At 69.4% G+C, this 113,760-nt stretch carries 100 protein-coding genes, 1 tRNA gene and 6 pseudogenes (1 of these 107 only partly in view); 67 read left to right on the top strand and 40 right to left on the bottom strand.

Translation table 11 applies throughout. The features are described from left to right. Positions 1-193, top strand: partial view of a Clp protease N-terminal domain-containing protein gene (locus AB0M62_RS21980; protein ID WP_366075959.1) — the 3' portion only. Its footprint begins 362 nt before the window's first position; the window shows 193 of its 555 coding nt (coding positions 363-555); its start codon lies off the left edge, out of view; the stop codon is at positions 191-193. 329 nt (positions 194-522) lie between these two features. Here AB0M62_RS21980 and AB0M62_RS21975 read toward each other — a convergent pair whose 3' ends face one another. Both AB0M62_RS21975 and AB0M62_RS21970 read right to left on the bottom strand, forming a co-directional pair. Beyond that, the gene (locus tag AB0M62_RS21975) at positions 523-1,434 is read right to left on the bottom strand and encodes a helix-turn-helix transcriptional regulator (RefSeq protein ID WP_366075958.1); all 912 of its coding nucleotides are present in this window, start codon (positions 1,432-1,434) and stop codon (positions 523-525) included. Between the two features lies 1 nt (position 1,435). Next, positions 1,436-2,293: a DUF4097 family beta strand repeat-containing protein gene (locus AB0M62_RS21970; protein WP_366075957.1), complete on the bottom strand. Its 858-nt coding sequence runs from the start codon at positions 2,291-2,293 to the stop codon at positions 1,436-1,438. Between the two features lie 110 nt (positions 2,294-2,403). On the opposite strand from AB0M62_RS21970, the gene AB0M62_RS21965 reads away from it, so the two are divergent. Then, a complete protein-coding gene (locus tag AB0M62_RS21965; protein WP_366075956.1) occupies positions 2,404-3,225 on the top strand; it encodes a hypothetical protein in 822 nt (273 codons plus the stop codon). 61 nt (positions 3,226-3,286) lie between these two features. On the opposite strand, the gene AB0M62_RS21960 is transcribed toward AB0M62_RS21965, so the two are convergent. From AB0M62_RS21960 to AB0M62_RS21935, 6 genes are all read right to left on the bottom strand, one after another. Continuing rightward, positions 3,287-3,469, bottom strand: a complete 183-nt coding sequence (locus AB0M62_RS21960) for a DUF6104 family protein (RefSeq protein WP_005312030.1) — start codon at positions 3,467-3,469, stop codon at positions 3,287-3,289. Between the two features lie 120 nt (positions 3,470-3,589). Further along, on the bottom strand, positions 3,590-7,492 hold the full coding sequence (locus AB0M62_RS21955) for a multifunctional oxoglutarate decarboxylase/oxoglutarate dehydrogenase thiamine pyrophosphate-binding subunit/dihydrolipoyllysine-residue succinyltransferase subunit (RefSeq protein WP_366075955.1): 3,903 nt from the start codon (positions 7,490-7,492) through the stop codon (positions 3,590-3,592). A 269-nt stretch (positions 7,493-7,761) separates the two neighbouring features. Beyond that, a complete protein-coding gene (locus AB0M62_RS21950; RefSeq protein WP_366075954.1) occupies positions 7,762-8,826 on the bottom strand; it encodes an ATP-binding protein in 1,065 nt (354 codons plus the stop codon). Then, complete coding sequence (locus AB0M62_RS21945; RefSeq protein ID WP_366075953.1) at positions 8,823-9,560, bottom strand: response regulator transcription factor; 738 nt, start codon at positions 9,558-9,560, stop codon at positions 8,823-8,825. The genes AB0M62_RS21950 and AB0M62_RS21945 overlap by 4 nt, the downstream gene beginning before the upstream one ends. 75 nt (positions 9,561-9,635) lie before the next feature. Further along, complete coding sequence (locus AB0M62_RS21940; RefSeq protein ID WP_366075952.1) at positions 9,636-10,379, bottom strand: spermidine synthase; 744 nt, start codon at positions 10,377-10,379, stop codon at positions 9,636-9,638. Between the two features lie 139 nt (positions 10,380-10,518). Further along, a complete protein-coding gene (locus tag AB0M62_RS21935; protein ID WP_366075951.1) occupies positions 10,519-11,031 on the bottom strand; it encodes a hypothetical protein in 513 nt (170 codons plus the stop codon). 306 nt (positions 11,032-11,337) lie between these two features. On the opposite strand from AB0M62_RS21935, the gene lon reads away from it, so the two are divergent. Next, positions 11,338-13,734, top strand: a complete 2,397-nt coding sequence (gene lon / locus AB0M62_RS21930) for an endopeptidase La (RefSeq protein WP_366075950.1) — start codon at positions 11,338-11,340, stop codon at positions 13,732-13,734. Between the two features lie 187 nt (positions 13,735-13,921). Here the strand turns inward: lon and AB0M62_RS21925 are convergent, their stop codons facing one another. Continuing rightward, positions 13,922-14,767 carry a lysozyme gene (locus tag AB0M62_RS21925; RefSeq protein ID WP_366075949.1) on the bottom strand — a complete coding sequence of 282 codons (846 nt, stop codon included), beginning with the start codon at positions 14,765-14,767 and terminating at the stop codon, positions 13,922-13,924. Between the two features lie 315 nt (positions 14,768-15,082). Between AB0M62_RS21925 and AB0M62_RS21920 the strand changes: the two genes are divergently transcribed. Continuing rightward, positions 15,083-15,526, top strand: coding sequence for a MarR family transcriptional regulator (locus tag AB0M62_RS21920; protein WP_366075948.1), 444 nt, complete (start codon positions 15,083-15,085; stop codon positions 15,524-15,526). Positions 15,527-15,602: 76 nt separating this feature from the next. On the opposite strand, the gene AB0M62_RS21915 is transcribed toward AB0M62_RS21920, so the two are convergent. Continuing rightward, positions 15,603-16,385 carry a hypothetical protein gene (locus AB0M62_RS21915; RefSeq protein ID WP_366075947.1) on the bottom strand — a complete coding sequence of 261 codons (783 nt, stop codon included), beginning with the start codon at positions 16,383-16,385 and terminating at the stop codon, positions 15,603-15,605. Between the two features lie 427 nt (positions 16,386-16,812). Between AB0M62_RS21915 and AB0M62_RS21910 the strand changes: the two genes are divergently transcribed. From AB0M62_RS21910 to AB0M62_RS21890, 5 genes are all read left to right on the top strand, one after another. Continuing rightward, positions 16,813-19,575 (top strand): nitrate- and nitrite sensing domain-containing protein, encoded by a 2,763-nt coding sequence (locus AB0M62_RS21910; protein WP_366075946.1) that lies wholly within the window; start codon positions 16,813-16,815, stop codon positions 19,573-19,575. Next, positions 19,572-20,045 carry a roadblock/LC7 domain-containing protein gene (locus AB0M62_RS21905; RefSeq protein WP_366075945.1) on the top strand — a complete coding sequence of 158 codons (474 nt, stop codon included), beginning with the start codon at positions 19,572-19,574 and terminating at the stop codon, positions 20,043-20,045. Before AB0M62_RS21910 ends, AB0M62_RS21905 begins: the two co-directional genes overlap by 4 nt. Next, entirely contained in the window at positions 20,042-20,455 is a 414-nt protein-coding gene (locus tag AB0M62_RS21900) for a DUF742 domain-containing protein (protein WP_366075944.1), read from the top strand. Before AB0M62_RS21905 ends, AB0M62_RS21900 begins: the two co-directional genes overlap by 4 nt. Continuing rightward, positions 20,436-21,131 carry an ATP/GTP-binding protein gene (locus AB0M62_RS21895; RefSeq protein ID WP_366075943.1) on the top strand — a complete coding sequence of 232 codons (696 nt, stop codon included), beginning with the start codon at positions 20,436-20,438 and terminating at the stop codon, positions 21,129-21,131. Before AB0M62_RS21900 ends, AB0M62_RS21895 begins: the two co-directional genes overlap by 20 nt. A 95-nt stretch (positions 21,132-21,226) precedes the next feature. After that, positions 21,227-22,474: a styrene monooxygenase/indole monooxygenase family protein gene (locus AB0M62_RS21890; RefSeq protein WP_366075942.1), complete on the top strand. Its 1,248-nt coding sequence runs from the start codon at positions 21,227-21,229 to the stop codon at positions 22,472-22,474. Here AB0M62_RS21890 and AB0M62_RS21885 read toward each other — a convergent pair. The 4 genes from AB0M62_RS21885 to AB0M62_RS21870 all read right to left on the bottom strand — a co-directional run bounded on the left by AB0M62_RS21885 (position 22,435) and on the right by AB0M62_RS21870 (position 25,915). Continuing rightward, a complete protein-coding gene (locus tag AB0M62_RS21885) occupies positions 22,435-23,616 on the bottom strand; it encodes an NlpC/P60 family protein (RefSeq protein ID WP_366075941.1) in 1,182 nt (393 codons plus the stop codon). The two genes, AB0M62_RS21890 and AB0M62_RS21885, sit on opposite strands and share 40 nt — an antisense overlap. Positions 23,617-23,790: 174 nt before the next feature. Then, positions 23,791-24,105: a hypothetical protein gene (locus tag AB0M62_RS21880; RefSeq protein ID WP_366075940.1), complete on the bottom strand. Its 315-nt coding sequence runs from the start codon at positions 24,103-24,105 to the stop codon at positions 23,791-23,793. A 10-nt stretch (positions 24,106-24,115) separates the two neighbouring features. Next, a complete protein-coding gene (locus AB0M62_RS21875) occupies positions 24,116-24,847 on the bottom strand; it encodes a helix-turn-helix domain-containing protein (protein WP_366075939.1) in 732 nt (243 codons plus the stop codon). A gap of 138 nt (positions 24,848-24,985) precedes the next feature. Next, positions 24,986-25,915 carry a diiron oxygenase gene (locus tag AB0M62_RS21870; RefSeq protein ID WP_366075938.1) on the bottom strand — a complete coding sequence of 310 codons (930 nt, stop codon included), beginning with the start codon at positions 25,913-25,915 and terminating at the stop codon, positions 24,986-24,988. A gap of 216 nt (positions 25,916-26,131) precedes the next feature. Between AB0M62_RS21870 and AB0M62_RS21865 the strand changes: the two genes are divergently transcribed. After that, positions 26,132-27,235 (top strand): ferritin-like domain-containing protein, encoded by a 1,104-nt coding sequence (locus AB0M62_RS21865; RefSeq protein WP_366075937.1) that lies wholly within the window; start codon positions 26,132-26,134, stop codon positions 27,233-27,235. 117 nt (positions 27,236-27,352) lie between these two features. Here the strand turns inward: AB0M62_RS21865 and AB0M62_RS21860 are convergent, their stop codons facing one another. The 3 genes from AB0M62_RS21860 to AB0M62_RS21850 all read right to left on the bottom strand — a co-directional run bounded on the left by AB0M62_RS21860 (position 27,353) and on the right by AB0M62_RS21850 (position 30,606). Beyond that, positions 27,353-28,822 carry a penicillin-binding transpeptidase domain-containing protein gene (locus AB0M62_RS21860; RefSeq protein WP_366075936.1) on the bottom strand — a complete coding sequence of 490 codons (1,470 nt, stop codon included), beginning with the start codon at positions 28,820-28,822 and terminating at the stop codon, positions 27,353-27,355. Next, on the bottom strand, positions 28,819-30,198 hold the full coding sequence (locus tag AB0M62_RS21855) for an FtsW/RodA/SpoVE family cell cycle protein (RefSeq protein ID WP_366075935.1): 1,380 nt from the start codon (positions 30,196-30,198) through the stop codon (positions 28,819-28,821). Before AB0M62_RS21855 ends, AB0M62_RS21860 begins: the two co-directional genes overlap by 4 nt. Before the next feature lie 99 nt (positions 30,199-30,297). Continuing rightward, complete coding sequence (locus AB0M62_RS21850; protein WP_366075972.1) at positions 30,298-30,606, bottom strand: zinc-ribbon domain-containing protein; 309 nt, start codon at positions 30,604-30,606, stop codon at positions 30,298-30,300. Positions 30,607-30,745: 139 nt separating this feature from the next. On the opposite strand from AB0M62_RS21850, the gene AB0M62_RS21845 reads away from it, so the two are divergent. Beyond that, entirely contained in the window at positions 30,746-31,549 is an 804-nt protein-coding gene (locus AB0M62_RS21845; RefSeq protein ID WP_366075934.1) for a nuclease-related domain-containing protein, read from the top strand. Between the two features lie 136 nt (positions 31,550-31,685). On the opposite strand, the gene AB0M62_RS21840 is transcribed toward AB0M62_RS21845, so the two are convergent. Together AB0M62_RS21840 and ligD are read right to left on the bottom strand one after the other, a co-directional pair. Further along, entirely contained in the window at positions 31,686-32,585 is a 900-nt protein-coding gene (locus AB0M62_RS21840) for an ATP-dependent DNA ligase (protein WP_366075933.1), read from the bottom strand. Continuing rightward, complete coding sequence (ligD, locus tag AB0M62_RS21835; RefSeq protein ID WP_366075932.1) at positions 32,582-33,466, bottom strand: non-homologous end-joining DNA ligase; 885 nt, start codon at positions 33,464-33,466, stop codon at positions 32,582-32,584. The genes AB0M62_RS21840 and ligD overlap by 4 nt, the downstream gene beginning before the upstream one ends. A 60-nt stretch (positions 33,467-33,526) precedes the next feature. Here ligD and AB0M62_RS21830 point away from each other — a divergent pair, with 60 nt between their 5' ends. Continuing rightward, positions 33,527-34,588, top strand: a complete 1,062-nt coding sequence (locus tag AB0M62_RS21830; RefSeq protein ID WP_366075931.1) for a Ku protein — start codon at positions 33,527-33,529, stop codon at positions 34,586-34,588. A gap of 74 nt (positions 34,589-34,662) precedes the next feature. Here the strand turns inward: AB0M62_RS21830 and AB0M62_RS21825 are convergent, their stop codons facing one another. Further along, positions 34,663-36,219, bottom strand: coding sequence for a M28 family metallopeptidase (locus AB0M62_RS21825; protein ID WP_366075930.1), 1,557 nt, complete (start codon positions 36,217-36,219; stop codon positions 34,663-34,665). 591 nt (positions 36,220-36,810) lie between these two features. Here AB0M62_RS21825 and AB0M62_RS21820 point away from each other — a divergent pair. The 10 genes and pseudogenes from AB0M62_RS21820 (at position 36,811) to AB0M62_RS21775 (ending at position 46,422) form a co-directional block, all read left to right on the top strand. Continuing rightward, on the top strand, positions 36,811-38,319 hold the full coding sequence (locus AB0M62_RS21820) for a glutamate synthase subunit beta (RefSeq protein ID WP_366075929.1): 1,509 nt from the start codon (positions 36,811-36,813) through the stop codon (positions 38,317-38,319). Between the two features lie 351 nt (positions 38,320-38,670). Then, positions 38,671-38,967 (top strand): GYD domain-containing protein, encoded by a 297-nt coding sequence (locus AB0M62_RS21815; RefSeq protein WP_366075928.1) that lies wholly within the window; start codon positions 38,671-38,673, stop codon positions 38,965-38,967. Between the two features lie 653 nt (positions 38,968-39,620). Continuing rightward, positions 39,621-40,016: a WXG100 family type VII secretion target gene (locus AB0M62_RS21810; RefSeq protein WP_366075927.1), complete on the top strand. Its 396-nt coding sequence runs from the start codon at positions 39,621-39,623 to the stop codon at positions 40,014-40,016. A gap of 21 nt (positions 40,017-40,037) precedes the next feature. Beyond that, complete coding sequence (locus AB0M62_RS21805; RefSeq protein WP_366075925.1) at positions 40,038-40,343, top strand: WXG100 family type VII secretion target; 306 nt, start codon at positions 40,038-40,040, stop codon at positions 40,341-40,343. Next, the gene (locus tag AB0M62_RS21800; RefSeq protein WP_366075924.1) at positions 40,343-42,139 is read left to right on the top strand and encodes an RNase A-like domain-containing protein; all 1,797 of its coding nucleotides are present in this window, start codon (positions 40,343-40,345) and stop codon (positions 42,137-42,139) included. Before AB0M62_RS21805 ends, AB0M62_RS21800 begins: the two co-directional genes overlap by 1 nt. A gap of 8 nt (positions 42,140-42,147) precedes the next feature. Next, positions 42,148-42,720, top strand: coding sequence for a hypothetical protein (locus AB0M62_RS21795; protein WP_366075923.1), 573 nt, complete (start codon positions 42,148-42,150; stop codon positions 42,718-42,720). Positions 42,721-42,740: 20 nt separating this feature from the next. Beyond that, positions 42,741-43,040, top strand: a complete 300-nt coding sequence (locus AB0M62_RS21790; RefSeq protein WP_366075922.1) for an RNase A-like domain-containing protein — start codon at positions 42,741-42,743, stop codon at positions 43,038-43,040. Positions 43,041-43,052: 12 nt separating this feature from the next. Further along, positions 43,053-43,718: a contact-dependent growth inhibition system immunity protein gene (locus AB0M62_RS21785; RefSeq protein ID WP_366075921.1), complete on the top strand. Its 666-nt coding sequence runs from the start codon at positions 43,053-43,055 to the stop codon at positions 43,716-43,718. 35 nt (positions 43,719-43,753) lie between these two features. Further along, positions 43,754-43,912 (top strand): annotated as a pseudogene (locus tag AB0M62_RS21780) (site-specific integrase); the annotation flags it as partial. A 425-nt stretch (positions 43,913-44,337) separates the two neighbouring features. Then, a complete protein-coding gene (locus AB0M62_RS21775) occupies positions 44,338-46,422 on the top strand; it encodes a serine/threonine-protein kinase (RefSeq protein ID WP_366075920.1) in 2,085 nt (694 codons plus the stop codon). 3,281 nt (positions 46,423-49,703) lie between these two features. Here the strand turns inward: AB0M62_RS21775 and AB0M62_RS21770 are convergent. Next, complete coding sequence (locus tag AB0M62_RS21770) at positions 49,704-50,189, bottom strand: lactococcin 972 family bacteriocin (RefSeq protein ID WP_366075919.1); 486 nt, start codon at positions 50,187-50,189, stop codon at positions 49,704-49,706. Between the two features lie 324 nt (positions 50,190-50,513). Here AB0M62_RS21770 and AB0M62_RS21765 point away from each other — a divergent pair. Further along, positions 50,514-50,667, top strand: a pseudogene (locus AB0M62_RS21765) (IS5/IS1182 family transposase); the annotation flags it as partial. Positions 50,668-50,842: 175 nt separating this feature from the next. Continuing rightward, a pseudogene (locus tag AB0M62_RS21760) lies at positions 50,843-51,067 on the top strand (restriction endonuclease); the annotation flags it as partial. A 164-nt stretch (positions 51,068-51,231) separates the two neighbouring features. Here the strand turns inward: AB0M62_RS21760 and AB0M62_RS21755 are convergent. Beyond that, positions 51,232-51,303 (bottom strand) — tRNA-Arg (locus tag AB0M62_RS21755). A gap of 168 nt (positions 51,304-51,471) precedes the next feature. Between AB0M62_RS21755 and AB0M62_RS21750 the strand changes: the two genes are divergently transcribed. The 26 genes from AB0M62_RS21750 to AB0M62_RS21625 all read left to right on the top strand — a co-directional run bounded on the left by AB0M62_RS21750 (position 51,472) and on the right by AB0M62_RS21625 (position 79,398). Further along, on the top strand, positions 51,472-51,966 hold the full coding sequence (locus tag AB0M62_RS21750; RefSeq protein WP_366075918.1) for a response regulator: 495 nt from the start codon (positions 51,472-51,474) through the stop codon (positions 51,964-51,966). 70 nt (positions 51,967-52,036) lie between these two features. Next, positions 52,037-53,113 (top strand): ArgS-related anticodon-binding protein NrtL, encoded by a 1,077-nt coding sequence (gene nrtL, locus AB0M62_RS21745; protein ID WP_366075917.1) that lies wholly within the window; start codon positions 52,037-52,039, stop codon positions 53,111-53,113. Positions 53,114-53,129: 16 nt separating this feature from the next. After that, positions 53,130-54,521: a diaminopimelate decarboxylase gene (gene lysA, locus AB0M62_RS21740; RefSeq protein ID WP_366075915.1), complete on the top strand. Its 1,392-nt coding sequence runs from the start codon at positions 53,130-53,132 to the stop codon at positions 54,519-54,521. Between the two features lie 123 nt (positions 54,522-54,644). After that, positions 54,645-55,934 (top strand): homoserine dehydrogenase, encoded by a 1,290-nt coding sequence (locus tag AB0M62_RS21735; protein WP_366075971.1) that lies wholly within the window; start codon positions 54,645-54,647, stop codon positions 55,932-55,934. A gap of 6 nt (positions 55,935-55,940) precedes the next feature. Next, the gene (gene thrC / locus AB0M62_RS21730; protein WP_366075913.1) at positions 55,941-57,032 is read left to right on the top strand and encodes a threonine synthase; all 1,092 of its coding nucleotides are present in this window, start codon (positions 55,941-55,943) and stop codon (positions 57,030-57,032) included. A gap of 244 nt (positions 57,033-57,276) precedes the next feature. Then, positions 57,277-58,194 (top strand): homoserine kinase, encoded by a 918-nt coding sequence (thrB, locus tag AB0M62_RS21725; protein ID WP_366075912.1) that lies wholly within the window; start codon positions 57,277-57,279, stop codon positions 58,192-58,194. Positions 58,195-58,585: 391 nt separating this feature from the next. Beyond that, on the top strand, positions 58,586-60,709 hold the full coding sequence (rho, locus tag AB0M62_RS21720; protein WP_366075911.1) for a transcription termination factor Rho: 2,124 nt from the start codon (positions 58,586-58,588) through the stop codon (positions 60,707-60,709). Between the two features lie 280 nt (positions 60,710-60,989). After that, positions 60,990-62,711, top strand: a complete 1,722-nt coding sequence (locus AB0M62_RS21715; protein ID WP_366075910.1) for a trypsin-like serine protease — start codon at positions 60,990-60,992, stop codon at positions 62,709-62,711. 252 nt (positions 62,712-62,963) lie between these two features. After that, entirely contained in the window at positions 62,964-64,070 is a 1,107-nt protein-coding gene (locus AB0M62_RS21710) for an LCP family protein (RefSeq protein WP_366075909.1), read from the top strand. Positions 64,071-64,272: 202 nt separating this feature from the next. Then, positions 64,273-64,497 (top strand): 50S ribosomal protein L31, encoded by a 225-nt coding sequence (rpmE, locus tag AB0M62_RS21705; RefSeq protein ID WP_366075908.1) that lies wholly within the window; start codon positions 64,273-64,275, stop codon positions 64,495-64,497. A gap of 132 nt (positions 64,498-64,629) precedes the next feature. After that, entirely contained in the window at positions 64,630-65,709 is a 1,080-nt protein-coding gene (gene prfA, locus AB0M62_RS21700) for a peptide chain release factor 1 (protein WP_366075907.1), read from the top strand. A gap of 76 nt (positions 65,710-65,785) precedes the next feature. Beyond that, positions 65,786-66,631, top strand: a complete 846-nt coding sequence (prmC, locus tag AB0M62_RS21695; protein WP_366075906.1) for a peptide chain release factor N(5)-glutamine methyltransferase — start codon at positions 65,786-65,788, stop codon at positions 66,629-66,631. Between the two features lie 44 nt (positions 66,632-66,675). After that, positions 66,676-67,323 (top strand): L-threonylcarbamoyladenylate synthase, encoded by a 648-nt coding sequence (locus AB0M62_RS21690; RefSeq protein ID WP_366075905.1) that lies wholly within the window; start codon positions 66,676-66,678, stop codon positions 67,321-67,323. After that, complete coding sequence (locus AB0M62_RS21685; protein WP_366075904.1) at positions 67,320-67,979, top strand: protein-tyrosine-phosphatase; 660 nt, start codon at positions 67,320-67,322, stop codon at positions 67,977-67,979. The genes AB0M62_RS21690 and AB0M62_RS21685 overlap by 4 nt, the downstream gene beginning before the upstream one ends. Before the next feature lie 84 nt (positions 67,980-68,063). Then, on the top strand, positions 68,064-69,314 hold the full coding sequence (gene glyA / locus AB0M62_RS21680; protein ID WP_366075903.1) for a serine hydroxymethyltransferase: 1,251 nt from the start codon (positions 68,064-68,066) through the stop codon (positions 69,312-69,314). A gap of 93 nt (positions 69,315-69,407) precedes the next feature. Next, positions 69,408-70,775 (top strand): MraY family glycosyltransferase, encoded by a 1,368-nt coding sequence (locus tag AB0M62_RS21675; RefSeq protein WP_366075970.1) that lies wholly within the window; start codon positions 69,408-69,410, stop codon positions 70,773-70,775. Between the two features lie 261 nt (positions 70,776-71,036). Continuing rightward, positions 71,037-71,474 carry a hypothetical protein gene (locus AB0M62_RS21670; protein ID WP_366075902.1) on the top strand — a complete coding sequence of 146 codons (438 nt, stop codon included), beginning with the start codon at positions 71,037-71,039 and terminating at the stop codon, positions 71,472-71,474. 225 nt (positions 71,475-71,699) lie between these two features. Then, positions 71,700-72,515, top strand: coding sequence for a F0F1 ATP synthase subunit A (gene atpB, locus AB0M62_RS21665; protein ID WP_366075901.1), 816 nt, complete (start codon positions 71,700-71,702; stop codon positions 72,513-72,515). Positions 72,516-72,589: 74 nt separating this feature from the next. Then, on the top strand, positions 72,590-72,820 hold the full coding sequence (gene atpE, locus AB0M62_RS21660; RefSeq protein WP_030768902.1) for an ATP synthase F0 subunit C: 231 nt from the start codon (positions 72,590-72,592) through the stop codon (positions 72,818-72,820). Positions 72,821-72,861: 41 nt separating this feature from the next. Continuing rightward, positions 72,862-73,407: a F0F1 ATP synthase subunit B gene (locus tag AB0M62_RS21655; protein WP_366075900.1), complete on the top strand. Its 546-nt coding sequence runs from the start codon at positions 72,862-72,864 to the stop codon at positions 73,405-73,407. After that, a complete protein-coding gene (locus AB0M62_RS21650) occupies positions 73,404-74,219 on the top strand; it encodes a F0F1 ATP synthase subunit delta (RefSeq protein ID WP_366075899.1) in 816 nt (271 codons plus the stop codon). Before AB0M62_RS21655 ends, AB0M62_RS21650 begins: the two co-directional genes overlap by 4 nt. 130 nt (positions 74,220-74,349) lie before the next feature. Next, a complete protein-coding gene (gene atpA, locus AB0M62_RS21645) occupies positions 74,350-75,945 on the top strand; it encodes a F0F1 ATP synthase subunit alpha (protein WP_366075898.1) in 1,596 nt (531 codons plus the stop codon). A gap of 20 nt (positions 75,946-75,965) precedes the next feature. Beyond that, a complete protein-coding gene (locus AB0M62_RS21640) occupies positions 75,966-76,883 on the top strand; it encodes a F0F1 ATP synthase subunit gamma (protein WP_366075897.1) in 918 nt (305 codons plus the stop codon). Continuing rightward, complete coding sequence (gene atpD / locus AB0M62_RS21635; protein ID WP_366075896.1) at positions 76,883-78,325, top strand: F0F1 ATP synthase subunit beta; 1,443 nt, start codon at positions 76,883-76,885, stop codon at positions 78,323-78,325. Before AB0M62_RS21640 ends, atpD begins: the two co-directional genes overlap by 1 nt. Before the next feature lie 121 nt (positions 78,326-78,446). After that, complete coding sequence (locus tag AB0M62_RS21630) at positions 78,447-78,821, top strand: F0F1 ATP synthase subunit epsilon (protein ID WP_366075895.1); 375 nt, start codon at positions 78,447-78,449, stop codon at positions 78,819-78,821. A 130-nt stretch (positions 78,822-78,951) separates the two neighbouring features. Continuing rightward, on the top strand, positions 78,952-79,398 hold the full coding sequence (locus tag AB0M62_RS21625; RefSeq protein WP_366075894.1) for a DUF2550 domain-containing protein: 447 nt from the start codon (positions 78,952-78,954) through the stop codon (positions 79,396-79,398). A 92-nt stretch (positions 79,399-79,490) separates the two neighbouring features. Here AB0M62_RS21625 and AB0M62_RS21620 read toward each other — a convergent pair whose 3' ends face one another. From AB0M62_RS21620 to AB0M62_RS21610, 3 genes and pseudogenes are all read right to left on the bottom strand, one after another. Beyond that, the gene (locus AB0M62_RS21620) at positions 79,491-81,335 is read right to left on the bottom strand and encodes a glycoside hydrolase family 18 chitinase (RefSeq protein ID WP_366075893.1); all 1,845 of its coding nucleotides are present in this window, start codon (positions 81,333-81,335) and stop codon (positions 79,491-79,493) included. A 177-nt stretch (positions 81,336-81,512) separates the two neighbouring features. Next, entirely contained in the window at positions 81,513-82,163 is a 651-nt protein-coding gene (locus AB0M62_RS21615; RefSeq protein WP_366075892.1) for a response regulator transcription factor, read from the bottom strand. Further along, a pseudogene (locus AB0M62_RS21610) lies at positions 82,160-82,306 on the bottom strand (two-component sensor histidine kinase); the annotation flags it as partial. The pseudogene AB0M62_RS21610 and the gene AB0M62_RS21615, both read right to left, overlap by 4 nt. Between AB0M62_RS21610 and AB0M62_RS21605 the strand changes: the two are divergent. Then, positions 82,284-82,844: a hypothetical protein gene (locus AB0M62_RS21605; protein ID WP_366075891.1), complete on the top strand. Its 561-nt coding sequence runs from the start codon at positions 82,284-82,286 to the stop codon at positions 82,842-82,844. The pseudogene AB0M62_RS21610 and the gene AB0M62_RS21605 sit on opposite strands and share 23 nt — an antisense overlap. Before the next feature lie 214 nt (positions 82,845-83,058). On the opposite strand, the gene AB0M62_RS21600 is transcribed toward AB0M62_RS21605, so the two are convergent. Beyond that, the gene (locus tag AB0M62_RS21600; RefSeq protein WP_366075890.1) at positions 83,059-83,631 is read right to left on the bottom strand and encodes a cob(I)yrinic acid a,c-diamide adenosyltransferase; all 573 of its coding nucleotides are present in this window, start codon (positions 83,629-83,631) and stop codon (positions 83,059-83,061) included. A gap of 202 nt (positions 83,632-83,833) precedes the next feature. Between AB0M62_RS21600 and AB0M62_RS21595 the strand changes: the two genes are divergently transcribed. The 3 genes from AB0M62_RS21595 (at position 83,834) to AB0M62_RS21585 (ending at position 88,052) form a co-directional block, all read left to right on the top strand. Next, a complete protein-coding gene (locus AB0M62_RS21595) occupies positions 83,834-84,682 on the top strand; it encodes a 3-hydroxyacyl-CoA dehydrogenase family protein (RefSeq protein ID WP_366075889.1) in 849 nt (282 codons plus the stop codon). 163 nt (positions 84,683-84,845) lie between these two features. Beyond that, positions 84,846-85,169: an STAS domain-containing protein gene (locus tag AB0M62_RS21590; RefSeq protein ID WP_366075888.1), complete on the top strand. Its 324-nt coding sequence runs from the start codon at positions 84,846-84,848 to the stop codon at positions 85,167-85,169. A 288-nt stretch (positions 85,170-85,457) separates the two neighbouring features. Beyond that, positions 85,458-88,052 (top strand): ATP-binding protein, encoded by a 2,595-nt coding sequence (locus AB0M62_RS21585; RefSeq protein WP_366075887.1) that lies wholly within the window; start codon positions 85,458-85,460, stop codon positions 88,050-88,052. Positions 88,053-88,080: 28 nt separating this feature from the next. On the opposite strand, the gene nucS is transcribed toward AB0M62_RS21585, so the two are convergent. Then, the gene (gene nucS, locus AB0M62_RS21580; RefSeq protein ID WP_366075886.1) at positions 88,081-88,752 is read right to left on the bottom strand and encodes an endonuclease NucS; all 672 of its coding nucleotides are present in this window, start codon (positions 88,750-88,752) and stop codon (positions 88,081-88,083) included. A gap of 210 nt (positions 88,753-88,962) precedes the next feature. Here nucS and AB0M62_RS21575 point away from each other — a divergent pair, with 210 nt between their 5' ends. Further along, positions 88,963-89,355, top strand: coding sequence for an SCO5389 family protein (locus AB0M62_RS21575; RefSeq protein WP_366075885.1), 393 nt, complete (start codon positions 88,963-88,965; stop codon positions 89,353-89,355). Positions 89,356-89,465: 110 nt separating this feature from the next. Here the strand turns inward: AB0M62_RS21575 and AB0M62_RS21570 are convergent, their stop codons facing one another. Next, complete coding sequence (locus AB0M62_RS21570; protein ID WP_366075884.1) at positions 89,466-90,500, bottom strand: LLM class flavin-dependent oxidoreductase; 1,035 nt, start codon at positions 90,498-90,500, stop codon at positions 89,466-89,468. Between the two features lie 212 nt (positions 90,501-90,712). Between AB0M62_RS21570 and AB0M62_RS21565 the strand changes: the two genes are divergently transcribed. Next, positions 90,713-91,048, top strand: coding sequence for an ATP/GTP-binding protein (locus tag AB0M62_RS21565; RefSeq protein ID WP_366075883.1), 336 nt, complete (start codon positions 90,713-90,715; stop codon positions 91,046-91,048). Positions 91,049-91,102: 54 nt separating this feature from the next. Here AB0M62_RS21565 and AB0M62_RS21560 read toward each other — a convergent pair whose 3' ends face one another. The 7 genes from AB0M62_RS21560 to mce form a co-directional block, all read right to left on the bottom strand. Then, positions 91,103-91,936 (bottom strand): ABC transporter permease, encoded by an 834-nt coding sequence (locus AB0M62_RS21560; protein WP_366075882.1) that lies wholly within the window; start codon positions 91,934-91,936, stop codon positions 91,103-91,105. After that, the gene (locus AB0M62_RS21555; protein WP_366075881.1) at positions 91,933-93,072 is read right to left on the bottom strand and encodes an ABC transporter ATP-binding protein; all 1,140 of its coding nucleotides are present in this window, start codon (positions 93,070-93,072) and stop codon (positions 91,933-91,935) included. The genes AB0M62_RS21560 and AB0M62_RS21555 overlap by 4 nt, the downstream gene beginning before the upstream one ends. A 102-nt stretch (positions 93,073-93,174) precedes the next feature. After that, entirely contained in the window at positions 93,175-93,954 is a 780-nt protein-coding gene (locus AB0M62_RS21550) for an ABC transporter permease (RefSeq protein WP_366075880.1), read from the bottom strand. A 4-nt stretch (positions 93,955-93,958) separates the two neighbouring features. Then, positions 93,959-94,945, bottom strand: a complete 987-nt coding sequence (locus AB0M62_RS21545; protein WP_366075878.1) for an ATP-binding cassette domain-containing protein — start codon at positions 94,943-94,945, stop codon at positions 93,959-93,961. Positions 94,946-95,021: 76 nt separating this feature from the next. After that, positions 95,022-95,960 carry a cellulose-binding protein gene (locus tag AB0M62_RS21540; RefSeq protein ID WP_366075877.1) on the bottom strand — a complete coding sequence of 313 codons (939 nt, stop codon included), beginning with the start codon at positions 95,958-95,960 and terminating at the stop codon, positions 95,022-95,024. A gap of 183 nt (positions 95,961-96,143) precedes the next feature. Beyond that, complete coding sequence (gene scy, locus AB0M62_RS21535) at positions 96,144-100,109, bottom strand: polarized growth protein Scy (RefSeq protein WP_366075876.1); 3,966 nt, start codon at positions 100,107-100,109, stop codon at positions 96,144-96,146. A 184-nt stretch (positions 100,110-100,293) separates the two neighbouring features. After that, complete coding sequence (gene mce / locus AB0M62_RS21530; protein ID WP_366075875.1) at positions 100,294-100,722, bottom strand: methylmalonyl-CoA epimerase; 429 nt, start codon at positions 100,720-100,722, stop codon at positions 100,294-100,296. A 148-nt stretch (positions 100,723-100,870) separates the two neighbouring features. On the opposite strand from mce, the gene AB0M62_RS21525 reads away from it, so the two are divergent. Both AB0M62_RS21525 and meaB read left to right on the top strand, forming a co-directional pair. Continuing rightward, a complete protein-coding gene (locus AB0M62_RS21525) occupies positions 100,871-102,067 on the top strand; it encodes an acetyl-CoA C-acetyltransferase (RefSeq protein WP_366075874.1) in 1,197 nt (398 codons plus the stop codon). A gap of 59 nt (positions 102,068-102,126) precedes the next feature. Continuing rightward, positions 102,127-103,086, top strand: a complete 960-nt coding sequence (gene meaB / locus AB0M62_RS21520) for a methylmalonyl Co-A mutase-associated GTPase MeaB (protein WP_366075873.1) — start codon at positions 102,127-102,129, stop codon at positions 103,084-103,086. Positions 103,087-103,360: 274 nt separating this feature from the next. Here meaB and AB0M62_RS21515 read toward each other — a convergent pair whose 3' ends face one another. From AB0M62_RS21515 to AB0M62_RS21500, 4 genes are all read right to left on the bottom strand, one after another. Then, the gene (locus AB0M62_RS21515) at positions 103,361-103,837 is read right to left on the bottom strand and encodes a MarR family transcriptional regulator (RefSeq protein WP_366075872.1); all 477 of its coding nucleotides are present in this window, start codon (positions 103,835-103,837) and stop codon (positions 103,361-103,363) included. A 116-nt stretch (positions 103,838-103,953) separates the two neighbouring features. Further along, positions 103,954-104,727 carry an AIM24 family protein gene (locus AB0M62_RS21510; protein WP_366075871.1) on the bottom strand — a complete coding sequence of 258 codons (774 nt, stop codon included), beginning with the start codon at positions 104,725-104,727 and terminating at the stop codon, positions 103,954-103,956. After that, a complete protein-coding gene (locus AB0M62_RS21505) occupies positions 104,724-105,374 on the bottom strand; it encodes an AIM24 family protein (protein ID WP_366075870.1) in 651 nt (216 codons plus the stop codon). The genes AB0M62_RS21510 and AB0M62_RS21505 overlap by 4 nt, the downstream gene beginning before the upstream one ends. Further along, a complete protein-coding gene (locus tag AB0M62_RS21500; RefSeq protein WP_366075868.1) occupies positions 105,374-106,012 on the bottom strand; it encodes an AIM24 family protein in 639 nt (212 codons plus the stop codon). Before AB0M62_RS21500 ends, AB0M62_RS21505 begins: the two co-directional genes overlap by 1 nt. Before the next feature lie 176 nt (positions 106,013-106,188). Between AB0M62_RS21500 and AB0M62_RS21495 the strand changes: the two genes are divergently transcribed. From AB0M62_RS21495 to AB0M62_RS21465, 7 genes and pseudogenes are all read left to right on the top strand, one after another. Further along, positions 106,189-106,539 (top strand): DUF3817 domain-containing protein, encoded by a 351-nt coding sequence (locus AB0M62_RS21495; RefSeq protein WP_366075866.1) that lies wholly within the window; start codon positions 106,189-106,191, stop codon positions 106,537-106,539. A gap of 172 nt (positions 106,540-106,711) precedes the next feature. Beyond that, a pseudogene (locus tag AB0M62_RS21490) lies at positions 106,712-107,012 on the top strand (hypothetical protein); the annotation flags it as partial. Further along, on the top strand, positions 107,011-107,484 hold the full coding sequence (locus AB0M62_RS21485; RefSeq protein WP_366075865.1) for a TetR family transcriptional regulator: 474 nt from the start codon (positions 107,011-107,013) through the stop codon (positions 107,482-107,484). The pseudogene AB0M62_RS21490 and the gene AB0M62_RS21485, both read left to right, overlap by 2 nt. Next, positions 107,436-107,743, top strand: a pseudogene (locus AB0M62_RS21480) (hypothetical protein); the annotation flags it as partial. The gene AB0M62_RS21485 and the pseudogene AB0M62_RS21480, both read left to right, overlap by 49 nt. Positions 107,744-107,753: 10 nt before the next feature. After that, a complete protein-coding gene (locus AB0M62_RS21475; RefSeq protein WP_366075864.1) occupies positions 107,754-108,263 on the top strand; it encodes a MarR family transcriptional regulator in 510 nt (169 codons plus the stop codon). Between the two features lie 65 nt (positions 108,264-108,328). Next, positions 108,329-108,661, top strand: coding sequence for a DUF3817 domain-containing protein (locus AB0M62_RS21470; protein ID WP_366075863.1), 333 nt, complete (start codon positions 108,329-108,331; stop codon positions 108,659-108,661). Positions 108,662-108,735: 74 nt separating this feature from the next. After that, positions 108,736-110,436, top strand: coding sequence for a methylmalonyl-CoA mutase family protein (locus AB0M62_RS21465; RefSeq protein WP_366075862.1), 1,701 nt, complete (start codon positions 108,736-108,738; stop codon positions 110,434-110,436). Between the two features lie 45 nt (positions 110,437-110,481). Here the strand turns inward: AB0M62_RS21465 and AB0M62_RS21460 are convergent, their stop codons facing one another. Further along, complete coding sequence (locus tag AB0M62_RS21460; protein ID WP_366075860.1) at positions 110,482-111,111, bottom strand: TetR/AcrR family transcriptional regulator; 630 nt, start codon at positions 111,109-111,111, stop codon at positions 110,482-110,484. A 293-nt stretch (positions 111,112-111,404) separates the two neighbouring features. On the opposite strand from AB0M62_RS21460, the gene AB0M62_RS21455 reads away from it, so the two are divergent. Both AB0M62_RS21455 and AB0M62_RS21450 read left to right on the top strand, forming a co-directional pair. Continuing rightward, positions 111,405-112,376, top strand: a complete 972-nt coding sequence (locus AB0M62_RS21455) for a tetratricopeptide repeat protein (protein ID WP_366075859.1) — start codon at positions 111,405-111,407, stop codon at positions 112,374-112,376. Between the two features lie 626 nt (positions 112,377-113,002). Continuing rightward, positions 113,003-113,638, top strand: coding sequence for a DUF6230 family protein (locus AB0M62_RS21450; RefSeq protein WP_366075858.1), 636 nt, complete (start codon positions 113,003-113,005; stop codon positions 113,636-113,638). Positions 113,639-113,760 lie beyond the last annotated feature (122 nt).

The raw sequence follows: 113,760 nt of genomic DNA, 5'->3' as shown, positions 1-113,760 counted from the left end.
CACCCCGGCGGCGAAGAGCGTCCTGGAGAAGTCGCTGCGGATCGCTGTCGGCCGCGGGGACCGGTACATCGGTGACGAGCACATTCTGCTGGCGCTGACAGTTCTGCCGGGGGTGGTCGCGGAGGTACTGGCGGAGCACGGGGCGAGCCACGCGGCGGTGGAACGGGCGCTGTCCGCCTCGGCGGCGCCGTAGGAAGGTACCCGCCTCCGGCGGACCTCCCCGGCAGTGCGGTTCGCCTCCGGTGGGGCGAGCCGACGGGGCGGCGGAGGTGCTGGTTCGCCTCCGGTGGGCCGAGGTGCGGGTCGGTTGCGGGTGGGCCGGGCGCCGGGGCCTCCGGGGGCGCCGTTCGGGACTGCGTGATTCACGGGCGCGTTCCGCCGGGCCGCCCTGGGCAGCCCGGGCCCTGAGCCACACATCACGCTCTTACGCCCCGTACATCACCCCCTCCGACGCCGGCACCCGCGCCGATTCCGCCGCCCCGGGCCCTCTCCGTGCCCGGCGACGCTGCGAGGGAGCCGGCGTCAATCCTGGGTGCGGAGTACCGCGCCGATGTGGGCTGCCGCCGAGGACAAGTGGCGGCGCGCCTCCCGCAGTTGCGCCTCCGTCACGCCATGGTCCCGCGCCGAGTCGCGGATGTCGTCGCGGAACCGGTCCAGCAGCCGGTCCAGGTCACGTTCCGGGTTGCCCGAGGAGTCCTCATGCGCCCACTCCGGCTCGGGCTCCGGGCGCTCAACGGTCACGTCCGGCTCGGCGGCCGCCCGCCCCATACGGCCGAACTCCTTCGTGATGTCGGCCAGACTCTCCCGTACACCCGTGGGCCAGTCGCCCCGGGCGAAGTGGTCCTGCACCCGCTTCGCGATGCGCTGCATCTCCTGACGGGCCCTCTCCTGGGACTCCTTGGCCTGGCGCCGCGCCTGCTGCGCGTCCTCGCGGGCCCTGCGGCTCTCGTCCTTCGCCCGGCGGGCCTGCTCCTTCCACTCCTGCTTGGTGCGGCGCAGCTCCTCCTTCGCCGCCTCCCAGTCGCCCCCCGTGGGAGCGGACCCGTTGCGCGTCTCGGACGCGGCTGCCCGCATCTCGCGGCGCAGGTCGCCCGCCGCGCCGCTGACGTCGGCACGGATCTCGGCCGCCAGTTCGGAGACCGACTCGCGGATCTCCACTTCCAGGTCGGCCAGTTCGCCGCTCCGGCCCGCCAGTTCCTCGCGGCCGGCGTCGGTGATCGAGTACACCTTCCGGCCGCCCTCGGTGGTGTGGGTGACGAGGCCTTCGGCCTCCAGCTTGGCGAGGCGCGGGTAGACGGTGCCGGCGGACGGCGCGTACAGGCCCTGGAAGCGCTCCTCCAGCAGGCGGATCACTTCGTAGCCGTGGCGCGGTGCCTCGTCGAGCAGCCTCAGCAGGTAGAGGCGGAGGCGGCCGTGAGCGAAGACGGGGGGCATTTCAGAGCACCTTCCTTTCGGCCGGCGGGGTCTCGAGGTCTTCGTCGGCAGGCGGGCGGCGAAGCAGTGCGATGGAACCCGTGACCGTGGAGGCCTTGAGTTTGCCATTGCCCGCCCCCAGCGTGCCGGTGATCTTCTTGGCACCCCACTGGCCGCTGACCCGGAGGTCGTCGAAGGCGTTGGACACCTGGCCGCTCGCCGTGTTCGCCTCTACCTCGGCGTCCGCCGGGTGCGGCAGCCGGATGGCCACCTCGCCGGAGACGGAGTTGAGGCTGATGTCGGTGGGGCCGCCGGCCGGGTCGACGTCGACGACCATGTCGCCGCTCACCGAGTCCGCCCGTACGGACGAACCGGACCCGTCGATGACGGTCAGGTCGCCCGAGACCGAGTTGAAGCGCAGGTCTCCGGTGACGGACTGGGCCTCCAGGTTGCCGGAGACGGTGTCGGCACGGACCGGACCGGAGACTCGGACCAGAGTGGTGTCGCCGGTGACGCCGCGTACGTCCGTACGGCCCTGGATGCCCGAGACGACCGCCCCGGCGCCGACCACGCCGACCTCGACCCGGGTGCCGGTGGGGACGGCGAGGGAGACCACCGCGCTGCGCTGCCAGCCCTTGCGGTCGAGCCACTTGAGGAAGCCCTTCCAGGGCAGGTCCTCGTAGGCGACCGTCAGCGTGCCGCCGTGCTGGGTCACGGTCAGCGGCGGCCCGTCGAGTTCGGACACCTCCAGCCGGGCGGAACCTTCCTCGGTTCCGACGACGTTGACGGTTCCGTTGACGATGCGCACGTTGAGCGCCGTCACCGGGTCGTCGAAAGTGAGTTTCTTCGGCTCGGCGACCGCCCACGTCGACTCGGGCATGGTGCTGACCTCCCTCGGTCGGGGTGACGCAACATATCGCGTCTCTGGTGGACACGATATATCGCGGATGGGGGAAGTCAAGTGTGTCCGATTTGCCTTAGCGTGAGGGCATGCCGAACGCCACCACCGCAGGTGCCCTGCTGCTTTGCCGCGCGGAACCGGGACAGGTACGCCCTCCGGCCCATCTGCTGCGCGAGCGGCTGCTCCTCGCTCCGGCCGGCGAGGAGTGGAGCGTCCTGGTCCCGGAGGGAAAGCCCTGGCTGGGCGGGGGAGAACCGGTCGACGCCGTCCTGTCGGGCTGGGCCGCGGCGCTGGCTGTGGGTGCCACCTGGCCGGTCCTCGCGCTCTGGTGGGACGACACCGGCAGCGGCTTCACCCTGGCATCCGGGTTCCGCCGCACGGTCGGCTACGTCTGGCTCGCGGACGGCACCCCGGTGGGGGAGGACGAGGCGATGCGGACATTCGCGGCCCGCCTGGGGCTGGACCCCGTACTGGACATGGAGTCCCTGGCGGCGCTCACACGCCCCGACCCCGAGGCGGACGCCCGCGCCCGGCTGCTCGGATTGATCGCGGTGCTCGCGCGGGCAGGGCTGGACCTGCCGCCGGGACTCACTCCGGGCAAACCGGCGGACCGGCTGCGGGAGACGGCACGGGACGCGCCCGGCGCGGAGCCGGTGGAATGGAGCGGCTGGCGTGACGTGGTGCGGGCGGAGCTCGACGCTGTGGAGGGCGGCCCGATCGATCCTTGGGTCCGCGGCCGCAAGGCCCGGCTGCTCGGCGCGGCCCAGCTCGCGGCGGGCGTCCCGCTGACGGTGTGGGCCGTATGGCGCCGCAGTGGCGGATGGGCGTGCGCGGGGCTGGTACTCGTGACGCACGGGGCGCTCAGCCTGGCGTACGAGCGGCTTCGGGGCCGTGACCAGGGCGCGGCTTAGAAGTCCCGCCCGGCCTGCGACATCCGGCACGCACGCCGCCGCACGTCCCGGCCGCGGCGCGTCACTCCTCGTCGTCCTCGTCGTCGAGCCGCGCCAGCCACGTCGCCAGCCGCTCGACCGGGACCTCGAAGTCCGGGTTGAGGTCGACGAAAGTCCGCAGCTGTTCGGCGAGCCACTCGAACGTGACCTCCTCCTCGCCGCGCCGCTTCTCCAGCTCCTCGATGCCGCGATCGGTGAAGTACAAGGCTCACTCCGTGCAGGATGTCGGGACGTTCCCCGCCAGGATAAGCCGTGCGTACGCCGGAAGGCCCGGCCCCCGATGTTGCTGGGCCGGGCCTTCCGTACGTACTGCCGCTGCCGCGGGTCAGGCCTCGAAGACCTCGTTGACCAGCTGCTGCTGCTCCGCCTGGTGACGCTTGGCCGAGCCGACCGCCGGCGACGAGCCGTGCGGCCGCGAGATGCGGCGCAGGCGCTCGCCGTGCGGGATGTCGGCGCCGACCGCCAGGTCCAGGTGGTCGATCAGGTTGAGCGCGATGAACGGCCACGCACCCTGGTTCGCCGGCTCCTCCTGGGCCCAGAGGTACTTCTCGGCGTTCGGGTACTTGGCGATCTCGGCCTGGAGCTCGGCACCCGGCAGCGGGTACAGGCGCTCGAGGCGGATGATCGCGGTGTCCTTGACCCCGCGCTTCTGCCGCTCGGCGTCCAGGTCGTAGTAGACCTTGCCGGCGCAGAAGACCACCTTGCGGACGGCGGCCGGGTCGACCGAATCGTCGCCGATCACCGGGCGGAAGCCGCCGGTGGTGAACTCCTCCACCTTCGACGCCGCGGCCTTCAGACGCAGCATCGACTTCGGGGTGAAGACGATCAGCGGCTTGTGGTGCGGGTTGTGGACCTGCCAGCGCAGCAGGTGGAAGTAGTTCGACGGCAGGGTCGGCATTGCGACCGTCATGTTGTCCTGGGCGCACATCTGGAGGAAGCGCTCCGGACGGGCGGACGAGTGGTCCGGGCCCTGGCCCTCGTAGCCGTGCGGCAGGAGCAGTGTGACGCCGGAGGTCTGACCCCACTTCTGCTCGGCCGAGGAGATGAACTCGTCCACGACGGTCTGCGCGCCGTTCACGAAGTCACCGAACTGCGCCTCCCACATGACCAGCGTCTCGGGCCGGGCGAGGGAGTAGCCGTACTCGAAGCCCATCGCCGCGTACTCGCTCAGCAGCGAGTCGTACACGTTGAAGCGGGCCTGGTCCTCGGAGAGGTAGAGCAGCGGCGTGTAGTCCTCGCCGGTCTCCTGGTCGACCAGCACGGCATGGCGCTGGCCGAACGTACCGCGGCGGGTGTCCTGGCCGGACAGCCGGACCGGGGTGCCCTCCATCAGCAGCGAGCCGATGGCGAGGGTCTCGCCCGTGCCCCAGTCGATCGTGCCGTCCTCGACCGAGGCCGCGCGGCGCTGCATCTGCGGCATCAGACGCGGGTGCACCTTGATGTGGTCGGGGATGTTGACCTGGGACTCGGCGATCCGCTTGACGACCTCCTGGGAGATCGCCGTGGTCACGGCCACCGGGAACTCGGGCCGCGCCTCCGGGACATGGGTGGTCGCGGGGTGCGAGGTGGCCTCGCGGACCTCCGCGAACACCTTCTCCAGCTGCCCCTGGAAGTCCTGCAGCGCCTGCTCGGCCTCTTCCAGCGTGATGTCGCCACGACCGATGAGCGACTCGGTGTAGAGCTTGCGCACCGAGCGCTTCTTGTCGATCAGGTTGTACATCTGCGGGTTGGTGAACTGCGGGTTGTCGCCCTCGTTGTGACCGCGCCGGCGGTAGCAGATGAGGTCGATCACGACGTCCTTGTTGAACGTCTGGCGGAACTCGAAGGCGAGCCGCGCGACGCGGACCACGGCCTCCGGGTCGTCGCCGTTGACGTGGATGATCGGCGCCTCGATCATGCGGGCCACGTCGGTCGCGTACATCGAGGAACGCGAGGACTCCGGCGCGGCGGTGAAGCCGACCTGGTTGTTGATGACGATGTGCACCGTGCCGCCGGTGCGGTAGCCCCGCAGCTGCGACATGTTGAGCGTCTCGGCCACGACTCCCTGGCCGGCGAAGGCCGCGTCACCGTGCAGCGCGACGGGCAGGACCGTGAAGTCCGTACCGCCCTTGTTGATGATGTCCTGCTTGGCGCGGGCGACACCCTCCAGGACCGGGTCGACCGCCTCCAGGTGGGAGGGGTTGGCGACGAGCGAGACCTTGATCTGCTCGCCGTCCAGGCCGGTGAAGGTGCCCTCGGCGCCAAGGTGGTACTTGACGTCGCCGGAGCCGTGCATCGACTTCGGGTCGAGGTTGCCCTCGAACTCCCGGAAGATCTGCGCGTACGACTTGCCGACGATGTTCGCCAGGACGTTCAGGCGGCCGCGGTGGGCCATGCCGATGACGACCTCGTCGAGGCGGGCCTCGGCGGCCGAGTCGATGACGGCGTCGAGCAGCGGGATGACGGACTCGCCGCCCTCCAGCGAGAAGCGCTTCTGGCCGACGTACTTCGTCTGCAGGAACGTCTCGAAGGCCTCGGCGGCGTTCAGCCGGCGCAGGATCCGCAGCTGCTCCTCGCGCTCCGGCTTGGCGTGCGGGCGCTCGACGCGGTCCTGCAGCCACTTGCGCTGCTTCGGGTCCTGGATGTGCATGAACTCGATGCCGGTGGTGCGGCAGTACGAGTCGCGCAGCACGCCCAGGATGTCGCGCAGCTTCATCAGCTGCTTGCCGGCGAAGCCGCCGACCGCGAACTCGCGCTCCAGGTCCCACAGGGTGAGGCCATGCTCGATGAGGTCGAGGTCGGGGTGCTTGCGCTGCTTGTACTCGAGCGGGTCGGTGTCGGCCATGACGTGGCCGCGGACCCGGTACGAGTGGATCAGCTCGAAGACGCGCGAGGCCTTGGCGACGTCGTCGTCGTGCGAGACGTCGATGTCGCGGAGCCAGCGGACCGGCTCGTACGGGATGCGCAGCGACTCGAAGATCTCGTCGAAGAAGCCGTTCTCGCCCAGCAGCAGCTGGTTCACGACGCGCAGGAACTCGCCGGAGGCGGCGCCCTGGATGACCCGGTGGTCGTACGTCGAGGTCAGCGTCATGACCTTGGAAATGCCCAGCTTGTTCAGCGTGTCCTGGGAGGTGCCCTGGAACTCCGCCGGGTAGTCCATCGCGCCGACGCCCATGATGAGGCCCTGTCCGGGCATCAGGCGGGGCACGGAGTGGACGGTGCCGATGCCGCCCGGGTTGGTGAGCGACGCGGTGACTCCGGTGAAGTCGTCCATCGTCAGCTTGTTCGCGCGGGCGCGGCGGACGATGTCCTCGTACGCCTGCCAGAACTCGAAGAAGTTGAGCGTCTCGGCCTTCTTGATCGCCGCGACGACCAGCTGACGGTCGCCGTTGGGCTTCACCAGGTCGATGGCGAGGCCGAGGTTGATGTGCGGCGGCTTGACCAGGGTCGGCTTGCCGTCCTTCTCCGCGTAGGAGTAGTTCATCGACGGCATGGCCTTGAGGGCCTGCACCATCGCGAAGCCGATGAGGTGGGTGAAGGAGACCTTCCCGCCCCGGGCCCGCTTGAGGTGGTTGTTGATGACGATGCGGTTGTCGAAGAGCAGCTTCACCGGGACAGCGCGCACCGACGTGGCGGTCGGCAGCTCCAGCGAGGCGTTCATGTTCTTCGCCACGGCCGCGGACGGGCCGCGCAGCGGCACGTACTCCGGCCCCTCGGGGGCCTCCTTGGCCGGCTCCGCCTTGGCCTTCGCGCCGGCCGGCTGTGCGGCGGCCGGAACGGGCTTCGAGGCCGGAGCGGCCTTGGCCGGGACCGGGGTCTGAGCGGCGGGCGCGGCGGCGACTGGGGGCGCGGCGGCAGCCGCTCCAGTGGAGCCGGTGCTTGCACCGGGGGGCGTCGCCGGAGGAGTTGCCTGGGCCGGGGTCTGAGCCGGGGCCGGGGTCTGAACCGGAACCGCAGTCCCGGCCGCAGAAGCCTCCGCCGGGGCGGCCTCGGGCGCCGCGGGGGACGCAGCCCCCGCGACTGCGGCCTCGTCCGTGGGCTTTGCCGCGGCCGGAGCGCCGGCCGCGCCCGGCTTGTAGTCGGCGAAAAAGTCCCACCAGGCCCGGTCGACCGAATTCGGGTCCTGGAGGTACTGCTGGTAGATCTCGTCGACGAGCCACTCATTGGGACCGAACGCGGCAGCAGGGTTCTTCCCCTGCCCGTCTTGGTCGGTCGAGATGCTCGAGTTACTGGGGGACTGTGGCGACACGGCGGTAACCGCCCTCTTCCGCTTCACAAGGTGATGGACAGCGGGAATTAAGGCTACGCCTCCATGGCCGGGAGATGCAGGCCGGGCGGGCGTTCCGTCGTGCAAGTCACACCAAAGCCCGGGTTTCACCGCTGAAATTGGCGGGAAACAAGCGGGGTTCCGGTGCTGAGCGGGTACGCGCCACCGTGGCTGCGGCCTGGAGGGCCGCACCCCTGACTGATCTCCGCCGGGTATCGCGGAGAACATGCGCTTCCTGTTCGAACCCTACGTCAACGCTGTGACGGGACGCTTCCCGGAAGAGTGACCTGAATCCGGCACCCGCGGGACGATTCGGCCACTCCTATGCGCCCGCCGTGCAGATCGACCGCCCACCGGGCGATCGCCAGCCCCAGTCCCGTACCGCCGTCGCCACCGGACGCACTGCCGCGGTTGAAGCGCTCGAAGACCCGGTGCCACTCCGACTCCGGAATGCCGGGGCCCTCGTCCAGCACCTCCAGATCCAGGCTCTCCGGGTGGGCGCCGCGCCGGGCGCGGACGGTGACCCTGCCGTGCGGCGGGCTGTGCTTGACCGCGTTGTCGATCAAATTGGCGACCACCTGGTGCAGCCGCTCCACGTCGGCGTGGGCGGTCAGCTCGGGCGGCGACACGTCCAGGTGCAGATGGACGTCCTTGCGCGTGTGGGTGCCGGAGCCGGAGGTGAGACCCCGCTGGGCGGCCACCAGGTTGGCTTCCTTCAGGACGCCCGACAGGTACGGCCACACCTCGAAGCGCCGTGCCTTCAGCGGTACGACCCCGTTGTCGAGCCGGGACAGATCGAGCAGCGTCTCCACCAGCCGGCCGAGGCGCTCGGTCTGCTTGAGCGCGGTCCGCATGGTCTCCGGATCGGCGGCCGAGACGCCGTCCACGACGTTCTCCAGTACGGCCCGCAGCCCCGCGATGGGCGTGCGGAGCTCGTGCGAGACGTTGGCGACCAGCTCCTTGCGGTGCCGGTCCACCGCCTCCAGGTCGTCCGCCATGCGGTTGATCGTGTCGGCCAGGTCGCCCAGCTCGTCACGCCGGCCGGCGCCGCGCACCCGCCGCGTGTAGTCGCCGTGGGATATCGCCCGCGCCACGGTCGTCATCTCGTCCAGCGGGGCCGTCAGGCTGTGCGCCACGAACTGAGTGATCAGCATCGAGGCGATCACTGAGAAGACCGTGATGAAGCGCAGCTCGGTCTCGGTGCGCAGGGCCACCAGCAGCAGGCCCGTCGTGATGAAGACCGAGACGACGACGAGCGTGCCCAGCTTGGTCTTGATCGAGAAGGGGCGCAGCCCCGGTCCGGGCGGGCGGCTCATGTCGCCGGCGTCTCCAAGGCGTATCCGACTCCGTGGACGGTACGGATCCGCTCCGCGCCGATCTTGCGCCGCAGGGCCTTGATGTGGCTGTCGACCGTCCTCGTCCCCGAGGCGTCCGCCCAGTCCCAGACCTCGGCCAGCAGCTGCTCCCGCGAAAGAACCGCGCGAGGCGTGTTAGCGAGGCAGACCAGCAGGTCGAACTCGGTGGGCGTCAGGTGCACGTCCTCGGTACGGACCCGGACCCGCCGCTGGGCGTGGTCGATCTCCAGCTCGCCCAGGCGCAGGATGCCGCTGCGCGGCGTGTGCGCGGCCTGCGTCGCGCGCTCCACGCGCCGCAGCAGGACGTGCACCCGGGCCGCGAGCTCACGCATCGAGAACGGCTTGGTCATGTAGTCGTCCGCGCCGACCCCGAGCCCGACCAGCATGTCGGTCTCGTCGTCACGCGCCGTGAGCATCAGTACCGGAACCGGTCGCTGCGCCTGGACACGGCGACAGACCTCGAGGCCGTCGAACCCCGGCAGCATGATGTCCAGTACGAGGAGGTCCGGCTGCCAGGCCTCCGCCGTCTCCACGGCGGCAGGGCCGTCGGTGGCCGTCTGTACCTGGAACCCCTCGGCGCGCAGTCGCGCGGCGATGGCATCGACGATTGTCGGGTCGTCCTCGACGACAAGCACCCGGCGCTGGGCGCCGGGGGTGGCGGGTACGCCGTTGTGCGTGGTGTGTGTCTGATCCATCGCCCCGCCCCTGGGAGTGCGCTTCCAAAGATCCGCGTACAGGGGAGCAGCGTAAAGGCAGTCGGACGCTCCCGGCTACGCAGGGCGATGTGCGAGGTGGATGACGTCGGGGACGCCTCGGGCAACCTGGACCTCTTTGGTTCGTACCCCGCTGAATCCGGCATTCCGCAATGACTCTTCGAAACTGCCGGACGGCTGGGCGGACCAGATGGCGAGGACGCCGCCGGGGCTCAACCGCGCCTGGCAGGCCGCGAGTCCGGCCGGTGAGTAGAGGCCGCCGTTGTCCTCGGTGACCGTCCAGTCCGGGCCGTTGTCGATGTCGAGGCAGAGGGCGTCATATGTCTCTGAAGTGGTACGAACGTACCCCACAAGATCCGTGTGCAGAATCACGGTACGAGCATCGCGCAGCGCCTCGCGGGAGATGGCGCCGAGCGGTCCCTCGCGGTGCCAGTCGATGATCGCCTGCTCGCGCTCGACGACCGCGATCCGGCCCCATCCGGGGTTGGACGCGGCGCGGGCGAGCGAAAAGCCGACCCCGAGACCACCGATGAGCACGCAAGGGCCTCCCGGCCGGTCCGGCGCCTCCCGGTCCGGCGCGGCTCGGTCCGGCTCCTCACGGTTCAGCGCCTGGAACGCGGCGTCCACCAGCAGCCGTTCCGAGCGGCCGTCTGAAGTGTCCATCAGGAAGCACCCGTTGGCGATGATCTCGTACCGCCCGCCGCGTTGGCGCAGGACGACCTCGCCGTACGGTCCGTCACGCCGGTCGAGGGTGACCGGCGCCTGCGCGTCGGTATCGGCGACGGCTTGGGGCGAGAGCACGGCGGTTCCTCCAGCTGACGGTTCGGCCTGCGGCGTGCGCACATCCTCGCAAAAGCGGCCCGGCGAAGCCACGCGGAAACGACACCGCGTCAGGCACGGCCAACCTCCGCGGACCTACCCGGCAACTGGGGGACCGCGGCTAAGGCAGCGGCACCGCGGCCAGGACTTTGCGCAGGGCCGGTGGGGGTGCGGGGTCGCTCGTCACGACTTCGTGGCCCTGGTACCGGATGGCGTAGATGAAGGCGTCGGGCACCGGCTGCCCCATCGAGACGCGGGGCAGGTGCGGGAAGTCTGCTTCCTTCAGCGCCGTACGCAGTGCGGTGAGTTCGGCCGGCGTGAGCCGGCCCGGTGCGCCCGTCTTGCCCGCCGTCAGTGTCGTGTACGTACCGTCGCCGTTCACCAGCACGCTGTCGTGCCGTCCGGCGATGCCGCCGGTCACGGTGACGGTGACCAGGCGTTCGTCCAGGGTGGTCGGGGCCGGTGCCGGGGTGGGGGTGCCGGTGGCCGCTGTCGGCCCCGGCCCCGGCGCCGGGGCCGAAGCCGCCGGCCGGTCCGACGTGTCCGAGGGCGTCCCGCCCCCGCCCGTGGTGCAGCCCGTCAGCAGCAGGGCCGCCGCGGCCAGTAGCCCGATCGTCCACCTGGTCGGTCTCATGAACCCCACCTGTCGTCCGTACCTGACCAGCACGTGCGCGTCGAGCATGCCTGATCGCGCCTGCTCGGGGGAGACGGCGGGCGCTGTCCATTCCGATCCGACTCTTCATCGGGCGGGGCGCGGATCCGCCACCACGCCACGCCGACCGGTGCAAGGTCCTGGGCAACCTCGCCTTGACCTGTGCAAGGTCCACCGCTACTGCCGGCGCGGCGAATGATCGCTCACAGCGAACGCCGCCGGGGGAACATCTCGCCATGGCCAAGCATTGAGTGCGTACAGCTCAACTTCACTGCCGAAGGGAAGATCATGGCTTCGACGTCCGCATCACTCACCCTCCCTGTGCTGCCCCTTGACGACGAGGTCGTGCTGCCCGGCATGGTGGTGCCCCTGGACCTCTCGGACAACGATGTACGGGCCGCGGTCGAGGCCGCGCACGCCGCGGCCCCCGAGGGCGGCAAACCGAAGGTGCTGCTGGTGCCGCGCGTCGACGGGACGTACGCCGCGACCGGCGTGCTCGGCACCGTCGAGCAGGTCGGACGGCTGTCCGACGGCGACCCCGGTGCCCTTATCCGCGGCCGCAGCCGCGTGAAGGTCGGGGCCGGGACGACCGGTCCCGGTGCGGCCCTGTGGATCGAGGGCACCCCGGTGGACGAGACCGTCCCCGATCCACTGCCCGGTTCGGTCACCGAGCTCGTCAAGGAGTACAAGGCTCTCGCCACCAGCTGGCTCAAGAAGCGTGGTGCGTGGCAGGTCGTGGACCGCGTCCAGCAGATCGACGGAGTCTCGGCCCTGGCCGACAACTCCGGCTACTCGCCCTTCCTGACGCTGGAGCAGAAGGTCGAACTGCTGGAGACCGCCGACCCGGTGTCCCGGCTCAGGCTCGCGGTCAAGTGGCTCAGCGAGCACCTCGCCGAGCAGGATGTCGTGGAGTCCATCGCCAAGGACGTGCAGGACGGCGTGGACAAGCAGCAGCGCGAGTTCCTGCTGCGCCGGCAGCTGGAGGCCGTTCGCAAGGAACTCGCCGAGCTGAACGGCGACACGGAGGGCGAGAGCGACGACTACCGGGCCCGTGTCGAGGCCGCCGACCTGCCCGAGAAGGTGCGTGAGGCCGCGCTCAAGGAAGTCGAGAAGCTGGAGCGGTCCAGCGACCAGAGCCCGGAAGGCAGCTGGATCCGGACCTGGCTCGACACCGTCCTCGAGCTCCCGTGGAAGGAGCGGACGGAGGACGAGTACGACATTCAGGGTGCCAAGGGCATCCTGGACGCGGAGCACGCGGGCCTGCAGGACGTCAAGGAGCGGATCACCGAGTACCTGGCGGTGCGCAAGCGGCGCGCCGACCGTGGGCTGGGTGTCGTCGGCGGACGGCGCGGCGGCGCGGTGCTGGCACTCGTCGGCCCGCCCGGCGTCGGCAAGACGTCGCTCGGCGAGTCGGTGGCGCATGCGATGGGGCGCAAGTTCGTCCGCGTGGCGCTCGGCGGAGTCCGCGACGAGGCGGAGATCCGCGGCCACCGGCGTACGTACGTCGGTGCCCTGCCCGGTCGTATCGTCCGGGCCGTCAAGGAGGCCGGTTCGATGAACCCGGTCGTCCTCCTGGACGAGATCGACAAGGTCGGCTCGGACTTCCGGGGAGACCCCGCGGCGGCGCTGCTCGAGGTCCTCGACCCGGCGCAGAACCACACCTTCCGGGACCACTACCTGGAGGTCGAGCTCGACCTGAGCGATGTCGTCTTCCTGGCCACGGCGAACGTCCTGGAGGCCATTCCGGAGGCGCTGCTCGACCGGATGGAACTGGTGCGGCTGGACGGCTACACGGAGGACGAGAAGGTCGTCATCGCCCGCGACCACCTGCTGCCGAGGCAGCTGGAGCGCGCGGGTCTGGAGCCGGGCGAGGTCGTGCTGGAGGACTCCGCCCTGCGCAAGCTGGCCGGTGAGTACACCCGCGAGGCGGGTGTACGGAACCTGGAGCGCGCCGTTGCCCGCCTGCTGCGGAAGGTGGCGGCCCAGCACGAACTGGGTGAGCAGGAGCTGCCGTTCACGATCGGCGCGGAGCAGCTGCGCAAGCTGATCGGCCGGCCGCACCATGTGCCGGAGTCGGCGCAGGACCCGGCCGAGCGCCGCACGGCGGTGCCCGGGGTGGCCACCGGCCTCGCTGTCACGGGCGCGGGCGGGGACGTCCTCTTCGTCGAGGCGTCGCTGGCGGACCCGGAGACAGGCGCCGCCGGTCTGACCCTGACCGGTCAGCTCGGTGACGTGATGAAGGAGTCGGCACAGATCGCGCTCTCGTTCCTGCGCTCGCACGGCGCGGAGCTGGAGCTGCCGGTGGCCGACCTCAAGGACCGGGGTGTGCACATCCACTTCCCGGCGGGCGCGGTCCCGAAGGACGGGCCCAGCGCGGGAATCACGATGACGACGGCTCTGGCCTCGCTGCTCTCCGGCCGTCAGGTGCGTACGGATGTGGCGATGACCGGTGAGGTGTCGCTGACCGGCCGTGTCCTGCCGATCGGTGGCCTCAAGCAGAAGCTGCTGGCCGCCCACCGGGCGGGCATCACGACGGTCGTGATCCCCAAGCGGAACGAGCCGGACCTGGACGACGTGCCGGCCGAGATCCTGGAAGGGCTGGAGGTCCACCCGGTGACGGATGTCCTCCAGGTCCTGGACATCGCGCTGTCCCCGTCGGCGGTGGAGGTCCCGGCGGCAGCGTGAGTGGAGCTGCGGGGCGGGGCGTTGTTCGGGTGGCCCCCGGGTTCCCCTCCGGACGGCTTCCGGGCACCTTCGGGTGACCTCGGGAGCCTTCCGGGTCGGGGAACCCGGGGCCTTCCGGGTCCCGGTGCCTACCGGGGAGATGGGTTGGGCGCATATGCCGGTCGGCGGCTCCGGCCGCCGACCGACCTCATCCGTTGGCCAGAGCCACCACTCGGTCCAAGGCGCCGTTGAACTTGTTGTGGTCCCCCACGATCGGGCCCGTCGAGGTGTACTGCCACATCGTCTGGTAGCCCCAGCCTGCCGGGAGTTCGCCAGGGGTCGTGTTGTACCGCGCGATCCACAGCGGGCTGCTCGCGCCGAAGCCGCTGTAGTTGCCGGTGCAGTCCTTCCACCAGCTCGTCGCCGTGTAGATCACCGCATCGCGACCGGTACGAGCCCTGTACGTGGTGAGGAAGTCACGGATCCACGCCACCATCGCGCTCTGCGTCTTGCCGTAGCACTGGGCTCCGTACGGGTTCCACTCGATGTCGAGCACGCCCGGCAGCGTCTTGCCGTCGCGGGACCAGCCGCCCCCATGGTCCACGAAGTAGTGGGCCTGATTGGCGCCGCTGGAGTCGTTGGGGGTGGCGAAGTGATAGGCGCCGCGGATCATTCCGACGTTGTACGAGCCGTTGTACTGCTGTCCGAAGTACGGGTTGGTGTAGTAGTTGCCCTCGCTGGCCTTGACATAGGCCCACTTCACGCCGCTGGTCCACAGCGACGCCCAATTGACGTTGCCCTGGTGGCTGCTGACGTCCACGCCCTCCGTCTGCGCGGCGCGCGAATCGCGGGGGATACCGCCCTGGCCGTCGTGAGCGACGACGCCCTGGCCCATACGGGCGCTGCCGCGCTCGGGCCGGTCGGCGGCGTCCGACGCGGCGGGCGCGATGAACAGGAGAGCCGGCGCAGCGAAGAGGAGCGCGAAAGCGGTGAGGAGGCTCCCAGCAGTACTGACGGGAGAGGTACGGGACGTTCCGGATCTGTGCACGGGCATTGCGTGCCTCCGAAGGCCTCGGTGGGGGAGGGTGTCTGCCGTCCTGCCGGACTGGTCTCCTGCCGGCGCGACACCCGGTCGAAAAGCCGCTGGCGTGGGCATGTCACTCAGAAAGCTACGCACGTAGACCGGGACGGCGGAAGGGAGTGCAAGGGGTGCCGTTGGTCCACGCCTGTGGAGTTCCGCCCCAGCTGGGGCGACGTCCGTGGCTGAAACAAACTTCCAGCGGTGGGCGGCGCGGCGCCACGCTGCCCCACCTCGCCCACGCCTGCGAAATACTGAGCCGTCGGGCAGGCAGAGGGAATGGGAGCGGCCGTGCAAGAGACCGGAGACCAGGAGTTCCTCGCGCTGGAGCGGGAGCTGTCTGTCTTCCTCCGGCGCGCCCGTGCCTCCTCGGGTGAGATGGCCCGGGAAGTCCATCCCGAGCTGGAGCCCGCCGCGTACGGGCTGCTGGTCCGCCTGGAGGAGACCGGACGGCAGCGGGCCACCGAGCTCGCTGCCTACTTCGGGGTCGGCAAGGCGACCATGAGCAGGCAGCTGCGGGCGCTGGAGGATCTCGGCCTGGTGGCACGCGAGCCCGACCCCGCCGACGGCCGGGCCTTTCTCGTCCGGCTGACCGAGGAGGGGCGTGCGCGCTTCCTGCGGGTACGGGACGCGCGGCGCAGCCGGTACATGCGCAAGCTGGCCGGCTGGGACCGTGGCGAGGTGGCCGAACTGGCCCGGCTGCTGAACCAGCTCAACAAGCGCGCCGAAGCGTGACCGTGCCGAGCGGGAGCAGCCGGCGCCGGACCACAGACCGCAGAACGCCGGTCTGCCGTACAGCTCTGTCGCCGTACTACAGCTCCACGTAGACCGCCGACGCGTCGTCGTGCAGCTTCCAGCGCCCGAACGTCTTCAGCTCCGCGTCCGCCTCCTCCAGCGCCCGCACCCGGCCGATCAGCCCCGACGGGCCCTCCTTGCGCAGTACGGCCAGGCAGTCCGCCCAGTCGCCCTCCCCGAAGACGTCCGTCCAGCAGCTCGCCCCGTCGGTCAGGGCCGCCACCGTACGTACCTCCGCGCGCGGCGACGTGCCCGTCACCGCGCGCTCCGCCACGGCGGGATCGGCGGCCGCCGTGAAGAAGCCGCCCTCGGCGTTGCGCAGGGCGTCGATCGCGGCCGTCGAACGGCGCGTCTCCCGCGGAACGCGGCTCAGCCGGTCGTCCACGATCGGCGTCACCCGGCCGTCCGGCGCCTCCAGCAGCAGAACCGAGTCGCAGAGGACGAGATGCTCGACCTGCTCGGCGCCCCAACGCGCCATGACGGCTGTTGCCTGAGGCGTACGCGCGTGAGAAAGGTCACAGGTGTCGCGGTGTGCGTCGGCGGTGCGCCTGATTGCTTCCGCGAGGATCTTCCGCAGGGTCATATCCCGCCGCGAACCGGACAGTTCGACCAGCGTGTGGCCGAGCCGCGCGGTGAACCAGGGCACGTCGTGCACACAGCCGGCGTCGTCCTGTGGAGGCGTGACACCGTCCAGTGCTACCAGCACTCCGCCCCGGCCCCAGGCTGTTGGGGCTGCTGAGACCCAGTCCTCATTGGGACGGGCGGGGTCGCCGGGGGCCGAGGCGGGTTCGATGCGCATACGTCAAGTCTGCACGAGCTCTTCACGGCCAAGGTCAATTGGCTCATACCAGCAGGTCAGGCCTTTATTCGGACGGAATGGCCGACTCCGCGAAGCTGTGGGCGCGCATCCTGCCAAAGGCCGCCGAGAAGTTTCAACCGGCGTGCAGAACCGGCCCCTCCACGCGACGGGGGGCGAGTTGTTTGGCAACTCCTGAGTGATGTTCACTCGTTCGGGTGGCCAGGCGGGCGATGCTCGCCCCCCTCCGAAACACACTGGAATGGTCGGAAGCCGTACCGAGGATGTACGAGGGGTGGGGGCGCTTACTTGTTGACCGGCCGTCACCTCGGCCTTACGAGTAGACGAGTCAAGATTGCGAGCACCGGTGCAGAACAAGCGGTCTCGGGGTAACGGCCAGGGCACGACGGGAACCGATCGCACCGTACGCGTGCGCAGCCGGCTGATCCTCGCCGTCGCCGCCGTCGGCATCACCGTCCTCGCGGCAGGCGGCCCCTCCATCGTCACTGCCTCCGCAGAACTCAACGAGTCCCAGCGGCTGGTCACGCTCGCCCAGCTGAGCCGCCAGACCGTCACCCTCGCGCACTCTCTCGCCGACGAGCGGGACGAGGTCGCCGTCTTCATCGCCGCCGGCCGGGGCGGGACCGCTCAGGCCGACGCCGAGGAAGGTGGCGAGGCCGGGGAGGACGGAGAATCCGCGGAAGGTCAACAGGGCGGGGAAGGGGCGGAGTCCGACGGCAAGCAGCCCAAGGTCTCCGAGGAGCGCACGGCCCGCGTGGACCGCCAGATCGCCGAGATCACCCCGGAGGCACCCGCGGATCTCCGCCGCGACCTGGAGCGGATAGCCACCGTGCGCGCGGCGGCCCTCACCGGCAAGGGCTCGGCGTTCGACGCACACCAGGCGTACTCCGAGGTGATCGGCAAACTGCTCGGCCTGGCCGGACAGCTGGCCGAGCAGACACCACCGCGCGCCACCGGCGCTCTCGGCGCCACCCGCGCGCTGGTTCCCCTCGGCCAGGCCGTCGAGCAGGCCTCCGCCTCCCGGGGGCTGGCCCTCGGCGCGCTGGCCGTTCCACCCGCCCAGGACCCGGAACCGCAGTACAACCCCGTCACCGGGCGCTGGGAGACCGCCGAGAAGTCCTCCGCCGCAGACCGCGACGGGGACGCACTCAGCGCCGCAGCCCAGCAGTCACGCGTACGCGAGCAGGCTGCCCTCGCGGACTTCCGGCGGACCGCACGCCCCGACGCGCGTGACTCGCTGGCCTCGACCGTCACCGGGCCCGAGGTCAAGACCGCCGAGGGATATCTCGAGCGCCTCACCGACCAGCCGACCCTGTCCAAGAGCGAGCGCAAACTCGACCGCGAGCGCGTGGACTCCGCGCTCTCCGCCCGTGTCGACCGGATGCGCAGCGTCGAGTCGTCCCTCGCTTCCGACCGGGCCGACGCCCTCGCGCAGCTGCGCGACGACGATGTCACCGCCCTGGAAGTACGCATCGCGTTCCTCGGCGTGTGCCTGCTGATCGCCCTGGGTGTGAGCATGGCCGTCGCTCGTACGCTGACCCGCCCGCTGGCCGTGCTGCGTATCGGCGCGGCCCGCCTCGCGGCCTCGCCCGGCACGGAGGAACCGGTCCGGTTCACCGGCCGCAACGACGAGTTCGCCGATGTCGTACGTTCCCTCAACACCCTCCATGAGCAGACCGCGCAGCTGCATGAACGCGCCACGCGGCTCGACGCGGACCGTACGAAGCTGATCGGCCGCAACGAGAAGCTGACCACCGAGCGCGCCGGCCTGACCAACGAGCTTGCCGCGCTCCGGACCAGCGTCGAACAGCAGCGCCGCACACTGAGTACGACCGCCGTCAGCCTCTCGCTGCGCACACTCGGACTGGTCGAGCGTCAGCTCACCGTCATCGAGCAGCTCGAAGCACGCGAACAGGATCCGGACCAGCTCGCCACGCTCTTCAAGCTCGACCACTTCGCCACGGTCATGCGCCGCCACAGCGAGAATCTGCTGGTCCTGGCGGGCGCTGAACACGGCCAGGGCCACCCCGGGCCGGTGCCGCTCGTGGACGTCATGCGCGCGGCCGTCAGCGAGATCGAGCGGTACGAGCGGATCGACATCCAGTCGCTGCCGCCGCACGCCCGGATCGCGGGCCACGCGGCCGACGACATCAGCCACCTCGTCGCGGAACTGCTGGAGAACGCCACGATGTTCTCCCCGCCGGACGCCCGGGTGCAGCTCTCCGGCTGGCTGCTGGAGAGCGGCGAGGTCATGCTCTCCGTCCAGGACGAGGGCATTGGGGTGACTGCCGGCCGTATCGAGGAGCTCAACGAGCGGCTCGCGGACCCTCAGGCGTACGAAACCGAAAGCAGCGCCGAGAGCATCATGGGACTCGGTCTGTACGTCGTGGCGCGGCTCGCCGCCCGCCACGGTGTACGCGCCGAACTGCGCGCCCAGAAGCAGGGCGGCGGTACGGCGGCCGTGGTTGTCGTACCGACGTCCCTTCTGCCGGCCACGCCGCCGGTCGAGCCGGCGCACACGCCGGAAGTGCCCGGCGCGCCCGCGCTGCGTCTGCCAGGGTCGGTCGCGGAGGCCAACTCCAACGCGCTGCCGGGACGTTCGACACTGCCGCCCGGTCAGGACCCCCTCGTGGCCCTGGCGGAGCGTACGGTCCGCGAGGCGGAGGCCGAGCCCGCCCACGAGCGGACCCGCGAGGTGGCGGCGGAAGCGGAACCCGAGCCGCAGCCGGCCGACGAACCCGCGCCCGCGGTCGAGTCGCGAGCCGTCGACTCCAGGCCCGCCGTCGGTTCCGGGGCCGCCGTCGAGGCCCACGCCGCTGAGGCACGGGCCGCCGAGCCGCAGGCCGGCGCGCTCGCGGACGCCGTCCTCGCGGCCCCCGTCCCCGCCCACGAGCCGCAGGCGGACACGCCCGCCGCCGAGCCCGCGCCCGCCGACCAGCAGCCCAAGTGGGAGCGCATCACCGACAAGGGACTGCCCAAGCGCACCCCCAAGGTGGTCTCGCCCGGGGCCGCACCGGCCCAGGAGCGCACCGGCAAGGTCGACGCGGAGGAACTTCGCCGACGGCTCGGTGGTTTCCACCAGGGGGCGAAGAACGGCAGGCGCGACGTCGAGACCGAGATCGCCGAACAGACCGAGGACGAGGGGGACACCGTCGAGGAGGCACGCACGTGACCGCCAGTACCTACGGACTGAGCAGCCAGGCCCGCAATCTGCAATGGCTGCTGACCGATCTCGTGGAGGAGGTGCCAGGCCTGCTCTCCGTGGCGGTCGTGTCGTCAGACGGACTGCTTCTGCTGTCCTCCGACCCGGGACAGACCGGAGCCCGGCAGGAGGGACGCGAAGGCCCGAAGGGGGCAAGCGCGGATCTCGCCACGATCGTCTCCGGCCTCGGCAGCCTCACCGTCGGCGCGGCGAAGCTGATGGACGCCGGCGGCGTCAAGCAGACGATGGTCGCCATGGAGAACGGCAGCGTCTTCGTCATGTCGATCAGCGACGGCTCCCTGCTCGGCGTGCACGCCACCCCGGACTGCGACATGAGCGTCGTGGCCTACCACATGGCGCTGTTCGTCGGCCGGGCCGGCCACGTCCTCACCCCCGAACTCCGCAGTGAACTGCGCAAATCGATGGAGAGCGCCCAGTGACGCCCGGCAAAATAGTTCCCCAGCTACCGGTCCGCGGCGGTGAGAGGCGTACCGCCCGGGTCCGCCCGTACTCGCTCACGGGTGGCCGCACCCGCTTCGGACATGTCCTGCTCGTCGAGACGTTCGTGGCGGCACTCGAAGCGCCCGAGGAGCGGCGGGAGCTGACGAACGGCGGCCGCGGCGCCCGCGGCGTCATGCCGGAGATGCAGGCAATCGTCGAGATCTGCCGCCGGATGCGTACGGTGGCCGAGATCTCGGCGCTGCTGAAGATGCCGCTCGGCGTGGTGCGCGTCCTTCTCAGCGACCTCGCAGACCAGGGAAAGATCCGCGTGTACGGGACAGGACACGGCGCAGGCCGGCCCGAACGCGCGCTGCTCGAAAGGGTGCTGAGTGGACTCCGCCGTCTCTGAGAGGCCCGTCCCCGACACGGACGCCGACATCGACACCACCACCGGCACTGAGACCGGCACCGGCACCGGCACCGGCACGGGCACCGGCACCGAACAGGGCGCACAGGCCTGGCAGACGGACCGCACCCGGGCCCCGATCGCCACCAAGGTCGTCGTCGCGGGCGGTTTCGGAGTGGGCAAGACGACCTTCGTGGGATCCGTTTCGGAGATCACGCCGCTGCAGACCGAGGCGGTGATGACCGAGGCCAGCGAGGAGACCGACGACCTGACGGCGACCCCGGACAAGGTCACGACCACCGTCGCGATGGACTTCGGCCGGATCACGCTCGACGACGACCTCGTGCTCTATGTCTTCGGCACGCCGGGCCAGCAGCGCTTCTGGTTCATGTGGGACGACCTGGTGCGCGGAGCGATCGGCGCCGTCGTCATGGCGGACACCCGCCGGCTGCCCGACTGCTTCCCCGCGCTCGACTACTTCGAGAGCTGCGGACTGCCGTACGTCGTCGCGGTCAACCAGTTCGAGGGAACGCCGGCGTACGAGGCCGAGGACGTGCGGGAAGCCCTGACGATCCCGCCGCACGTGCCTGTGGTGATCATGGACGCACGCCGCCGGGTCACGGTCATCGAATCGCTGCTCGCGCTCGTCGGCCACGCGCTGGACGTCACCCCCGAATAGTTCCCACGGCCACCCGGGGGCGCATCGCCCGCACCCGCCCGTACGTACTCGGACAACCGTACGTACTCAGACACCCGTAGAGAGAAGACCTCGCCATGCGGAAGATACTCATCGTCGGAGCCGGACAGTCCGGTCTCCAGCTCGCCCTCGGACTCCAGTCGCAGGGGTACGAGGTCACCTTGATGTCCAACCGTACGGCGGACGAGATCCGGACCGGCCGGGTCATGTCCACGCAGTGCATGTTCCACACGGCGCTGCAGCACGAGCGCGATCTGAAGATCAACTTCTGGGAGAGCCAGGCCCCGCGCATCGAGGGCCTCGGAGTCTCGGTCGCCGGTCCGGACTCCTCGCGTGTCATCGACTGGGTCGGCAAGCTGGACGGATACGCCCAGTCCGTCGACCAGCGTGTGAAGATGGCCGGCTGGATGGAGACCTTCGCGCAGCGCGGCGGCCAGCTGGTCATCCATGGCGCCGCCGTCTCCGACCTCGACTTCTTCTCCCGCACGTACGACCTCGTCATGGTCTCCGCGGGTAAGGGCGAGCTGGTCTCGATGTTCGGCCGCGACGCGTCCCGCTCGCCGTACGACGCCCCGCAGCGCGCGCTGGCCGTCGCGTACGTGCACGGGATGGGCCCCCGCCCCGAGCACCCCGAGTTCGACGCGGTGCGCTGCAACCTGGTGCCCGGTGTGGGCGAGCTGTTCGTAATGCCGACACTCACCGTGTCCGGCCGTGCGGACATCCTCTTCTGGGAGGGCATCCCGGACGGCCCGCTCGACGTCTTCCGCGGCGTCAAGGACCCCGCCGAGCACCTCTCCCTCACTCTTGAGCTGATGGAGAAGTTCACGCCCTGGGAGTACGCGCGCGCCACCAAGGTAGAACTGACCGACGCGGGCGGGACCCTGGCCGGCCGATACGCGCCGACCGTACGCAACCCCATCGGCCGGCTGCCCGGCGGCGGCCTGGTGCTGGGCGTCGCGGACGTGGTCGTCGCCAACGACCCGATCACCGGGCAGGGCTCGAACTCCGCCTCCAAGTGCGCGGCCTCGTACCTCGCCTCGATCGTCGAGCGGGGCGACGAGCCCTTCGACGCGCAATGGATGCAGTCCACTTTCGACCGCTACTGGGACACGGCGCAGCACGTCACCAAGTGGACGAACGCGATGCTCGGTGTCCCGCCGGAGCACGTGCTGAACCTGATCGGCGCGGCCGGCCAGCTGCAGCCCGTCGCGAACCGCTTCGCCAACGGCTTCAACGACCCGGCCGACTTCGAGAACTTCTTCTTCGACCCGTCGCTCACGAACGCCTACCTGGCCGAGGTGTCCGGAGCCGCGGCCGCGGAGTAACCCGTGTCCGGCCCCGCCGTGGCCTCCACGGGTAGCCGCGGCGGGGTGTACGACGCCAGCACCTTCGCCTCCGGGTCCGGCCGGACCGCGCCGAGCAGCGGGTTGGCGGCGATCGGGGAGACCTTGACCCTGGTGCCGGGGCGCGGGGCCTGGATCACCAGGCCGTTGCCCACGTAGATCGCCACATGCGTGGCCTTGGGGAAGTAGATGACCAGGTCGCCCGGGCGCAGAGAGCGCAACGGCACCTTCGGGAGCTGTCGCCACTGTTCCTGGCTGGTCCGTGGGATGGGCCGGCCCGCGTGCGCCCACGCCTGCGAGGTGAGCCCGGAGCAGTCGAACGAGCTGGGCCCTTCCGCGCCCCAGACGTACGGCCTGCCGATCTGGCGGACGGCGTAGCGGATGGCCTTGCCGCCGCCCGCCGACGGCTTACGGACACCGGTCAGTTCGCCCTTGGCGAGCAGCTCGTCCTGGGCCCGGTCGGTGCCCTCCTGCTCCAGTCGGGCGAGCTCGGCAAGCTGGTCGGCGGTCAGGGAGGCAAGCATCCTCTCGACCTCCGCGAGGCGTGCCCGCACCTCGTCGCGCTGCTTCCTCTGGCGTGCGGCCAGGACCTGCTGGGCGTCGAGCGCCTCGCGGGCCTTGCCGGCCAGGTCGTCGGCCCGCGTCTCGTTGGCGGTCAGCCGGGCCAGCGTCGCGGCCCGGTCGGCGGACTCGCGCCGGATCAGATGGCGCTCGTCGAGGGCGTGCTGCGGGTCCCGGGAGAGCAGCAGCCGCACGTAAGGGGAGATCCCGGTCCGGCCCTGGTACTGCTCTCTCGCCAGCTGCCCGGCTTCCCCCCGGCTGTTGTCCAGGGCGAGGCGCACCCGGGAGAGCTCGGCGCTCAGCTTCCGGGCCTCGGCCTGGCGCTGCTCGAGGATCTCCTCGGTCGCGTTGTACGTCTCGGTGGCTTCCTCGGCCTTCCGGTACAGCTCCTGAAGATCCGTCAGCAGCTCGGCGACGGTACGTTCCGGCACCGGTCCGCCGGTCGCGGGCGCCGCGGGCGGGTCGACCGGATCGGCCAGGGCGTAGGGCGTGGGCCCGCACGCCACGACGGCGGCCGCCACGGCCGCCGCGGTACACACCGAGCGCAGAAAGCTTCCTGACACGTGATCACCTCCGTGGGAGGGATCGTGGCACGATCCGGGGCGGCCGTCCTCAGGAGCAAGTGAACCGGGGCAAAAGGCTCACTCGTCCGGCCTCACCCCGGCGTGGGGACTTGCCCGTGCCGGCGGTTCCGAGCGTGCTCCCGGCTTGCCCAACGGCTGCCCTGCGCCGTTTCGTCACGGCCGCCCTGGGCCGGTTTCGTCACGGCCGTCCGGCTGTGCGCCGCGAGCTGGCTTCGACCAGGGCCACCTGAGGCCGCGGGGCCGCTGCCCGGAGGGGTCGTACTCGTACTTCCAGCCGGTCTGCAGACCCAGCCGCCTGGTGTGCCCGGCGGGCACCCGGTGGTAAACGAGCACGGTGGGCGGGCCGCCGTCGGCGTCGGGCACCGGCACCTCGTACACCTTCGGCGGGTGGCCGGTCGGGCCGACGAGTACCGGCAGTACCCGGCCGTCCAGGGGGCCGCCCACGAAGGGCGTGTTCTCGCTTCTCACCCCACCAGTCTCACAGCAGGTGGGCGGCCTCGCTCACGACGGGCATCACCCGGCGGGCCAGGACGCCCACCGGGCCGTCGGCGGTCTCCAGTGCCAGCGCGGCCTGCGCCGCCGCGGCGGTCTGCGGGTCGGTGGCCGCGGTGACGGTCAGCAGCGCGACGAAATGGTCGACGAGCCAGTCCCGCAGCTCGGCGACCGGCGGCTGCTTCTCCTCGTCCAGCCAGATGAGGGAGGCGGCCTCCACCGCCGTGATCCAGGTGCGGACCATCATCCGCAGCCGGGCCCCGGGCTCGGGAACCGCGAGATGCACCAGGATCTGCTCGGCGGCTGCCCGCCGTACCTCGTCCACGATGGCGGTCGTACGCGAGGTCTCGGCGACGCTGCCGCCCTGCAGCAGCGCGCTGAACCCGGCGTCGTGCTGGTCGACGAACGCGAGGTAGCGGTCCAGGGCGTGGGAGAGACGCCGGGTGAGCGGACCGGCCTGCGGTTCGGCGAAGCACAGCTCGAGCTCGTCGGCGGCGGACCGCAGCGCGGCCTCGTACAACTGCTGCTTGCCGCCGGGGAAGTAGCGGTAGACGAGTGGCCGCGACACCCCCGCCGCCTCGGCGACGTCGTCGAAGGAGACCTCTTCCGGAGCGCGGTGCGCGAACAGTGAGAGAGCGGCGCCGAGGAGCTGGACGCGCCGCTCCTCGACGCTGAGCCGACGGTACGCGCGGGTGGCCGCCGGAGTCATCGGGGTCATGCGTCGCAGACTATCCGCACACTTCACCGATTACGCCCGGCAGTCCGGAGGACTTCCACACCCGGCGGCCCCGCCCCGCGCCTGCCGGGCCGCTACACGACCGGCGCGTGGCGATGTCGTTCACGGCGTCCGGAGGGGTCACGCCAGGAGCCCCGAGCTCTTCCACAGCCGACGGCCCACACCGCGCATGACCCCGATGTCGTCGAGGAAGTCCGTCAGCCGCTTCGCGCCCGACTGCATGACATCCCTGCGGTGGCCGCTCTCCTTGACCTGGGCCACCGCCTCGCGCCGGTCGAGTCCGACGTTCGTGTAGACCTGCGGGTTGACGAAGGCGACCGAGAACACCCGGGCCGCCTCGCCCGAGCTGATCCGGGTGAGCTCCTGCTCCCACCGCGGCGCGGTGACCATCTGGCGGCGCAACTCCTCGCGGGCGTATCGGACATGGCGGGCCTCCTCCACCACATGAATACGCGTCACTCCGCGCACCAGGGTCTGGACGCGCTCGTCCGGGAAGGTGAGCCGCTGCATCCAGTCGAGGATCTCCTCTCCGAGCAAGGTGCAGGCGAAGGACCCCGGGGTGGTCGAGACCGTCTTCAGGACGCGCGCCAGATTGTGGTTGAACCTCGAGACCGGGTAGGCGGGGGCTCCGCCCTTCTGGATCATGCGGGCGAACATCATCGAGTGCCGGCACTCGTCGGCGATCTCGGTGAGCGCGTAGCGGACGTGGTTGCTGGTGAGTGACTTGTCGTAGATGTGGCGCACCAGCAGCTGCATCAGGATGATCTCGAACCAGATGCCGAGCGAGGCGAGCGAAGCCGCTTCGTGCCGGGCCAGCTCCATCCGCTGTTCCTCGGACATCTTCCGCCACAGCGGGGTGTCGTAGAGCGAGACGAGCTCCGGCGGCCAGAACCACTTGTCCTCCTCGATGGGGGCATCCCAGTCGAGTTCGGCCTCCGGGTCGAAGGAGTGTCTGGCGGAGGACTCGAGCAGCCGCTCGGCGACCTGCTCACGGTCCTTGAGCAGGCCGAGTGCGTCCCTGAGCACTTCGCGCTGGGTCACTGTCGTCATGTCTGCGGGCACCTCGCGCATCGGTTTTCCGTGTCTGGGAAGCGCTCCCCGGAAGGATGCAGTCCGGGCAGCATGACTTATGAGACTGCCTGTCAGCAAGGGCGTCAATCCCTTGTGCGCGACTTGTTGACGGCGCATCTACCAACGTGTGAACCTGCCAACTATCCGCCAACCGTCCAGTCCTGTACGGCAGTCCGTGAGGCAAAGGGGGCGTCAGTGTCGACGCACGAGCTCTATGTGAACGAGCCGGGGAACCCGCTGTGGGAGGTACCCGCTTCCGGTGCGGCCCGCTTCAGCTGGGAGTACGACGACGGGCGTGACCGTCTGCTCGCCCTCTACCAGAAGGGCAAGGACAAGCAGTGGGACGGCGCCACACGCATCGACTGGGACCTCGAGGTCGACCCGTACGACCCGCTCGGCACCCCCGACGAGGCGCTGAACCTCTACGGCACCCGCCACTGGGCCAAGATGACCGAGAAGGACAAGGGCGATCTGCGCCGGCATTACACGTCCTGGCAGTTCAGCCAGTTCCTGCACGGCGAGCAGGGTGCGATGGTGTGCGCGGCGCGGATCGTCGAATCCGTGCCCGACCTGGACGCGAAGTTCTACTCGGCCACCCAGACCATGGACGAGGCCCGCCACGCCGAGATCTACGGCCGCTTCCTGCACGAGAAGGTCGGGATGCTCTACCCGGTCAACGACAACCTGCAGGGGCTGCTGGAGGACACCCTGCGCGACTCGCGCTGGGACATGCCGTACCTCGGCATGCAGGTCCTCATCGAGGGCCTCGCGCTCGCCGCCTTCGGCATGATCCGTGACACCACGGACAAGCCGCTGCCCAAGCAGATCCTGGCGTACGTCATGCAGGACGAGGCCCGGCACGTCGCCTTCGGGCGGATGGCGCTGCGCGACTACTACAAGCAACTCACGGACGCCGAGCTGCGCGAGCGCGAGGAGTTCGTCATCGAGGGCTGCTACCTGATGCGCGACCGGCTGCGCGGGGTGGAGGTCCTGGAGAACTTCGGCATCGGCAAGAAGGAGGCCGAGGATCTTTCCGAACAGTCGGAATTCCTGCACCTCTTCCGCAAACTGCTCTTCAGCCGCATCGTCCCCTGCGTGAAGGACATCGGGCTGTGGGGCGAGCGCCTGCAGAAGGCCTATCTGGACATGGGCGTGTTCGAGATGGGGGACTCCAACCTCGACCTGCTCATGACGCAGGACGAGGAGATCGCGGAACAGCTGGACAGGGAACGCTTCGCGGCGGAGGAGCAGGCGCGGGTCGCGGAGGTCGAGGCCGCGATCGCGGCCGGCACTTCCTGAGCGGCGCCTGTCGCCGATCACGGCCCGTCGGGGCGGGCGGCCGGGAAACCCGTCCGCAGAGTGAACGCTTACGGGTCGGGCCGTGGTCGCGCGCGGCACCGTAACCTCAGCAGCCGGTCACCTTCCGCCCTTGTCCAGCAGTGCCGCCTCCATCACAGCCCGGGCGATCGGCGCGGCGCTGCCGCCTCCGCTGATGTCCTCCCGCTGCGCCGACGCGTCCTCGACCACCACCGCGACCGCCACGGCCGGCGTTGGGGCGCCGCGCGCCTTGGCCCAGGAGATGAACCATGCGTACGGAGCCTCGGTGTTGCCGAGGCCGTGCTGCGCGGTCCCCGTCTTGCCCCCGACCTCGGCGCCGGGGATCGCGGCGTTGTGTCCCGAGCCCTCGGTGACGACCTTGACCATCATCCGCCTCAGGCGCAGGGCGGTGGCCCGGGTCATCGCCCGGGACAACGCCTTCTGGCTCGTCCGCGACACCGGGTTGCCGGTCGCGTCGGTCGTCCTCTCAAGCAGGAGCGGACGCTTGATGTCGCCGCCTCCGGCGATCGCCGCCGCCACCATCGCCATCTGCAGCGGTGTGGCCCGTGTGTTGAACTGGCCGATGGAGGACAGCGCCAGCTGGTCCAGGCTCATGTCGGTGTCGAAGTTGCTCCGGGAGACGACGAACGGGATCCTCAGCCGGCTGTCGTTGAAGCCGAACTTCTGCGCCGTGTCGACCATTCCCTGCAGCCCGACCTTCACCCCGAGGCCCGCCATCACGGTGTTGCAGGACCACTGGACGGCGTAGGCGAGGGAGGCGTCCTCGCAGCCCACCGCCTCGTCGGGCAGCACCGTACTGGTGCCCGGCAGCACGAAGGGGGCGGGCGTCCGGGTGGCTGCGCCGACATCGCGGACCACGCCGGAGTCGAGGGCCGCCGCGGCAGTGATGATCTTGAATGTGGAGCCCGGCGGGTAGGTCTCCCGGATGGCCCGGTTCAGCATCGGCCGACTGGGGTCGGAGTTCAGCCGCTGCCACGCCTCGGTGACCGAGGGGCTGTTCCCGGAGAGGCGCTGCGGATCGTACGAGGGACTGGTGACCAGCGCCAGGATGCGGCCGGTGGCGGGCTCGACGGCGGCCACCGCCCCCCGCCTCCCGGCAAGGCCGGTGTACGCCGCCCGCTGCATCGACGCCCTGATGGTGGTCGAGGCGTGGCCGCCGCGCCCCTGGGCACGGGTGAGGTCGCTCCACAGGGGGAACGCGGCGAGCGCCGGATGTCTGCCAGAGAGCACGTCGTCCGCGGCGTGCTCGACGAAACTCGTGCCGTACTTCTGCGAGGCGTAACCCGTCACGGGTGCGTACAGCGGTCCGTCGAGGTACGTGCGCTCGTACCGCAGCTGTTCGCCGCTGTCCCGGGAGCCGGTGACCGGTTTCCCGTCCACCAGGATGTCGCCGCGCGGCTGCGCGTAACGGGCGATGCTGTGACGGCGGTTGGCATCGCTGCCCGCGAGTCTCTCGGCCTGGACGACCTGCACCCGGGCGGTGTTGACCAGCAGTGCGACCAGCAGGAGCAGGCAGAAGGCCGCCGCGTGCCGGATGCAGCGGGTCACCGGACGCGCTCCCCGACCGGCGCGACGATGCCGATTGCGACCGGCTCCGGCTCCGGCCGCCGCGCCGAGTCGCTGACCCGGACCAGCAGCGCCACGATGATCCAGTTGGTGACGACGGACGATCCGCCTTGCGCCAGGAACGGCATCGCCATGCCGGTGAGCGGGATCAGCCCCATCACTCCGCCCGCGATCACGAAGACCTGGAGGGCCAGGATGGAGGCGAAGCCGACGGCGAGCAGTCGTCCGAAGGGGTCACGCAGCAGGAGGCCCGCCCGGTAGCCGCGGGCCACCAGCAGGGCGTACAGCAGAAAGATCGCGGTCAGCCCGACCAGCCCGAGCTCCTCGCCCGCGGTGGCCAGGATGAAGTCGGACTTGGTGGCGAAGCCGATGAGGACGGAGTGGCCGGCGCCGAGGCCGGTGCCGAGCATCTCGCCCTCCGCGAAGGCGAAGAGGGACTGGGCGAGCTGCTCGGGCCCCTGACCCGCTTCGATGGAGGCGAAGGGGTGCAGCCAGTCCTCGACCCGCTCGTGGACATGAGGTTCGAGCGAGCCGACCACGAAGGCACCGGAAGCGGCGAGCAGCAGGCCGACGGCGATCCAGCCGGTGCGGCCGGTGGCCACGTACAGCATGATCACGAAGAGTCCGAAGAAGAGCAGCGAGGTGCCCAGGTCCCGTTCCAGCACCAGGACGGCCACGCTGATCAGCCAGATCGCCACGATCGGACCCAGGACCCGGCCGGTGGGGAGCTGGAGCTTCCAGAACCTGCGGCCGGTGCAGGCGAGAGCCTCGCGGTTGGCGGCGAGGTAGGCGGCGAAGAACACGGCGAGCAGCATCTTGGCGAACTCTCCGGGCTGGAAGGAGAGTCCGCCGAGCCGGATCCAGATCCGGGCGCCGTTCACGGCCGGGAAGAGGATCGGCGCGATCATCAGGACGAGCGCGGCGGCGACCGACAGATAGGCGTACCGCTGAAGGATCCGGTGGTCGCGCAGCAGCACCACACACGCGATGAAGAGCGCGACACCCAGGGTGGACCAGATCAGCTGGGCGGGGGCCGCCCGGTCGAGCGGGGTTTCCAGGTCGAGGCGGTAGATGAGAACCAGGCCGAGGCCGTTGAGCAGGACGGCGATGGGGAGGAGCAGTGGGTCCGCGTACGGGGCGCACAGCCGCACGGCCAGATGGGCGGCAAGCGCGAGCGCGCCGAGGCCGGCTCCGTACCGGACCGCGTCCGCCGGGACCTGGCCCTCCCTGGTGAGACCTACGTCGACGTAGCCGTAGACGGAGATGAGGACGGCGCCCACGAGGAGGCACAGCTCCACGCCTCGACGCTTCGGGAGGCGTACGCCGGGCGGGGGAGCATCCGCCGTCGTTGCGGTCATCCCCGCAACGTAGCAAGCGGTCGAAGCTTATGTCCCTTTATGTCATAGTGCGCCGAGGGTTGGCTGACGATTCGGTGGCTGACGACCCCTCACGACGGTTCAGCGCTGATACGGATTCTGCTGCTGCACGCCGCCCTGCTGCGGGGACTGCGCCCGGCCGTCCTGGCCGCTGCCGCCGCCCTGCGCCGTGAGCTGTCCAGCCTGCTCCTGCGTCACCTGCTGCTCCAGACCGCAGAAGGTGCACTGGGTCCGGTATTTCGTGGAGAGAGGGAACAGCGGTACGAAGAACAGCGTGAACTTGGTGACGCTCTTCCTGAGCGTGTGTGCGGCCGGATTGCCGCAGCTGCCGCAGACGAGCGTCAGCATGGCCAGCTGGTGCAGGTACGTCTTGGTGCCGAAAAGTACGATCATGCTCCGGTCCCTCCCGGGTCGGTGGCCGGCCGGCGCTCGACCAGCGGCTGTACCTCCAGCCTGTCATGACTTTCCGGACCGGGTTATTGCCCCTCCCCGCCGTCTCCTGCTCCCATGGTCGGTGGGGTGATGGACTATGCGAGAACTCCGGGTCACACCCACGCGGCGGTACGGGCAGGACCGGCTGTACGTGACCCTCCCGGACGGCCTGACCATCGCCTGGTACGACCGGGAGACCGGCCGCGTCAGCGTGCTCGCCGCCGGCCACCGTGAGGCCGCGCTGGAGGCCCTCGCCCCCTACCTCGTCGGTCCCTGGACGGTGGGGCCGCCGCCCGTCCCGACCGCCGCCGATCTGGTCCGCCTCTCCCTGCCACCCGACGACGACCTCGCTCCGAACCGCCCGGGCGAGGCACTGTACGGCGAGGCTCCGCACGGCGGGCCGGCCAGGTGGCGCCGCACCGAGGACGCCCGCCGCCGGGCCCTGGCCGCCCAGCAACTGATCGGCGGCGAACTCGACCGCCTGGAGGACTCGGGATCGCGAGTGCTGCACTCGGTACCGCTGCCCGGCGGGGACCGCATCGACCACCTGGTGATCGGACCGGCCGGGGTGCTGACCGTACGCACGGTGGATGCGCGCAAGCGGCGCGCCCTGGTCGGCGAGCAGGACGTCGCGATCGGCCGCGGCGAGCCGCTCCCGGAGATCCGGCGGGCCCGCCGCGAGGCCGCCCGAGCGGCACACGCCCTCGTCGCCCCCGTACGGCCGGTGCTTGCGGTGGTGGCGGCGAGCCGGCTCGACGTGGTGCCGTCGCTGCGCGACGTGGAGGTCCTGCGGGACGTCGAGATGGGCGCGCTGCGCGCGGAGGGCGGTGAACTGAAACCGGCGGACATCGAGACGCTGTACGCAGCGGCGCGCGACCGCCGCACCTGGCTGAGGGCGTGAGGCCGCCCCTGTCCCGTCGATCGTCGCCGGCCCGGCAGGACCCGCCGGCCCGGCAGGACCCGCCGGCCCGGCAGGACCGCGCGGGCAGGGCCAGGGGGGACCGGGCAGGGGGACCGGGCAGGACCAGGAGGGACGGTCACATGTCCGTGCGCAGCCTGAGTACCGTCACTGTCGCGTGCCGGGCCGTTGTTCCGTACCTCACCTCCACGGTCATCGCCGGAGCCACCGAGTGGTACTCGACCTCGCCCAGGCCCAGTGCCGTCGCGGTCCCCTTCCCGGTGGGCAGGCCCGCCAGCACCGCCCCGGCCTCCGTGCGCAGTGCCGGGGCCAGCGGGCTGGAGACCACCGGGGTGTCGTCGCCCGGCAGGACGAGCACCAGTGCGGACGGCCGGGACGCGAGGCCCGTGTGCCCGACCACGACCGCGTCGCGGGTGTCCGTGTGCCGCAGCTTCTGCCAGCCGCGGCGTCCGGTCGGATACCCCTGGTCGAGGCGCTTGATCACCAGACCCTCGACCCCGATGGCGGGCAGGGTCTCGTACCAGGTGGTGGCGAGCGCTGGATCCGTCGTCATGGGCACCGCCTGGAGCGGCGGCCCGAGGGGGTCGAGCGCTTCGACCAGCCGTCCCCGCCGCTTCTCGTACGGCACTCTGCGCACATCCGTGCCTTCCGTGGCCAGGATGTCGAACGCCGCGTACGAGGCCGGCAGCGTGCGCGCCAGAGCCGCCGCCCGCCCCGCGGAGGCCGCGGCCGCCCGCTTCTGGACCGCCGCGAAGTCCGTACGGCCCTCGTTCCACACCACCACCTCACCGTCGAGGACCGTGCCCGCCGGCAGCCGGCGGGCGGCCTCGGCCAGATCGGGAAAGGCGCGGGTGACGATACGCCCGGAGCGGGCCTGAAGCACCACCCGTTCCCCGTAGGCGAAGACGACCACCCGGTGCCCGTCGAACTTCGGCTCGTACGCCCAGCCGGCGCCACGCGGCATCTCGTGCACCGACTGCGCGAGGGCCACCTTGAGCGGGGGCTCCAGGACGCTCATGGCAGCGGGCGGGCCTGGCCGGGGTCGTTGAGCGGGCTGAGCAGATCGCCGTACCGCTCCATCCGGCCGCCGATGTCACCGGCATGGAAGACGAGCTGCCCGGGCTCCTCGCACGCCGCCACTTCCTCCCAGGTGACCGGTGTCGACACCGTCGGCTCGGCACGGGCCCGCAGGGTGTAGGGCGTGGCGGTGGTCTTGGCCGCCGCGTTCTGGCTGAAGTCGACGAACACCTTGCCCGGCCGCAGCGCCCTGGCCATCCTGTGCACGACCAGCCCGGACAGCTCCCGCTCGGCCTCCTGCGCAAGCCTCTTCGCGTACGCGGACACCTGGTCCGACGGCGTCGGCTCCACCGGCACCGTCAGGTGCAGCCCCTTGGACCCGGACGTCTTCGCGTACGCCTGCAGACCGTCCGCCGCCATCCGCTCGCGCAGCCACAGGGCGACCTCGCAGCACTCCACAACCGTGGCCGGCGGCCCGGGGTCGAGATCCAGAATGAGGCGGTCGGCGACGGCGAGCTCGTCCGCCTTCCACTGGGGCGTATGGAACTCCACCACCAGGTTCGCCGCCCAGATCAGTGACGCCATGTCCTGCACCATGACCTGCTCGGCACCCGGCGCGTCGGAGCGCGGCACGCTCGCGACCTTCACCCACGAGGGTGTGCCCGGCGGCGGATTCTTCGAGAAGAACCGCTGGCCCTCCACGCCGTCCGGATAACGCAGGAAGGACACCGGCCGGTCGCGGAGATGCGCAAGCAGCGGCTCGGCGACCGTCGCGTAGTAGTGCAGCACCTCGCCCTTGGTGAACCCGCTCTCCGGATAGAGGATCTTGTCCAGATTGCTGAGCGCCAGGCGCCGCCCCTCCACCTCTGTGATCGGCGTCATACGATGAGAATCCCACGTATCGCAGCGAATCATGATGAATCACGATCGAAGGGATGAAACGTGCGATCCATCTGGAACGGGTCCATCTCGTTCGGCCTGGTCAGCATCCCGATCAAGCTCGTGAACGCCACCGAGAACCACTCGATCTCCTTCCGTCAGGTCCACGCTCCTGACGGCAGCAGGATCCGCTACCGCAAGGTGTGCGAGCTCGACGAGCGCGAAGTGACCGCTGCCGAGATCGGCAAGGGGTACGAGGACGCGGACGGCACGATCATCCCGATCACCGACGAGGACCTGGCCTCACTCCCGCTCCCGACGGCCAAGACGATCCAGATTGTCTCCTTCCTCCCTGATGCGGAGGTCGACCCGCTGCAGATGGACACGGCCTACTACCTGGCGGCGAACGGGGCACCGGCCGCGAAGCCGTACACGCTCCTTCGCGAGGCCCTCCGGCGCAGCAAGAAGGTCGCCATCGCCAAGTTCGCGCTGCGCGGCCGGGAACGCCTCGGCATGCTGCGCGTCATCGACGACGTGATCACCATGCACGGACTGCTGTGGCCCGACGAGATCCGTGAGCCCGAGGGCGTCGCGCCCGAGGCGAACGTCTCCGTACGGGACGCCGAACTCGACCTCGCCGAAGCCCTGATGGACACCCTGGGCGAGGTCGACGTGGATTCCCTGACCGACGACTACCGCGCCGCGCTCGAGGAACTGATCGCCGCGAAGGCGTCCGGCGAGCTCCCCGTACCCCGGCCGGAAGAGGGCGAAGGCAAGGTCATCGACCTGATGGCGGCCCTGGAGAAGAGCGTCCGCGCGGCGCAGGGGGCGCGCGACGCGGGCGAGGGCCGCTCGGCGGAGGTCACCCCGATCCGCAAGCCGGCGAAGAAGTCGGCCGCGGCGGTGCCGAAGTCGGTGGGCGGCAAGAAGTCCACGGCGAAGAAGGCGGCGGCCAAGAAAACCGCCGCGCACAAGACCACCGCGAAGAAGTCGGCCGCGAAGTCCACAGGGGCGACGAAGTCAACGGCGGCGAAGAGGACCGCCACGAAGACCACGGCGAAGAAGACCACGGCGAAGAAGACCGCCACGAAGCCGACGACGGCGAAGAAGCGCAGCTCGGGCTGACAGGCAAGAGCCCCGGCCGGGGGAGGGGGACACCTCCCGCGGCCGGGGCTGCTGTGCTCCGGTGCTGCTCGGGGTTACTCGCTCACATCGTGCCCGTGGCCGTCGTGCAGGCCGCCGCCGCTGCCGGCGTCGCCGTCGGTCGGAACCGACTCGACCGGGACGGACAGCGGACCGAGGTCGTAGGCGTAGTGACCCACCGCGTCTCCGATGATGTCGATGTTGATGTCGAACGCCTTCATGTCGATGTTCTCGATGGTGTCGCCGGCGGCGTGGTAGTTCGGGTCGTACGCGACGTCCGCCGTTCCGCCGAACTTGGCCGCCTGCGCGGCGGTCTTGATGCCTTCCGCGCCGGTGAACGTACCGCCGGAGGGGATGCCCACCTCGATGAACGGTCCGTAGTCGGAGCGGCCGGTGAAGTCGGTGCCCTCGTGCGGGATCTTCTTGGAGTCGAGGAAGCCGTTGATGCCCTTCTCGATCTGGGCGGAGCCCTCGGGGCCCGGGCCCGCCCCGACGCCGTCCGAGTCGTCGCCGTCGTACACGAAGTAGCCGGCGTTCGGAGACGCGATCATGTCGAAGTTCAGGTAGAGCTTGATCTGCCTCTTCTGCTCCTCGGTGAGCGAGGCGACGTAGGCCTCGGACCCGAGCAGGCCGAACTCCTCGGCCGACCACCAGGCGAACTTCACTTTGTTCTTGGGCTTCGCGTGGGACTTGGCGAGCTCCAGGGCGACCTGGAGGATGCCGGCCGAGCCGGAACCGTTGTCGTTGATGCCGGGGCCCGCGGCGACCGAGTCGAGGTGGGCTCCGAGGAAGACGGTGTTGTCCGCCTCCCCGCCGCGGGTCTCCGCGACCACGTTGTACGTCTTGCGGTTCTCGCGCAGCTCACGAATGTCCAGCGTGACGCTGACCGGCCCCTTGGCCGCCTCCGCCGCCAGCGCCTCGCCGTCCGTCCGGGCGACACCGCCGGTCGGGACCTTGCCGAGCGTGGGGTCGCCGATGGTGCCGTTCAGGGCGCCCTCGGTGTTGTTGTAGATCACCGCGCCGACCGCGCCGGCGTCTGCGGCGTTGGCCTGCTTGACCGCGAAGGTGCAGCCGCCGCGCTTGATCAGGGCGATCTTGCCGGTGAAGGTGCCCGAGGCGAAGTCGGAGGCCTCGCAGCCGTTCGTACCGTCGGCGTCGACGGGAGCGACGGTGAGCGGCGCGGTGACCCCGCCCGCCGGCGAACTGGCGGTGTACGTCATCAGCTTGACCGGTACATCGCGCGGCGTCGGCGAGACGACCTTGAGGCTTTCCTCGATGGTCTCCGTGTACACGAAATCGAACTCGTGTCTGGATACCTTGTAGCCGGCCAGCCGCATGAGGGCTTCGACGTACTGGGCGGACTGCTTGTGCCCCTGGGAACCCGCGACCCGGTTGTCACCGTTGTGGTCGGCTATCTTCTGCAACACCTGAAGGTGCCGGTAGGCGTCCTTGGCCGTGGACTCCTTGACCAGCTTCCTGGCCAGCGCGTCGCCCTTGTGGGCGGCTGATCCCGTTGCACTTCCGGCGGTGGCCGGTCCGGAGAACAGGAGCGGAGAGACCAGTGCTGCGGCCGCGAGGGTGGCGGTGGCCGCGGCGATACGGCGTGAGGGCATGAAAGTCCTTTCACGTCAGTCGGAGAGAGCACTGCGGGGGTAGTGAAGTTGAGGCACGTTAAGCGCCATGTGAGCCCCCTGACCAGAGGTCTGCTGTCTCGGCTGTGTGAAATCTGCTATTTCCCAGCCAACACGGTGACTCTCTGACGGCAAGTCGGGAGAGACGTACGGGAAGCCCCGTCCCCCGGCTGGGCCAGGGCGACCTACCGTGATCACGTACGGGAGCTCTGCAGCACCCGAGTTGAGGTCCCCAAAGGACCCCGGTCGGGACGCCGTTGCCCCACATGCACCGCCTTGACGAATGCGATGGGGGCCGGCTCGCAGCGGCGGTTGTGACCGGCACTACCGCCTTCGCGGCAGACTCCGCTCCCAGCGGCTCCGGGCGCCGTCCCTCGTAGCTCCGTGCTCAGGTGAACCAGCGACGCGGCGTACTTCGCCCTCGCACCGTCCGGCACGGTGAGCGGCCCGATGACGCGCCATGCCGCTCCTTGCTGAACCGGCACCGCACCGGTCGATGAAAGCGGAACAAAGCAGGCGTACGCTGATCAGAACGTCGTATTGCACCGCAAGTGCGCGCGATGGAGGCGGCGCATGACCGATCCATTCGGCTTCCTCAAGATCCCCCGTCGGCCCGTTCCGGCTCGCCCTGTCGAGGAACGGCTGCGCGACTGGAACGAGGTCTACGCGGGGCAGGCCCTGCTTCCGCTCGTCTCCGAGCAGGCGGGGCGCTGTATGGACTGCGGTATACCGTTCTGCCACAGCGGCTGCCCGCTGGGGAACCTCATCCCCGAGTGGAACGCGTACGCGGCGCGGGGCGACTGGCGGGCCGCGGCCGAGCGACTCCACGCGACGAACAACTTTCCCGAGTTCACCGGCCGGCTGTGCCCGGCGCCGTGCGAGGACGCCTGCGTGCTGGCGATCAATGCAGATCCAGTGACGATCAAGAACGTAGAGCAGGCCATCGCCGACCAGATCTGGGAGCGCGGGTACGCGTCACCGAAACCGCCGGAGCGGCTCAGCGGGAAGACCGTCGCTGTCATCGGCTCCGGACCCGCGGGACTGGCGGCGGCTCAACAGTTGACCCGTATCGGTCATACCGTCGTCGTCTACGAGCGGGCCGACCGCATCGGCGGTCTGCTGCGCTACGGCATCCCCGAGTTCAAGCTGGAGAAGCGGCACCTGGACCGCCGCATCGAGCAGATGCGGGCCGAGGGCACCAAATTCCGCACGGGCGTGGCCGTCGGCAGCGACATCGACGCCGCCGAGCTCGCAAGGCGTCACGACGCGGTGGTCGTCGCGGTCGGAGCCACGGAGCAGCGGGAGCTCCCCGTTCCCGGCCGGCAGCTGCACGGCATCCATCAGGCCATGGACTACCTGACTCTCGCCAACCGGGTCAGGGAGGGCGACTATGCCTCGCCGTCCGTCACCGCCGAGGGCAAGCACGTGGTGATCGTCGGTGGCGGGGACACCGGCTCGGACTGTCTGGGCACGGTGCTGCGCCAAGGCGCGGCCTCCGTGCTGCAGCTGGACATCAACCCGGAGCCGGGCGAGGCCCGGCTGGAAACCGAGCCCTGGCCCATCTATCCGAAGGTGTACCGGATCTCCCATGCCCATGCCGAGGCCCGGGGGCGGGAGGGCACCGATCCGAGGATCTTCTCCAGCGCCACCCTCCGTTTCGAGGAGGGCCCTGCCGGCCATGTGCGTGCGCTGCACCTGACCGAAGTGGAACCCAAGGCCAGAAAGCCCCGGCCGGGCACCGAGCGGGTGATCCCGGCGGAGCTGGTCCTGCTCGCCCTCGGCTTCTCCGGCCCCGAAAAGGCCACCGGCCTGATGGAGCAGCTCGGGCTCACACTGGACGACCGGGGAAACTTCGCCCGGGACGCCGCCTTCACGGCCGGAAGGGCGGAGCCGGCCGACCGGACAGTGCGCACCCCGCCCGATGGGGTCTTCGTAGCGGGCGACGCGGGACGCGGCCAGTCCCTTGTGGTGTGGGCCATCGCGGAGGGCCGGTCCGCCGCGGCGGCCGCGGACCGCTACCTGACGGGCTCCACCGAGCTGCCGGCCCCCATAGCGCCTGAGGACCGGCCCTTGGTGGCGTGACGTCGGCGGGGAGCCGCTGCATCGCCGTTGTGGCGCAGGCGGACTCACTTGCCGCGCACCAGCAGAAAGAGCCTTCGACTTCCAGGACCCCAACACGTCCAATGCTGCCCGATAGCCGCGGGGTGGTGTTGTTTCCTCCCGCCGGGAGGGCCCGGGAAGGGATGCCGGCGGGTGCCGGCTGCGGCCGCTGCGGGGCCTTCATTCGTGCCGGCGAGCTGACCACCGGTTGCGGAGTTCGGTCGTTGGTCGCTCGTATCACTCGTTCTGGTGTGCTTCTCATGCGCATTACATGCTTGGCGCCCAGAATTTGACCCACGATGTGTTGTGTCTCCTTCATAGGGGTGAATCGCCATGCCGACGTTTGTCACGCTGCTGAACTGGACCGATCAGGGGATCCGGGGCTACAAGGACACCCCGCAGCGCGCCGAGGCCTTCGCCGCAGCGGCACAAAAGCTCGGGGCGAAGGTCCTGAGCATCTACTGGACCGTTGGTTCGTACGACCTCGTGGCCGTCGTGGAGGCGCCCGACGACGAGACCGCCACCGCGGTGCTCCTGCAGGTCGGCGGGTTGGGCAACGTCCGTAGCACGACCCTGCGGGCCTTCGGCCGGCAGGAGATGGACCGCATCATCGCCAAAGCCACGGGCTGAGGACTTTCGGAGCGAGGACCTGTTACGCGAGTACGAGTGGCACGTTCACGTGTTGGCTCCGAGGCCTCTGGACACGTCTGGGGTCTTCGTCGTTTCGGCGTACTGACCTGGGCGGATGCCACCAAGGTCCTGTCCACGAATAGTCCACAGAGTCCGTCATACGGCCGCTTCGAGCGGCATACGGCTGCACATACGCGAAGACCCCGTTCTCAGCGAAAGCGCCGGCGGCGGGGTCTTCGGGCACCTCATAAAGGGCGCCCCCGGCAGACCCTCGGCCTGGAGCTGGGTCACGACCTCGTCCAGGTCCCGTCCCGTTGCCGGCGGCGGAACAGGTCATAGACACGTCCCACGGGCCGTAGCGTTCGCGTCGCGCTACGGGGCGCCGGTCCGGGTCCGCCACCGTATGCCGTCTGTCAACCGCCGCCGCGTCCCCACCGCCGGACGGCCCGGCTTGATACCCCGCGGCAACGGCTCAACCCGGCCCCTGGCCGTTCGTCAGATCCCCACTTCCCACGCGCGTGATCACCAACCAGCAAGATCTGCTGTCGCAACACCGCCTGGGCCCGGGGTGGTTGAAGGCGGGAAACCTGTCCACCAGTACGCTGGTGGAAACACACGTTCGCAAAGTGTGGAGTGGTGGGACGGGGGCCAGGATGCAGAACGCCGATCTTGATGTGCCGGAGGACGGGCTGACAAGGCTCGCCGACGACCTTGATGACATGCAGCGGTATCTGGAGCAGCAGACCCGGCGGATGGACGCCGTGGTCGACAGCATCGAGGCGGGCTGGCAGGGCCCCACGGCCAAGGCCTACCGCAGTCTGCACCGGGGTGCGGCGGAGGACGCCGTACGTATCCGGAACATCCTCGTGCTGCTGGAGGAGGCGACGCGGCTCAGCCGTGACGGGTTCACCGAGCAGGAGTTGGACACGCTTGGCCGCATCCGGAAGCTCCAGGACGGCGCGGACGTCTCGGCCACTGCGCGGGCCTGGTCCGAACCGGACCCGGCGGCCGCGTCCGCGCAGCCGCAGAGCCGCATCCTGGACATCTGAACCACGGGGAACAGCACCGACATGTCGGAAGACGACCGCATCACCGTCAACTTCGCCACGCTCCGGCGCCTTTCGGGAGAACTGGAGGACATCCTCCGCACCCTGAACGAGAAGCTGGACCTGCTGTACGGCCGCACGGAGAAGGCCGTACTGAGCTGGGACGGCGAAGCCCGCGAGGCATTCATCGACGAGCTCGACAAGTGGGACCGCTCCGCGCAGGACCTACGGGCCGCCCAGGCCTGGCTGCACGAGGTGGTCGTCAACGGCCACCTCAACTACGACGCGGCCAACCGCTCGGTCCTCCAGGGCTGGGGAGGCGGTGCCTGATGGCTGGACCCACCCCCGGACCCACGCCGGCGCAGCCGCCCGCCGGCAACGGGAACATCGACGTCAAGCCGAGCGACCTCTGGCGCGTCTCGGGCCGGGTCGCCCACCAGCAGACGGCCCTCATGAACGGTGCCAGGGATCTGCTGACGGGGCTCCAGAGGTACCCGGACGCGGGTGGCGCGGGTACCGACGCCCGGGAGTTCTCGGTCGAGTACCAGAAGATCGCCAACCGGTGGCTGGAGGTGTGGGCCAAATCCGTCGCCAGCATCGGCGGCGTCGCCGTCGGCTTCACCGAGACGGCCAACGCGTACGCGAAGGCGGACGCGGCGGCCAACCCGAAGCCCGGCAAGACCGCGGAGCAGAAGCCGCCCCCGGGGAACGTCATCGACAAGCCGCCGTCCCTCGGCACCGTCCCCGACCTCAAGTGGGGTGACAACGACGGCGGCGACGACATCCTCCGCTCGCTGATGGAGAACATTTCGCCGCCCGTGCGCGCCGCGCTCCAGCCGGTGTTCAAGAACGTCTTCCGGCTCGGCAAGGTCGCGGACGTCTTCCCCTACCCGCAGCAGCACTACCTCTACTCCCTGAGCCAGAGCTGGTCCGAGACCCTCAACACGCTCAGCACCGTCTCCAGCGAACTGTCCATGGCGGTCGGCACCATCACCAACCCCCAGCAGGCCGACTGGGAAGACGCCATGCACGTCTTCTGCAGTGCCATCTGGGGCGCCACGGACTGGGGGCACCAACGCTTCGGCCAGCAATGGGCCCAGCAGGTGAACTCCGGCCCCGGAACGCCGAAGCGTCCCACCGGAAGTCAGCCGGTGTTCTCCGTCCTCTTCACCACCGCCGAGGAGATCAGCAAGATCCTCCGCGACTACGCCGAGGCCGCGGTGAAGCTCAATCAGGAGGTCTGGGACGAGCTTGTCGAGGCCATGAAGCAGGCCCTCAAGGACATGGTCGACAAAGACCTGAACCTCAAGGACGGCGTCGGCATGAAGGACGTCGGCGGCTTGGTGAAGACCATCGGCAAGGGCGTGGGGAAGGGAATCGGCGCGCTGGCCGAGTTCGACGTCAAGACCATCGTCAAGCTGGACACCGCCGAGCTCAACCGGATCGTCGACACCTACACCACCACTCTCGACGGCCTCACGACCCGGATGAAGACCCTGATGGACGCGCTGAACGAGGCGCACCTCAGCGCTCCCAAGTACGAGACGGGTGTGGCCCGCGCCCACGGCTTCGGCGCCCGGGCACTGGACGAGTTCAAGACCCCGCAACGCTGGATAAAGGAGGACGTCAACGGCAACTACACCCTGGACCTGGCGAGCAACGAGTGGCTGAACAACGGCCACACCCTCGACAAGCACGTGGGCAAGACCGACGAACAGCTCGCACAGCGGCTGCGCGACCAACAGAACGGCGGTGTCACGCAGGCATGGCCGCATGGCAAGCCCGTGCCCAGCGCCTCCTCGTCCTTCAAGACGTACGCGGACGCCGAGCGGTTGACCCAGCACAATCTGAACAAGAACCGTGCCGAGATCGAGGCGTGGCTCGCCGGAAACCCGGCCAGCGGCCCGGGGCCCATCATCAGGGCGGAGGCACCCAACCAGGGTGAGGTCACCGGCAGGAGCGTACTGCGCAACGATCCCACGATCGGCTGGAGGAACCAGGGGATGAACGCGACCGCCGTCGACGTCCACTACATCGAGACACGGCTCAAATACAGTCCTCACACCGATCCGCCGTTCACCGTCGTCACCTCCATGCCGTCCAACAAGCCGCCAGGCACGAACTGAGGAAGCACATGACCGTGGACCAGCTCACCTGGGCGACCATCACGGAGAAGCTGTACGACGGCGCGTTCGCGTACATCGCCACCGGACCGCGGACAAGCGACGACTGGCGGCTCGACGTCCTGACGATCATGGGGCGGAGGGCAGCGGACCCGCGGGGCTGGTCGGTGCTGGACGACTGCCCGGCCGGCTACGCGGAGCAGGGAGGGGAGGAGCCTCCCTACCCCTTCCTGCCACCATCGCCAGAGGTGCTGACCGGGTACCTCCATGAGATCACCCCGGAGGCCGCCGCCGAGCAGCTGATCGCCATGGCATCGCCGGGCTGCATGCTGCCGGCATCCCTCATGGAGTTCGACGAGAGTGCCGACGAGCTGCTGACGATGGCCCGTACCCTGCTGTCCCGGTTCGAGCCCGGCGCCACGTACCGGACCAACGTCGGACAGGCTGCCGGTAATCGTCACCCGGACTTCAGCTCCAGCTTCCGGTCCTGGCACCCGATGACCGTCTACAACGAGGACATCGGTCTCGTCGTCGTCTCCGACGACGAGGTCGGGCTGTTCTGGACCTTCGCGCCCGAGTACTGAACCCACGAGAGAATGGCCTCATGCTGACCCGTTCCGCCACCTACCCCGACCGGGAAACCGCCCAGTGGGCCACCCAGCAGGTCGTGACCGCCAACGAGCAGGTCATCCACCGCTGGCTTGCACAGGGCACCCGTGCGCGGCTCACCATCGAGGCGGCCTGGCCGTCCCGCGAGGAGCCCGTCGGACGGGTGTTGCTGGAGGCGATGATGCTCGCCGGGCGGGAGCCCGTCGATGTTCGGGCGGCCCGTGTCGTGCTGCGCCGGGAGCCGGCCAGCCCGCACGGCTTCGTCGTCCAGACCACCCTCCCGTTCTACCTGTAGAGGCCAGCGACCGTGTCCATGAAGCCCCTCCAACACGACCGGCGCTTCGGCGAGCTCGACCAGGTGCTGCGCGCTTACCTCGGGCAGCCCGCCGACGACACCCCCGAGAAGCGCAGCGCTGCCCTCGACGCGTACCTGCGCCACACCTGGCACACGCGCCCCTGGGCCATCGCCGAGGCCGAGCGCCAACTGCGCGAGTACAGCCGAAACCCACCGGGCCGGCTGCGGCTGAACCTGGGAGAGTTCTACGCCGTCCCCGACACCGGCCTGCCCGAGGCCGCGATCCAGGAATGGCTGCTCGTCCTCGCCGACCACCTCAAGAAGAGCGTCGAGACCGGCGAGGTCCCGCCGCCCCCGACCACCCCGCAGACCCACTGGGAGTGGCACGCCCGCTTCCCGGAGGCCGCGCAGCTCCTCGGCGGCTGGTTCTCCCAGGACATCGTGGACGAGTTCCCCGACCACGAGGCCGCCCTCGCCGACTACATCGCCACCACCCACCCCCAGCTTTCCGCCCGGCTCTGCGGTGAGCTGAACGAACTCCTCGCCCTCCCCCTCGACGAATCCGACTACGCCCTGGCCGCCGCCGAACTCGGCATGGAGGCGGCACCGCCGCCACCTCACTCGTACGGCGCCTGGTTCCAGTCGGTAGCCACCCAGCTGGCGCACGCCGGCGGCTGACGTCCGCCGGACAAACAACAGTGCCGCAGCCCATCCTGTCGACATGGCTCAATGCCGGTGTCGATGCCACTGAGGTGGCCGAGCGCGCAGGCAACAGTGTTGAGGTGCTGCTGAGTCGGTATGCCAAGTGTCTCGACGGCCGTCAGGAAGTGGCGAATCGGCGCATCGAGGACCTGCTCCGCGAATACGAGTGATGTCGACGGGCGCCGTGTTGGAGGGCCGGAGGATGACAGCCGGGCGCCGTGTGGAGGCAACTGAGGTTGCCGAGCGGGCGGGCAACAGCGTGGAGGTCCTGCTGAGTTGGTACGTGAAGTGCCTCGACGGCCGGCAGGAGGTCGCCAACCGCCGTATCGAGGACCTGCTGCGTGAGTACGAGTGCAAGCGCCTCGGAGGTATGGGTTGCCGGGCGGCAGGGAGCAGCGCGAGTGTGTCCGGCCCGGAGCACCCACCGTCTGCGTACGGGCGGGTCGTCGTCCCCGTCACCGTGCACACGGAACATACGCGAGCTACGCGCGTTCTGGGTGACTTGCCGATCTTCGGGCGATATGGGATACGTGGAGAGGGACGTTTCAATACTTGCTGAGGACCCCTGCTGGCCCATCCTGGAAGAGGGAGCGCCATGACAGGAGCGTACGAGGCCGCCGGGCGCGTGATCACCGGGCGCTACCGGCTCCTGCGCCGGCTTGGAGTCGGCGGCATGGGGCGCGTGTGGCTGGCCTATGACCAGGAACTGGCGTGCGAGGTCGCGCTCAAGGAGATCCTCCTGCCGCCGGACGTCCCAGAACGAGAGGTCGGCGCCAAGATCGCGAGGGCCCGCGGCGAAGCGCGGCACGCCGCCCGGCTGCGCAACCACCCCCATGTCGTCACCGTGCACGACATCGTGGAGGAGGGCGGCCTGCCGTGGATCGTCATGGAGTTCGTGCCCGGCGCCATGGACCTGGAGGCGGTGGTGCACGAGCGGGGGCCGCTGCCGCCCGCCGACGTCGCCCGGATCGGGCTGGCGGTCCTCCAAGCCCTGCTGGAGGGCCACCGGCTCGGCATCCTGCACCGGGACGTCAAACCGGCCAACATCCTGGTGACTCACCCCGACCCGCAGTCCTCGTACCTCACGGAGGGTGGCCGGGTGCTTCTGGCCGACTACGGCATCTCGCTGGAGCCGAGCTCCGGAGAGATCCGCCTGACCGGCACCTTGGAGATCCTCGGGACCCCGCGCTTCATGGCCCCGGAGCGGGTTCACAGCCAGGTGCCCACGCCGGCCGCCGACCTGTTCTCACTCGGCGCCACCCTGTACTTCGTGCTCGAGGGAACCGGCCCCTTCGACCGCGACTCCGCCCTCACCACGCTGAGCGCCCTGCTGTTCGAGTCTCCCATCCCGCCGCACCAGGCATCGGAGCTGACCCCGGTCCTCCTCGGGCTGCTGGTCAAGGACCCCGCGGAGAGGATGGACGGCGACGAGGCCGCCCAGCGGCTCACCTCCATCGCCGCCCAGCCCCAACCGTTCCCTTCGCAGCAACCGGTTCTCCCTCCGGTGATGCCGCCGCCCGAGCGACCTCCCGCCTCGAAGCCGCCGCGCCCCGGGGAATCCGTCCCGACGACCGAGCACGAGCCGCCGGCCGAGCCGGAGGAACTGACCGGCCCGCCCCCAGGACCGCTGCCGCGCGAAGGTGACGAGGCTCGGCCCCGCCCGCCGCGGCCCAGACACCGACGGGCCAGGCTCATTGCGGGCGTGGCGTTGGCGGCGCTGGCCGCGGGGGGCGGCGGCGTCTACCTGGCACAGTGCCGCTCCCCGAGTTCTGAACCCCTCGCACCGACATCCGTGCTCTCGATCCGGGTCGGCAACTCCCCGCACGGGGTGGCGGCGTCTCCGGATGGGCGCCAGGGCTATGTGGCCAACTTCACCTCGGGTTCGGTGTCGGTGATCGACGCCGCTACGAACCGCACTGTGGGCAGCCCCATCCCCGTCGGCGACGCCCCGGAGGGGGTGGCGGTGTCGCCGGACGGGCGCCGGGTCTACGTGACCAACAGCTCCTCGGGTTCGGTGTCGGTGATCGACGCCACGAGGAACCGCACGGTGGGCAGCCCCATCCCCGTCGGCGACACCCCGGAGGGGGTGGACGTGTCGCCGGATGGGAGCCGGGTCTACGTGGCCAACGGGAGTTCGCGTTCGGTGTCGGTGATCGACACCGCTACGAACCGCACGGTCGGCAGCCCCGTCTCCGTCGGCCGCTTCCCGCAGGGGGTGGTGGTGTCGCCGGATGGGCGCCGGGTCTACGTGACCAACTTGGGCTCGGCGTCGATGTCGGTGATCGATACTGCGACGAACCGCACGGTGGGCAGCCCCGTCTCCGTCGGCCGCTTCCCGGATGGGGTGGACGTGTCGCCGGATGGGCGCCGGGTCTACGTGGCCAACGGGAGCTCGCGTTCGGTGTCGGTGATCGATACTGCGACGAATCGCACGGTGGGCAGCCCTGTCTCCGTCGGCGACACCCCGGCGGGGGTGGCGGCGTCCCCGGACGGGAGCCGGGTCTACGTGGCCAACGGCAACTCGAGTTCGGTGTCGGTGATCGACACCGCTACGAACCGAACGGTGGGCAGCGCCGTCTCCGTCGGCTCCCGCCCGGCGGGGGTGGCGGTGTCCCCGGATGGGCGCCGGGTCTACGTGACCAACGGGAGCTCGCGGTCGGTGTCAGTAATCACGTTCTAGTGGCTCGGCTCGCGTCGTTGGCCGGGTAATCGTCGTGCTGCCCGGCGGCCGGCAGGCAGGCTCCACAGGCTGATCGCCCGCGTCCGGCCGGCCAACGTCGCCTCCCAACGCGTGGCGGTCCGGGCCGGTCTGACCCGGGCGGAACACCTCGACGCAACCGGATATGACGGCTTCGACTGGATCTACGCAGCGACGCCGAACCAGACTCCGAGCAAGGGCGGCCCTCACCGAAGACCACAGCTATGGCCGTCCAACGTTCCGAGCCGAGTCACAGACAACGTCTCCCCGGAGCGCGACTGACCCGCGCAGGCGTGGCGCGATCTTTGTCCGGTGGCCTGCTCGTGCGGCGGTCCCACACGGCTAATGCCGGGCGCAGGCCAGGAAACTGATGACCAGTCCGCTATCCACAAGCGATGGGATTCCGGCCGTCCAGCTGCGTCCGACGCGTTCAGCGGTTGGCCGTCGGCTCAGTAGTACCGAGGGGGACCGGCTCCTCACGCCGTAGCGGAACCGTGCAAGTGCTTCTTCCGCGCAGCGCACAGGCCCCTCGACAAGTCCTGTTGCTGCAGCTCAGAAGCGCTTCTCGGGCTTGTCATCTCGCCTTGAGCGGCACACTTGGCAGCGTGAGGCCCACTGGTCAGTGACATCACCGGGTCTGGTGACGACGCGAGGTCGGTGGTGGTTGTCCCAGTCATGGCGGGGTGCAGCCCGACGGGTCCCAGATCCGCACGTGGTTCTCGTCGTAGTGGTAGCCCGTGCAGGGCTCCTGTGGTGCCGCCCTCGACGATTCCACCGTGGCCTTCGCTGTCTGAGGCACCGCCTCGGCGCCAGCCACGCCCACCGTTCCGGCGATCAGCGCAGCAGCGCAAGACGCGCCGACGAGGTGTCGCATGCGTTTCTGGCTTCTTATCGCCATGGTTGTCTCCTTTTGGATAAATGTGCCACCTTTCCACCAGCGTGGGAGCTCGGCCATGACGGTGTCAACGGCCATTGAGGAAGTCGCAGGTGGGAGGCGAGCCGGGCCGGCCCTGTCTGGCCCGGTCCACGCCGCTTCAGGCAACTGCCGTACTTCTGGAATCCACCGCCACTGGTCGAGTGACGGCGGGCGCGCTCACGCGTTCCCTGGCCCCTGGGCGGCGCGTCCGGGACCCTCCGTCATCTGCGGTGTTGACCTGGACCGATGCCTCAAGATCCTGTCCACGTATTGTCCACAGACCCTGTCCTAGCCTCCCTGTTTCGCTTCGGGTGGCTGAGCTGGTCTGGTCGCGGTGAAGTGGTGGTTTCGGTTGCTCGTGGCTGGGTGGGGATGGCTGAGGCCCGACGCGCGGATCGGGGTCTCCAGGGTTCCTCGGGTGGTGGGTGGGCAGGGACGGATGCCGTGGTTCAGGTGGCCGGCCCGAGTACGAAGCCGTTTGGAGGAGCGTCCTCACCCTTGCCGGGCAACCGCTGCCGTGGTGGCCCTCGCTGCTGCGGTTGCCTGAACTTGTAAGGGCGGCCGGACTCTCCGACGATCACTGTCCAAGTGCCGGCCGAAGACCGCGAAATGGTTCTGCGACGGGCTGCGCAGAACACAGCCTTCACCGAGCAAGCCTGTACTGCGCTCTTAGACATGGCCAACATCATTTGCAATGATCGGGTCGATAGCGTCAAGAGTGAGAGCAGAATCTTCGGCCAGACGCCGGGGCGACGAGAATCGAGGCACCTCGTGATCGCCGCAAGACCCGACACCGGAACGCACCCAATTCCAACAGTTGAGGACCGGGAGCTCCTAAATCGGGCTGGAAGGCTATCGGGAATAGCAGTGAACCCGATGCTACCGCCGTCCTAGTAGTGGCTCTCGCGCTCGATCCGGGGCTTCTGCCGTACGGAACTACAACAGAGGTCTCACAGGCCCACGAGGTCGTTGAGCGGTGGACCGGGCGCCTTGTTCCCTGTGACCCGACCGCTGGACACGTCACCCTCGCTCGTGCCGAAGATGATGCAACGGATAGCTTCTTTGTTGATCCCCCGACCGGAATGCCAGCAGTCCGTACACGCGACGGCAGTGGCGGGCATGGAAATTGGCGTTTCTACGCCCCGCTGACACTTCCTGCGAATGGCGAACTCGCCTCAGTTGTACTACAGGAATGAGTGTGGATTACGACCAACGAAGGCCTCGTCTACCCTGCACCGTGCGACTCCTCCGAACGACTGTGGTGGGGGGATGGGCGGGGTGACCGCCCTACTGAGGTCGCGTACGTCGTTGACCTCCTCCTCGATGAGCTGGGGGCCACAGTCGGCAGGGCTGAACATTGGAGCCTGGCTCCGCCCGGCCTAGTCTCACTCTTCAGCGAGGAGCACCCGGCGGGGACGGAGCTCACGCGCATGAGCTTGCTTCGCGCTCGGCTGAGCGAAACCTCGGGGCGAGCGTAGCGATTCCCCGCAGAGACGGATCAGCACGGAACGTTCGGGCCTGTGGATAACGTCATAACGAGGCGTCAGAGACGCCGTGCAGGCGCGGCAGCTTCCGTTCGCCCGTCGGCTCGGCTACGCCGAACGCGCCAGCTCCACACCGTGTGTCCCATGAGAGCCACGGCGACGACGCATGCTTCGACGCGAGTTACGTTCCAGGTTATGGCGAAAACCGAACCCTGCGAGTCCGCCTCTACGCTCAATCGCTGAGTCGCCTCGAAGAAGGCGATCAATGGAACAAGCAGACGGAACAGAAGGCCACCAACTCCGGGCGTTCGCGCTACGTTCCCCATGAGTCCCACAGGCGCACCAAACACGAAAGCCGCTATTCCCCACACGAGAATTTGCCCCTCGCTGGAGGCGCCAGATTCCATTCCAGCCGGAATGGAGGTGGCGGGTTCCATTCCGGCCGGAATGGTGGGATTCATATCCTTGAAAAGGTAGTATGTGACTACACCGATGGCCAATCCCAAAGACGCCAGCAATGCCGACTCGATTTTAGATCGGCGAAAATAGCCCACCAGCAATGCATAGCAGGCCCACGGCCAACCACTAGAAAAAACAATACTCACGGCGGCACAAACGGGATTGTCCCATTTCCCGGCAACGGGTCCCACTAGGCCAAGTAGCAAACCCGCTCCGAGAGGCACAGTGACCGGCACAACGCGAGCACGCGTAAATCGTATGATTACTCTTCCCCCGTTCGGTGGGTAAGTCCGAGTTGGAGGTGGCGCCACTCCGGGGCTACGCGGGCAACCGAACAGCCCCAGAGTGGCTCGCCAACCTACCGCACCTTCCGAGGAGTTACCGCTCGGTTCGGCGATCAGAACTTAATCGACGCTGTAGTAGGTGGAGCAGGTGTAGGCGAGACCCGCAGTGAGGTTCGCGTTAGAGGTGTTGCCGGCTGCGGCCCAAGCGCGACGCGTCTTGCCCGCGAGCTTCACCGTGGACGAATGCCCTTTTGTGTGGTGATAGTAATTCGAGTAGCAGTACTTATTGACTACCCCGGCGCTGACCTCTCTTGCGTACCAGCCGTAACACCAGGTGCCACCGCTGGACGGGCTGAGGCATGCCTCCGACTGCGGGCTAAAAGAGTCCGTCGAAGCGTCCATCTTGAACGTCACCACACCCCATTCAGAGGGGTTGCCCAGCCCTGCAGGCGGTTGGGTACCGTCCGCGCGGTGGTGGACGGTGACGGTGGCTCCGGAGGCGCTGGCGGTTGCAGACGCGTCCGCGGTGGCCGGCGCCGCGAGTCCTACAGCCGCAATGGCTGCGCCCGCGATGGCGAAAGCGACGGATCTACCGCCAATCTTCACGAAATTCCCTCCCCTGATTCCCCCTGTTGGGAACGGGAGAGATCCTTCACGGGTCCGCACCTGCCAGCAAAGGGAAATTGAACCTGTTGACTCAAAACTCCTCTGGCCGATTCATGTCCCATCGTCTGAATAATCTGCATTCCTCATCGCCTGTTTTAAGATGATTAGTCAGGCTGCCCAGTCCGACACCTCAGTCATCCATCGCCTTCAGTGCTGATCGGTGGCCGATACCTAACGTTCGTTTGGCCTATTGCGTCGGCATGCCCACCCGTCCCGTTCGCGCGATCCCGGACGCAGACGACCGCCCGGCGGCGAACCTCCGCGACTCAGCCAACGGTCAACCGGGCACTGGCTATCTCCCGCGCACCCGTCGAACGCGGCATGGCACGACTGAAGTCCTGGCGGATCTTCCGGATCACGGGGCAGCCCCAATCGAATGACGTCCATCGCCAATGCCGTCCTCACTCTGGAGACGTAACGCTGGAAAGGCTCACTGGTCAGCACCGGTGGCGATGGCGTGTGCGTAGTTCTCGAGGGCGGGTCTGTCAAACGAACTTTTTACAGACCCTGGTAGGGGCCGAGGCCCTGCAGCGGGAGACGTGTTCCCCCGTGAGGATCGGCACGAGTGAGGGCGCGAAGAGCGGCGCAAGGCGGACCTGCACGTGCTCAACGGCACTGGACGGCAGTTGCACGGGGGCGACGTGGTGGTCCTGGTGACGAACGGACGCTTCACCTCGGGATGCCCGCCTCTGGCCAAGTCTCAGAGGCTGCACCTGGTGGACCGCCGGACGCTGGGGGAGTGGGTGGCGGGCTCGCGGCCCCTCTGGGAACTTCTGCACAAGCTGCCCCCGCCACGGAATGCGACTTGGCTGTCATGAGCGAGTGGGCGTCACGCCCGATGAGGAGCTGAGGACTCACACGCCACTCACACGCAACCAGTGACAGACAACGACAAAGAGCCGGACCCAGTGAGACTGGGTCCGGCTCTTGATGTCTGGCACTTCCGCAGGTCAGCGGATGATTCACGCTGTTCCGGCCTCTGTGCCCCCGGCAGGATTCGAACCTGCGCACACGGCTCCGGAGGCCGTTGCTCTATCCCCTGAGCTACGGGGGCGTGTCGCCGCCTTGCGGTGCGACGGGTAGAACCCTACCAGCTCCCGCCGGGTCTCCATGAACGGCTTTTCCGGGTCCCCCGCCCCGTCCACCTGGTGTCCCTCCGGCGCGCGCGGGTGTCCCATCCGGCGCATCGGCCCCACTCGGCTCGCTCCGTCCCCCGCACGGGGTGGAAGTGGGCAAAACCCGGACGCAGCCCCGGAACGCAACCTACTCTCGAGTTGTGCCAGGGGCGTCCGGCCGGGTGCTTGTTGTTGACGACAACAAGGTCATTCGGCAGCTGATCAGGGTCAATCTCGAGCTGGAGGGCTTCGAGGTCGTGACCGCGGCCGATGGTGCCGAGTGCCTGGAGATCGTGGATCACGTGCGCCCCGATGTGATCACGCTCGATGTGGTGATGCCGCGCCTCGACGGATTCGGGACCGCCGCGCGGCTCCGTTCCGATCCGCGGACGCGCCATCTGCCGGTCGCCATCGTCAGCGCCTGCACCCAGTACGAAGTGGACAGCGGCGCCGCGGCCGGGGTGGACGCCTTCCTTGCCAAGCCCTTCGAGCCGGCCGAGCTCGTGCGCCTCGTACGACAGCTGATCCGCCGCGAGCCCCAGGACGGTCCGCCGTCCCCCGACGGCAGGCAAGGCGCCGGGGCGGGACACAAGCGCGGCTGACCGCCCTCCCGGCGCCCACATGGCGAAACCGGTTCGCGGAAGGCCCCCCCTCCTCCCATACGCTTGTCCCGTGACCCCCGCCGATCTCTCCCGCATCGTGCTGCGCACCGTGCGCCGCGCCGTCGAGGAGGACGGGCTGCGCGTGGCCGTGCCGGAACGAGTGCAGGTGGAGCGGCCCCGACCTGGCGGGCGGGGGGACTACGCGACCAATGTGGCCCTGCGGCTCGCGCGCGACGCGGGGGTGCCGGCACTGCGGATCGCCGAGACGCTGCGCGCCGGGCTCGCGCAGAGCCCCGGGATCGCCGGGGTCGAGATCACCGGACCCGGGTTCCTCAACATCACCCTGGACACGGACGCGCGCCACGCCCTTGTACGAGAGGTGATGAGGAAGGGCAGCCGGTACGGCCACGGCGATTCCATGAGCGGGCAGGTTCTGCAGTACCGCCACCGTCGGGAGGTCCGTGCCGCCGTTGTCGCCGACTCCGTCGGGCGGATTCTGTGCTCGCAGGGAGCCCTCGTCCGGGTCGCTTGCGACGAGGCCCCCGATCCCGACTGGGCGCTTCTTGGAGTGGCCACCGAGTACGTTTCCGGCTCCGTCGACCCCGAGACCGCCCAGGCCCCCGTACCCGTCACCGCCCCGGCGCCCGTGCCCGTCCGCGAAACCGCCGCGGTCCTGTTGCACAGACTCGGGCCCGACGCCGTCCGCTGGGCGCTGCTGCGGCCCGCCCGTCATGACCGTCCGCAGACCGGGGACGAGTTGCTCGTGCAGCGCGAGAGCAATCCGCTCTTCCGCATCCGGTACGCCCACTCCCGCACCCGCGCGCTCACGCGTGCCGCCACGCAACTGGGCTTCGCCGGCGCGTACGACGAGGCCGTCGACGCCCCGGCTCTCCTCGGCGCGCTGGGCGAGTACCCGACTGTCCTCGCCGCGGCCGCACGGCACCGGGCGCCCGACCGGCTCGCCCGCTGGCTGGAGACGACCGCGGACGCCTTCTTCGACTTCCACGACACCCGGCCGGTGCTGCCCTTCGGGGACGAGAAACCCTCGGCCGCCCACCGATCCCGTCTCGCCCTCGCCGAGGCCGCCGGGACGGTGCTCGCCGGCGGCCTGTCCCTGCTCGGCCTCGACGCACCCGAATACTTGTGACAGAGAGACAAGGACCATGAGTCGTTCCGCACACCCCGCCGGGCCCCGCCACGCCGATGTTCTCCCCGATGGCCACTACTCCGCCCCGCCCACCGACCTCAACGCCCTGGACGCGCACGTGTGGTCGCGTACCGTCGCGCGGAACGAGGACGGCGTCGTCACCGTCGGCGGAATCGAAGTCACGAGGCTGGCGGAGGAGTTCGGCACACCCGCCTATCTCATGGACGAGGCCGACTTCCGGGCCCGCTGCCGCGCCTGGGCCGACGCCTTCGGCAAGGAAGCGGATGTGTTCTACGCCGGAAAGGCGTTCCTCTCCCGGGCCGTTGTGCGGTGGCTGACGGAGGAGGGCCTGAACCTCGACGTCTGTTCCGGGGGCGAGCTGTCCACCGCCCTCGACGCCGGAATGCCCGCCGAGCGCATCGCCTTCCACGGGAACAACAAGTCCGTGGAAGAGATCGAGCGGGCTGTCCGGGACGGTGTGGGACGGATCGTCCTCGACTCCTTCCAGGAGATCGTCCGCGTCGCGCACATCGCGCAGAGCCTCGGCAAGCGCCAGCGCGTACAGATCCGCGTCACGGTCGGCGTCGAAGCGCATACGCACGAGTTCATCGCCACCGCCCACGAGGACCAGAAGTTCGGTATCGCGCTGGCCGGAGGACAGGCTGCCGAGGCCGTGCGCAGGGCCCTCAAGCTGGACGGCCTTGAGCTCATCGGCATCCACTCGCACATCGGGTCACAGATCTTCGACATGGCGGGATTCGAGGTGTCCGCCCGGCGCGTCGTCCAGCTGCTCGCCGAGGTGCGGGACGAGCACGGGGTCGAGCTGCCCGAGATCGACCTCGGCGGGGGCCTTGGAATCGCGTACACCTCGGAGGACGACCCGAGCGAGCCGCACGAGATCGCCAAGCGGCTGACCGAGATCGTCACCCGTGAGTGTGAGGCCGCCGGGCTGACCACCCCCCGGATCTCGGTGGAGCCGGGCCGCGCCGTCGTCGGCCCGACCACCTTCACGCTCTACGAGGTCGGCACCATCAAGCCGCTCGACGGCCTTCGTACGTACGTCAGTGTCGACGGCGGCATGTCGGACAACATCCGTACCGCGCTCTACGACGCCGAGTACAGCGTCGCGCTCGTCTCACGGACGTCGACCGCCGAGCCGATGCTCGTCCGCGTAGTCGGCAAGCACTGCGAGAGCGGCGACATCGTCGTACGCGACGCCTTCCTGCCCGCCGACCTGGCACCCGGCGACCTGATCGCGGTCCCGGCCACCGGCGCCTACTGCCGCTCGATGGCAAGCAACTACAACCACGCCCTCCGGCCGCCGGTCGTCGCGGTCAGAGACGGTGAGGCGCGGGTGATCGTGCGGCGCGAGACGGAGGAGGATCTGCTGCGTCTCGATATCGGCTAATGAAATACACGTCTCGTAATCTGGACAGGGGATAGAAACTCCCGTCCGGTGAGTGAGACTGGTTCCACCGTAGAAGTATGTAGAAGTAACAGGGCTGTGCTGATGAAAGGCGTAGGTCGGATGATGCGTACGCGTCCGCTGAAGGTGGCGCTGCTGGGCTGTGGAGTGGTCGGCTCAGAGGTGGCGCGTATCATGACGACGCACGCCGACGACCTCGCCGCCCGGATCGGGGCGCCGGTGGAGCTCGCCGGCGTCGCCGTCCGCCGGCCCTCCAAGGTCCGCGAGGGCATCGACCCCGCCCTGATCACCACGGATGCCACCGCGCTGGTCAAACGCGGGGACATCGACGTCGTCATCGAGGTCATCGGCGGCGTCGAACCCGCCCGTACCCTCATCACCACCGCGTTCGAGCACGGCGCGAGCGTCGTCTCGGCGAACAAGGCACTGCTGGCCGAGGCAGGTGCGGCGCTGCACGCCGCCGCCGAGGAGCACGGCGCGGACCTGTACTACGAGGCCGCCGTCGCCGGCGCCATTCCCCTTGTACGGCCGCTGCGCGAGTCGCTGGCCGGCGACAAGGTGAACCGGGTCCTGGGCATCGTCAACGGGACGACGAACTTCATCCTCGACAAGATGGACACCTCCGGCGCCGGCTACTCCGAGGCACTCGACGAGGCCACCGCCCTCGGATACGCCGAGGCCGACCCGACCGCCGATGTCGAGGCCTTCGACGCCGCCGCCAAGGCCGCGATCCTGGCCGGCATCGCCTTCCACACCCGGGTCCGCCTCGACGACGTCTACCGCGAGGGCATGACCGAGGTGAGCGCCGCCGACTTCGCCTCCGCCAAGCGGATGGGCTGCACCATCAAGCTGCTCGCCATCCTGGAGCGGGCCGCCGACGGTGAGTCCGTCACCGCGCGTGTCCACCCGGCGATGATCCCGCTCACCCATCCGCTGGCGTCCGTCCGTGAGGCGTACAACGCGGTGTTCGTCGAGGCCGAGGCGGCCGGCCGGCTGATGTTCTACGGACCTGGTGCGGGCGGCTCGCCGACCGCCTCCGCGGTCCTCGGCGACCTCGTAGCCGTCTGTCGCAACAAGGTCGCCGAGACCACCGGCCCCGGCGAGTCCGCGTACACCCAGCTCCCCGTGAGTTCCATGGGCGAGGTCGTCACGCGGTACCACATCAGCCTCGACGTGGCCGACAAACCGGGTGTACTCGCCCAGGTCGCGACGGTCTTCGCCGAGCACGGCGTATCCATCGATACGGTGCGCCAGCAGGGCAAGGACGGCGAGGCCTCCCTTGTCGTGGTCACCCACCGCGCGCCCGACGCAGCCCTCTCCGGGACCGTCGAGGCACTGCGACAGCTCGACACCGTGCGGGGTGTCGCCAGCATCATGCGTGTTGAAGGAGAGTAACCAGCAATGAGCGTCAGTACGCACGGAATTCCGGGCACCAGAACCCATCAGTGGCGCGGCATCATCGAGGAGTACCGCGACCGCCTCCCGGTCAGCGACACGACTCCGGTGGTCACGCTCCGTGAGGGCGGTACGCCTCTCGTCCCCGCTCAGGTCCTCTCCGAGCGCACCGGCTGCGAGGTGCACCTCAAGGTCGAGGGTGCCAACCCGACCGGGTCCTTCAAGGACCGCGGCATGACCATGGCGATCAGCCGGGCCAAGGAGGAGGGCGCGCAGGCCGTCATCTGCGCATCCACCGGCAACACCTCCGCCTCGGCCGCGGCCTACGCGGTACGCGCCGGAATGGTCTGCGCGGTCCTGGTGCCCCAGGGCAAGATCGCGCTGGGCAAGATGGGCCAGGCGCTGGTCCACGGCGCGAAGATCCTCCAGGTCGACGGCAACTTCGACGACTGCCTGACGCTGGCCCGCTGCCTGTCCGACAACTACCCGGTGGCGCTGGTCAATTCGGTCAACCCGGTCCGTATCGAGGGTCAGAAGACAGCGGCCTTCGAGATCGTCGACGCGCTCGGGGACGCGCCGGACATCCACGTCCTGCCGGTCGGCAACGCCGGCAACATCACCGCGTACTGGAAGGGCTACACCGAGTACGCCGGGGACAAGATGGCCACGCACAGCCCGCGCATGTGGGGCTTCCAGGCCTCCGGATCCGCGCCGATCGTGCGCGGTGAGCCGGTCAAGGACCCCTCGACCATCGCCACCGCGATCCGCATCGGCAACCCGGCCTCGTGGCAGTACGCGCTGAACGCACGGGACGAGTCCGGCGGTTTCATCGACGAAGTGACTGACCGCCAGATCCTGGCCGCCTACCGTCTGTTGGCCGCGCAGGAGGGCGTTTTCGTGGAGCCGGCCTCGGCCGCCTCCGTCGCCGGTCTGCTGAAGGCCGCCGAAGAGGGCAAGGTCGACCCGGGCCAGCGGATCGTCTGCACGGTCACCGGAAACGGCCTCAAGGACCCGGACTGGGCCGTCGCCGGAGCCCCCCAGCCGGTCACCGTCCCGGTGGACGCCGCGGCGGCCGCCGAGCGCCTCGGTCTCGCGTAGCTGCGGTCTCGCGCAGCAGCGGACCAAAGCGGATCAAGGCAGAGCAAGACCGTACATAGGAGCACAGGCGGCGTGCGACACGCATCGTGCGCCTCCTGTGCGCCCTATGTCGCGACAGAACCTTCCTTCGATAGGCTGTACTGAACCCGCCCCGCCGCTTTTGCCGCGGTGTTGCCGCAATGGCCCTCGGGTAGTTGGTACATCTTCGAAAATCTCGCAGTCTCACAAGGAGAGTCATCGAGCGATGGCCGGTCCAGCGTTCCGCGCCGCCGCCGTACGGGTGCGCGTCCCCGCCACCAGCGCCAACCTCGGCCCGGGCTTCGACGCCCTGGGCCTGGCCCTGGGGCTCTACGACGACGTGGTCGTCCGGGTGGCCGACTCCGGCCTGCACATCGACATCGCGGGTGAGGGGGCCGGGACTCTTCCGCGCGACGAGAGCCATCTGCTCGTACGCTCCCTGCGCACCGCGTTCGACCTGCTGGGTGGGCAGCCGCGCGGCCTCGAGGTCGTCTGCGCCAACCGCATCCCGCACGGACGCGGCCTCGGGTCCTCCTCGGCCGCCATCTGCGCCGGTATCGTCGCCGCCCGCGCCGTGACAATAGGGGGCGACGCGAAGCTCGACGACGCCGCGCTCCTGGAGCTGGCCACCGAGATCGAGGGCCACCCCGACAATGTCGCCGCCTGTCTCCTCGGCGGCTTCACGCTCGCCTGGATGGACGGCGGAGCGGCCCGGGCCATCAGGATGGATCCCGCGGATTCCATCGTTCCGGTGGTCTTCGTACCCGGAAAGCCGGTCCTGACCGAGACCGCCCGCGGACTTCTGCCCCGCACCGTCCCCCACGTGGACGCGGCGGCCAACGCCGGCCGGGCGGGACTGCTCGTCGAGGCGCTGACCAGGCGCCCCGAGCTGCTGCTGCCGGCCACCGAGGACCGGCTCCACCAGGAATACCGTGCCCCGGCGATGCCGGAGAGCGTGGCCCTGGTCAACCGACTGCGTGCGGACGGCGTCCCCGCGGTCATTTCCGGCGCGGGCCCCACGGTCCTCGCGCTGGCCGAGGACAGTGCGGCCGACAAGGTCGCACAGCTGGCGGGCGAGGGGTGGGCGGCCAACCGGCTGGCTCTCGACGCCGCGGGTGCGAGCGTCCTGCCGCTGGGCTCGTAGGGCTCACGGTGCGGCAGGAGCGCGATTGCCGGTGACGGAGAGGGGGAATGTTTGTTGGATCCGGTAGTGTTAACCTCAAGTCTGCATCCGAAGCCTTCGCGGCTCGGTGCTCAGTGTCCCCATCCGGGACCACCATTCTTCCGGGAGCCTCCCCAACTGCTTTGATCACTGCCAGGCAGTTTCGAGCACGCTCCGGAATCGGCGCGACATTCCCACGCTCTCCGCAGCAGGGGGCTTCTCGCCGGAACCCAAGCACGTTTTTCCTCCTCCGCCGTCGTAACACCGGCGGACCACCGCCCCGGCACGGTCCACAAGCCAAGGACCGCAGTCGGACAGCACAACCGGTCGCCGAGCCAGACAGGCCGACGTCCGCTCCAGGGAAGGACCCTTCGTGAGCGACACCACCGATCTGATGGGCGTGACTGCCGACAACAGTGTCGACACCAGCGCGCCCGCCACAGGTGCTGCCCCTGCCAGTGCCACACGGCGCCGCCGCTCCGGCACCGGCCTCGACGGCATGGTCCTGGCCGAGCTGCAGCAGGTCGCGTCCGGCCTCGGGATCAGGGGCACCGCGCGGATGCGCAAGAGCCAGCTGATCGAGGTCATCAAGGAGGCGCAGGCCGGCGGCTCCTCGTCCGCGGCGAAGAGCGCCGACACTGCCGACGCGGCCGAGACCAAGCCGAAGCGCCGTGCCACGTCCAAGGCGCGTGCGGCTGCCACCGATGCTTCGCAGACGGGTGAGGCGGTCGCGTCCGCGCCCGCCGAGAAGGCGGTGGCCCAGCAGCAGATCGACATTCCCGGTCAGCCGGCCAGCGATGACCAGCCGGCCGGTGAGCGCCGCCGCCGTCGTGCCACCGCGCAGGCGGGCAGCCCCGAGTCGACCGCTGTGATCACCGAAACCCGCCCGGAAACCGCAGTCGGCGACGTCAAGACGGACGCCAAGGCCGCGGCGGAGACCGACAGCAAGGCGGAGGCGTCCGTCGGCGTGTCCTCGCAGGAGACGGCCGACGGCCGTGGCCGGCAGGACCGTCAGCGTGGCGACCGCGGCGACCGCCGTGAGCGTGGCGACCGCGGTGACCGTGGCGACCGCGGTGACCGTGGCGACCGCGGTGAGCGTGGTGGCCAGCGCGAGCGTCGCGACCGCGGCAAGGGCGACGAGCAGGGCGGCCAGCAGGGCGGCCAGCGTCAGCAGCGGGACAACCGTGGCGGCGGCCAGCAGGGCCAGACCCAGGGCCAGCCGCGCGACAACGGTCCGCAGGACGACGACGACTTCGACGGCGGGCGCCGTGGGCGCCGCGGCCGCTACCGCGACCGCCGGGGCCGTCGTGGCCGCGACGAGTTCGGTCCCGGCGAGCCGCAGGTCGCCGACGACGACGTCCTGATCCCCGTCGCGGGCATCCTGGACATCCTCGACAACTACGCGTTCATCCGGACCTCCGGCTACCTGCCCGGTCCGAACGACGTGTACGTCTCACTCGCCCAGGTCCGCAAGAACGGCCTGCGCAAGGGTGACCACGTCACCGGTGCCGTGCGCCAGCCGAAGGAGGGCGAGCGCCGCGAGAAGTTCAACGCGCTCGTACGCCTCGACTCGGCGAACGGCATGGCCGCCGAGTCCGGCCGCGGCCGCCCGGAGTTCCAGAAGCTGACCCCCCTGTACCCGCAGGACCGGCTCCGTCTGGAGACCGACCCGGGCGTACTGACCACCCGCATCATCGACCTCGTGTCGCCGATCGGTAAGGGCCAGCGAGGCCTGATCGTGGCCCCGCCGAAGACCGGCAAGACCATGATCATGCAGGCGATCGCCAACGCGATCACCACCAACAACCCCGAGTGCCACCTGATGGTCGTCCTGGTCGACGAGCGTCCGGAAGAGGTCACCGACATGCAGCGGTCGGTCAAGGGCGAGGTCATCTCCTCGACCTTCGACCGCCCGGCCGAGGACCACACGACCGTCGCCGAGCTGGCCATCGAGCGCGCCAAGCGTCTCGTCGAGCTGGGTCACGACGTGGTCGTCCTGCTGGACTCCATCACCCGCCTGGGCCGTGCCTACAACCTCGCGGCCCCCGCCTCCGGACGCATCCTGTCCGGTGGTGTCGACTCGACCGCGCTGTACCCGCCGAAGCGCTTCTTCGGTGCCGCGCGCAACATCGAGGACGGCGGCTCGCTGACCATCCTGGCCACCGCGCTGGTCGACACCGGCTCGCGCATGGACGAGGTGATCTTCGAGGAGTTCAAGGGCACCGGCAACATGGAGCTCAAGCTCGACCGGAAGCTCGCCGACAAGCGCATCTTCCCCGCCGTGGACGTCGACCCGTCCGGCACGCGCAAGGAAGAGATTCTCCTCAACCCCGAGGAGCTGGCGATTGTTTGGAAGCTGCGCCGGGTGCTGCACGCGCTCGACTCGCAGCAGGCGATCGAACTGCTGCTGGACAAGATGAAGCAGACCAAGTCGAACGCCGAGTTCCTGATGCAGATCGCCAAGACCACGCCGTCCGCCGGCAATGGAAACGACTGATTTCTCTGTAGTTTCTGACACACCATGAAGTCCGCCCCGTCACCCCGGTGACGGGGCGGACTTCTGCCTTGTACGATCAGCGGGCCAAGGTGGGGGGAACGCATTTTCCATGCGTCCGCTGTGCGTACCGCAGCTCTGTGCTGCCCTGATACGACATCGGACCTTTCTCTCTCCTTCGAGCGTTCTGCGGGCCCAGCGATCTTTCCGCTGTGCAGCTGACCGACAGGAGACATGAGTGACATTTTCTCGGTGGAGAGCGCGTACGGCTCTCCCTGCGGCTGTGGCCGCAATAGCGGTGGGCGGCGCGACCATGATCGCCTCGCCCGCCCAGGCTGCGGAGAACCCGCAGCCGAAGATCGAGCAGCCGCTTCCCGCGGTTGTCTCGGACGCCGAACTGGCCGACCGGCAGGCGAAGTTCTGGAAGTCGCAGGACAAGCCGGCCGCCGACCGTCCGGCGGAGATGCGTTCCGGGGAGCCTTCCGAGTCCCCGCGTACCATCGACCCGAAGATCATCGGCGGGGTCAACGCCCCGAGCGGTGAGGCGCCCTGGATGACGCAGCTGTACTACCAGGACGCCGACGGCAACGGCTACTTCTGCGGTGGTGCGCTGATCGCGCCTTCCAAGGTGCTGACGGCCGCGCACTGTGCGTACGGCGTGGACTGGGTCAATACGGGTTACGTCGTCGCCGGCGCCACCCAGCTGGCCACGGAGAGCAGCCTCAACGGGGGCAAGGCCGCCGCGGTCAAGCGCGTGTGGATCAACCCCGGCTACAACGACGACACGCTCAAGGGCGACGTCGCCGTGCTGACGCTGGACCGTCCGCTGCCTTTCAAGACGCTGTCGACGGTCACGCCGACCGACACCGCCTCGTACACGGCGGGCACGAACGCGACCGTGTACGGCTGGGGACGCACCACCGGTACCCCGGGCTCCGGTATCACGGAAACCCTGCAGAAGGCCACGCTGCCGATTCAGGCCGACTCCGCGTGCCCCGGCTTCGCGGGCGGGCAGGACTTCTTCGTCCCGGGTCAGATGCTCTGCGCCGGTAACCCGGCCTCGGGCGCCGACGCCGGTACGGTCTCGCCGTGCAACGGCGACTCCGGTGGTCCGCTGATCGTCAACGGCCGGATCGCCGGCGTGGTGTCCTGGGGCGCGGTCGACTGCGTCGAGAAGGGCGCGCGCAGCGTATACGCCAAGATGAGCGCTTTCTCGGTGCCCGTCACCCGGGTGCTGAACGACGCCAACCTCACCGACGACAACAAGGCGGACCTGTTCGCCCGTAAGTCGGCGGGCGCGGCGTACATCTACACCTCGCGTGGCACCTCGCTGGGCAGTCCGGAAGCGATCGGCGACTGGAGCGGGGTCAACCTGGTCCGCCAGACCGACTTCAACCGGGACAGCAACCAGGACCTGGTCTACCGGATGACCAACGGTGACCTCTACGTCGAGCGCGCTCAGTGGAGCGACACGACGGAGGAGTACACCTGGCTCCGGACCAAGATCGGTGCCGGCTGGCAGACCAAGCGGAACATCACCTTCCCGGGTGACCTCTCCGGTGACCTCGTTCCCGACGTCGTCGCCAGCGACACCGCGGGCAACCTGTTCATGTGGAAGGGCCGGACCAACGGCACCCTCCAGCCCGGCGTCAAGATCGGCTCCGGCTGGTCCACGTACAGCGTGTTCGGCAACGGCGACTTCAGTGGGGACGGCAAGCCGGACCTGATCGCCCGCGACAGCTCCGCCCGTATGTGGATGTACAAGGGTACCGGCTCCGCCACCGCCCCGCTCGGCAGCCGCGTCCTGGCGGGCGCCGGCTGGAAGTTCACCGCTTACGCCACCACCGGTGACATGAGCGGCGACGGCAAGCCCGACTTCATCGTCCGCGACTCCGCAGGCGCCATGTGGGCCTGGAAGGGCACCGGCTCGGCGACGAGCCCGTTCTCCGGAACGCAGAAGATCAAGATCGGTGCCGGCTGGAACGGGTTCAACGTCTTCGGCTAGTCCCGGGAGATCCCCGCCACAGTCACCAGTGGTACCGCCGGACCCGGGGCCATACCCCTCGGCCGGTAGAAACCGCAGGTGAGAGCGGCAAGATCGGCATCATCAGCACCACCCTGTGCCCACCGTGCCCCGCACGGTGGGCACAGCTCGTTGTGCAACCCTTCTCGCTGCTCCGCCGTCTGACAAACGTGGGGCAACCGTGCCTGATCGCCATGGCAGAGGGCATCAACACATCGAGGACTCGAGGATGAGATGACCGAGGAGAGCAGGGGCCGTGGCATACGCGCCACCGGCCGGCGCCGCAAGGAGCACCCCCGGCACCGCAAGGCGCTGACCATCGCTGCCTGGAGCGCCGCGGGCGTGGTGCTGTTCGGCGGGTCCGGGCTCGGTTACCTCTATTTCAAGTTCAACGGGAACATCAAGAGCGTCGACATCGACGCGGCCCTCGGCACCGATCGCCCCGACGACATCGACAACGGCTCGATGGACATCCTCGTCCTCGGCTCCGACTCGCGCTCCGGTGACAATTCGGGTTACGGGACGGACGAGGGCACCGCCCGCTCCGACACCGCGATGGTCCTCCACGTCTACGAGGGCCGCAAGAAGGCGAGCATCGTCTCCATACCGAGAGACACCATGGTCAGCCGGCCTCCGTGCACGACCGAGGAGGGCAAGGCGGATCCGGGCGGGCGTCGCGTGATGTTCAACGAGTCGTACACGACGGGCGGTCCGGCCTGTGCCGTGAAGACCGTCGAGCAGATGTCCGGTATGCGGATGGACCACTACATAGAGGTCGATTTCTCGGGCTTCAAGAAGATCATCGACAAGCTTGGCGGCGTCGACATCACCACCACGCGGGCGATCAAGGACACAAAGAGCCGTCTCGACCTCACGGCCGGCACGCACACGCTGAACGGTGAGGAGGCGCTCAGCCTCGTACGTACGCGCAAGAGCGTGGGCGACGGCAGCGACCTGGGCCGGATCCAGCTGCAGCAGGCCTTCATCAAGGCGCTGATCGAGCAGGTCGAGGACGTCGGTGTCTTCTCGAACCCCAAAAAGCTCTTCGACCTCGCCGACACCGCCACCAAGGCCGTCACGACCGACTCCTCGCTGGACGACGTCAAGTCTCTGATGAGCTTCGCCAACGGGCTCAAGGGCATCGGCGCAGCCAACATGAACATGATCACTCTGCCTGTGCGGTACGACCCGTCGGACCCCAACCGCGTGATCGCACTGGAGAAGGAGTCCCGGCAGGTCTGGGACGCGCTGCGGCTCGACCGGCCGATTCCGGCCTCCGCCACCAAGGACTCGGCGGGCGACAAGGGTGAAACCGCCGGCATCGTGAAGAGCGCGGAATAGCGGCCCGGATCAGCAGGCGGAACAGCACAAACGCAGCGGACGCAACGGCAGTCGGAATAGACGGGCCCCGGTCCCCGTTAAGGGAAACATCTTCAGATTTTGAAGCGCGGGCCGGTCCTGGCAGACTGGTCCGTCGGCCCCGGTTCACGTATTGGCAACTCCGCCCTCACGACCCGGTGCCCTCCCGAAACTAGGAGACACCTTGAAGCGCGAGATCCACCCCGAGTACGTCGAGACCCAGGTCAGCTGCACCTGCGGTGCCGAGTTCACCACCCGTAGCACCATCTCTTCCGGCAACATCCGTGCTGAGGTCTGCTCCGAGTGCCACCCGTTCTACACGGGCAAGCAGAAGATCCTCGACACCGGTGGCCGTGTGGCCCGCTTCGAGGCCCGCTTCGGCAAGGCTGCCGGCTCCGCCGCCAAGTAGCGAGCCAACTGCGCCGGTTCCCGGCCGCCCCCGTGCGGGGCGGCCGGGACCGGCGCTTTGCCGTCCGGCGCCCCCGGCGCCGTCAAGCAGCCGTCCAGCCGTAGTTTTCGTACTTCAATTCAGGAGCCCCCGATGTTCGAGGCGGTCGAGGAACTGGTTGGCGAACACGCCGACCTCGAGAAGAAGCTCGCCGACCCTTCGGTGCACTCCGACCAGGCGAACGCCCGCAAGCTGAACAAGCGCTATGCGGAGCTGACGCCGATCATCGGCACGTTCCGCGCCTGGAAGCAGGCGGGCGACGACATCGAGACCGCGCGTGAGCTGGGTGCCGACGACCCCGAATTCGCCGCCGAGGTGAAGGTGCTGGAGAAGCAGCGCGAGGAGCTCACCGAAAAGCTCCGCCTGCTGCTCGTGCCGCGCGACCCCAGCGACGACAAGGACGTCCTCCTCGAGATCAAGGCGGGCGCGGGCGGCGACGAGTCGGCCCTGTTCGCGGGTGACCTGCTGCGCATGTACCTGCGGTACGCGGAGCGTGTCGGCTGGAAGACCGAGATCATCGACTCCACCGAGTCCGAGCTCGGCGGCTACAAGGACGTCCAGGTCGCGGTGAAGACCAAGGGCGGCCAGGGTGCGACCGAGCCCGGCCAGGGCGTCTGGGCCCGGCTGAAGTACGAGGGCGGAGTGCACCGCGTGCAGCGTGTGCCCGCCACCGAGTCGCAGGGCCGGATCCACACCTCCGCGGCCGGCGTGCTGGTCACGCCCGAGGCCGAGGAGGTCGATGTCGAGATCCACCAGAACGACCTGCGGATCGACGTCTACCGCTCCTCCGGACCCGGCGGCCAGTCGGTCAACACCACCGACTCCGCGGTGCGGATCACCCACGTGCCGACCGGCATCGTCGCCTCCTGCCAGAACGAGAAGAGCCAGCTCCAGAACAAGGAGCAGGCCCTGCGTATCCTGCGCTCGCGGCTGCTTGCCGCCGCCCAGGAGGAGGCCGAGTCGAAGGCGGCGGACGCCCGGCGCAGCCAGGTGCGTACCGTCGACCGCTCCGAGAAGATCCGCACGTACAACTTCCCGGAAAACCGCATCTCGGACCACCGCGTGGGCTTCAAGGCGTACAACTTGGACCAGGTCCTCGACGGCGACCTGGACGCGATGATCCAGGCCTGCGTCGACGCGGACTCGGCCGCCAAGCTCGCGGCCGCCCAGTAGGCCTTGCGGTAAGCCGCCCAGTACTCTGCCGCAACCCCCGCACACTCCCGTCAGACGCGCAACCGGAGGAAGGCCCGTGAACCTTCTGCTCGCCGAGGTGGCCCAGGCCACCCAGCGGCTGGCCGACGCCGGCGTGCCCTCACCGCGCTTCGACGCGGAGGAGCTCGCCGCTTTCGTGCACGGCGTCAAGCGGGGGGAGCTGCACCACGTCAAGGACACGGACTTCGACGCCCGCTACTGGGAGGCCGTCGCGCGCCGCGAGGCGCGGGAGCCGCTCCAGCACATCACCGGCCGGGCCTTCTTCCGCTTCCTCGAGCTCCAGGTCGGGCCGGGCGTCTTCGTACCGCGGCCGGAGACCGAGTCCGTCGTCGGCTGGGCCATAGACGCCGTACGGGCGATGGACGTCGTCGAGCCGCTGATCGTCGACCTCTGCACGGGCTCCGGGGCGATCGCCCTGGCCATGGCACAGGAAGTGCCGCGGTCGCGGGTGCACGCCGTCGAGCTGTCCGAGGACGCGCTCCGGTGGACCCGTAAGAACGCCGAGGGCTCTCGCGTGAACGTGCACCAGGGGGACGCGCTGACGGCTCTGCCGGAGCTCGACGGCCAGGTCGACCTCGTCATTTCCAACCCGCCGTACATTCCGCTCACCGAGTGGGAGTACGTTGCGCCCGAAGCGCGTGACCACGACCCCGAAATGGCCCTCTTCTCCGGTGAGGACGGGCTCGACACCATCCGCGGTCTCGAGCGCACCGCCCACCGCCTGCTGCGGCCCGGCGGTGTCGTCGTCATCGAGCACGCCGACACCCAGGGCGGCCAGGTGCCGTGGATCTTCACCGAGGAACGGGGCTGGGCGGACGCCGCCGACCATCCGGACCTGAACAACCGGCCGCGTTTCGCTACCGCCCGCAAGGCCATGCCGTGACCGCGGCCCGCACAGACCACACCACGCACGAGGAGGCCCGCTAAATGGCACGGCGATACGACTGCAACGACGCCACGGACCGCAAGACCGGTCTGCGCGAAGCCGCGTCCGCCGTCCGCCGCGGCGAACTGGTCGTGCTGCCGACCGACACCCTCTACGGCATCGGTGCGGACGCCTTCAGTGCCGAGGCCGTCGGAGACCTGTTGCAGGCGAAGGGCCGGGGCCGTTCCATGCCCACGCCCGTCCTCATCGGCTCCCCGAACACCCTGCACGGGCTGGTCACCGACTTCTCCGAGCAGGCCTGGGAACTGGTCGACGCCTTCTGGCCCGGCGCCCTGACGCTCGTCGCCAAGCACCAGCCCTCGCTGCAGTGGGACCTGGGGGAGACCCGTGGCACCGTGGCGGTGCGGATGCCGCTGCACCCGGTCGCCATCGAGCTGCTCACCGAGGTCGGCCCGATGGCCGTCTCCAGTGCCAACCTCACCGGTCACCCGGCCCCCGAGGACTGCGACGCCGCGCAGGAGATGCTCGGCGACTCTGTCTCGGTGTACCTCGACGGCGGTCCGACGCCCGGCATCCAGCCGTCCTCGATCGTCGACGTCACCGGCAAGGTTCCCGTGCTGCTCCGGGCCGGCGCGCTCTCCGCGGAGCAGCTCCGCGAGGTCGTACCCGACCTCGAGGTGGCCAGTTGACTGCCCCTGAGGGGCGTGGCATAGCGGGACCCAGCACCACCGAGACCTTCCGCATCCTCCACGTCAGCACCGGCAACGTCTGCCGCTCGCCGATCACCGAGCGGCTGACCCGCCATGCCCTGACCGACCGTCTGGGCGAGCCGCTCGGCCCGTTCGGGACCCGCGGTCTGATCGTGGAGAGCGCGGGCACCTGGGGCCATGAGGGCGCCCCGATGGAGGCGAACGCGGCGGCCGTCCTCGCCGACTTCGGCGCCGACGCCTCCGGCTTCACCGGCCGGGAGCTGCTCGACGAGCACGTCATCCGGGCCGACCTCGTCCTCACCGCGACCCGCGACCACCGGGCGCAGGTCATCTCGATGGGCCACTCCGCGGGACTGCGTACGTTCACGCTCAAGGAGTTCACCCGGCTCGTACGGGCCATAGACCACGCGACGCTGCCCGACCCCCTCGACGAGGGCGTGGTCGAGCGTGCCCGGGCCCTGGTCCGCGCGGCAGCGGCTCTACGCGGGTGGCTGTTGGCCCCGACCGCGGAAGCCGACGAGGTGTACGACCCGTACGGCGCACCCCTGACCTTCTTCCGGTCGATCGGCGACGAGATCGATCAGGCGCTGGACCCCGTGGTCACGGCCCTCACCGGAGTCCCGGCCCGGACCTGAGGCGCTCGAGCACCTGCGGCCGCAGGGCTGCGGGCCTACATTGGCGTTACCACCCCACCGCCCGGAGCGACCCGGAGCAGCGCCATGACGGTCACCTCAGCACAGACTCGTACCCACTGGGTTCCGGACTTCGAGGCGCTGCGCCGCCAGGACCCCGAGCTCGCGGACGTACTCCTCGGCGAGCTGAACCGGCAGTCCACCGGCCTCCAGCTGATCGCCGCGGAGAACTTCACCTCGCCCGCGGTCCTCGCGGCCCTCGGCTCCCCGCTCGCCAACAAGTACGCCGAGGGGTACCCCGGCGCCCGTCACCACGGCGGCTGCGAGCTGGTCGATGTTGCCGAGCGGATCGCCATGGAACGCGCCATGGGCCTGTTCGGTGCCCAGCACGCCAACGTGCAGTCCCATTCCGGATCCTCGGCGGTCCTCGCGGCCTATGCCGCGCTGCTCAGGCCGGGTGACACGGTGCTGGCCATGGGACTGCCGTACGGCGGCCATCTCACCCACGGCTCCCCTAACAACTTCTCCGGCCGCTGGTTCGACTTCGTCGGGTACGGGGTGGACGCCGAAAGCGGCCTCATCGACTACGACCAAGTGGCGGCGCTGGCCCAGAAGCACCGTCCGAAGGCCATCGTGTGCGGGTCGATCTCGTACCCGCGGCACCCGGACTACGCCGCGTTCCGCGACATCGCCGACGAGTACGGCGCCTATCTGATCGCCGACGCGGCCCACCCCATCGGGCTGGTCGCCGGAGGAGCGGCACCCAGCCCCGTCCCGTACGCAGATGTCGTGTGCGCCACCACCCACAAGGTGCTGCGCGGCCCGCGCGGCGGAATGATCCTGTGCGGGGAGGCCCTGGCCGAGCGGATCGACCGGGCGGTCTTCCCGTTCACCCAGGGCGGTGCCCAGATGCACACCATCGCGGCCAAGGCGGTCGCCTTCGGGGAAGCCTCGACCCCGGCGTTCGCCGCGTACGCCCATCAGGTGGTCACCAACGCCCGGGTGCTCGCCGACGCCCTGGCCGAGGAGGGTTTCGCGATCACCACGGGCGGCACCGACACCCATCTGATCACCGCCGACCCCGCCCCACTCGGCGTGGAAGGCCGTACGGCCCGTGGCCGGCTCGCGGCGGCCGGGCTGGTCCTGGACACGTGCGCCCTTCCGTACGGCGACCAGCGCGGCATCCGGCTGGGTACCGCCGCCGTCACGACTCAGGGCATGGGCGAGGCAGAGATGGCGCGCATCGCGGTGATCTTCGGCGCGGCCCTGCGAGAGGACGCGAAGGCGCGTGCGGAGGTGCTGGAACTCACGGGACGATTTCCGCCCTATCCGGGGTGAGAGGTCTCCCGGAACCAGGGGCGGGTACCCGTACGTCCTCGAGCACAGAGCCATCGAAGCTAGTGTGTGGGGCTGAGATGGCCGGCGATACATCTGGGGCAGCCCGTGCGTGAATACCTGTTGACGCTCTGCGTCACAGTCGCGGTGACCTATCTGCTGACCGGGCCGGTGCGCAAGTTCGCCATCGCGGTCGGTGCGATGCCGGAGATCCGCGCCCGCGACGTGCACCGCGAGCCGACTCCGCGGCTCGGCGGAATCGCCATGTTCGGCGGTCTGTGCGCGGGTCTGCTGGTCGCCGACCACCTGGCCAGCCTCAACGGTGTGTTCGAGCTCTCGAACGAGCCGCGCGCGCTGCTGTCCGGTGCCGCGCTGATCTGGCTGATCGGCGTGCTCGACGACAAGTTCGAGATCGACGCACTGATCAAGCTCGGCGGGCAGATGATCGCTGCGGGCGTCATGGTCATGCAGGGCCTGACGATCCTGTGGATTCCGGTGCCCGGCATCGGCTCGGTCTCGCTGACCCCCTGGCAGGGCAATCTGCTGACCGTCGCGCTGGTCGTGATCACGATCAACGCGGTCAACTTCGTGGACGGGCTCGACGGCCTCGCCGCAGGCATGGTCTGCATCGCGGCCGGAGCGTTCTTCATGTACTCGTACCGGATCTGGTACGGGTACGGAATCGAGGCGGCCGCCCCCGCTACGCTCTTCTCAGCCATCCTGATGGGCATGTGCCTGGGCTTCCTGCCGCACAACATGCATCCCGCCCGGATCTTCATGGGGGACTCCGGCTCGATGCTCATCGGCCTGGTCCTGGCAGCCGGGGCCATCTCGATCACCGGCCAGGTGGACCCGGACTCGATGAAGCTGTTCATCGGCGGCGAGCGCGAGGCCACGCACGCGATGCTGCCGGTCTTCATCCCCCTGCTGCTGCCCCTGACGATCATCGCGATCCCGGTGGCGGACCTGGTGCTGGCGATCGTCCGGCGCACCTGGAACGGCCAGTCGCCGTTCGCGGCGGACCGTGGCCACCTCCACCACCGGCTGCTGGAAATCGGACATTCCCACAGCCGCGCGGTGCTGATCATGTACTTCTGGTCCGCCCTGATCGCCTTCGGCGCGGTCGCGTACTCGGTGCACTCGGCGTCCATGTGGATCGTGATGATGATCGTGATGCTGAGCGCCGTGGGCCTGATTTTGCTCCTGCTGCCGCGCTTCACGCCGAGGGCGCCGCTCTGGGCGCAATCGTTCGTACCGCCCCGCTACCGGCGCCGGGCCGTGCGGCACGCAGGTACGGCGGAAGGGGCGCTCATGCGCCCTCACGAGGACGAGGCGCCCGAGGCACCGCCGGCGGAGCCGGAACGGCCGCCCGTGGTGGCCGGTGTCTCCGGAGTCAACGGAGCGACGGCCATCGGTGCCCGATCGCGCTTCCCCGACCGGCGGAAGGCCGGCTCGGCCCGCTGACGATGCCTCACGCAAAGCCCTATACCAGACAAACCACTCAGCGCGCATGCACACACGTGCGGGGTAACTCTCATGTGTGACAGTCAGCACACTCCGTTGGTAAAGACCTCATCAAATAGTTTGTGATACCGTTCACGAAACCCGGCGACAGAGCCGAAGGACCGTAGTGCAACGGTCCATTGGCGCGAGGCGCGATCTCGGCCCGGGCCTACGCTCGTCCATGACGACACTCATGCCCCCACCACCTGCGGAGCTGCCGCCATGCGGTCCAATGACGCCCGAACACTCCTTCAATCCGCCCTGCCCACCGCTGCCGCCGGCGTTGTCGCCGCGATTGTCAGCGCAGTGGTCGCGGGCGGTAAGGGAGCCGTCGGAGCCGTCGTCGCGACGCTGATTGTGATCCTCTTCATGGGGATCGGGCTGGTGGTTCTGGAGCGGACGGCGAAGTCCCTTCCGCACCTGTTCCAGGCCATGGGGCTCATGCTCTACGCGGCGCAGATCCTGTTGCTGTTCATCTTTGTCGCCGCATTCAAGAACACCACGCTGTTCAACCCCAAGGCCTTCGCCATCACGCTGGTCGCAGCGACCCTGGTATGGATCGCCGCGCAGGCCCGTGCGCATATGAAGGCCAAGATTCTTTACGTCGAACCCGACTCCTCCGAGGCCAACAAGCCCGGAGACAAGGGGTCGTCGTCGTGAGGGGTAGGGCCGGTATAAGTGCGCGTTCGAGATCCTGCTATCGTCCGGTTCCAACTGCGGCACTGCGGGCGCGGGCATCTGAGCTGACGCCTGCTCAATCGCGAGGCTCGATGCCTGACAGCCGCCCCCACATCCGTTACACCAGTCCAGTGCCGAACCGCGGCTGTGCGCCGCGCCGACACAACGAGGTTGCCGTACCTATGCGCCACGCTGAAGGAGTCCGCGGTGAGTGCTGACCAGATGACGCTCGCCTTCGACGCCGATTGTCATATCTTCACCGGTTGCGGCTTCCCGGCGCCCAGCCTTTGGTCCTTCATCTTCGAGCCCATCGCCGGAGATACGGACGGCTGGTACTTCAACAAGCCGATGCTGCTGGCCCTTATCGGCACAGTTGTGATCATCGCCTTCTTCTGGGCTGCTTTCCACAAGCCCAAGGTGGTGCCGGGCAAGCTCCAGATGGTCGGCGAGGCCGGCTACGACTTCGTACGCCGCGGCATCGTGTACGAGACCCTCGGCAAGAAGGAGGGCGAGAAGTACGTCCCCCTGATGGTCTCGATCTTTTTCTTCGTCTGGGTGATGAACCTCTGGTCCATCGTGCCGCTCGCGCAGTTCCCGGTGACCGCGATCATCGCGTACCCGGCGGCCCTCGCACTGGTCGTCTACGTGATCTGGATGTCCGTGACGTTCAAGCGCCACGGCTTCGTCGGCGGCTTCAAGAATCTGACCGGCTACGACAAGTCGCTCGGCCCGGTTCTGCCGATGGTCATGGTCATCGAGTTCTTCTCGAACGTGCTGGTCCGCCCCTTCACGCACGCGGTCCGGCTCTTCGCCAACATGTTCGCGGGCCACACGCTCCTCGTTCTGTTCACCATCGCCAGCTGGTACCTGTTCAACGGCTGGGCGATCCCTGCCGCGGGCGTGTCCTTCGTGATGGTGCTCGCCATGACCCTGTTCGAGCTCTTCATCCAGGCTGTCCAGGCGTACGTCTTCGTCCTCCTGGCCTGCAGCTTCATCCAGGGCGCGCTCGCCGAGCACCACTGATCGCCCACCCCTGAACCAACAGTCGTCCGGTGGCCAACCCCCACCGGTCCGTGAAAGAGAAGGAAGAACCCGGCATGTCTCAGACCCTTGCCGCCGTCACCGGCTCCCTCGGCTCGATCGGCTACGGCCTCGCGGCCATCGGCCCCGGCGTCGGCGTCGGCATCATCTTCGGTAACGGCACCCAGGCGCTCGCCCGCCAGCCCGAAGCTGCCGGCCTGATCCGCGCCAACCAGATCCTCGGCTTCGCCTTCTGTGAGGCGCTCGCCCTCATCGGTCTGGTCATGCCGTTCGTCTACGGCCCGTGATTTCGGCCGACGAGCAAGTCCACTAGACGAAAGGCACTGATGTGAACCCTCTGGTTCAACTCGCGGCAGAGGAGCCCCAGAGCCCTCTGATTCCGCCGATCCCAGAGCTCATCGTCGGCCTGCTCGCCTTCGCCATCGTCTTCTTCTTCCTTGCGAAGAAGCTTCTTCCGAACATCAACAAGGTTCTGGAAGAGCGCCACGCGGCGATCGAGGGTGGCATTGAGAAGGCCGAGGCGGCCCAGACCGAGGCCCAGAGCGTGCTCGAGCAGTACAAGGCTCAGCTCGCCGAGGCCCGCCACGAGGCCGCGCGCCTGCGCCAGGAGGCGCTGGAGCAGGGCACTGCGCTCAAGGAAGAACTGCGCGCAGAGGGCCAGCGGCAGCGTGAGGAGATCATCGCTGCCGGCCACGCCCAGATCGAGGCCGACCGCAAGGCCGCCGCGAATGCGCTGCGTCGGGACGTGGGCAGGCTCGCCACCGAACTGGCCGGCAAGCTCGTCGGCGAGTCCCTCGAGGACTACGCCCGGCAGAGCCGCACCATCGACCGCTTCCTCGACGAGCTCGAGGAGAAGGCCGAGGCGGCCCGATGAACGGAGCGAGCCGCGAGGCGCTGGCTGCCGCACGCGAGCGTTTCGACGCGCTGACGGACAACACGTCCGTCGATGCGACGAAGCTCGCGGACGAGCTGGCTGCCGTTACCGCGCTGCTCGACCGCGAGGTGTCGCTGCGTCGGGTCCTGACCGACCCGGCGCAGCCCGGTGAGGCCAAGGCCGAGCTGGCCGGACGCCTGCTGAGCGGTCAGGTGGGTGGCGAGACCATCGACCTGATCACCGGCATGGTCCGCTCCCGGTGGTCGCAGTCGCGTGACCTGGTCGACGCTGCGGAGGAGCTGGCGGACATCGCCGACCTCACCGCGGCCCAGCAGGCCGGCGCCCTCGACGACGTCGAGGACGAGCTGTTCCGCTTCGGGCGGATCGTCGCCTCGAACGCCGATCTGCGCGCTGCGCTGACCGACCGCGCCGCCTCGGGCTCCGCCAAGGGTGCGCTGTTGCACAGCCTGCTCGGCGGCAAGGCCCACGCGATCACCGAGCGACTGGTCATGCGTCTTGTGACCCGGCCGCGGGGACGTAGCCTGGAGGCGGGACTCGAGTCCCTGTCCAAGCTCGCCGCGGAGCGCCGGGACCGCGTGGTCGCCGTCGTCACCTCGGCGGTGCCGCTCACGGACCAGCAGAAGCAGCGTCTCGGCGCGGCTCTGGCGCAGGTGTACGGCCGCCAGATGCACCTCAACCTCGACGTGGACCCCGAGGTCCTCGGCGGGGTGCAGGTACGCGTCGGTGACGAGGTCATCACCGGCACCATCGCGGACCGCCTCGAAGAGGCCGCGCGACGTATGGCCGGCTGACCAGCCACCAACTGAACAAGCAACACCAGCGGCCCGGTTGGGCCGTGCAGAAATTGCAGAAGATTCCTGGGGGTCGGCCCCCAGACCCCCTAAGAAACTTCGGGCCCAACAAGGAGAGCAGGGAACCCAGATGGCGGAGCTCACGATCCGGCCGGAGGAGATCCGGGACGCGCTGGAGAACTTTGTCCAGTCGTACAAGCCGGACGCGGCCTCGCGCGAGGAGGTCGGTACGGTCAGCGTTGCCGGCGACGGCATCGCGAAGGTCGAGGGTCTGCCCTCGGCCATGGCGAACGAGCTGCTGCGGTTCGAGGACGGCACTCTCGGTCTCGCCCTCAACCTCGAGGAGCGCGAGATCGGTGCGATCGTCCTCGGCGAGTTCAGCGGTATCGAGGAGAGCCAGCCGGTGCAGCGCACCGGTGAGGTTCTCTCCGTCGGCGTCGGCGAGGGCTACCTCGGCCGCGTCGTCGACCCGCTCGGCAACCCGATCGACGGTCTCGGCGAGATCGCGACCGACAGCCGCCGCGCCCTCGAGCTGCAGGCCCCTGGCGTCATGGTCCGTAAGTCGGTGCACGAGCCGATGCAGACCGGCTACAAGGCCGTCGACGCCATGGTGCCGATCGGCCGCGGCCAGCGTCAGCTGATCATTGGCGACCGTCAGACCGGCAAGACCGCTCTGGCCGTCGACACGATCATCAACCAGCGCGACAACTGGCGCTCGGGCGACGTGAACAAGCAGGTGCGCTGCATCTACGTCGCCATCGGCCAGAAGGGCTCCACCATCGCGTCCGTGCGCGGTGCGCTGGAGGAGGCGGGCGCGCTCGAGTACACGACGATCGTCGCCGCCCCCGCGTCCGACCCGGCCGGCTTCAAGTACCTGGCGCCGTACACCGGTTCCGCCATCGGCCAGCACTGGATGTACGCCGGCAAGCACGTCCTGATCATCTTCGACGACCTGTCGAAGCAGGCCGACGCCTACCGCGCCGTTTCGCTGCTGCTGCGCCGCCCGCCGGGCCGCGAGGCCTACCCGGGTGACGTCTTCTACCTGCACTCGCGTCTGCTGGAGCGCTGCGCCAAGCTCTCCGACGACATGGGCGCCGGTTCGATGACCGGTCTGCCGATCGTCGAGACCAAGGCGAACGACGTGTCGGCGTTCATCCCGACCAACGTCATCTCCATCACCGACGGCCAGTGCTTCTTGGAGTCCGACCTGTTCAACGCCGGTCAGCGTCCGGCCCTGAACGTCGGTATCTCGGTCTCCCGTGTCGGTGGCTCGGCCCAGCACAAGGCCATGAAGCAGGTTTCCGGCCGACTGCGCGTGGACCTCGCCCAGTACCGTGAGCTGGAGGCGTTCGCCGCCTTCGGTTCCGACCTGGACGCGGCCTCGAAGGCGTCGCTGGAGCGCGGTAAGCGCATGGTCGAGCTGCTGAAGCAGGGCCAGTACCAGCCGATGCCCGTCGAGGAGCAGGTCGTCTCCGTCTGGGCCGGCACCACCGGCAAGATGGACGACGTCCCGGTCGAGGACATCCGCCGCTTCGAGAGCGAGCTGCTCGAGCACCTGCGCCGTGAGCGCAAGGAGCTGCTGACCAGCATCGCCGAGGGCGGCAAGATGTCGGACGACACCCTGCAGTCCATCGCGGACGCCATCGCCAACTTCAAGCGGCAGTTCGAGACCTCGGACGGCAGGCTCCTGGGCGAGGACGCGCCGGCCGTCAACGTCTCCAAGTGACGACGGAAGGGACCTGACTCATGGGAGCGCAGCTCCGGGTCTACAAGCGTCGCATCCGATCCGTCACCGCGACCAAGAAGATCACCAAGGCGATGGAGATGATCGCCGCCTCGCGCATCGTCAAGGCGCAGCGCAAGGTGGCGGCGTCGATGCCGTACGCGACCGAGCTCACCCGTGCGGTGACCGCGGTGGCGACCGGTTCGAACACCAAGCACCCCCTGACCACCGAGTCGGAGGCGCCGACCCGTGCCGCGGTCCTGCTCGTCACGAGCGACCGCGGTCTGGCCGGCGGCTACTCCTCCAACGCCATCAAGGCGGCGGAGCGGCTCACCGCGCGGCTGCGTGGTGAGGGCAAGGAGGTCGACACGTACATCGTCGGCCGCAAGGGTCTGGCCTACTACGGCTTCCGCGAGCGCAAGGTCGCAGAGTCGTGGACCGGCTTCACCGACAGCCCGACCTACGGGGACGCCAAGCGGGTCGCCGCGCCGCTGATCGAGGCCGTCCAGACGGAGACGGCCGAGGGCGGCGTGGACGAGCTGCACATCGTCTACACGGAATTCGTGTCGATGATGACGCAGAACCCGGTGGACAGCCGGATGCTGCCGCTCAGCCTCGACCAGGTTGCGGAGGAGAACGGTACGAAGGGCGAGATCCTTCCGCTGTTCGACTTCGAGCCGTCGGCGGAGGACGTCCTCGACGCCCTGCTGCCGCGCTACGTCGAGAGCCGCATCTACAACGCGCTGCTTCAGGCCGCTGCTTCCGAGCACGCTGCCCGCCGTCGCGCTATGAAGTCGGCGACCGACAACGCCGGGGATCTCATCAAGAGCCTCTCCCGGCTTGCCAACGCGGCCCGCCAGGCCGAAATCACCCAGGAAATCAGCGAGATCGTCGGAGGCGCCAGCGCCCTGGCCGACGCGACCGCGGGGAGTGACAAGTAATGACGACCACTGTTGAGACGGCCGCAGCCACGGGCCGCGTCGCCCGGGTCATCGGCCCGGTCGTCGACGTGGAGTTCCCCGTCGACGCGATGCCGGAGATCTACAACGCGCTGACCGTCCAGGTTGCCGACCCGGCCGAGGACGGCAAGCTCAAGACGCTGACCTTCGAAGTCGCCCAGCACCTGGGTGACGGCCTGGTCCGTGCGATCTCGATGCAGCCCACCGACGGCCTGGTACGCCGTGCCGCGGTGACCGACACGGGCAAGGGCATTACCGTCCCGGTCGGCGAGATCACCAAGGGCAAGGTCTTCAACACCCTCGGTGAGATCCTGAACGTGGACCCGTCCACGGTCGAGGTCACCGAGCGCTGGCCGATTCACCGCAAGGCGCCGAGCTTCGACCAGCTCGAGTCGAAGACCGAGATGTTCGAGACCGGCGTCAAGGTCATCGACCTTCTCACCCCGTACGTCAAGGGTGGAAAGATCGGTCTGTTCGGTGGTGCCGGTGTAGGCAAGACCGTTCTGATCCAGGAAATGATCTACCGCGTCGCCAACAACCACGACGGTGTGTCGGTGTTCGCGGGCGTCGGTGAGCGTACCCGTGAGGGCAACGACCTCATCGAGGAAATGACCGAGTCCGGCGTCATCGACAAGACGGCGCTTGTCTTCGGTCAGATGGACGAGCCCCCGGGCACCCGTCTCCGTGTCGCGCTTGCCGGTCTGACCATGGCGGAGTACTTCCGCGATGTGCAGAAGCAGGACGTGCTCTTCTTCATCGACAACATCTTCCGTTACACCCAGGCCGGCTCCGAGGTGTCCACCCTGCTCGGCCGAATGCCGTCCGCGGTGGGTTACCAGCCGAACCTGGCTGACGAGATGGGTCTGCTGCAGGAGCGCATCACGTCGACGCGTGGCCACTCGATCACCTCGATGCAGGCGATCTACGTCCCCGCGGACGACCTGACCGACCCGGCGCCGGCGACCACCTTCGCCCACCTGGACGCAACGACCGTTCTGTCGCGTCCGATCTCGGAGAAGGGCATCTACCCGGCGGTGGACCCGCTGGACTCGACGTCCCGCATCCTGGACCCGCGCTACATCGCGAAGGACCACTACGAGGCCGCCATGCGCGTCAAGGGAATCCTTCAGAAGTACAAGGACCTCCAGGACATCATCGCGATCCTCGGTATCGACGAGCTGGGCGAAGAGGACAAGCTCGTTGTCCACCGCGCCCGTCGCGTCGAGCGCTTCCTGTCGCAGAACACCCACGTGGCGAAGCAGTTCACCGGCGTGGACGGTTCGGACGTGCCGCTCGAGGAGTCGATCGCCGCGTTCAACGCGATCTGCGACGGTGACTACGACCACTTCCCCGAGCAGGCGTTCTTCATGTGCGGTGGCATTGAGGACCTCAAGGCCAACGCCAAGGAGCTCGGCGTCTCCTGAGTCCCTGACTCGCCGGAGAGGGGCGGGTATGCCCCGCCCCTCTCCGTAGCGCCCACTGAGAACCTCTAGAATTAGCCCCAACACCCGGCTGAACCGCCGGGTGGAGACCCGAGGAGCCATCTTGGCTGCTGAGCTGCACGTCGAGCTGGTCGCGGCGGACCGCAATGTCTGGTCCGGCGAGGCCACCCTTGTCGTCGCGCGCACCACGTCCGGCGACATCGGCGTCATGCCCGGTCACCAGCCGCTGCTCGGTGTGCTGGAGTCGGGCCCGGTGACCATCCGTACGAGCGAGGGCGGGACTGTCGTCGCCGCGGTGCACGGCGGTTTCATCTCGTTCGCGGACAACAAACTGTCGCTGCTGGCGGAGATCGCCGAGCTGGCGGACGAGATCGATGTCCAGCGCGCGGAGCGGGCACTGGAGCGCGCCAAGTCGGACGCCGACGCGGCTGCCGAGCGGCGCGCCGATGTCCGGCTGCGTGCGGTGACGGGGCACTGACCCCGCGCCGACAGGCATAGACACAGCCTCAGCCGCGGCTCGTGCTGGAATCCTCCAGACCGGGTCGCGGCTGAGGCGATGCAGGTGCAGTTCCGTTTGCGTTACTCGATGAGCGAGGAGGTCGGTGGAGATGTTCCTCGCTCTGCTTGTCATCTGCCTGGTCGTCGCCCTGGTGGTGGTCGGGCTCTTTGTCTTCGGTCTCCGGCGGCGGCTGATCCAGCGGTCCGGCGGAACGTTCGACTGCAGCCTGCGCTGGGACATCCCCGAGGGCGGGGACCCGTCCGGCAAGGGCTGGGTGTATGGAGTCGCCCGCTACAGCGGTGACCGGATCGAATGGTTCCGAGTCTTCTCGTACGCGCCCCGGCCGCGCCGGGTCCTGGAGCGGTCGGCGATCGAGGTGCTCGCCCGCCGCGCCCCCGAGGGCGAAGAGGAGCTGGCCCTGTTGTCCGACGCGATCGTGCTCGGCTGTCTCCACCGGGGAGTCCGCCTCGAGCTCGCGATGAGCGAGGACGCCCTGACCGGTTTTCTGGCCTGGCTGGAGGCGGCGCCGCCCGGGCAGAGGGTGAACGTCGCGTAGTACATGTACGGACACATGCTTACGCATACGCACACGTAGAGAAGCCGGGGAGACAGGGGGCGGACCCGTTTCCCCGGCTTCCGCTTTTCCGGCTACTGCAGACCGTTGTTGATCGCGGTCGCGAGCTCACCGTTACTGGTGTCGCCGCTGAACTCCCAGAAGAAGGCGCCCTTGAGGCCCTGGTTCTTCACGTAGCTCATCTTTCCGGCGATGGTGGCCGGGGTGTCGTAGCTCCACCAGTTGCTGCCGCACTTGGCGTAGGCGGTGCCGGCGATGGTTCCGGTGGCCGGGCAGCTCGTCTTGAGGACCTTGTAGTCCTCGATGCCCTGCTCGTACGTGCCGGCGGCCGGGCCGGTGGCGGTGCCGCCGGGCGCGGCCTGGGTGACGCCGGTCCAGCCGCGTCCGTAAAAGCCGATCCCGAGGTTGAGCTTCGACGCCGGGACGCCCTTGGCCTTGAGCTTCTGGATCGCCTCGTCGGAGTTGAAGCCCTGCTGGGGGATGCCCGCGTAGGACGTGAGCGGGGAGTGCGGGGCGGTCGGACCCTGTGCGGCCCAGGCGCCGAAGAAGTCGTACGTCATGACGTTGTAGAAGTCGATGTACTGGGCGGCGCCTGCGTAGTCGGCCGCGTCGATCTTGCCGCCGCTGGAGGCGTCGGCGGTGATGGCCGCGGTGACCAGGTTCGAGCTGCCGAACTTGGCGCGCATGGCCTGCATCATGTTCTTGATCGACGCGGGTCCGCTGGTGTCACAGGACAGACCGCAGGCGTTCGGGTACTCCCAGTCCAGGTCGATGCCGTCGAAGACGTCGGCCCAGCGCGGGTCCTCCACCAGGTCGTAGCAGGACTGCGCGAAGGCGGCCGGGTTCTGCACCGCCTGGCCGAAGCCGCCGGACCAGGTCCAGCCGCCGAAGGACCACAGCACCTTGATGTTCGGGAACTGCTTCTTGAGCTTGCGCAGCTGGTTGAAGTTGCCGCGCAGCGGCTGGTCCCAGGTGTCGGCCACACCGTCGACGCTCTGGTCGGCTGTGTACGCCTTGTCGTAGTCGGCGAAGGCGTCACCGATCGTGCACTTGCCGCCCTGGACGTTGCCGAAGGCGTAGTTGATGTGCGTGATCTTCGCTGCCGAGCCCGACGTGACCAGGTTCTTCACGTGGTAGTTCCGGCCGTAGATGCCCCACTCGGTGAAGTAGCCGAGCTTGACCTTGGCACCGGGGTCGGGATTGGTGCCGCCGGTGGTCGTGGCGGTGAGCGAGCCGCTGGACGGGCCGACCTGGTCCGCCGTGTCGCGGGCCTTGACGCTGTACGTGTACGTCGTGCCCGCGGTCAGGCCCGTGTCGGTGTGCGTGGTGCCGGTGACGGTCGCGATCTTGGCCGAGCCGCGGAAGACGTCGTAGTTCTTGACGCCCTTGTCGTCGGTGGCCGCGCTCCAGGTGAGCTTGAGCGAGGTGTTGGTGATGCCGCTCGCGGTCGGGGTGCCGGGGGCGGAGGGCGGATTGTCGCCGGGCACGCTGGGGCCGCCGTCACAGGAGGCGCCGTTGAGCTTGCATCCGCTGGGGGCGCCGGCGCCGGTGCCGTTGAAGCCGAAGGTGACGCTCGCGCCGGGGGCGAGGGTGCCGTTCCAGCTCTTGTTCCTGGCGGTCCAGTGGTTGCCCGATCCGGTGACGTCGGCGTCCCAGGCCGAGGTGACGGCCGTACCGGCCGGGAAGTCCCATTCGACGGTCCACGAGCCGATGGACGCGGTGCCGGTGTTCTTCACCGTCCACTTGCCCTCGAAGCCGGTCCCCCAGTCGGAGACCTTGGTGTACGTGGCGGTCGCCTCGGCGGCCTCGGCGGGGGAGGCCAGGCCGACGAGGGCGGCGAGGGGGAGCAGCAGGGCCGTGAGGCCGGCCGTTGCTCTCGACCTGAATCGGGTGGTGCGTCTGGTCGTTCCAGTACTCAACGGGGCTCCTCGGGTGAGGTCCTGAAGGTGGGGGTTGAGAGGTGTGGACCTGCGCCGCCCGGTGGGTACGCCATGGGGGATTTTTGTCATGGCATGCTCACCGCAGTAATTGCGGTGAGCGTAGAAAGGTCTGGACCAACCGTCAAGAGGTCCAGACCTTAGATCGGGCCGGAGGGTTCAGACACCCAACTCCTGGGCCAGTACGGCCGCTTGAACCCTGCTCCGCAGCTCCAGCTTGCCGAGCAGCCTGCTCACATGCGTCTTCACCGTGGCTTCGGCCATGTCCAGACGCGCCGCGACTTCTGCGTTGGACAGCCCCTCGCCCAGGCAGGACAGCACTTCGCGCTCGCGCCGCGTCAGCACGTCGAGCACCGCCGGATCGGGGGCGTCGACGGAGCGTACGGACCTGGGGGAGGCGAACTCGGCGATCAGCCGGCGCGTCACTGCCGGGGCGATCATGCCCTCGCCGCCCGCAACGGTCCGTACCGCCCCGATCAGATCCGCGGCCTCGGTGTTCTTCAGCAGAAAGCCGGACGCACCCGCCCGCAGCGCCCCGAAGACGTACTCGTCCAGGTCGAACGTGGTCAGTACCAGGACGTCGGCGAGCTGCTCCGCCACCACCTGCCGGGTGGCGGAGACCCCGTCCAGCCGGGGCATCTGCACATCCATCAGCACCAGATCGGGCCGCAGCTCGCGCGCGAGCCGCACGGCCTCCTCGCCGTCCGCGGCTTCGCCCACCACCTCGATGTCCGCGGCGCTGCGCAGGATCAGCACCAGACCTGCCCGTACGGCGGACTGGTCCTCGGCAACCAGCACCCGGATCGTCATGCGCTCGGCGCCCTCTCCTCGGCGGGCAGTACCGCCCGCACCTGCCAGATCCTGGTTCCCGCAGGGGTGCTCAGCGGGCCCGCCTCGAACGCGCCGCCCAGCAGCGCGACCCGTTCCCGCATGCCTACCAGGCCCGCCTGGGTGCTGCTGGCCGCCGGACTGGCCGTGCGCTACCTCGCGAAGATGCCGAGGACCGGCGTCGCCCTGCTTCTCTGTGAACCGCTGCTGGAAGTCGTGCTGCTCGTGGTGACCGCGATCGACCTCAAGAACGGCGCGGACCCGGCGTGGAAGCACGGGCTCGCGGCGGTGTACATCGGCTACACGGTGGCCTACGGCCATTACACGATCAAGTGGATCGACGGCCACTTCTCGCACCGCTTCGCGGGCGGCCCGCCGCCGGCCCGGCCGCCGCGCTACGGAACGGCACGCGCCGGGCATGAGGGCCGGCTCTGGCTGCGTACGGTCCTGGCGGCGGCAGTGGCGTCCGGCCTGCTCCAGCTCGCGGTCTGGTACGTGGGCGACGCCGGCCAGACCGGTTCGCTGCGCTCCTGGCAGTGGATCGCCTGGCGGGCGGCCGGCATCCACGGCCTGATCGCCCTCACGTACCTCATCTGGCCGAAGAAGGCCCCGGCCGGGCAGTCCGGGGAGGAGCGGCCGCGGTCTCCGGCCAAACGGCTCTAGGGTCTCTCGTTTGGATCTTGCCGGGCTCGCAGGCCCTGGCACGCACGCTCGCCGCGTTGTCGTCGGTCGGCATGGCTCCGCCATGCCTCCCTCCTCCGCCTTGCGATCGCACGCACCAGACCCCGCTCACTGATCCGGCCTGATCCAAACGAGAGACCCTGGGCGGTGTGCTGTCCCGGACGTCGGTGACGGGACAGCACACCCGGGGCACGCCTCAGCGCTCCCCGCCGGGCACCCAGAGCACGTCTCCGACCTCCTTGTTGGCCACCCTGGCCAGAATGAAAAGGAGGTCGGACAGGCGGTTGAGGTACGTCGCGGTGAGCGGGTTCATGATGTCCCCGTGCACTTCGAAGGCCGCCCAGGTGGACCGCTCGGCACGCCGGACGACGGTGCAGGCCTGGTGCAGCAGCGCCGCCCCCGGGGTACCGCCCGGGAGGATGAAGCTGCGCAGCTTCTCGACCTCCTCCAGGAACCGGTCGCAGTCGGCCTCCAGTTTGTCGATGTAGTGCTGCTCGACACGCAGCGGCGGATACTTCGGATCCTCGACGACCGGGGTGGAGAGGTCCGCGCCCACGTCGAACAGGTCGTTCTGGACGCGGACAAGGACCTTCACGATCTCCTCAGGCAGGGCGCCCAGTGCGATCGCCGTGCCGATGACGGCATTGGCCTCGTTGGCATCGGCGTACGCCGAGATCCTCAGATCGGTCTTGGCGGTCCGGCTCATGTCACCGAGGGCGGTGGTGCCCCGGTCGCCGGTACGGGTGTAGATGCGCGTCAGATTGACCATGCGACCAGCCTAGTTACGCACCGGCTTCCCGGCAGACCGCTGTGCCCACCGTCACTGCCCGGCACGCGGATGGTGTGATGTCCGCGATTTGGGATGTGACTCGCACCTCTTACCCCCCAACCGGCCCCTCACGGACGCTAATCTCCGCCGGAGAGGCGTTGGAAAACAGGCGTTAAGGCCAAAAGTTCAAGGGGTGTGAAGAGTGGCCAGGAAGCTCGCCGTCATCGGGGCCGGACTCATGGGGTCCGGTATCGCGCAGGTCTCCGCCCAGGCGGGCTGGGACGTCGTCCTGCGTGATGTCACCGACGCGGCGCTGACCCGCGGCACCGACGGCATCAAAGCCTCGTACGACAAGTTCGTCTCGAAGGGCAAGCTGTCGGCGGAGGACGCCGAGGCGGCACTCGCGCGCATCACCACGACCACCGATCTGGACGCGGCCGCGGACGCCGACATCGTCGTCGAGGCCGTCTTCGAGAAGCTCGAGGTCAAGCACGAGATCTTCCGTACGCTCGACAAGCTCGTACGTGACGACGCGGTGCTCGCCTCGAACACCTCGGCCATCCCGATCACCAAGATCGCGGCGGTGACCGAGCGCCCGGAGCGCGTCGTGGGCGCGCACTTCTTCTCGCCCGTCCCGATGATGCAGCTGTGCGAGCTGGTCCGCGGTTACAAGACGAGCGACGAAACCCTCGCCACCACGCGCGAGTTCGCCGAGTCCGTCGGCAAGACCTGCATCGTCGTCAACCGTGATGTCGCCGGCTTCGTCACCACCCGGCTGATCTCGGCGCTCGTCGTCGAGGCCGCCAAGCTGTACGAGTCGGGTGTGGCCTCGGCCGAGGACATCGACATCGCCTGCAAGCTCGGCTTCGGCCACGCCATGGGACCGCTGGCGACCGCCGATCTGACGGGCGTCGACATCCTGCTGCACGCCACCAGCAACATCTACACCGAGTCCCAGGACGAGAAGTTCGCGCCGCCGGAGCTGATGCGCCGGATGGTGGACGCGGGTGACATCGGCCGCAAGAGCGGGCAGGGCTTCTACAAGCACTGAGCGGTACCGGTCACTTTGGCGTCACCCCACCGGGTGAATTAGGTATCGGTTCGCTTACAAACGGCAACTTCACTGCCCCAGTGGCAGTCAGTTGCAGTGAGAGATTTCCAAGACGACGCACAGCCGACGTACGCAGACGCACGCAGCCTGCCGGGGAGTACACATGCAGATCAGGGGCGACCACGCCGAACTGGCCGTCGGGGGCCGCCTCGACGTGCGCAGCGCGGCGGACGCCCGTACGGTCCTGCATTCGGCCCTTGACGCGGGTGCCGGTGACCTCGTGCTGGACCTGACCGAGCTCGACTCCTGGGACGCCACCGGCCTCGGCGTCATCATGGGCGCGCACCGTCGCGCCGGACGGACCGGACGCCGGCTCGTCCTGCGCGGGGTGCCGCCGCAGATGCAGCGCCTGCTCGTGGCGACCCGGCTCCACCGCATCCTCGCCATCGAGGGCGGGATCGCGGCGGAGTCCCTGCCTCGCGTGTGAACGCTCGCCGAACGCCGCTGAACAGGTCCGGTCGGCCCTGAAGCGTCCGTGGCGGATTGTGAAGCACCTGTGTGAGGCAGGCGTTACCCGCAATCCTCACGAGACCGTGACGTCTGGGACCGCACGGGACCCCGGCTGTTCCCGGATACTGTCCGAAGGTCTAGGGTTCGGTCGCCTGCCGATTGGTGAACCCTCGCGGCGGGCACCGGACCAGAAGCGACAGCGGAGTGTGCGAAAGGCCGGGAAGGGCAACGGCAACGGCACGCGACGCATCTGGGGGGCTTGACCATGGACCCGATGAACCCGGGACCTGAAGAGTACGGCCATGACAACGACGAATTCGCGGAGCGCACTCCTGTGGAGGACACCCCGCCACGGCCGCCGATACCCGCCCTCGCCGGCTCGGCCGGCGGCCCGGCCCGGGTCGTCCAGCTCGTCTCCGGTGACTTCCTGCTGACGGTCAATCCCGTCGACGGCAGCGAGATAGAGCCGTGCCGCCCCGGTGAGGAGCCGCCCGAGCCCACCCGGCGCGGCCCCGAGGACCGCGCCGACGTGCGGCGCGCGGGCCTGCCGCCGGTCCCGGCCGGTCCCGCCTCACCCGAGCTCCCGTTGCTGGAGCGCCAGGAAGAGCGTGAACGGCTCGTACGCCTGCTGGCGCGCGGGCGTTCGGTGCGGCTCACCGGCCCCTCGGGCTCCGGGCGTACGGCCCTGCTCGACGCCGTCGCCGCCGACTGCGCGGACATCGCGCCCGATGGGGTGATCCGGCTCTCCGGCTACCGGCAGACGCCCACCGACCTGCTCCATGCGCTGTTCGCCACCGTTTTCGACGCCCCCTCGTACCGACCCGACCGCGCCGCTCTGCTCGCGAAGGTCCGCGGTATCGGAGCGGTCGTGGTCCTCGACGACCTGGAGTTCGGCAGCGGCGCGCTCGAGGAGCTGCTCGAGGCCACGCCGGAATGCGCGTACCTGGTCGCCGCGACGCCGGACGTCCCCGCGCCCTCGGCCGACTCCCATCTCGAAGAGGTCTTCCTCGGCGGCCTCGGCCGCAGCTCCACGCTGGAACTGCTGGAGAGGGCCGTGGCCCGGCCGCTCACCGACGACGAGGCGAGCTGGGCGGGAGACCTCTGGTTCGAGTCCGAGGGGCTCCCCCTGCGCTTCGTACAGGCGGGTGCGCTGTTGCGGCAGCGTGACGCGCTGCGCGGTACGGACCCGGGCGACCAGGACGAGCCCGGGGTCTTCGACGCCCCGGAGAGCCGCGACGTCCCACTGCCCAGCCTCGCCGAAGGCGCGGCCCCCGTGGTGCTGCTCGCGTCCCGGCTGAGCGAGTCCGCCCGCGACACGCTGCGGTTCGCCGTCGCCCTGGGCGGTGAGGTGCCGCACCAGGCGCACCTCCCGGCGCTGGTGGGGGACACCCACGCCGACGCGGCGCTCGGCGAGCTGGTGAGCTGCGGACTGCTGACCCCGGTGGGCTCCCGCTACCGGCTGGCCGCGGGCGTCAGCACCCAGCTGGAGGCCGGGGGATACGCGGAGGGCGCGGCCGGCCGTGCGCATACCGCGGCCCAGCACTACGCGTGGTGGACCGGGCACCCCTCGGTCAGCCCCGCGCGTGCCGCGGCCGAGGCGGACGCGGTGCTGGCGGCGATGACGATGCTCATACCGAGCGACGAGGACGGCCACCCGAGTGCCGCCGTCCTGCTGGCACGCACCGCGGCGCCCGCGTTCGCCACCGGCCTCCACTGGGGTGCCTGGGAGCGCATTCTGAGGTCGGGCCAGGAGGCGGCACGGATCGCCGGCGAGGTCGCCGAAGAGGCGTACTTCCACCACGAGTTGGGAGTTCTGGCGCTGTGCGCCGGCCAGCTGGACCGGGCCCGTGCCGAGCTGGAGGCCTCGATCGGGCTCCGCGGAGCCCTCGCCGACAAGCGCGGCACGGTCGCCGGCCGACGGGCGCTGGCGCTGGTTGCCGACCGCTCCGGCGGGGTCGTGCTCGGCGGACGTACGCCGGCAGGCGAGGAGGTCCCGGCCGCGCGGAGCGAGGAGTCGGCCTCGCCGCCCCGCGGCATACCCTCCCCCTTCCCGCAGCTCAGGTCCCCGGAGCCGACGGGCGAGACGACGCCCCTGGTCACCCGGCAGCCCGCCGCGTCCGGCGCCTCGTTCGGGCTGGCGGGCGCCCGTCGCCTGCTGGTGAGCGGCGCCCGCCGCAACATGGTCGCGGCCGGAGCGGGCGCGCTGCTCGCCGTCGTACTGGGGACGGTCGTGACGCTCGGCGCGACGTCGGAGGGCAACGACGTGCCGGGCAAGGGCAAGTCCGAACAGTCGGCGAACGAGGACAACGGCCTGGACGGCGGCCTGAACGCCGACGAGCCGACGGACGGCTCGACGCCGCGTCCGGGTGACGGCGGTGACCAGGGCGGCACGTCCGGCAACACGGGTGCCACGGGCGGCTCGGCGAGGCCGGGCGAGAGTGGCAGCGCCTCCAGCCCCTCCACGACGGGCGGTGGCGGCACCTCGACGGGCGGCGGAGGCACGACCACGGGCGGCGGCACGACCACGGGCGGGACGACGGGGTCGCCGTCGACCAGCGGCACGACCGGCTCACCGTCCACGAGCGGTTCGACGGGTTCGCCGTCGAGCGGTGGACCCGGGGCCGGAGGAACGGACGCGGGCGGAACCGACGCCGGTGGCACCGACACGGGCGGCACCGACGCCGGCGGTACGGATGCCGGCGGTACTGACGCGGGTGGCACCGACGCCGGCGGTACGGATGCCGGTGGTACTGACGCGGGTGGCACTGACGCCGGCGGTACGGATGCCGGTGGCACCGACACGGGCGGGACGACTGCTGACCCTTCCGGCGGCACCAGCCCTTCGAGCAGCGCCTCCTGACCGGGGTTTGGAGGCGCTCGGGAGCCGGTCAGAAGAGCCGGAGCTTGTCGTCCTCGATGCCGCGCATCGCGTTGTAGTCGAGGACGACACAGCCGATCCCGCGGTCCGTGGCGAGCACCCGCGCCTGCGGCTTGATCTCCTGGGCCGCGAAAACGCCCCGGACCGGGGCCAGGTGCGGATCGCGGTTCAGCAGCTCGAGGTACCGCGTCAGCTGCTCCACGCCGTCGATCTCGCCCCGTCGCTTGATCTCCACCGCGACGGTCGCGCCGTCGGAGTCCCGGCACAGGATGTCCACCGGGCCGATGGCGGTGGGATATTCGCGGCGGATCAGTGAGTAACCCTCACCAAGTGTCTCGATTCGGTCGGCGAGCAGCTCCTGAAGGTGCGCTTCCACGCCGTCCTTGATGAGCCCCGGATCCACCCCGAGCTCGTGCGAGGAGTCGTGGAGGACCTCCTCCATCGTGATGATGAGCTTCTCGCCGGCCTTGTTCACCACGGTCCACACGCCCGCCTCGTCACCCGTGCCCTCCTTGAGCGTGCACGGAGGCGACATCCAGTTGAGTGGCTTGTACGCCCGGTCGTCCGCGTGAATCGAGACACTGCCGTCAGCCTTCACAAGGATGAGACGGGGTGCCGAGGGCAGGTGGGCGGTGAGCCGGCCCGCGTAATCGACGGAGCAGCGGGCGATGACGAGACGCATGGTCGGCAACGCTACTCGACCGGGCGTGGTCCGCGCGATTCGCCCCTGAAGGCCCTGTTCGTTAATGGCTGGTTGTGTGTGCATTCTCCTGGTGCGGTTCGGACAGCGCGCTTACCGTGTAAGCGGGAGGTCGCCGAGCGTGCACGCTGCGTCGTCGTCCTCCTTCCCTGCCCGTAAGACCCCGTCACCGGGGTCGCGAGAGGAGAACCCATGTCGCTCGACGTCTCACCGGCCCTACTCGAACAGGCCGAGCGAGGCGAGGTCGACGAAGCCGCATTCGTCGACTGCGTCCGGACCTCCCTGCCCTATGCATGGGAGATGGTCAGCTCTCTGGTGGCCCAGCTGAAGGTGGACGGCGGAGAGTTCGCCGACAACCAGACGCCGCCGCCGGACGAGCAGGCACGTGGCCAGCTTCTGCGTGCCCTCGCGAGTGACGCGATACGTGGTGCGCTGCAGCGGCACTTCGGGGTACGCCTGGCATTCCAGAACTGCCACCGTGTGGCGGTGTTCCCGCTGGAATCATCGGTCGACGAGCGGCTGGCCCGCTTCACTTCCCTCAGGGGCCAGTTGCTCAACCAGTCGCCGGAACTGCGGGACTGCTAGGCCTTGTCCGGTCGATCAGGCCGGCATGATCGACCGGACACGGCCTGCGACTTGTCGCTGTCGCTCCGTATCGGGGGAGGTGTCCGATACCGGAGCGGCAGCGTTCCGCGTCAGCCGAGGCGGGGCAGGACCTCGGCCCCCAGGCGCCGCACGTTCTCCTCCGTGGCCGCGAGGTCGCCGGATCCCTCGAAGAGCAGCGCGAAGCGCGTGATGCCGGTCCGTTCCGCCGTGGCCGCCAGCCGGTCGGCGGCCAATTGGGGTGTGCCCACCGGATGCAGTGAGCAGAGCAGTTCCGTGTAGGCGACCGGGTCCCGCATCTTCCGGTGCCGGCCGTCGACGGTCACATGGGCGTCCAGACCCTGCCTCAGCCAGCCCGGCATCGCCTTGACGAGCGCTTCCACCGCGTCGGACGTACGGTCCGCGATCTGCGTCACCCCCGCCGACACATGGCCCGCTGCGGCGACCTCGTCCGGTGAACGCCCGGCGGCCAGAGCCGACTTGCGCCAGAGTGCGACCATGTCGGCCTTCTCCTCGTCCGCGCAGTGCATGCCCAGCAGCATGGGCAGCGCGCGCTCGGCGGCCAGCCGCACGCTCGCGGGGGAGGTGCAGGCCACGATCACTTCCGGCCCGTCCTGCGCCTCGCCGCCCAGTAGCTCGTCGGTACGCGGTACGACGGGGACCTCACGGAAGGCGAACCGTTCCCCCGAGGCCGAGACCCGGGGTTCCCGCAGCCAGCGCAGCAGCAGGTCGAGCGATTCCGGGAAGCCGCTCTCGTACGCCTCCAGGCCGGCGCCGAAGACCTCCAGGTCGACCCATGGCCCGCCGCGCCCGACGCCGAGCGTGAAACGTCCGCCGGAGGTGAGGTGGAGCAGTGCGGTTTGTTCGCCGACCGCCACGGGATGCGCGCTCGCCAGCACGCTCACCGCCGTACCGACCCTGATCCGCCTGGTGCGGCCCAGCATCAGCGCGGCCAGCGTCACTGCGGACGGGCAGACGCCGTACGGGACGAAGTGGTGTTCGGCGAGCCAGACGGAATCCAGCCCCGACTCCTCCGCCAGGTCCGCGGTCCGCACCGCACGGTGCAACGCCTCCCCCTGCCCCTGACCCGGGAACTGGGCGGCCAGTACAAAAGCTCCAACGCGCATTGCCTTCTGCCTCCTCGCGGCCGACGCGGCACTCCCCCCACCGGCAATAACGTCTGACACGTGCCAAAGGCACGGCCCCGCAGGGAAGTTATTGAGATTGTCGGGGAATCGTCCCTCGGGGCCACTGCCCCTTCGTCACCATGCGCGTACCCGAGGAGGCTCCGCGTAGGCTGGAGCGAAATCGTCCGGACCGCCCGCCCAGTGAGGTATACGTGTCACCGCGCCGCAACCGCCCCCGTGGCGGCGAGAACCCGACCGAGCGTGAGACCGCGGCCGTGTCGGGGGACCGCTACGGACTGCAGCGGACCGAGGCCTGGCAGGGCGAGGACTGGGTGGTCCGCCACGTCAGCGGGGCAAGTGCCGCCGGCAAGCGCTACCGGTGTCCGGGCTGCGACCAGGAGATCCCCGCCGGCGTCCCGCATGTGGTGGCCTGGCCGCAGTACGGCGGCGGATTGGACGACCGCCGGCACTGGCACAAGGCCTGCTGGAACGCGAAGGACCGCCGCACCACGCGGGTGCAGCGGTCCCGTAACGCGCCCAGGTACTGAGCCCCGCCGGGCCCTGGGAGCCCTGGGAGATCACATGGGCAGGGCCTGGGGTCTCTAGACGTCCCGCTTCTCCAGCAGGGCGAACGATCCGGCCATCGCTACGACAGTGACCACGGCGAGCAGCGTGAGCTGCTTCATGCCGTTGCCGTCGTCGCCGGTCATCGGGAGCGTGAAGATCGCGGACAACGAGTTCGGGGCGTTGTACTCCATCACGGTCTCGGCCACATCGCGGGTGCTCTCCCAGATGAAGAGGAACGCGGGCATGATCGCCGGGACCAGCACCACACCCAGCATCGTGGTGATCGCGCCGGCCGAGTGCCGCAGCATCGAGCCGACGGCGAGCCCGAGCATGCCGAGCAGCGTGACGTACAGGCTGCCGCCCAGGACGGTCCCGGCCCACTCCGAGCCTGTGGTCGAGCGGGCTTCGGGCCCGCTGTGCAGGGCCGCCGTGACGATCCCGACGAAGGCGATCGCGAAGGCGGTGACAACGAAGGTGAGCAGGAAGAAGACCACGAACTTCGCGGCCAGCACGCGCCAGCGCTGTGGTGAGGCGGTGAAGGTCGTGCGGATCATGCCGGTACCGTACTCGGACGAAACGACCAGCACGCCGAGGGTGATGACACAGATCTGGCCGAGCAGCAGTCCGAAGAGGGCGGGCACGGTGTACGGCGTGTCCGAGAAGTCGGAGTCACTGGTCTGGACGGCGGCCAGCAGCCCGATGCCGATCACCAGGAACAGCAGGATGCCGACCGTCCACATTGTTGAGCGAACGGACTTGATCTTCGTCCACTCCGAGGCGAGAGCATGGCCCATGTGGGCGGACGTCACCGGGATCGGCGAGGTGTAGCCCGGCCCCGCCGGGGCCTGCTGCTGGTACGGGGTCGTCATCGGGCGTCCTCGTTGTCACTCTTGGTCATGTACGGGTTCTCGCCCGGCGCGGGCATCGCCGGCGGCGCGGCCGGCCCCGGCGCAGCAGGCATCGCGAACGGCTGACCGCCCGCCTGCGGGGGCGGGGGTGCGTACCAGCCCTGCTGCGGGACCTCGGGCGGCATCATCTGCGGGGCGTACCCCGGCGGGACGGGCTGCTGGAGACCGGCCCGAGGGTCGGCCGTCGAGCGGTAGTCCACGGCGCCCTGCGTCATGCGCATGTACGCCTCCTCCAGCGAGGCCTGGTGCGGGGAGAGCTCCCACAGCCGTACGTCCGCATCGTGCGCGAGGTCGCTGATCCGCGGCAGCGGCAGTCCGGTCACCCGCAGTGCCCCGTCGGGCTCGGGCATGACCTGCCCGCCCGCCTCGGTGAGCGCGGCCGTCAGCTTCTCGCGCTGCTGCGGTTCGGTCCGCGGGGTCCGTACCCGCGCGTAGTCCGCGGAGTTGTGCGAGATGAAGTCCTTGACACTCATGTCGGCGAGCAGCTGACCGCGGCCGATCACGATCAGGTGGTCGGCCGTGAGAGCCATCTCGCTCATCAGGTGCGAGGAGACGAAGACGGTACGGCCCTCGGCGGCGAGCTGCTTCATCAGGTTGCGCACCCAGAGAATGCCTTCGGGGTCGAGGCCGTTGACCGGCTCGTCGAAGAGCAGCACCTGCGGGTCACCGAGCAGCGCCGCGGCGATGCCGAGCCGCTGGCCCATGCCGAGGGAGAAGCCCTTGGAGCGCTTGCGGGCCACGTCCTGGAGACCGACGACACCCAGCACCTCGTCCACCCGGCGGGCCGGGATGCCGGACAGCTGCGCGAGGCACAGCAGGTGGTTGCGGGCGTGCCGGCCGCCGTGCACCGCCTTGGCGTCCAGCAGGGCGCCGACCTGACGGGGCGCGTTGGGCAGGTTGCGGAAGGGGTGACCGCTGATGGTGACATGGCCGGCCGTGGGCTGGTCCAGGCCCAGGATCATCCGCATGGTGGTGGACTTGCCGGAGCCGTTGGGGCCGAGGAAGCCGGTGACGGACCCTGGCCGCACCTGGAAGGAAAGGTTGTGCACGGCCGTCTTGGCGCCGTAGCGCTTCGTCAGGCCGACTGCCTCGATCATTCTCCGCCCCTCGCCAGGCCGGGGCGGCCGTCGCCCCATAAGGGTTAGGAGGATATCCGGCGGTTGACGGTTCCGTTCCCCGCCAAGTTTTGTGGACGGCCGCTACGCGTCCCGCTTCTTCATCACCACGTAGCCGCCGACCAGAGCCGCGACCACCCAGGCGACCATGATCCCCAGCCCGCCCCACGGCCCGTAGGGCGCCCTCTCGCTGCCCAGGGCGTCCGGCACGACCTGCATGATCTTCGATCCGGCCTGGTCGGGGAAGAAGCGGGCCACGTCCCTGGCACCCGGCACGGCGGAGAGGATCTGCGAGATCAGGAAGAAGAAGGGCATCAGGATGCCCAGCGACAGCATCGAGCTGCGCAGCATGGCGGCGACCCCCATCGAGAAGACCGCGATGAGTGCCATGTAGAGGCCGCCACCGATGACCGCACGCAGTACATGGGGCTCGCCGATGTCCGTACGGTGCTCGCCCAGCAGGGCCTGGCCGAGGAAGAAGGTGAGGAAGCTCGTGGCCAGGCCGACCACCAGCGCGAGCACCGCGGCCACCGCGATCTTGCTGAAGAGGAAGGTGGTCCGCTGGGGCACGGCGGCCAGCGAGGTGCGGATCATGCCGGAGCTGTACTCGGTGCCGACCACCAGCACACCGAAGACGACCATCGCGAGCTGGCCGAGCACCGTACCGGTGAAGCTCATGAACGTCGGGTCGAAGGTGGCCCGCTCGAGTGGGGACAAGTCGTCGAACTGATAATTCGTCAGGGCGCAGAGGACGGCGCTCAGCGCGACGGTGACCAGCAGGGCGCTGATCAGCGTCCAGGTCGTGGAGGAGACCGTACGGATCTTGGTCCACTCCGAGTTGAGGACGGCCGGTACCGATGCCATCGGGTCAGGCTCCCTTCCGGCTCTCGTCCCACCGGGGGCGGTCGGCGCACGCCTGGGCGACCGGAGAACTCGCCCCCTGCTCGCCGGGGGAATGCGCGTGGTACTCCACGGCACCCGCGGTCATCTGCATGAATGCCTCCTCCAGCGAGGCGCGCTGCGGACTCAGTTCGTGCAGCACGATCCGGTGCCGGGCGGCCAGCTCGCCGAGTTGGGCGGCGGTGGCGTCATCGATCTCCAGAGTGCCGTTCGCCGAGTTCACCGTCGCGATACCGGCACCCGCGAGAACGTCTTTGAGGCGTTCCTGCTCGGGTGAGCGCAGGCGTACGTAACTGCGTGAGTTCTGCTGGATGAAATCCGCCATCGCCGTGTCGGCGAGGAGCCGGCCCTGGCCGATGACGATCAAGTGGTCTGCCGTGAGGGCCATTTCACTCATCAGATGGCTGGAAACGAAGATCGTCCGCCCTTCGGCCGCAAGGCTCTTCATCAGATTGCGGATCCAGTGAATTCCCTCGGGATCCAGGCCGTTGACCGGTTCGTCGAACATCAGGATCTGCGGATCGCCCAGCAGCGCGGCGGCGATTCCAAGGCGCTGGCTCATTCCGAGCGAAAATCCTTTCGACTTCTTTCGGGCCACGGCCGTCAGCCCCACGGTGTCCAGCACCTCGGGCACCCGGCTCAACGGGATCCGGTTCGACTGCGCGAGACACAGCAGGTTGTTGTGCGCGCTGCGGCCGCCGTGCATCGCCTTCGCGTCGAGCAGTGCGCCGACGTACTTCATCGGCTCCTGCAGCTCGCGGTAGTGCCGGCCGTCGATACGAACCGTTCCGCTGGTGGGGATGTCCAGATCGAGCATCATCCGCATGGTGGTCGACTTGCCGGCGCCGTTCGGGCCGAGGAATCCGGTCACCACCCCTGGTCTGACCCGGAAGCTGAGGGAGTCGACCGCGGTCTTGGCACCGAAGCGCTTGGTCAGGGCCTCGAGCTCGATCATGCGGCAACGCTACGGGCGCACAAAGCCCCCCGCCACCGGAGGTGGCAGGGGGCTTCGGTTGCGACAGGGACAGGAACTAGCGGGTCTGCTGCGCCGGGACGCCGCGCGAGATCGGCTCGTCGTCGGCCGGGGAGCCGGCCGCCGCGACAGCCGCACCGGTCAGCGTCGCGAGCATCTCGCGGACGTTTGTCAGCTGGGCGTTGATGGAGTCGCGGCGGTTGGTGAGCGCCGCCAGCTCGCGCTCGGATTCGCTGCGGATCCGGTCGGCCTTGGCGTTCGCGTCGGCCACGATGTCCTCGGCCTGGCGCTGAGCAGTCTCCACCGTCTGGCGGGCACGGCGCTCGGCGTCCGTACGCAGCTTCTCCGCCTCCAGACGGAGCTGCTCGGCGCGGTGCTCGATCTCGGCCAGACGCTTCTCGGCCTTCGCCTGACGCGAGGCGAGGTCCCGCTCGGACTGCTCCCGGCGCTTGGCGAGGTTCGTCTCGAAGTCCGCGGCGGCCTGGGCGGCCTTGGCGCGGGTCTCCTCGAAGAGCGCGTCCGCTTCCTCACGCTTGGACGCGGCGTCCTTCTGCGCCTCGGTGCGCAGCGTGGACGCGTCGCCCTTCGCCTTCTCGACGATCCGGACGCCCTCGTCCTCGGCCTTGGACTTCCGCTCGGCGGCGAAGGACTCGGCGTCGTTGCGCACCTGCTGGGCTGCCGACTCGGCCAGCTCACGGTGCTGCTCGGCGGCACGACGGGCCTCCTCGCGCAGGTCCTTCGCCTCCTCCTCGGCGAGGCGGAGGATCTTCTCGACACGCGCGCCGAGCCCGGCGTACGACGGCTCGGCGTCGTTGACCTGGGCCTGGGCGTTCTGCGTCTCGAGGTGCAGCTCCTCGATGCGCTTTTCCAGAGAGGTGATGCGGGACAGGGCGCTGTCACGGTCGGCGACGAGCTTGGTAATGCGGTCATCCACCTGACCGCGGTCGTAACCACGCCGCACGAGCTCGAAGCCGAAGGGGGAGGAAGTGTCGCTCATGGGGTTCCTGTCGAATGAGACCGGTGAGGTGATAGGGGGAATCCTAGGGGCCTGAGCGGCGTGTCATCGAGCCAATGCCCGTTTGATCTGGAGAATGAGACTCCTTTTGGGTGGCGAACGGCCGGAGTGCTTGCCACTCGTAAGGATGAATGTCTGTGCCGAGCACACGAGACGCCCCGCTGACTAGCCCTCGGACGTCTTGCCACTCGAACGAGTTGCCCCCGCTGCCGCACCTGCCTTGACACCGTCTTTCGTGCCTCCCGCAGGCGTCTCGAATGACTCCAACGCCTCAAGTACGTCCTGGACACGGGAAATCTCGGCCTGAATGTCCTCCCTGCGGCGTACCAGCACGTCGAGTTCGCGCTTACCCTCGTCGACCGTGCGCTTCGCCTCGGCCTCGGCCTCGCGGTGCAGCCGCTCGGCCTCCCGTACCAGCTCGGCCTTCTTCTGCTCCGCCTCCTTGAGCAGTGCCTCAGCCTTCTTCACTGCGGCGATACGGACCTTGCTCGCCTCGCTGCTCGCTTCGGAGAGCAGTTGTTTGGCCTTCGCCTCGGCCTCGGCCCGCTGTTCGGTCGCGGCCTTCACCAGCTTGTCGACGCGCTCGCCCGCGGATTTCATCTGCTCGGCGGACTCACGGCGGGCGCGGTCGTGCAGCTCCTCGATCTCCCCCTCGATACGGGTACGTAGCTCCTCCGCCCGCTCTCGGATCGCGGTGGCGTCACGACGGGCGCCGACCAGCAGCTCGTCGGCGTCCGTGCGGGCCTTCTCCACCAGCGTGTTGCCCTCGACCGTCGCCTCGGAGGTGATCCGCACCGCCTCCTTGCGGGCCGCGCCCACCATGGTGTCGGCCTGCTCCTCCGCGGCGGTCGCCACGGCGTGCGCGGCCTGCTGGGCGTCGGAGGTGAGCTTCTCCGCCTCCGACGCGGCCTCGCTGACCAGCCGGTCGACCTGCTCTGCCGCCTCCGAGCGCCGCTTGTTCGCCTCCTGCCGGGCCTCGTCCAGTGTGCGCTCGGCCTCGGCACGCGCCTCGGACCGCAGCCGCTCCGCCTCCGCCGCGGCCTCTGCCTTGATCCGCTCGGACTCCGAACGGGTCCGGGCGGCATGCTCCTGGGCGGAGCCCACGGTCTCGGCCGCCTCGGCGCGCAGCCGCTCCGCGTCGTTCCTGGCCTCGTCGAGCGTGCGCGCGGCCGTGGCCCGGGTCTCGGCTTCGAGCTTCTCGGCCTCCGTCACGGCCTCGGTGACCAGCCGGTCGGCCTGCTCGGCGGCGTCACTGCGGCGCTTGTCGGCTGCCTCGCGGGCCTCGTCGAGTGTGGCGGCCGCGTCGCGTTCGGCGCCGGCCAGGACCGCGGCGGCCCCGGCGGTGAGCCGCTCGGCCTCCGTCACGGCCTCGGTCACCAGCCGGTCGGCCTGGCTCGCGGCCTCCGAACGGATGCGGTTGGCGTCCTCGCGAGCCTCCGCACGGGCCCGGGAGGCATCCCGCTCCGACGCGGCCAGCGCGTCCGAGGCCTCGGTACGCATCCGCTGGGCGTGATCCGCGGAGTCCGCCCGCAACCGATCGGCCTCGGCGATCGCCTCCGAAACGGTGCGCTCCGCGAGGGCCTTGGCGGCGTCCGTCTCCTCCCGTGCCTCGCGCCGGAGGCGTCCCGCGTCCTCACTGGCGCGCTCGCGCTCGGCGTAGGCGTCGGCGCGGACCCGGTCCGCCTCCTCCTGCGCCTCGGTCTTCGTACGCTCCGCCACATGCTCGGCGGCGCTGCGCAGTCCGGCGATCTCCTGCTCGGCCTGGTCCTGAAGGCCGGTGACGGAGTCCCGAACCGCCTGCGCGGTCTGCTCGGCGGCGCCCACCATCTCGGTCGCACGCCTGTCGGCCTCCTCGACCAGCCGCTGCGCCTCGGTCTGCGCCTCCGAGACCCGGTTGCGGGCGGAAGCCAGCAGCTCCTCGCTCTGCTCGCGGGCCTGCGTACGCTCCTGCTCGGCCTCTTCGCGGGCGGCGTACAGCGTCTCCTCGGCCTCGCGGCGGCGGCGGGCCGCCTCCTCCTGGGCGGCGGCCAGCGTCTCGGCTGCCTCGGAGGCCAGCCGCTCCGCGGCCGTCCGCGCCTCCGCTCGTACCCGGTCGGCCGTCTCCTGGGCCTCGGTACGCAGCCGCTCCGCCTCGGCGGCAGCCTCGCTGCGCAGCCGTACCGCGACGGACTCGCCCTCGGCGCGCGACCGCGAGGCATCGGCCGCTGCCTCGGTACGCAGCCGCTCCGCCTCCGCCTCGGCCTGTGCCTGAAGCGTGCGGATACGCTCAGCGGCCTCGGCGCGCAGCCGCTCGGCCTCCTCCGCCGCCTCACGGCGGATCCGCTCGGCCTCGTCGCGAGCCTCGCTCAGCGCCCGCTCGGCGGTCTCGACCCGCTGCTCGGCCTCGGTGTGCAGCCGAATGAGCTCCTCGGCGGCCTCGGCATGGCGGGCGGCCACCGCCCGCTCGGTCTCCTCGCGGCGCTCGCGGGCGGCTTCCTCCGCCTCGGCGCGGGTGCGCTCCGACTGCTCCTCGGCCTCGCCCCGCAGCCGGTCTGCCTCGGCGCGGGTGCGCTCGAGCGTGTCCTCGGCCTGCTTGCGCAGGGTCGTCGCGCGCTCGATCGCCTCCGTGCGGACGCGCTCGCTCTCGGCGGTGGCACCGCCGCGCAGTTCGTCGGCGTCGGCCTTCGCCTTGGTCAGCAGCTCCTCGGCGGTCTTGGCCGCTTCCTCGATCTGCTGAACGGCCTCCCGGCGGGCCTCGCCGCGGATCCGCTCACCCTCGGCGACCGCCTCGGCACGCAGGTGCTCGGCCTCGCCTCGCAGCCGGCGCGCCTCCTCCTGCAGCTCGACCGTCTTGGCCCGGTACTCCTTGGTGTCGTCCTTGGCCGCGCCCTTGAGCTGGTCGGCCTGCTCGGCCGCCTCGCCGCGCAGCCGGTCCGCCTCGGCCTCGGCCTCGCGCCGGATCCGCTCGGCCTCCTCGCCGGCCGCGCGCGTGGTCGCCCTGGCGTCCTCGGACGCCTTGTTGAGCACCTCTTCGGCGGTACGGGCCGCCTTGGCGAGCTGCGCCGCGGTGTCCTCGGCGGCGGACGTTCGTGCCTTGTCGCCGGCCTCCGCCACCAGCCGCTCGGCCTGGGCGCGCGCATCGGCGACGGCCTGCTCGGCCTCGGCCTTGAGTGCTTCGGCCTCCTTGGTGGCCTCGCCGACCAGCCGGGCGATCTCGGCCTTGGCGGTACGGGTGCGCTGCTCGTTGACCGACTCCGCCGACGTCAGCTGCTTGGCGGCGGTCTCCTTGGCCTCGGCGAGCAGCTTCTCCGCTTCGGCGCGCGCCTCGCGCAGCGCGGTCTCCGCCTCCTGGATCCGCTGCTCGGCGGACCGGCTCAGCTCGGAGGCCTGCCGGCGGGCCTGTTCAGACTCGCTGACTGTGGAGGTGCGCAGCTGTTCCGCGTGGTCGGTGGCCTCCTGCGCCTGCGTGGAGGCGGCGTTCAGCAGGCGCTCGGCGTCCTTGCGGGCGCGCAGAAGAGTTGCTTCCGCTTCGGCCCGGGCGGACTCGGCCTCCGAGCCGAGACGCTGACGGGCCTCCTCAGCGAGCCGGGTGGCCTCGGCACGGGCGGCGGCGAGAGCCTGCTCGGCCTCGGCACGGGACTCGTCGAGGAGGCGGCGGGCCTGCGACTCGGTACGGGCGCGGAGCTGCTCGGCCCAGGCGACGTTCTCGTTGACGTGCGCCTCGACGGTCTGCCGGCGCTCCGACAGCTCCTGGTCGAGGCGCTGGCGCCGGCTGACCGCCTCCGCGTGCAGTTCGGCCTGGAGCCTGGCCTGGTGCTCGGCGTGCTCCTGGAGGATCCGCTGGGTCTGCGCCCGGACGTCGCGCAGCTCGCGCTCGGCGTCGTTGCGCAGCTGGTCGGCCTGGATCTGGGCGTTACGGAGCAGCTGTTCGGCCTGGTAGCCGATGTCCGCCGCGTCGTAGGAAGGGCGGGAGGCGAGGTTGCGGCGCGCCTCGTGGAGCTTGGCGCGCAGCACTTCGACCTGGTAGCCGAGGTCCTCGGCGTGCTGGACGGCCTTCTCCCGCTCGGTCTTCAGCCGGTCCATCTCGGCCTCGAACCGCGAGAGGTGGTCGGCCTCAGCCTGGTGGCTCTCCTGGCGTTCGTAGCCCCGCACTGCGCGGTCCCATCCGTCCCCTGGTCGCAAGACTCTCCCAACGGGCTCCGTCCGCCCGCTGAACGGCGCCCCCGGTGAATGGTGTCAGATCAACGCCGGGGCACGGCGCACAGTCCCCGACCCCGACATCAGCACCAACCCCGGCCGAGCCGACCGCCACTCTACCGGCCGGGGAATCCGGGAGTCAGTGCTCCACGTTGGACGTGACGAGTTCGGTCAGGACACCGTGACAGTCCTTGGGGTGCAGGAATGTGATGCGGGAGCCCATCGAACCGATGCGGGGCTCGTCGTACAGAACGCGTACACCCTTCTCGCGGATGGCCTGGGCGTCGCCATCCACATCCGCCGTACCGAAGGCGATGTGGTGGACGCCCTCGCCGTTCTTGGCCAGCCACTTGCCCACTGCCGAGTCGTCCCGGGTCGGCTCGAGAAGTTGCAGGTAGGAGGCGCCTCCGTCGGAAGTCTCATTGATCTTGAGCATGGCTTCGCGCACGCCCTGTTCCTCGTTGATCTCCGTGTGGAAGACCTCGAAGCCGTACGTCGCGCGGTAGAACTCGACAGTTTTGTCGAGGTCGAAACAGGCAATCCCGATGTGGTCGATACGAGTCAGCATGGGTCCAGTGCACCGCTCACACAGGTGGTTACGCAACGTGCGCGCGATCACACCTGTTGCCCGGTGACCCAGGCGAGTACCGCTCAGTACATTGAGGTAAACCCTCGTTCACTCCTCTCATCTGCCTCGCCAAAGGGGACTGTGCCTCATGTCTGGAACGAACAGCACCACTTCCGTGATCGTCGCCGGCGCCCGTACCCCCATGGGTCGGCTGCTCGGCTCCCTCAAGTCCTTCTCCGGTGCCGACCTCGGCGGCTTCGCGATCAAGGCGGCCCTCGACCGTGCCGGGATCGGGGGCGACCAGGTCCAGTACGTGATCATGGGGCAGGTCCTCCAGGCCGGCGCCGGCCAGATCCCCGCCCGTCAGGCCGCCGTCAAGGCGGGCATCCCGATGAACGTCCCCGCGCTGACCATCAACAAGGTCTGTCTCTCCGGGCTCGACGCCATCGCGCTGGCCGACCAGCTGATCCGCGCCGGTGAGTTCGACATCGTGGTCGCGGGCGGCCAGGAGTCCATGACGAACGCCCCCCACCTGCTGCCCAAGTCCCGCGAGGGCTACAAGTACGGCTCGGTCGAGGTGCTCGACGCGATGGCGTACGACGGCCTGACCGACGCCTTCGAGGACATCGCGATGGGCGCGTCGACCGAGAAGCACAACACGCGTCTGGGTATCGAGCGCGCCCCGCAGGACGAGTTCGCCGCCCTGTCCCACCAGCGTGCCGCCGCCGCGCAGAAGAACGGCCTGTTCGAGGCCGAGATCACCCCCGTCGAGATCCCGCAGCGCAAGGGTGAGCCGGTCGTCTTCGCCAAGGACGAGGGCATCCGCGCGGAGACCACCGCCGAATCCCTCGGCAAGCTGCGCCCCGCCTTCGCCAAGGACGGCACGATCACGGCGGGAACCTCCTCGCAGATCTCCGACGGTGCGGCGGCGGTCGTGGTGATGAGCAAGGCGAAGGCCGAGGAGCTCGGACTCGAGTGGATCGCCGAGATCGGCGCGCACGGCAATGTGGCGGGTCCGGACAACTCGCTGCAGTCCCAGCCCTCGAACGCGATCCAGCACGCACTGAAGAAGGAGGGCCTCGAGGTCGCCGACCTCGACCTCATCGAGATCAACGAGGCGTTCGCGTCTGTCGCGGTCCAGTCAATGAAGGACCTCGGGGTGTCCCCGGAAAAGGTGAACGTCAACGGTGGTGCGATTGCCCTGGGCCACCCCATCGGCATGTCCGGTGCCCGTGTGGTGCTCCACCTCGCGCTGGAGCTCAAGCGGCGCGGCGGCGGTGTCGGCGCGGCGGCGCTGTGCGGCGGCGGCGGGCAGGGTGACGCGCTGATCGTCCGCGTCCCGTAGTTCTCCACGGCACGGTCACGGTCACTACGTACGTACGAGTAACAAGGAGCGCAGCACGCATGGCGGTGGACGTCCCCCAACTGGTCGCCCAGGCACGTGAGGGCAGGCCCCGGGCCGTGGCCCGGCTGATCTCACTGGTTGAGGGTGCGTCCCCGCAGCTGCGCGAGGTGATGGCCGAGCTGGCGCCGCTCACGGGCGGCGCGTACGTGATCGGCCTGACCGGCTCGCCGGGTGTCGGCAAGTCGACATCTACGTCGGCGCTCGTGTCGGCGTACCGGCGGGCCGGCAAGCGGGTCGGCGTACTGGCCGTCGACCCGTCGTCCCCGTTCTCCGGGGGCGCGCTGCTGGGCGACCGCGTGAGGATGTCGGAGCACGCCTCCGACCCCGGCGTGTACATCCGCTCGATGGCGACCCGGGGTCACCTGGGCGGGCTCGCCTGGGCCGCACCGCAGGCGATCCGGGTCCTCGACGCGGCGGGCTGCGACGTGGTGCTGGTCGAGACGGTGGGTGTCGGGCAGTCCGAGGTGGAGATCGCCTCCCAGGCCGACACCTCGGTGGTGCTGCTGGCGCCCGGAATGGGCGACGGAATCCAGGCGGCGAAGGCGGGCATCCTGGAGATCGGCGATGTTTACGTGGTGAACAAGGCCGACCGGGACGGCGCCGACGCCACGGCCCGCGAGCTCAACCACATGCTCGGCCTCGGGGAGTCCCGCGGGCCCGGTGACTGGCGGCCGCCGATCGTAAAGACGGTCGCCGCGCGGGGCGAGGGCATCGACGAGGTCGTCGAGGCGCTGGAGAAGCACCGCGCGTGGATGGAGGAGCGGGGCGTACTCACGGAACGGCGGGTGCGGCGCGCCTCCCACGAAGTGGAGACCATCGCGGTCACGGCGCTCCGAGAGCGGATCGGCGATCTGCACGGCGACCGCCGGCTCGGCGCGCTGGCCGAGCGCATCGTGGCCGGCGAACTGGACCCGTACGCCGCCGCCGACCAGCTGGTTGCGGACATCACGGAGGCCTGACCTCGTCGGCAACCGGCTCGACTGCCGCGCGGCGCGGGGCGGCGCGGGCCCCGGAGCGGTCGTGCCGCTCCGGGGCCGCTGGATGTGGAGGGTGCGGTCCACGACACCGTGCGCCTGCGGCAGCTGGCCGCGGGTCTGCTGCTGCCCGCCCGGCACGACGCGGGGAAGCCGGCGGCGGTCCGGGGTGGCGGCGGAGGACGGGTTGGTGGCGAGTTCCGCCTTCCGTCCGTCGGGGCCGACTCCTGAGCCGGCCCCGACGAAGGAGGAACGGCGGTTACGGCTTGCCTCGCCGGCCGCGAAGGTGCTCCGCCACCGGGGTCAGTGACTCGCGTAGATCGGCCAGGGCCTCGGGGGACAGCAGGTCGATGAAATGCCGTCGTACGGACGCCACGTGATGCGGGGCGACCTTCTGCATGGTCTCCATGCCCTGGTCGGTGAGGACGGCGTACAGGCCCCGGCGGTCGGACTCGCAGTTCTCGCGGCGCACCAGACCCACGTTCTCCATGCGGGTGATCTGGTGGGAGAGGCGGCTCTTGGACTGCAGGGTCGCGGTGGCGAGGTCACTCATCCGCATCCGCCGGTCCTCGGACTCCGAGAGGTTGACGAGGATCTCGTAGTCGTTGTTCGTCAGGCCGAACGGCTGCAGGTCCTTCTCCAGCTGGTGCATCAGCAGCCTGCTGACGTCCAGGTGGGTACGCCATGCGCACTGCTCGGCATCGCTCAGCCAGCGGGTGGCCGTCTCGGTCTCCATGTATGGATTCTACCTAAGAAGTTGAAAGCCGGACGAAATCTGAGGGTGTGACGCCGGGCACCGGACAGGACGAACAAGGGCGCAGACGTTCGACGTCACACTCCGCAGACTACCGCTCACAGGCCGAAGCGACGCTGGAGGTCCCCCAGTTGACCGGGAAGGCGGGGGTTGGACCCGTGCTGACCTGCGGCTCCTTGCCCGCCGGGCACACCTGGTTGGCTCGTAACCGCGCCTACCGGCTGTTCGGCCAACAAAAGTTCGGTCGACTGCAGCAGAACCGTGCCGGCTCCGACGAACTCGAACTGGTGCTCCTCGCCCGACGTGCCGCCGATCCCCGTCATGGCCCGCAATCCGCCCATGACGCCCTGCATGTACCCGTGGTCGTAATGGTGGCAGGGCGAAGGGCAGTCCGCCCAGCCCACCAGGGCCTGCGGGTCCACCCGGATCGGCGGCTCCATGAAGACGACCGGGCCGTTGGACGCGGCCACGAACTTCCCCGTGCCGATCAGGGTCAGAAAGCCGGGCACGATCGACTGTTTCAGCGCCAGGGTCGGCTGGTAGGCCAGCAGGCTGCCGGAGCGGATGGTCAGATTGCCGTTGTCCAGGTCGTACGAATTGACGTCGAAGGCGCGGTCCGCGAGCAGCATCTTGCCCGAGCCCTCGGCCACCACCCAGTCGCTCGCGTGCAGCGGCGAGTGGAAGCTGGTGCGCAGCAGCCGGTCGAACCGGCCGTGACCGATACCGTTGAAGTCGATGCGCCCGTAGTAGGCGATCATCTTCCCCTTCTGCAGGAACCACTGACTGCTCTTGAGTTCCACGCAGAACGTGTACGGATTGACGCTGTCGTCCGACGGCAGCGTGTGCGGATCGAACACGACAGGACCAGTCACAGCTTCTCCTCCGAGGCCTGTACGTACACCGCGCCGTTGCCCGACAGCTCCAGCTGGAACGCCTCGCCCGAGCCGCGCCCCACCATGTCGCGCCACCCGAGCGCGGTGGAGAGCTTGTTGCGTACGTCGCCGTGGTGGGCGACATAGGCCTGTGGGTCCACATGCACGGGGCGCTGCGGGGTGATAGGCAGTTCGATCACGCCGCCGTGCGCCATGACGGCGACCGCCCCATGGCCCTTGAGGGTCGTCGTGAACAGTCCCTGACCGGTGACCTGGCCGCGGACCATGCCCATGACGCCCCCCTGGGAGCCCATGAACATCGTGCCCTGCTGAAGTGTGCCGTCGAAGGCGAGCAGCCGGTCCGCCTCGACGAAGAGGGTGTCGCCGGCCAGATTGATCACCTGGATGTGGTGGCCGCCGTGACCGAACATCACGGTGCCGGCCCCCTCGACCGTCATCAGCGGGGTGGCCTCGTTGGCCACCCGTCGTCCGATCATGGACATCACGCCGCCCTGGCCGCCCTGGATGTTCGGCGTGAAGCTGACGTCGCCCTTGTACGCGAGCATGGCGCCGCGCTGGCTGAACATCTTCTGGCCGGGCAGCACCTGTGCCTCGACCATCTTGGAGTTGATCTCGCGGAACGGCATCAGACGTCGCCCCCGATGGTGTTGCGCTCGCTGGGCTGCACGTACACGAGACCCTCGCCCTCGAAGCGGATCTGGAAGGCCTCGCCCGATCCCTCGCCCATGAGGGTGCGGAAGTTCACGCCCGACTGGAAGTGCTGCTGCAGATTGCCGGTGTGCGCGACGTACGCGCCCGGATCCACCTGGAGCGGGTACTGCGCGCTGACGCGCAGCACGACGGCCGGGCCGTCCGACATGATCGCCGCCTGGCCGGTGCCCTCGACGGTGGTGGTGAACAGGCCGTTGCCCGTCGCCCCGCCGCGCAGGCCGGTGAACGTGGTGCCGGTCCGCAGGCCGGCGTCCGTGCACAGCAGATTGCTGGACTCGACGTACAGCTTCTCCCCGTTCAGGCTGACGAGGTTGATCTCGGTGGCACGGTCGGCGAAATAGCAGGTGCCGTGCCCCTTCACCTCCATCATCACCATCTGCTCGCCGGTGAGGCGCCGGGTCACCATGCCGCGGATGCCCTCACCGCCGCCGGACATCTTCTTGAAGGCCATCTGGCCGTCGTAGGCGACCATCGAGCCGTTCTTCGCCTTGACGGCGTCGCCGGTCATGTCGACGGCCAGCACCTTGCTGCCTTGGAGTCTGAACTGAGCCACGGGGTTGAAGATATCCGCCCGAAGCAGGCCCGGACAGGGCCCTTCGGACGAGAGGACCCCTGACGAGGCCCTGAGCGCGGGCCCTGAGCCAAGGGAAGGTAAAGCGGGATGTCAGAATGGGCGCGCTTGTGCATGCATTCACAAGATCACCCCACAACGACGAAGGTGCCTCCCCCGTGGACCTCAAGACCGCCACCGCCCTGCACCGGCTGCGCCTCATCTCCATCCCCGAGGCGCTGTCCTTCCCGGCCCTGCTGATCTTCGGCTCGCTGCTGAGCCGGATCTCGGACATCGACTTCCTGATGATGCCGCTCGGCATCATCCACGGCGTGCTCTTCGTCATCTACGCCGTGCTGCTGCTGGACGTGTGGAACAAGACGAAGTGGCCGCTCAAGCGCGTGGCCTTCTTCTTCCTGCTCGCGCTGCTGCCGTTCGGCGGCCTCTACGGAGACAAGATCCTCAAGCGCTACGAGGCGGACGGTGCCTTCACCGTGCGCGCCTCCAAGGAGGACGCGGCCACGGCCTGACCCGGCCGCCGCCCCACTGACGGCCGTCCGGCCGGCGCCGCTCGGCCGGCGCCGCCGAACCCCCGGCCCGCGAGGCCGGGGGTTTTCGTTGGCCGCAGACTTGAGCGACTGCTCAGAACCCGCTGGCTTCTGGTTGAGCGGTCGCTCAAATACGCCGCTGAGCGGGGTTCGCATGAGGCTGTACATCGAGACGCAGATCCGCGCCGACATCGACCTGATCTGGGAGCGCACCCAGAACCCGTCCCAGCACCAGCGGTGGGACCTGCGATTCACCGAGATCGGCCCCCGAGCCGAGGAGCGAGCCGCAGCACTTTCGGTATGCCACCCGGGTGCTGCCCTTCCTGACCGTCGCCGGCACCGGGGTCTCCGCGGGAGAGAAACTCGGGTCCGGCGGCTCCCGTACCTCCGTCCTGCGGTTCTCCTCTTCCGATCCGCTCTCGCTGATCGAGGAGGGCAGCGGCTACTGGCGCCATGCTGCTCGCCGGGGCGCTGCGTACGCTCGTCGAGCAGGTCATCGCCAAGACCTCGGCGCGCTCCATCGCCGCGACGGCCGGCGTCAACCAGGCCCTCGTCTTCTACCACTTCGGCTCGGTGGCCGCGATCGACTCGCTCGCCGAACTGCCGGCATTCGGGCGGGAGATGCACGAGGAGGAACGGCCCGCCGGTCATGTTGCCGTCCTCGGCCAGCTGTTGGCGGGCGCGCAGTCCCAGCCGCGGCTCGCGTCCGCCACGGCGGCCGGACTCGCCCTGTGGATCGAGGAGATCGAGGCGGTCCTGATCCGCGTGCTCTCCGCGACCCCCCTCGGCGGGTTCGCGGATCCGGCCGGACTCGCCCGCGCCGTCGCCGCCTCGTTCGTCGGGATCGAGCTGTACGAAGGGGTCGACGAGGCCGGGGTCAGTGGTACATGGACGCGCTCCCCGGGGAGCTGCGTGGCCGGGCGATGACCCTGATGACGGCCGGGATGATGACGGTCCAGGGGGTGGGCATGGCGGCGCTGGCCGGCGTCGCCGCGGAGTTCCTGCCGGTGCACGGGGTGGTCGCCGGCTTCGGGGCGCTGGGCACGGTCTGCGTGCTCGTACTCCTGGCGGAGGTCCGCAGGACGCATCCGCGGGACGGTGACGCGGGACGGTGACGCGGGACGGAGGTATGCACGCAGCGACCGAAGGGCGAGACGGGGCTGACCGGCATATGACCGGCCGGTAGTGTCGTGGCCGTGCCGAAGCCGCTCAGCCTTCCCTTCGATCCCATCGCCCGCGCCGATGAACTGTGGCAGCGGCGCTGGGGCCCCGTGCCCTCGATGGCGGCCATCACCTCGATCATGCGGGCGCACCAGATCCTGCTGGCCGAGGTCGACGCGGTCGTGAAGCCGTACGGACTGACCTTCGCGCGGTACGAGGCTCTGGTGCTCCTCACCTTCTCCAAGGCGGGCGAGCTCCCGATGTCGAAGATCGGCGAGCGGCTGATGGTCCACCCGACTTCGGTGACGAACACCGTGGACCGCCTGGTGAGGTCGGGTCTCGTGGCCAGGCGGCCCAACCCGAACGACGGGCGGGGCACGCTCGCGTCCATCACGGAGAAGGGCCGGGAGGTCGTGGAGGCCGCCACCCGCGATCTGATGGCCATGGATTTCGGGCTGGGCGCGTACGACGCGGAGGAGTGCGCGGAGATCTTCGCCATGCTCAGGCCCCTGCGCGTGGCCGCGGCCGACTTCGAGGAGAAGTGACCGGCGGACCCGCGTGAGCGGACCCGCGTAAAGATCGAGCAAATCGGGCGGTTACGCTCGTCCCCATGAAGAAGAGCGTGCTGACCCGGTACCGGGTCATGGCCCTTGTCACCGCAGTCATGCTGCTCGTGCTGTGCACCTGCATGGTGTTCAAGTACGGCTTCGGCAAGGGCGAGGACCTCACGTTCGTGGTCTCCCAGACCCACGGCGTGCTGTACATCATCTACCTGGTCTTCGCCTTCGACCTGGGCTCCAAGGCCAAGTGGTCGTTCCGCAAGCTGCTCTGGGTGCTGGTCTCGGGAACGATTCCCACCGCCGCCTTCTTCGTGGAGCGCAAGGTCGTCCGGGAGATCGAACCGCTGGTCACGGGCGGCGCCCCGGCGGTCGCCAAGGCGTAACAGTTTCCGCCGGATGCCTGGCATCCGGCGGTCTCCCATCGACATTTACTAGGACGTCCTAGTAAATTCGAAGTATGGACGCTGACGCCATTGAGGAAGGCCGCCGACGCTGGCAGGCCCGTTATGACAAGGCCCGCAAGCGGGACGCCGACTTCACCACGCTCTCCGGGGACTCGGTCGAGCCGGTCTACGGGCCCCGGCCCGGAGACACGTACGAGGGCTTCGAGCGAATCGGCTGGCCCGGCGAGTACCCCTTCACCAGGGGGCTGCACGCCACCGGCTACCGCGGCCGCACCTGGACCATCCGGCAGTTCGCCGGCTTCGGCAACGCCGAGCAGACCAACGAGCGCTACAAGATGATCCTGGCCGCCGGCGGCGGCGGCCTCTCCGTCGCCTTCGACATGCCGACCCTCATGGGCCGCGACTCGGACGACCCGCGCTCGCTCGGCGAGGTGGGGCACTGCGGTGTCGCCATCGACTCCGCCGCCGACATGGAAATCCTGTTCAAGGACATCCCGCTGGGGGACGTCACCACCTCCATGACCATCAGCGGTCCGGCCGTCCCGGTCTTCTGCATGTACCTGGTGGCCGCGGAGCGGCAGGGCGTCGAATCCGCCGTGCTGAACGGCACGCTCCAGACCGACATCTTCAAGGAGTACATCGCGCAGAAGGAGTGGCTCTTCCAGCCCGAGCCGCACCTGCGCCTCATCGGCGACCTGATGGAGCACTGTGCGCAGGGCATCCCCGCGTACAAGCCGCTCTCGGTCTCCGGCTATCACATCCGCGAGGCAGGGGCGACGGCCGCGCAGGAGCTCGCGTACACGTTGGCGGACGGCTTCGGCTATGTCGAACTGGGGCTCTCCCGCGGCCTGGACGTGGACGTGTTCGCACCCGGGCTGTCCTTCTTCTTCGACGCGCACCTGGACTTCTTCGAGGAGATCGCCAAGTTCCGCGCGGCGCGCAGGATCTGGGCGCGCTGGATGAAGGAGGTCTACGGTGCGCAGACCGACAAGGCGCAGTGGCTGCGTTTCCACACCCAGACGGCGGGCGTTTCGCTGACCGCGCAGCAGCCCTACAACAACGTGGTGCGTACGGCCGTGGAGGCCCTGGCGGCGGTCCTCGGCGGTACCAACTCCCTGCACACCAACGCGCTGGACGAGACCCTCGCCCTGCCGAGCGAGCAGGCCGCGGAGATCGCGCTGCGCACGCAGCAGGTGCTGATGGAGGAGACCGGAGTCGCCAACGTGGCCGATCCGCTGGGCGGTTCCTGGTTCGTCGAGCAGCTGACGGACCGGATCGAGGCGGACGCCGAGAAGATCTTCGACCAGATCAGGGAGCGCGGCCTACGGGCGCACCCCGACGGGCAGCACCCGATCGGTCCGATCACCTCCGGGATCCTGCGCGGTATCGAGGACGGCTGGTTCACCGGGGAGATCGCCGAGTCGGCCTTCCAGTACCAGCGTTCGCTGGAGAAGGGCGACAAGCGGGTCGTGGGTGTCAACGTGCACCACGGCTCGGTGACCGGTGACCTGGAGATCCTGCGCGTCAGCCACGAGGTGGAGCGCGAGCAGGTGAGGGTCCTGGGCGCCCGGCGGGCGGCCCGGGACGACGCGAAGGTGAAGTCGGCGCTGGACGCGATGCTGGCCGCCGCGCGCGACGGCTCGAACATGATCGTGCCCATGCTGGACGCGGTGCGGGCGGAAGCGACGCTGGGCGAGATCTGCGACGTACTGCGCGACGAGTGGGGCACGTACACCGAGCCGCCCGGCTTCTGATCCGTGGGCGTGAGCGGGGGGCCGGGCTGTTCTGCCCGGCCCCTGTCAGCTCTGTGCCGCCACCGCCCGTAGGCCCGCCACCAGCAGTGTGGTGAAGGTGCGGGCCCAGTCGGGGTCCACCGGCTCCGCGCTCACCAGCGAGCGGTGCACGACCGCGCCGGCGATCACATCGAAGATCAGGTCCGCGCTGCGGGCCGCCGCCACGGGGTCTTCCTCGTAGGGCAGTTCGCCGCGGGCCTGAGCGCGTTCCCGGCCCTCCAGCACGAGTCGTTTCTGCCGGTCCACGATGGCCGAGCGGATCCTCGCCCGCAGCGCGTCGTCCCGTGTGGACTCCGCGACCACCGCCATCAGGGACGACTTCGTCTCCGGCCGTTCCAGCAGCGCGGCGAACTGCAGGACGACGCCCTCGATGTCGGCTTCCAGGGTTCCCCGGTCGGGGAGTTCGATCTCGTCGAAGAGGACCGCGACGGCGTCCACGACGAGCTCGTTCTTGCCGGCCCAGCGGCGGTAGAGCGTGGTCTTGGCGACTCCCGCCCGGGCGGACACGTCGCTCATCGTGAGCTTGCTCCAGCCCAGTTCGACCAGCGCTTCGCGCGTGGCGCGCAGGATCGCCGCGTCCGCCTCGGCGCTGCGGGGGCGGCCGGCACGGGCCGCGCCTGTCGTTCTGGAACACATGGCGGTGACCATACCCGCGAGTAAGGAAGAAGCCGACGGGCCCCATGTGTGGGGCAGATCACCGCCCAGAGCCGGCCGCGAACAGTTACGCTACGGGTCGTAGCGTAAAGAGTGACAACCACTGGCGCCCGGGTGGGGACCCAGCGCCGAACTCCGTTCCCCTTGGGAACACCGGGCTGCGTCCCGTTCGTTGGCCCCGCACACCGGCGGGGGACTGCGGACGGGCGTGGTTCATGTACGGACAGTTTCGCCGGTCTTTTCGTCTGCGCGCGCGGAAGGGGGAGGATGTACGTATGCAGCCTAGGAACATGTCCATGAGCGGCGTCGTCGACCTCGCCGCGGTGAAGGCAGCCGGCGAAGCCCGGCAGAAGGCGGAGCAGGCGCGCGCGGAGGCCGCCAGGCAGGGCGGCGGCGGTGCCGTTTCTCCCGCCGGTCTGGTGATCGACGTCGACGAAGCCGGCTTCGAGCGCGACGTTCTCCAGCGGTCCGTCGAGGTCCCGGTCGTCATCGACTTCTGGGCCGAGTGGTGCGAGCCGTGCAAACAGCTCACTCCGCTGCTGGAGCGGCTGGCCGTGGAGGCCAACGGCCGCTTCATTCTGGCCAAGGTCGACGTCGACGCCAATCAGATGCTGATGCAGCAGTTCGGGATCCAGGGCATCCCGGCGGTCTTCGCGGTGGTGGCGGGGCAGGCGCTGCCGCTCTTCCAGGGCGCGGCCCCCGAGCAGCAGATCCGGGAGACGCTGGCCCAGTTGGTCCAGGTCTCCGAGGAGCGCTTCGGGCTGACCGGGATCGCCGTCGATCCCGATGCCCAGGGTGCCCCCGCCGAGGCGGCCGAGGCGCCGCCCGGTCCGCACGACGCCCTCCTCGAAGCGGCCGCCCAGGCGCTGGACGCCAACGACTTCGGCGGCGCCGTCCAGGCGTACAAGAACGTCCTTGCCGACGACCCGTCGAACGAGGAGGCCAAGCTGGGCCTGGCTCAGGCCGAACTCCTCGCCCGGGTGCAGGGCGTGGACCCGCAGCAGGTGCGCAAGGACGCGGCCGGGAATCCGGACGACGTGCAGGCGCAGATCGCGGCGGCCGATCTGGACCTGGTCGGCGGCCATGTGGAGGACGCGTTCGGGCGTCTGGTCGAGACGGTGCGGCGCACCGCGGGAGCGGACCGGGAGGCCGCACGGGTGCGGCTGCTGGAGCTCTTCGAGGTCGTCGGTGCCGATGATCCGCGGGTGACGACAGCGCGCAGCGCGCTGGCGAGGGTGCTCTTCTGACGGGCTCGGAACCGTTGTCCCGCCCCTTCTCCGACCAGTCGCTAAACCTGCGAGGCCTTTGAGGCTGAGCACGGGATTTGGCGACACGGCGACATCCGGCGGCCGCGCTTTACCAAAACTTGGTAATCGCGGCCGCTGTTACTCGCAGTAAATCGAAGCCCCGATTCTGTCCGGTTTAAGTCCTCGATAAACCCTTTGTCACGTCACTCGACGGCACCCAGCGCGACCGCCCGATACCGGGCGGTCGCGCTTCGGTTATCGGGCCGTTACTAGCGAGTAACGAACCCTCTTGTGCCCCGGCCGCGAATGGACCACGATCGGCCACGCTCGGTCCAATTCCGCAGCCCGACACCCACTCGGGGCCGCGGCTTACTTGGGTCCCCACCGAGCCGGCCGGTGGCAGTGGCACCGGCCGTGGACAGGGGGGTCCTTGCCGTCCGGCAGGGCCTGTCCGGAGGTTGCGCGAATGCGTGGCCAGTGGTTGTCGCTCGGGGGTGATCGCCGGTGAAACGGATGCGGTTCGCGCCTCCGACGCAGGCGCTCTCCTTCCCGAGGACGTAGCACTTCTCCCATCCCAGGACGGGTCACGACCCGTACCGGAGATGTACGTCCGAGAAGGAGGAAACATGCAGTCCCTTATTCGTGGCGGGACCAGATGGCGCCGGTTCGCCGTCGTCATGGTGCCCAGCGTGGCCGCTACGGCCGCAATCGGTGTGGCGATGGCGCAGGGTGCGCTCGCCGCGTCGTTCAGCGTCTCCGGGCAGAGCTTCAAGGTGAAGGCCGACCGGCTGGTCGGACACGACTTCGTCCAGTACGGAAGTCTGGCCGAGGGGCACGACCTCAAGGGCAACAAGACCCTGCACCCGGTTGCCGTGTCCGGCTTCGGCAAGGCCACGATCACCAACATGTGCCAGTCGGTCGTCACGCCTGACGTGCCGATCTTCGGCAGTGTCAGCCTCGAGCTGCGCGCGGGCCAGGACGCCAAGAACCCGGTCGAGGCGACGAACATCTACCTCGATGTCGCCCAGCTCGACGCCAACGCCGAGTTCAAGAACATCGACATCGGCGTCGCGGCCGGCGACAAGAGCAACAAGACGGGCATCCAGCCCGGCACGAAGGCCAACCCGTACGGCTTCGCGCAGCGCGCGGACCTGGCGATCCTGACCGACGTGAAGCAGACGGCGTGGGCCACCACCGCCGGCACGTTCAAGCTCAGCGGGCTGAGCCTGAAGCTGCACAAGGGCGTCAAGGAGTGCTACTAGGCACTCGCCCGGGCGGGCGGGGAGCGTAACGCTGGGGGGGGGGGGGGCGCCCCCCCGCGGATTTGAAATAAAAACCCGACAGCGGGAGGGGTTTTTTGAGATTGGGCGGAGACCCGCGCGGG

It is taken from the genome of Streptomyces sp. NPDC051219 (assembly GCF_040682335.1).
Taxonomy (GTDB): domain Bacteria; phylum Actinomycetota; class Actinomycetes; order Streptomycetales; family Streptomycetaceae; genus Streptomyces.
This window is presented reverse-complemented; position numbering and strand designations above follow the sequence as displayed.

What these genes read in the sequence shown, in the direction of transcription:
- AB0M62_RS21460 (WP_366075860.1), bottom strand. Translation starts at nt 111,111, where the DNA reads ATGTGTTCCAGAACGACAGGCGCGGCCCGTGCCGGCCGCCCCCGCAGC.
- thrC (WP_366075913.1), top strand. Translation starts at nt 55,941, where the DNA reads ATGAGCGTCAGTACGCACGGAATTCCGGGCACCAGAACCCATCAGTGG.
- AB0M62_RS21625 (WP_366075894.1), top strand. Translation starts at nt 78,952, where the DNA reads ATGTTCCTCGCTCTGCTTGTCATCTGCCTGGTCGTCGCCCTGGTGGTG.
- AB0M62_RS21915 (WP_366075947.1), bottom strand. Translation starts at nt 16,385, where the DNA reads ATGCGCATCGAACCCGCCTCGGCCCCCGGCGACCCCGCCCGTCCCAAT.
- atpA (WP_366075898.1), top strand. Translation starts at nt 74,350, where the DNA reads ATGGCGGAGCTCACGATCCGGCCGGAGGAGATCCGGGACGCGCTGGAG.
- AB0M62_RS21935 (WP_366075951.1), bottom strand. Translation starts at nt 11,031, where the DNA reads ATGAGACCGACCAGGTGGACGATCGGGCTACTGGCCGCGGCGGCCCTG.
- AB0M62_RS21815 (WP_366075928.1), top strand. Translation starts at nt 38,671, where the DNA reads ATGCCGACGTTTGTCACGCTGCTGAACTGGACCGATCAGGGGATCCGG.
- AB0M62_RS21855 (WP_366075935.1), bottom strand. Translation starts at nt 30,198, where the DNA reads ATGACCGCAACGACGGCGGATGCTCCCCCGCCCGGCGTACGCCTCCCG.
- AB0M62_RS21450 (WP_366075858.1), top strand. Translation starts at nt 113,003, where the DNA reads ATGCAGTCCCTTATTCGTGGCGGGACCAGATGGCGCCGGTTCGCCGTC.
- AB0M62_RS21805 (WP_366075925.1), top strand. Translation starts at nt 40,038, where the DNA reads ATGTCGGAAGACGACCGCATCACCGTCAACTTCGCCACGCTCCGGCGC.
- AB0M62_RS21575 (WP_366075885.1), top strand. Translation starts at nt 88,963, where the DNA reads ATGTCGCTCGACGTCTCACCGGCCCTACTCGAACAGGCCGAGCGAGGC.
- AB0M62_RS21545 (WP_366075878.1), bottom strand. Translation starts at nt 94,945, where the DNA reads ATGATCGAGCTCGAGGCCCTGACCAAGCGCTTCGGTGCCAAGACCGCG.
- AB0M62_RS21590 (WP_366075888.1), top strand. Translation starts at nt 84,846, where the DNA reads ATGCAGATCAGGGGCGACCACGCCGAACTGGCCGTCGGGGGCCGCCTC.
- AB0M62_RS21975 (WP_366075958.1), bottom strand. Translation starts at nt 1,434, where the DNA reads ATGCCCCCCGTCTTCGCTCACGGCCGCCTCCGCCTCTACCTGCTGAGG.
- AB0M62_RS21465 (WP_366075862.1), top strand. Translation starts at nt 108,736, where the DNA reads ATGGACGCTGACGCCATTGAGGAAGGCCGCCGACGCTGGCAGGCCCGT.
- prfA (WP_366075907.1), top strand. Translation starts at nt 64,630, where the DNA reads ATGTTCGAGGCGGTCGAGGAACTGGTTGGCGAACACGCCGACCTCGAG.
- AB0M62_RS21870 (WP_366075938.1), bottom strand. Translation starts at nt 25,915, where the DNA reads ATGACGACAGTGACCCAGCGCGAAGTGCTCAGGGACGCACTCGGCCTG.
- AB0M62_RS21925 (WP_366075949.1), bottom strand. Translation starts at nt 14,767, where the DNA reads ATGCCCGTGCACAGATCCGGAACGTCCCGTACCTCTCCCGTCAGTACT.
- AB0M62_RS21875 (WP_366075939.1), bottom strand. Translation starts at nt 24,847, where the DNA reads ATGACCCCGATGACTCCGGCGGCCACCCGCGCGTACCGTCGGCTCAGC.
- AB0M62_RS21790 (WP_366075922.1), top strand. Translation starts at nt 42,741, where the DNA reads ATGCTGACCCGTTCCGCCACCTACCCCGACCGGGAAACCGCCCAGTGG.
- AB0M62_RS21615 (WP_366075892.1), bottom strand. Translation starts at nt 82,163, where the DNA reads ATGACGATCCGGGTGCTGGTTGCCGAGGACCAGTCCGCCGTACGGGCA.
- AB0M62_RS21970 (WP_366075957.1), bottom strand. Translation starts at nt 2,293, where the DNA reads ATGCCCGAGTCGACGTGGGCGGTCGCCGAGCCGAAGAAACTCACTTTC.
- AB0M62_RS21560 (WP_366075882.1), bottom strand. Translation starts at nt 91,936, where the DNA reads ATGACGACCCCGTACCAGCAGCAGGCCCCGGCGGGGCCGGGCTACACC.
- AB0M62_RS21825 (WP_366075930.1), bottom strand. Translation starts at nt 36,219, where the DNA reads ATGCCCTCACGCCGTATCGCCGCGGCCACCGCCACCCTCGCGGCCGCA.
- AB0M62_RS21890 (WP_366075942.1), top strand. Translation starts at nt 21,227, where the DNA reads ATGCGGAAGATACTCATCGTCGGAGCCGGACAGTCCGGTCTCCAGCTC.
- AB0M62_RS21550 (WP_366075880.1), bottom strand. Translation starts at nt 93,954, where the DNA reads ATGGCATCGGTACCGGCCGTCCTCAACTCGGAGTGGACCAAGATCCGT.
- ligD (WP_366075932.1), bottom strand. Translation starts at nt 33,466, where the DNA reads ATGACGCCGATCACAGAGGTGGAGGGGCGGCGCCTGGCGCTCAGCAAT.
- AB0M62_RS21795 (WP_366075923.1), top strand. Translation starts at nt 42,148, where the DNA reads ATGACCGTGGACCAGCTCACCTGGGCGACCATCACGGAGAAGCTGTAC.
- AB0M62_RS21585 (WP_366075887.1), top strand. Translation starts at nt 85,458, where the DNA reads ATGGACCCGATGAACCCGGGACCTGAAGAGTACGGCCATGACAACGAC.
- AB0M62_RS21735 (WP_366075971.1), top strand. Translation starts at nt 54,645, where the DNA reads ATGCGTACGCGTCCGCTGAAGGTGGCGCTGCTGGGCTGTGGAGTGGTC.
- AB0M62_RS21570 (WP_366075884.1), bottom strand. Translation starts at nt 90,500, where the DNA reads ATGCGCGTTGGAGCTTTTGTACTGGCCGCCCAGTTCCCGGGTCAGGGG.
- AB0M62_RS21845 (WP_366075934.1), top strand. Translation starts at nt 30,746, where the DNA reads ATGCGAGAACTCCGGGTCACACCCACGCGGCGGTACGGGCAGGACCGG.
- glyA (WP_366075903.1), top strand. Translation starts at nt 68,064, where the DNA reads ATGACGGTCACCTCAGCACAGACTCGTACCCACTGGGTTCCGGACTTC.
- AB0M62_RS21485 (WP_366075865.1), top strand. Translation starts at nt 107,011, where the DNA reads ATGCTGCTCGCCGGGGCGCTGCGTACGCTCGTCGAGCAGGTCATCGCC.
- AB0M62_RS21470 (WP_366075863.1), top strand. Translation starts at nt 108,329, where the DNA reads ATGAAGAAGAGCGTGCTGACCCGGTACCGGGTCATGGCCCTTGTCACC.
- AB0M62_RS21605 (WP_366075891.1), top strand. Translation starts at nt 82,284, where the DNA reads ATGCCTACCAGGCCCGCCTGGGTGCTGCTGGCCGCCGGACTGGCCGTG.
- AB0M62_RS21690 (WP_366075905.1), top strand. Translation starts at nt 66,676, where the DNA reads ATGGCACGGCGATACGACTGCAACGACGCCACGGACCGCAAGACCGGT.
- AB0M62_RS21810 (WP_366075927.1), top strand. Translation starts at nt 39,621, where the DNA reads ATGCAGAACGCCGATCTTGATGTGCCGGAGGACGGGCTGACAAGGCTC.
- thrB (WP_366075912.1), top strand. Translation starts at nt 57,277, where the DNA reads ATGGCCGGTCCAGCGTTCCGCGCCGCCGCCGTACGGGTGCGCGTCCCC.
- nucS (WP_366075886.1), bottom strand. Translation starts at nt 88,752, where the DNA reads ATGCGTCTCGTCATCGCCCGCTGCTCCGTCGATTACGCGGGCCGGCTC.
- AB0M62_RS21710 (WP_366075909.1), top strand. Translation starts at nt 62,964, where the DNA reads ATGACCGAGGAGAGCAGGGGCCGTGGCATACGCGCCACCGGCCGGCGC.
- AB0M62_RS21775 (WP_366075920.1), top strand. Translation starts at nt 44,338, where the DNA reads ATGACAGGAGCGTACGAGGCCGCCGGGCGCGTGATCACCGGGCGCTAC.
- AB0M62_RS21670 (WP_366075902.1), top strand. Translation starts at nt 71,037, where the DNA reads ATGCGGTCCAATGACGCCCGAACACTCCTTCAATCCGCCCTGCCCACC.
- AB0M62_RS21525 (WP_366075874.1), top strand. Translation starts at nt 100,871, where the DNA reads ATGTCTGGAACGAACAGCACCACTTCCGTGATCGTCGCCGGCGCCCGT.
- lysA (WP_366075915.1), top strand. Translation starts at nt 53,130, where the DNA reads ATGAGTCGTTCCGCACACCCCGCCGGGCCCCGCCACGCCGATGTTCTC.
- atpE (WP_030768902.1), top strand. Translation starts at nt 72,590, where the DNA reads ATGTCTCAGACCCTTGCCGCCGTCACCGGCTCCCTCGGCTCGATCGGC.
- AB0M62_RS21945 (WP_366075953.1), bottom strand. Translation starts at nt 9,560, where the DNA reads ATGGATCAGACACACACCACGCACAACGGCGTACCCGCCACCCCCGGC.
- AB0M62_RS21800 (WP_366075924.1), top strand. Translation starts at nt 40,343, where the DNA reads ATGGCTGGACCCACCCCCGGACCCACGCCGGCGCAGCCGCCCGCCGGC.
- AB0M62_RS21515 (WP_366075872.1), bottom strand. Translation starts at nt 103,837, where the DNA reads ATGGAGACCGAGACGGCCACCCGCTGGCTGAGCGATGCCGAGCAGTGC.
- lon (WP_366075950.1), top strand. Translation starts at nt 11,338, where the DNA reads ATGGCTTCGACGTCCGCATCACTCACCCTCCCTGTGCTGCCCCTTGAC.
- AB0M62_RS21820 (WP_366075929.1), top strand. Translation starts at nt 36,811, where the DNA reads ATGACCGATCCATTCGGCTTCCTCAAGATCCCCCGTCGGCCCGTTCCG.
- mce (WP_366075875.1), bottom strand. Translation starts at nt 100,722, where the DNA reads ATGCTGACTCGTATCGACCACATCGGGATTGCCTGTTTCGACCTCGAC.
- AB0M62_RS21455 (WP_366075859.1), top strand. Translation starts at nt 111,405, where the DNA reads ATGCAGCCTAGGAACATGTCCATGAGCGGCGTCGTCGACCTCGCCGCG.
- atpD (WP_366075896.1), top strand. Translation starts at nt 76,883, where the DNA reads ATGACGACCACTGTTGAGACGGCCGCAGCCACGGGCCGCGTCGCCCGG.
- AB0M62_RS21540 (WP_366075877.1), bottom strand. Translation starts at nt 95,960, where the DNA reads ATGAGCGACACTTCCTCCCCCTTCGGCTTCGAGCTCGTGCGGCGTGGT.
- meaB (WP_366075873.1), top strand. Translation starts at nt 102,127, where the DNA reads ATGGCGGTGGACGTCCCCCAACTGGTCGCCCAGGCACGTGAGGGCAGG.
- AB0M62_RS21950 (WP_366075954.1), bottom strand. Translation starts at nt 8,826, where the DNA reads ATGAGCCGCCCGCCCGGACCGGGGCTGCGCCCCTTCTCGATCAAGACC.
- AB0M62_RS21600 (WP_366075890.1), bottom strand. Translation starts at nt 83,631, where the DNA reads ATGGTCAATCTGACGCGCATCTACACCCGTACCGGCGACCGGGGCACC.
- AB0M62_RS21840 (WP_366075933.1), bottom strand. Translation starts at nt 32,585, where the DNA reads ATGAGCGTCCTGGAGCCCCCGCTCAAGGTGGCCCTCGCGCAGTCGGTG.
- AB0M62_RS21555 (WP_366075881.1), bottom strand. Translation starts at nt 93,072, where the DNA reads ATGATCGAGGCAGTCGGCCTGACGAAGCGCTACGGCGCCAAGACGGCC.
- AB0M62_RS21640 (WP_366075897.1), top strand. Translation starts at nt 75,966, where the DNA reads ATGGGAGCGCAGCTCCGGGTCTACAAGCGTCGCATCCGATCCGTCACC.
- AB0M62_RS21965 (WP_366075956.1), top strand. Translation starts at nt 2,404, where the DNA reads ATGCCGAACGCCACCACCGCAGGTGCCCTGCTGCTTTGCCGCGCGGAA.
- AB0M62_RS21505 (WP_366075870.1), bottom strand. Translation starts at nt 105,374, where the DNA reads ATGCCGTTCCGCGAGATCAACTCCAAGATGGTCGAGGCACAGGTGCTG.
- AB0M62_RS21650 (WP_366075899.1), top strand. Translation starts at nt 73,404, where the DNA reads ATGAACGGAGCGAGCCGCGAGGCGCTGGCTGCCGCACGCGAGCGTTTC.